The organism is Micromonospora sp. NPDC005205 (assembly GCF_040608275.1).
In the GTDB taxonomy this organism is placed as follows: domain Bacteria; phylum Actinomycetota; class Actinomycetes; order Mycobacteriales; family Micromonosporaceae; genus Micromonospora.
Genome location: NZ_JBEXHV010000012.1, coordinates 57,672 through 173,014, shown reverse-complemented (window position 1 = coordinate 173,014; position 115,343 = coordinate 57,672). Strand labels below are relative to the sequence as shown.

At 68.5% G+C, this 115,343-nt stretch carries 91 protein-coding genes and 2 pseudogenes (1 of these 93 only partly in view); 61 read left to right on the top strand and 32 right to left on the bottom strand.

Annotation, left to right across the window (positions count from 1 at the left end; genetic code table 11):
• On the top strand, nt 1-375 hold the 3' portion of the coding sequence (locus ABZU43_RS22165) for a zinc-binding dehydrogenase (protein ID WP_355008378.1). It extends 306 nt beyond the left edge of the window; only the last 375 of its 681 coding nucleotides appear in the window; its start codon lies beyond the left edge, outside the window; the stop codon is at nt 373-375.
• Nucleotides 376-473: 98 nt separating this feature from the next.
• On the opposite strand, the gene ABZU43_RS22160 is transcribed toward ABZU43_RS22165, so the two are convergent.
• Nucleotides 474-1,697, bottom strand: a complete 1,224-nt coding sequence (locus ABZU43_RS22160; protein WP_355008377.1) for an MFS transporter — start codon at nt 1,695-1,697, stop codon at nt 474-476.
• A 166-nt stretch (nt 1,698-1,863) separates the two neighbouring features.
• Here ABZU43_RS22160 and ABZU43_RS22155 point away from each other — a divergent pair, with 166 nt between their 5' ends.
• The 3 genes from ABZU43_RS22155 to ABZU43_RS22145 are packed head-to-tail and all read left to right on the top strand — an operon-like array spanning nt 1,864 to nt 6,760.
• Nucleotides 1,864-5,136 (top strand): BTAD domain-containing putative transcriptional regulator, encoded by a 3,273-nt coding sequence (locus ABZU43_RS22155; protein WP_355008376.1) that lies wholly within the window; start codon nt 1,864-1,866, stop codon nt 5,134-5,136.
• A gap of 49 nt (nt 5,137-5,185) precedes the next feature.
• A complete protein-coding gene (gene wrbA, locus ABZU43_RS22150) occupies nt 5,186-5,818 on the top strand; it encodes an NAD(P)H:quinone oxidoreductase (protein WP_355008375.1) in 633 nt (210 codons plus the stop codon).
• A gap of 45 nt (nt 5,819-5,863) precedes the next feature.
• Nucleotides 5,864-6,760 carry an NAD(P)-binding domain-containing protein gene (locus ABZU43_RS22145; RefSeq protein ID WP_355008374.1) on the top strand — a complete coding sequence of 299 codons (897 nt, stop codon included), beginning with the start codon at nt 5,864-5,866 and terminating at the stop codon, nt 6,758-6,760.
• Nucleotides 6,761-7,027: 267 nt separating this feature from the next.
• Here the strand turns inward: ABZU43_RS22145 and ABZU43_RS22140 are convergent, their stop codons facing one another.
• Nucleotides 7,028-7,384 carry a nuclear transport factor 2 family protein gene (locus ABZU43_RS22140; protein WP_355008373.1) on the bottom strand — a complete coding sequence of 119 codons (357 nt, stop codon included), beginning with the start codon at nt 7,382-7,384 and terminating at the stop codon, nt 7,028-7,030.
• A 160-nt stretch (nt 7,385-7,544) separates the two neighbouring features.
• Complete coding sequence (locus ABZU43_RS22135) at nt 7,545-8,015, bottom strand: MarR family transcriptional regulator (RefSeq protein WP_355008372.1); 471 nt, start codon at nt 8,013-8,015, stop codon at nt 7,545-7,547.
• A 102-nt stretch (nt 8,016-8,117) separates the two neighbouring features.
• Between ABZU43_RS22135 and ABZU43_RS22130 the strand changes: the two genes are divergently transcribed.
• Nucleotides 8,118-8,762: a hemerythrin domain-containing protein gene (locus ABZU43_RS22130; RefSeq protein WP_355008371.1), complete on the top strand. Its 645-nt coding sequence runs from the start codon at nt 8,118-8,120 to the stop codon at nt 8,760-8,762.
• A 29-nt stretch (nt 8,763-8,791) separates the two neighbouring features.
• Nucleotides 8,792-10,237: an MFS transporter gene (locus tag ABZU43_RS22125; protein ID WP_355008370.1), complete on the top strand. Its 1,446-nt coding sequence runs from the start codon at nt 8,792-8,794 to the stop codon at nt 10,235-10,237.
• An 85-nt stretch (nt 10,238-10,322) separates the two neighbouring features.
• On the opposite strand, the gene ABZU43_RS22120 is transcribed toward ABZU43_RS22125, so the two are convergent.
• Nucleotides 10,323-11,537 carry an MFS transporter gene (locus ABZU43_RS22120; protein ID WP_355008369.1) on the bottom strand — a complete coding sequence of 405 codons (1,215 nt, stop codon included), beginning with the start codon at nt 11,535-11,537 and terminating at the stop codon, nt 10,323-10,325.
• 137 nt (nt 11,538-11,674) lie between these two features.
• Here ABZU43_RS22120 and ABZU43_RS22115 point away from each other — a divergent pair, with 137 nt between their 5' ends.
• On the top strand, nt 11,675-12,568 hold the full coding sequence (locus ABZU43_RS22115; RefSeq protein ID WP_355008368.1) for a LysR substrate-binding domain-containing protein: 894 nt from the start codon (nt 11,675-11,677) through the stop codon (nt 12,566-12,568).
• Nucleotides 12,569-12,633: 65 nt separating this feature from the next.
• Here ABZU43_RS22115 and ABZU43_RS22110 read toward each other — a convergent pair whose 3' ends face one another.
• Complete coding sequence (locus tag ABZU43_RS22110) at nt 12,634-13,590, bottom strand: EamA family transporter (protein WP_355008367.1); 957 nt, start codon at nt 13,588-13,590, stop codon at nt 12,634-12,636.
• Nucleotides 13,591-13,630: 40 nt separating this feature from the next.
• Here ABZU43_RS22110 and ABZU43_RS22105 point away from each other — a divergent pair, with 40 nt between their 5' ends.
• Nucleotides 13,631-14,557 carry a LysR family transcriptional regulator gene (locus tag ABZU43_RS22105; RefSeq protein WP_355008366.1) on the top strand — a complete coding sequence of 309 codons (927 nt, stop codon included), beginning with the start codon at nt 13,631-13,633 and terminating at the stop codon, nt 14,555-14,557.
• Between the two features lie 57 nt (nt 14,558-14,614).
• Here the strand turns inward: ABZU43_RS22105 and ABZU43_RS22100 are convergent, their stop codons facing one another.
• Nucleotides 14,615-15,475: a pyridoxamine 5'-phosphate oxidase family protein gene (locus tag ABZU43_RS22100; protein WP_355008365.1), complete on the bottom strand. Its 861-nt coding sequence runs from the start codon at nt 15,473-15,475 to the stop codon at nt 14,615-14,617.
• A 9-nt stretch (nt 15,476-15,484) separates the two neighbouring features.
• Nucleotides 15,485-15,934 carry a VOC family protein gene (locus ABZU43_RS22095; RefSeq protein WP_355008364.1) on the bottom strand — a complete coding sequence of 150 codons (450 nt, stop codon included), beginning with the start codon at nt 15,932-15,934 and terminating at the stop codon, nt 15,485-15,487.
• Nucleotides 15,935-16,023: 89 nt separating this feature from the next.
• Between ABZU43_RS22095 and ABZU43_RS22090 the strand changes: the two genes are divergently transcribed.
• Nucleotides 16,024-16,590, top strand: coding sequence for an ABATE domain-containing protein (locus ABZU43_RS22090; protein ID WP_355008363.1), 567 nt, complete (start codon nt 16,024-16,026; stop codon nt 16,588-16,590).
• 109 nt (nt 16,591-16,699) lie between these two features.
• On the opposite strand, the gene ABZU43_RS22085 is transcribed toward ABZU43_RS22090, so the two are convergent.
• Complete coding sequence (locus ABZU43_RS22085) at nt 16,700-17,659, bottom strand: helix-turn-helix domain-containing protein (protein WP_355008362.1); 960 nt, start codon at nt 17,657-17,659, stop codon at nt 16,700-16,702.
• 71 nt (nt 17,660-17,730) lie between these two features.
• Between ABZU43_RS22085 and ABZU43_RS22080 the strand changes: the two genes are divergently transcribed.
• From ABZU43_RS22080 to ABZU43_RS22045, 8 genes are all read left to right on the top strand, one after another.
• The gene (locus ABZU43_RS22080; RefSeq protein ID WP_355008361.1) at nt 17,731-18,054 is read left to right on the top strand and encodes a cupin domain-containing protein; all 324 of its coding nucleotides are present in this window, start codon (nt 17,731-17,733) and stop codon (nt 18,052-18,054) included.
• A gap of 103 nt (nt 18,055-18,157) precedes the next feature.
• Nucleotides 18,158-21,118, top strand: a complete 2,961-nt coding sequence (locus tag ABZU43_RS22075; RefSeq protein ID WP_355008360.1) for a hypothetical protein — start codon at nt 18,158-18,160, stop codon at nt 21,116-21,118.
• Between the two features lie 441 nt (nt 21,119-21,559).
• The gene (locus ABZU43_RS22070) at nt 21,560-23,107 is read left to right on the top strand and encodes a ricin-type beta-trefoil lectin domain protein (protein ID WP_355008359.1); all 1,548 of its coding nucleotides are present in this window, start codon (nt 21,560-21,562) and stop codon (nt 23,105-23,107) included.
• Between the two features lie 989 nt (nt 23,108-24,096).
• Nucleotides 24,097-24,231: a hypothetical protein gene (locus ABZU43_RS22065; protein ID WP_355008358.1), complete on the top strand. Its 135-nt coding sequence runs from the start codon at nt 24,097-24,099 to the stop codon at nt 24,229-24,231.
• A 109-nt stretch (nt 24,232-24,340) separates the two neighbouring features.
• Nucleotides 24,341-25,330 (top strand): acyl-CoA dehydrogenase, encoded by a 990-nt coding sequence (locus ABZU43_RS22060; protein ID WP_355008357.1) that lies wholly within the window; start codon nt 24,341-24,343, stop codon nt 25,328-25,330.
• Entirely contained in the window at nt 25,324-26,052 is a 729-nt protein-coding gene (locus ABZU43_RS22055; protein WP_355008356.1) for a PIG-L family deacetylase, read from the top strand. Before ABZU43_RS22060 ends, ABZU43_RS22055 begins: the two co-directional genes overlap by 7 nt.
• Complete coding sequence (locus ABZU43_RS22050; protein ID WP_355008355.1) at nt 26,052-26,675, top strand: SAM-dependent methyltransferase; 624 nt, start codon at nt 26,052-26,054, stop codon at nt 26,673-26,675. The genes ABZU43_RS22055 and ABZU43_RS22050 overlap by 1 nt, the downstream gene beginning before the upstream one ends.
• Nucleotides 26,669-27,385, top strand: a complete 717-nt coding sequence (locus ABZU43_RS22045; protein ID WP_355008354.1) for a glycosyltransferase — start codon at nt 26,669-26,671, stop codon at nt 27,383-27,385. Before ABZU43_RS22050 ends, ABZU43_RS22045 begins: the two co-directional genes overlap by 7 nt.
• Before the next feature lie 125 nt (nt 27,386-27,510).
• On the opposite strand, the gene ABZU43_RS22040 is transcribed toward ABZU43_RS22045, so the two are convergent.
• Together ABZU43_RS22040 and ABZU43_RS22035 are read right to left on the bottom strand one after the other, a co-directional pair.
• On the bottom strand, nt 27,511-27,738 hold the full coding sequence (locus ABZU43_RS22040; RefSeq protein ID WP_355008353.1) for an STAS domain-containing protein: 228 nt from the start codon (nt 27,736-27,738) through the stop codon (nt 27,511-27,513).
• A 230-nt stretch (nt 27,739-27,968) separates the two neighbouring features.
• Nucleotides 27,969-28,247 carry a hypothetical protein gene (locus ABZU43_RS22035; protein ID WP_355008352.1) on the bottom strand — a complete coding sequence of 93 codons (279 nt, stop codon included), beginning with the start codon at nt 28,245-28,247 and terminating at the stop codon, nt 27,969-27,971.
• Nucleotides 28,248-28,284: 37 nt separating this feature from the next.
• On the opposite strand from ABZU43_RS22035, the gene ABZU43_RS22030 reads away from it, so the two are divergent.
• The gene (locus ABZU43_RS22030) at nt 28,285-29,076 is read left to right on the top strand and encodes an alpha/beta hydrolase (protein WP_355008351.1); all 792 of its coding nucleotides are present in this window, start codon (nt 28,285-28,287) and stop codon (nt 29,074-29,076) included.
• Nucleotides 29,077-29,302: 226 nt separating this feature from the next.
• Nucleotides 29,303-29,926, top strand: coding sequence for a hypothetical protein (locus ABZU43_RS22025; RefSeq protein ID WP_355008350.1), 624 nt, complete (start codon nt 29,303-29,305; stop codon nt 29,924-29,926).
• 642 nt (nt 29,927-30,568) lie between these two features.
• Here the strand turns inward: ABZU43_RS22025 and ABZU43_RS22020 are convergent.
• The 4 genes from ABZU43_RS22020 to ABZU43_RS22005 all read right to left on the bottom strand — a co-directional run bounded on the left by ABZU43_RS22020 (nt 30,569) and on the right by ABZU43_RS22005 (nt 35,073).
• Nucleotides 30,569-31,321 (bottom strand): class I SAM-dependent methyltransferase, encoded by a 753-nt coding sequence (locus ABZU43_RS22020; protein WP_355008349.1) that lies wholly within the window; start codon nt 31,319-31,321, stop codon nt 30,569-30,571.
• 97 nt (nt 31,322-31,418) lie between these two features.
• Nucleotides 31,419-33,575, bottom strand: coding sequence for an alpha-galactosidase (locus ABZU43_RS22015; RefSeq protein ID WP_355008348.1), 2,157 nt, complete (start codon nt 33,573-33,575; stop codon nt 31,419-31,421).
• 53 nt (nt 33,576-33,628) lie between these two features.
• Complete coding sequence (locus tag ABZU43_RS22010) at nt 33,629-34,900, bottom strand: ROK family transcriptional regulator (RefSeq protein WP_355008347.1); 1,272 nt, start codon at nt 34,898-34,900, stop codon at nt 33,629-33,631.
• Nucleotides 34,901-34,908: 8 nt separating this feature from the next.
• Nucleotides 34,909-35,073, bottom strand: coding sequence for a hypothetical protein (locus ABZU43_RS22005; RefSeq protein WP_355008346.1), 165 nt, complete (start codon nt 35,071-35,073; stop codon nt 34,909-34,911).
• A gap of 221 nt (nt 35,074-35,294) precedes the next feature.
• Between ABZU43_RS22005 and ABZU43_RS22000 the strand changes: the two genes are divergently transcribed.
• The 8 genes from ABZU43_RS22000 to ABZU43_RS21965 are packed head-to-tail and all read left to right on the top strand — an operon-like array spanning nt 35,295 to nt 47,085.
• The gene (locus ABZU43_RS22000) at nt 35,295-36,971 is read left to right on the top strand and encodes an ABC transporter substrate-binding protein (protein ID WP_355008345.1); all 1,677 of its coding nucleotides are present in this window, start codon (nt 35,295-35,297) and stop codon (nt 36,969-36,971) included.
• 37 nt (nt 36,972-37,008) lie between these two features.
• Nucleotides 37,009-37,998 carry an ABC transporter permease gene (locus ABZU43_RS21995; protein WP_355008344.1) on the top strand — a complete coding sequence of 330 codons (990 nt, stop codon included), beginning with the start codon at nt 37,009-37,011 and terminating at the stop codon, nt 37,996-37,998.
• A gap of 13 nt (nt 37,999-38,011) precedes the next feature.
• Nucleotides 38,012-39,067, top strand: a complete 1,056-nt coding sequence (locus ABZU43_RS21990; protein WP_355008343.1) for an ABC transporter permease — start codon at nt 38,012-38,014, stop codon at nt 39,065-39,067.
• Nucleotides 39,064-39,990, top strand: coding sequence for an ABC transporter ATP-binding protein (locus tag ABZU43_RS21985; RefSeq protein WP_355008342.1), 927 nt, complete (start codon nt 39,064-39,066; stop codon nt 39,988-39,990). Before ABZU43_RS21990 ends, ABZU43_RS21985 begins: the two co-directional genes overlap by 4 nt.
• Nucleotides 39,987-40,898: an ATP-binding cassette domain-containing protein gene (locus ABZU43_RS21980; RefSeq protein ID WP_355008341.1), complete on the top strand. Its 912-nt coding sequence runs from the start codon at nt 39,987-39,989 to the stop codon at nt 40,896-40,898. Before ABZU43_RS21985 ends, ABZU43_RS21980 begins: the two co-directional genes overlap by 4 nt.
• Before the next feature lie 57 nt (nt 40,899-40,955).
• Nucleotides 40,956-43,547, top strand: a complete 2,592-nt coding sequence (locus ABZU43_RS21975; protein WP_355008340.1) for a glycoside hydrolase family 2 protein — start codon at nt 40,956-40,958, stop codon at nt 43,545-43,547.
• Nucleotides 43,544-44,866 carry an AGE family epimerase/isomerase gene (locus tag ABZU43_RS21970; RefSeq protein WP_355008339.1) on the top strand — a complete coding sequence of 441 codons (1,323 nt, stop codon included), beginning with the start codon at nt 43,544-43,546 and terminating at the stop codon, nt 44,864-44,866. The genes ABZU43_RS21975 and ABZU43_RS21970 overlap by 4 nt, the downstream gene beginning before the upstream one ends.
• Nucleotides 44,863-47,085, top strand: a complete 2,223-nt coding sequence (locus tag ABZU43_RS21965) for an alpha-galactosidase (protein WP_355008338.1) — start codon at nt 44,863-44,865, stop codon at nt 47,083-47,085. Before ABZU43_RS21970 ends, ABZU43_RS21965 begins: the two co-directional genes overlap by 4 nt.
• 69 nt (nt 47,086-47,154) lie before the next feature.
• On the opposite strand, the gene ABZU43_RS21960 is transcribed toward ABZU43_RS21965, so the two are convergent.
• Nucleotides 47,155-48,414: an ROK family transcriptional regulator gene (locus ABZU43_RS21960; RefSeq protein WP_355008337.1), complete on the bottom strand. Its 1,260-nt coding sequence runs from the start codon at nt 48,412-48,414 to the stop codon at nt 47,155-47,157.
• 178 nt (nt 48,415-48,592) lie between these two features.
• Here ABZU43_RS21960 and ABZU43_RS21955 point away from each other — a divergent pair, with 178 nt between their 5' ends.
• Nucleotides 48,593-50,077: a cellulase family glycosylhydrolase gene (locus ABZU43_RS21955; protein ID WP_355008336.1), complete on the top strand. Its 1,485-nt coding sequence runs from the start codon at nt 48,593-48,595 to the stop codon at nt 50,075-50,077.
• 181 nt (nt 50,078-50,258) lie between these two features.
• Nucleotides 50,259-52,340 (top strand): beta-galactosidase, encoded by a 2,082-nt coding sequence (locus ABZU43_RS21950; protein ID WP_355008335.1) that lies wholly within the window; start codon nt 50,259-50,261, stop codon nt 52,338-52,340.
• A gap of 153 nt (nt 52,341-52,493) precedes the next feature.
• Here the strand turns inward: ABZU43_RS21950 and ABZU43_RS21945 are convergent, their stop codons facing one another.
• The 6 genes from ABZU43_RS21945 to ABZU43_RS21920 all read right to left on the bottom strand — a co-directional run bounded on the left by ABZU43_RS21945 (nt 52,494) and on the right by ABZU43_RS21920 (nt 61,432).
• Entirely contained in the window at nt 52,494-53,948 is a 1,455-nt protein-coding gene (locus ABZU43_RS21945; RefSeq protein WP_355008334.1) for an RICIN domain-containing protein, read from the bottom strand.
• Nucleotides 53,949-54,092: 144 nt separating this feature from the next.
• A complete protein-coding gene (locus ABZU43_RS21940; RefSeq protein WP_355008333.1) occupies nt 54,093-55,211 on the bottom strand; it encodes a ricin-type beta-trefoil lectin domain protein in 1,119 nt (372 codons plus the stop codon).
• A gap of 84 nt (nt 55,212-55,295) precedes the next feature.
• On the bottom strand, nt 55,296-56,453 hold the full coding sequence (locus ABZU43_RS21935; RefSeq protein ID WP_355008332.1) for a ricin-type beta-trefoil lectin domain protein: 1,158 nt from the start codon (nt 56,451-56,453) through the stop codon (nt 55,296-55,298).
• Between the two features lie 596 nt (nt 56,454-57,049).
• Nucleotides 57,050-58,519 (bottom strand): lectin, encoded by a 1,470-nt coding sequence (locus ABZU43_RS21930; RefSeq protein ID WP_355008331.1) that lies wholly within the window; start codon nt 58,517-58,519, stop codon nt 57,050-57,052.
• Between the two features lie 50 nt (nt 58,520-58,569).
• Nucleotides 58,570-59,949, bottom strand: a complete 1,380-nt coding sequence (locus ABZU43_RS21925) for a glycosyl hydrolase (RefSeq protein ID WP_355008330.1) — start codon at nt 59,947-59,949, stop codon at nt 58,570-58,572.
• 376 nt (nt 59,950-60,325) lie between these two features.
• On the bottom strand, nt 60,326-61,432 hold the full coding sequence (locus ABZU43_RS21920) for an ROK family transcriptional regulator (protein ID WP_355008329.1): 1,107 nt from the start codon (nt 61,430-61,432) through the stop codon (nt 60,326-60,328).
• Between the two features lie 130 nt (nt 61,433-61,562).
• On the opposite strand from ABZU43_RS21920, the gene ABZU43_RS21915 reads away from it, so the two are divergent.
• A complete protein-coding gene (locus tag ABZU43_RS21915) occupies nt 61,563-63,773 on the top strand; it encodes an alpha-galactosidase (RefSeq protein ID WP_355008328.1) in 2,211 nt (736 codons plus the stop codon).
• On the opposite strand, the gene ABZU43_RS21910 is transcribed toward ABZU43_RS21915, so the two are convergent.
• Nucleotides 63,763-64,794, bottom strand: a complete 1,032-nt coding sequence (locus tag ABZU43_RS21910) for a LacI family DNA-binding transcriptional regulator (RefSeq protein WP_355008327.1) — start codon at nt 64,792-64,794, stop codon at nt 63,763-63,765. The two genes, ABZU43_RS21915 and ABZU43_RS21910, sit on opposite strands and share 11 nt — an antisense overlap.
• Nucleotides 64,795-65,089: 295 nt before the next feature.
• Here ABZU43_RS21910 and ABZU43_RS21905 point away from each other — a divergent pair, with 295 nt between their 5' ends.
• From ABZU43_RS21905 to ABZU43_RS21850, 12 genes and pseudogenes are all read left to right on the top strand, one after another.
• Nucleotides 65,090-66,451: an extracellular solute-binding protein gene (locus ABZU43_RS21905; RefSeq protein WP_355008326.1), complete on the top strand. Its 1,362-nt coding sequence runs from the start codon at nt 65,090-65,092 to the stop codon at nt 66,449-66,451.
• 68 nt (nt 66,452-66,519) lie between these two features.
• The gene (locus ABZU43_RS21900; protein WP_355008325.1) at nt 66,520-67,479 is read left to right on the top strand and encodes a sugar ABC transporter permease; all 960 of its coding nucleotides are present in this window, start codon (nt 66,520-66,522) and stop codon (nt 67,477-67,479) included.
• Nucleotides 67,476-68,336: a carbohydrate ABC transporter permease gene (locus tag ABZU43_RS21895; RefSeq protein WP_355008324.1), complete on the top strand. Its 861-nt coding sequence runs from the start codon at nt 67,476-67,478 to the stop codon at nt 68,334-68,336. Before ABZU43_RS21900 ends, ABZU43_RS21895 begins: the two co-directional genes overlap by 4 nt.
• A complete protein-coding gene (locus ABZU43_RS21890; RefSeq protein WP_355008323.1) occupies nt 68,333-69,889 on the top strand; it encodes an alpha-N-arabinofuranosidase in 1,557 nt (518 codons plus the stop codon). Before ABZU43_RS21895 ends, ABZU43_RS21890 begins: the two co-directional genes overlap by 4 nt.
• A 208-nt stretch (nt 69,890-70,097) precedes the next feature.
• Nucleotides 70,098-71,489 (top strand): glycoside hydrolase family 43 protein, encoded by a 1,392-nt coding sequence (locus tag ABZU43_RS21885; RefSeq protein ID WP_355008322.1) that lies wholly within the window; start codon nt 70,098-70,100, stop codon nt 71,487-71,489.
• 22 nt (nt 71,490-71,511) lie between these two features.
• Entirely contained in the window at nt 71,512-73,152 is a 1,641-nt protein-coding gene (locus tag ABZU43_RS21880; RefSeq protein WP_355008321.1) for a ricin-type beta-trefoil lectin domain protein, read from the top strand.
• A 219-nt stretch (nt 73,153-73,371) separates the two neighbouring features.
• Nucleotides 73,372-74,373, top strand: a complete 1,002-nt coding sequence (locus ABZU43_RS21875; protein WP_355008320.1) for an arabinan endo-1,5-alpha-L-arabinosidase — start codon at nt 73,372-73,374, stop codon at nt 74,371-74,373.
• A gap of 19 nt (nt 74,374-74,392) precedes the next feature.
• On the top strand, nt 74,393-75,862 hold the full coding sequence (locus tag ABZU43_RS21870; protein ID WP_355008319.1) for a family 43 glycosylhydrolase: 1,470 nt from the start codon (nt 74,393-74,395) through the stop codon (nt 75,860-75,862).
• 184 nt (nt 75,863-76,046) lie between these two features.
• Nucleotides 76,047-77,627 (top strand): ricin-type beta-trefoil lectin domain protein, encoded by a 1,581-nt coding sequence (locus ABZU43_RS21865; RefSeq protein ID WP_355008318.1) that lies wholly within the window; start codon nt 76,047-76,049, stop codon nt 77,625-77,627.
• Between the two features lie 134 nt (nt 77,628-77,761).
• Complete coding sequence (locus ABZU43_RS21860) at nt 77,762-79,084, top strand: RICIN domain-containing protein (RefSeq protein WP_355008317.1); 1,323 nt, start codon at nt 77,762-77,764, stop codon at nt 79,082-79,084.
• Between the two features lie 179 nt (nt 79,085-79,263).
• A pseudogene (locus tag ABZU43_RS21855) lies at nt 79,264-79,416 on the top strand (LacI family DNA-binding transcriptional regulator); the annotation flags it as partial.
• 189 nt (nt 79,417-79,605) lie between these two features.
• Complete coding sequence (locus ABZU43_RS21850; RefSeq protein WP_355008429.1) at nt 79,606-80,382, top strand: substrate-binding domain-containing protein; 777 nt, start codon at nt 79,606-79,608, stop codon at nt 80,380-80,382.
• 258 nt (nt 80,383-80,640) lie between these two features.
• Here the strand turns inward: ABZU43_RS21850 and ABZU43_RS21845 are convergent, their stop codons facing one another.
• Together ABZU43_RS21845 and ABZU43_RS21840 are read right to left on the bottom strand one after the other, a co-directional pair.
• The gene (locus tag ABZU43_RS21845; RefSeq protein WP_355008316.1) at nt 80,641-82,272 is read right to left on the bottom strand and encodes a hypothetical protein; all 1,632 of its coding nucleotides are present in this window, start codon (nt 82,270-82,272) and stop codon (nt 80,641-80,643) included.
• Entirely contained in the window at nt 82,272-83,162 is an 891-nt protein-coding gene (locus ABZU43_RS21840; RefSeq protein WP_355008315.1) for an ABC transporter ATP-binding protein, read from the bottom strand. The genes ABZU43_RS21845 and ABZU43_RS21840 overlap by 1 nt, the downstream gene beginning before the upstream one ends.
• Nucleotides 83,163-83,503: 341 nt before the next feature.
• Between ABZU43_RS21840 and ABZU43_RS21835 the strand changes: the two genes are divergently transcribed.
• The 3 genes from ABZU43_RS21835 to ABZU43_RS21825 are packed head-to-tail and all read left to right on the top strand — an operon-like array spanning nt 83,504 to nt 86,306.
• Entirely contained in the window at nt 83,504-84,430 is a 927-nt protein-coding gene (locus tag ABZU43_RS21835) for an ABC transporter ATP-binding protein (RefSeq protein ID WP_355008314.1), read from the top strand.
• Nucleotides 84,408-85,196: an ABC transporter permease subunit gene (locus tag ABZU43_RS21830; RefSeq protein ID WP_355008313.1), complete on the top strand. Its 789-nt coding sequence runs from the start codon at nt 84,408-84,410 to the stop codon at nt 85,194-85,196. The genes ABZU43_RS21835 and ABZU43_RS21830 overlap by 23 nt, the downstream gene beginning before the upstream one ends.
• 60 nt (nt 85,197-85,256) lie before the next feature.
• Complete coding sequence (locus ABZU43_RS21825; RefSeq protein ID WP_355008312.1) at nt 85,257-86,306, top strand: helix-turn-helix domain-containing protein; 1,050 nt, start codon at nt 85,257-85,259, stop codon at nt 86,304-86,306.
• A 218-nt stretch (nt 86,307-86,524) separates the two neighbouring features.
• On the opposite strand, the gene ABZU43_RS21820 is transcribed toward ABZU43_RS21825, so the two are convergent.
• Together ABZU43_RS21820 and ABZU43_RS21815 are read right to left on the bottom strand one after the other, a co-directional pair.
• The gene (locus tag ABZU43_RS21820; protein WP_355008311.1) at nt 86,525-86,776 is read right to left on the bottom strand and encodes a transposase; all 252 of its coding nucleotides are present in this window, start codon (nt 86,774-86,776) and stop codon (nt 86,525-86,527) included.
• A gap of 98 nt (nt 86,777-86,874) precedes the next feature.
• On the bottom strand, nt 86,875-87,750 hold the full coding sequence (locus ABZU43_RS21815) for a helix-turn-helix transcriptional regulator (RefSeq protein WP_355008310.1): 876 nt from the start codon (nt 87,748-87,750) through the stop codon (nt 86,875-86,877).
• Nucleotides 87,751-87,876: 126 nt separating this feature from the next.
• Here ABZU43_RS21815 and ABZU43_RS21810 point away from each other — a divergent pair, with 126 nt between their 5' ends.
• The 12 genes and pseudogenes from ABZU43_RS21810 to ABZU43_RS21755 all read left to right on the top strand — a co-directional run bounded on the left by ABZU43_RS21810 (nt 87,877) and on the right by ABZU43_RS21755 (nt 103,043).
• Complete coding sequence (locus ABZU43_RS21810) at nt 87,877-88,284, top strand: cupin domain-containing protein (protein WP_355008309.1); 408 nt, start codon at nt 87,877-87,879, stop codon at nt 88,282-88,284.
• The gene (locus ABZU43_RS21805; RefSeq protein WP_355008308.1) at nt 88,281-88,916 is read left to right on the top strand and encodes a carboxymuconolactone decarboxylase family protein; all 636 of its coding nucleotides are present in this window, start codon (nt 88,281-88,283) and stop codon (nt 88,914-88,916) included. Before ABZU43_RS21810 ends, ABZU43_RS21805 begins: the two co-directional genes overlap by 4 nt.
• Nucleotides 88,917-88,950: 34 nt before the next feature.
• Nucleotides 88,951-89,976, top strand: a complete 1,026-nt coding sequence (locus ABZU43_RS21800) for an alcohol dehydrogenase catalytic domain-containing protein (RefSeq protein ID WP_355008307.1) — start codon at nt 88,951-88,953, stop codon at nt 89,974-89,976.
• A 380-nt stretch (nt 89,977-90,356) separates the two neighbouring features.
• Nucleotides 90,357-90,932: a cyclophilin-like fold protein gene (locus tag ABZU43_RS21795; RefSeq protein WP_355008306.1), complete on the top strand. Its 576-nt coding sequence runs from the start codon at nt 90,357-90,359 to the stop codon at nt 90,930-90,932.
• A gap of 1,202 nt (nt 90,933-92,134) precedes the next feature.
• On the top strand, nt 92,135-92,338 hold the full coding sequence (locus ABZU43_RS21790; protein ID WP_355008305.1) for a hypothetical protein: 204 nt from the start codon (nt 92,135-92,137) through the stop codon (nt 92,336-92,338).
• 40 nt (nt 92,339-92,378) lie between these two features.
• The gene (locus tag ABZU43_RS21785) at nt 92,379-93,428 is read left to right on the top strand and encodes an alpha-L-rhamnosidase C-terminal domain-containing protein (RefSeq protein WP_355008304.1); all 1,050 of its coding nucleotides are present in this window, start codon (nt 92,379-92,381) and stop codon (nt 93,426-93,428) included.
• Nucleotides 93,428-95,095 (top strand): carboxylesterase family protein, encoded by a 1,668-nt coding sequence (locus ABZU43_RS21780; protein WP_355008428.1) that lies wholly within the window; start codon nt 93,428-93,430, stop codon nt 95,093-95,095. The genes ABZU43_RS21785 and ABZU43_RS21780 overlap by 1 nt, the downstream gene beginning before the upstream one ends.
• Before the next feature lie 1,121 nt (nt 95,096-96,216).
• The gene (locus ABZU43_RS21775; protein WP_355008303.1) at nt 96,217-97,818 is read left to right on the top strand and encodes an alpha/beta hydrolase; all 1,602 of its coding nucleotides are present in this window, start codon (nt 96,217-96,219) and stop codon (nt 97,816-97,818) included.
• Nucleotides 97,819-98,159: 341 nt separating this feature from the next.
• A complete protein-coding gene (locus ABZU43_RS21770; RefSeq protein ID WP_355008302.1) occupies nt 98,160-98,492 on the top strand; it encodes a hypothetical protein in 333 nt (110 codons plus the stop codon).
• A 316-nt stretch (nt 98,493-98,808) separates the two neighbouring features.
• The gene (gene bla, locus ABZU43_RS21765) at nt 98,809-99,714 is read left to right on the top strand and encodes a class A beta-lactamase (protein WP_355008301.1); all 906 of its coding nucleotides are present in this window, start codon (nt 98,809-98,811) and stop codon (nt 99,712-99,714) included.
• 76 nt (nt 99,715-99,790) lie between these two features.
• A pseudogene (locus ABZU43_RS21760) lies at nt 99,791-101,938 on the top strand (transglycosylase domain-containing protein); the annotation flags it as partial.
• Between the two features lie 271 nt (nt 101,939-102,209).
• Nucleotides 102,210-103,043, top strand: coding sequence for a CPBP family intramembrane glutamic endopeptidase (locus tag ABZU43_RS21755; RefSeq protein ID WP_355008300.1), 834 nt, complete (start codon nt 102,210-102,212; stop codon nt 103,041-103,043).
• Here the strand turns inward: ABZU43_RS21755 and ABZU43_RS21750 are convergent.
• Both ABZU43_RS21750 and ABZU43_RS21745 read right to left on the bottom strand, forming a co-directional pair.
• Complete coding sequence (locus ABZU43_RS21750; protein WP_355008299.1) at nt 103,040-103,960, bottom strand: serine hydrolase; 921 nt, start codon at nt 103,958-103,960, stop codon at nt 103,040-103,042. The genes ABZU43_RS21755 and ABZU43_RS21750 overlap by 4 nt on opposite strands.
• Nucleotides 103,960-104,868 (bottom strand): LysR family transcriptional regulator, encoded by a 909-nt coding sequence (locus ABZU43_RS21745; RefSeq protein WP_355008298.1) that lies wholly within the window; start codon nt 104,866-104,868, stop codon nt 103,960-103,962. The genes ABZU43_RS21750 and ABZU43_RS21745 overlap by 1 nt, the downstream gene beginning before the upstream one ends.
• Nucleotides 104,869-104,948: 80 nt before the next feature.
• On the opposite strand from ABZU43_RS21745, the gene ABZU43_RS21740 reads away from it, so the two are divergent.
• From ABZU43_RS21740 to ABZU43_RS21725, 4 genes are all read left to right on the top strand, one after another.
• Nucleotides 104,949-105,122, top strand: coding sequence for a hypothetical protein (locus ABZU43_RS21740; RefSeq protein ID WP_355008297.1), 174 nt, complete (start codon nt 104,949-104,951; stop codon nt 105,120-105,122).
• 144 nt (nt 105,123-105,266) lie between these two features.
• Entirely contained in the window at nt 105,267-106,214 is a 948-nt protein-coding gene (locus ABZU43_RS21735; RefSeq protein ID WP_355008296.1) for an alpha/beta hydrolase, read from the top strand.
• A 509-nt stretch (nt 106,215-106,723) separates the two neighbouring features.
• On the top strand, nt 106,724-107,962 hold the full coding sequence (locus ABZU43_RS21730) for a sensor histidine kinase (RefSeq protein WP_355008295.1): 1,239 nt from the start codon (nt 106,724-106,726) through the stop codon (nt 107,960-107,962).
• Nucleotides 107,950-108,594 carry a response regulator transcription factor gene (locus tag ABZU43_RS21725; protein ID WP_355008294.1) on the top strand — a complete coding sequence of 215 codons (645 nt, stop codon included), beginning with the start codon at nt 107,950-107,952 and terminating at the stop codon, nt 108,592-108,594. Before ABZU43_RS21730 ends, ABZU43_RS21725 begins: the two co-directional genes overlap by 13 nt.
• Nucleotides 108,595-108,917: 323 nt before the next feature.
• Here the strand turns inward: ABZU43_RS21725 and ABZU43_RS21720 are convergent, their stop codons facing one another.
• The 4 genes from ABZU43_RS21720 to ABZU43_RS21705 form a co-directional block, all read right to left on the bottom strand.
• On the bottom strand, nt 108,918-110,066 hold the full coding sequence (locus ABZU43_RS21720; protein ID WP_355008427.1) for a DUF6236 family protein: 1,149 nt from the start codon (nt 110,064-110,066) through the stop codon (nt 108,918-108,920).
• 286 nt (nt 110,067-110,352) lie between these two features.
• Complete coding sequence (locus tag ABZU43_RS21715; RefSeq protein ID WP_355008293.1) at nt 110,353-111,417, bottom strand: AAA family ATPase; 1,065 nt, start codon at nt 111,415-111,417, stop codon at nt 110,353-110,355.
• Between the two features lie 111 nt (nt 111,418-111,528).
• A complete protein-coding gene (locus tag ABZU43_RS21710; protein ID WP_355008292.1) occupies nt 111,529-111,993 on the bottom strand; it encodes a class I SAM-dependent methyltransferase in 465 nt (154 codons plus the stop codon).
• A gap of 717 nt (nt 111,994-112,710) precedes the next feature.
• On the bottom strand, nt 112,711-114,687 hold the full coding sequence (locus ABZU43_RS21705) for a cellulase family glycosylhydrolase (protein WP_355008426.1): 1,977 nt from the start codon (nt 114,685-114,687) through the stop codon (nt 112,711-112,713).
• Between the last annotated feature and the right edge of the window lie 656 nt (nt 114,688-115,343).

The following is a 115,343-nucleotide window of genomic DNA, read 5'->3' as shown; positions in this document are numbered from 1 at the left end:
ACCGTCCGCGACACCCTGGGCGGACGCAGCGTCTCGGTCGTTCTGGACGGTGTCGAGGGCGACAAGGGGCGAGCCGCCTTCGGGCTGCGGGCCGAGGGTGGGCGCTACATCACGATCGGCGCGGCCTCCCGGGACGAGTTCCGTCCCGAGGAGGCACAGCTGAAGGAGCGCGGCGTGGGTTTCACCGACGCACTGGCCCTGCTGTTGAAGGGCCAGGACGCGCCCGTCAACGAGGCCCGCGCGCTTGCGGAGGCCGCCGCCGGTCATCTGGTGCCCGCCTTCCAGATTTTCCCCCTGTCGCAGGCCGCCACGGCGCACGCAGCCCTACAGGCGCGGGCAACGACGGGCAAGATCGTTCGCGTCCCCGACGCCTGATGAGGAGAACTGAGGACGGCGCCATGGCGGCGGAGGTTCGGCAGCAGGCGGTCTTCGTCGTGGCGGCCTGCCGGCACCGCGCCGGACGCGGCTCGATCTCAGCCGGTCTGATGCGAGAGCGTCACGGCGATCGCTGGACCGAACGCGACACTGAGCAGATAGGCAAGGTTGAACAGGCCCAGGGCTTCGGCCTTGTGAGGGCCGGGCACGACGCCGGTCGCTCGCAGGGCGAGTACGCCCTGGCCGGTCGCGGCGGCAAGGGACGCGAGTGCCATTGCCACCAGCAGTAGCGGCACGGCGGAGGCGACCGCAGCTAGCAGCGGCGCCGCGACGGCTCCGCCGAGCAATGCGGCGGCCGTCACGCGGTGTGGCACCCGCACGGACGCCGCGATCAGGAACCCCGAGCAGAGGCCGCCGAGCAGGTACGGCGCCAGCAGCACGACTCCGCTCCGGGTGCTGTCCCAACCCGAGTGCTCTCGCAGCAGATCCGGTGCGGCGTAGAGCAGGGTGAAGTTCACCAGGCCGACAGTGAAGACCAGCACGCACGCCGCGAGGAACCGGCCGTTGCGCGCCACTGCGGCGGGCAGAAAGCCGTCGGGGCTAACGTTCGTCCGGACCACGAGCAACGCCAGCAGCGCGACGGTGACCGGGCCGGCCACCAGCGGACGGTGCGGAGTCAGAACTGCCGCGGTGACCAGCATGGCAAGGAGAGCCATGCCGAGCGGATCGAACGACGCCGGCACCCCGTCCGGCGGTGTGGCGTCGCGGCGGGCCGCAGGCACGGCGGCCACCGCCAGCAGGGGCAACGCCAGCACCGCCTGCCACGAGAGGAGGTCGGCTACCAGTGCACCGGTCAGCGGACCGGTGGCCCCCACGACCGCCAGCGACGCGGCGACCACCCCCATCCGCCGAGGCGAATCGGCCAGTTTCATGGCCGTCACGCTGAGGCCGGCGGATCCCAGTGCCTGCACCGCCGCGCCGGCCACCAACGCCGGCAGTGTCGGCACCAGCACGAGGAGGATCGTCCCCGCGGCTAGCAGCGCGGCCGAGGCGGTCAGGGCCGTCCGTACGCCGCGGCGGGCCAGTAGCGCCGCCAGCAGTGGCGTACCCAACGCGATCCCCCAGCCGAAGGCGGTCACGCCGGCCGCCGCGGCCCGTTCCCCGGTGCCCGTCGCGCGCGCCAGCTCGTCGAGCAGCAGGGCCGGCGCGGCGATCCCATACGACAGCGGACCGGCCAGCAGGGCCAGCCAGGGCGTGGCCACCCGCCGTGGTGCGACCTGCCCGTGACCCTTGGCGGTCCGGTGCCGTTGTAGATAGTTCATGTCATTCCTCCGGTGTGGGCTCGGTTCAGCCTCGCCGGGGTGGCTTACCGCCGACTGCTCGTCGACTGACGTTCGCCTCGGTGGCGTCGGCGCCGCCTGCCGGTGAGCGGGCCGACTGTCGATCGACGTTTCGCGGGCGGGACAGCCGACTGGCTAGTGTGAAGCGGTGAGGTTCGGGGTGCTGGGCGAGATCGCGGTGTGGACGCCCGACGGCGAACCCGTCGCCGTACCCGGCCTGAAGGTTCGGGCTCTCCTGGCTGACCTGCTGGTCCATGAGGGGCATCCGGTGTCCCCCGACCGGCTGATCGAGGATCTCTGGGGTGACCGGGCGCCGGGCAACCCGCTCGGTGCGCTCCAGGCCAAGGTGTCGCAGTTGCGTCGCGCGCTGGAGTCGGGTGGGGCGGGTGGCCGTGCGCTTGTCGAGTCCGGTGATGCCGGCTACCGGCTGCGTATTTCGCCGGAATCGGTCGACGCGGGCCGCTTCGCGGCTCTGTTGGCGCGTTCGCGGGCGCAGCGGGAGCCAGTGGGCCGGGTCGCGGAGCTGACGGAGGCCCTGTCGCTGTGGCGCGGCTCCCCGTACGCCGACTTTGGTGACGAGCGTTTCGTCCGTCAGGCGGTCGAGCGGCTCGACGACCAGCGCCTGGCGGCGCTGGAGGATTTGGCCGAGGCCCGGCTCGATCTCGGTGAGCATCACTTGCTCGCCGGCGAACTGGCCGACCTGGTCACCCGTCACCCGTGGCGCGAGCGGTTACGGGCCGCGCACCTGCGCGCCCTGTACGGCTCGGGACGCCAGCGTGAAGCCCTGTCCGCCTACGAGCGGTTCCGTCGGCAGATGCGTGATGAACTCGGCATCGATCCCGGCCAGGAGTTGACCGAGCTGCATCGGGCGATCCTGCGCCAGGACCGCGCGCTGCAGCCGCCGGCACCGCCGTCGTCTCCGGTCCGAAGCAACCTGCCGGCGCCTCTGGCACCTGGTCCGTACGGCGGATTGATCGGGCGTGACGAGGCCGTCAAGGCGGTACGGGAGCGGCTGACGAACGGGCGGCTGGTGACCCTCACCGGAATGGGTGGGGTGGGTAAGAGCAGGTTGGCGCTCGAGGCCGCTCGTCTGCTGGCCGACGCGTTCCCCGCCGGAGTGTGGCTCGTTGAGCTGGCGGGCCAGCCGCACTGCGACGGCCAAGTGACCTGTACCGAGGTTGTCGACGTGGTGGCGGCGACTCTCGAGATCCGCGACGATGCCCCGGCCGGTCTGCCCGGTGATCGGCCAGGTGAGCCGATGGATCGGCTGCTCGCCGCGCTGCGGGACCGGCGGATGCTGCTGCTGCTCGACAACTGCGACCACGTGGTGACGCCCATCGCTGAGCTGACCGAGAGCCTTCTCGGCGCCGCGGCCGACCTGCGCATCCTGGCGACGAGCCGTGAACCGCTCGGGATCCCGGGCGAGGTCGTCCTGCCGGTGCCGCCGCTGGCGCTGCCGGAGCCGGGAGCGACCGCGGAACAGATCGCCGCGGCCCCGGCGGTTCGGCTCTTCGAGATCCGTGCCCGCGCCGTCGAGCCGGGCTTCATCGTCGATCAGCGGAACACTGACACGATCGCCACCATCTGCCGGCGCCTCGATGGCGTACCGCTGGCGTTGGAACTGGCCGCGTCCCGGCTGCCCGTTCTCGACCCGGGCGAGTTGGCGGCGCGGCTCAACGATCGCTTCCGACTGCTGTCATCCGGTCGGCGTACCGCGCCCCCTCGTCAGCAGGGGCTTCGCGCCGTGATCGACTGGAGTTGGGAGTTGCTGTCGCCCGGCGAACGGGCGGTGCTGCGCCGGCTGGCGGTCTTCAGCGACGGTGCCACCCTCGCTGCCGCCGAGCAGGTGTGCGCGGGCGGAGAAGTGGCGTCCGACGAGGTCCTCGATGTGCTGGCACGATTGATCGACCGATCGCTGGTCCTGACGCGGCGCGGCGAGAGTCCACGACGCTATCGGCTCGCGGAGACGGTGGCTGCCTACGGTCTCGAACAGCTCGACAGTGCCGGCGAACTCCCGGCGACCCGTCGCCGTCACGCCGCGTGTTTCGTCCGTCTCGCTGAGCAGGCCGCAGGGCGGCTACGGGGTCATGACCAGAGTCGCGCGCTACGGGAACTCGACGCCGAGAATGCCAACCTGCGGGCGGCACTGGACGCCGCCGCCACCGATGGTCAGCCTCGCATGGGCCTGGCGCTCGCGACCTCGTTGGCCTGGTACCGGCTGCTCCGGGGTCGGCTCGGGGAGTTGCGCCGGTCGCTGCGAACGGCGTTGGACATCGTCCCGAAAAGTGCGGACGACGTCGCACCGGGCGCCCTGCGGCGACGTGCGGATATGTGGCTGACCGCCCTGGCAACCCGTGACGGTGACCCGAACGCTCCCCGGCAACGGATCCTCGAATGCCACCAGGACGCCGACGGGCCGGAGAAGGCGTTCGCGCAGTGGCTGTTCGCCTCCATGATGCTCGGCTCCGGAGATCCGGCTGAGGCTGCCGCCCTGGTCGACGCGGCACTGACGACGTTCCGCGCCAACGGCGACCAGTGGGGCATCGCTGCCGCCTGCGCCACTCGGGCGGACCTCGCGCTCGTACACCGCAGCGACCTGCCCGGTGTGCAGCGTGACTGCGAGACCAGCCGGACGCTGTTCGTGCAACTGGGCGACTGCTGGGGGCAGGTGCATCCGACGAGCCTGTTGGGCACCCTGGCCGAGATCCACGGCGACTACGACAGCGCAGCCATGCGGTACCGGGAGGCGTTGCGCATCGCCGAACAGCTGCGGCTGTGGACGTCGGTGTCCCGGCAGCTGGCGTGCATGGGACGGATCGCCCTGTTGCGCGGCGACCTCGACGAGGCGGCCGCCTGCCACGACCGCGCGCTACAGGTCGCGCGGGAACAGTCGAGCCGATCCGCCGCCGCCTTCGCCGGCACGGGCCTGGCGATGATCGCGCGTCGGCGGGGTGACCTCGACGCCGCCGAGACCCAGCAGCGGGACCTACTCGACTGGAACCGGCACGCCGGTTACCTGCCCGGCTACGCGCTTGCCCTTGCCGAGTTGGGATTCATCGCGGAGCACCGCGCCGATGCGGTCCTCGCCGAGCGCCGCCACCGGGAGTCGCTCGACGTGGCGCGCGCCACCGGGGACCCCCGGGCGGTCGCCTTGGCCGTCGAGGGACTGGCCGGGGCGACCAGCCTCGGCGGTGACCATCGCCTCGCCGCACGGCTGCTCGGCGCGGCCCGCACGCTTCGCGCGGGCACCGGAGCGCCGTTGCCCCCCGGTGAGCAGCATGACGTCCAGCGCATCACCTCTCGCCTCCGCACGGCGCTCGGTAGCGAGGAACTCGCTGCCGAGATGTGCCGCGGCGCACAGCTCGACCTGGACAAAGAGGATTTCAGCGGCATCGGTAAGGGGATCGTCAGCGAACGGTAAGCCTGCTCGGCACGGTTGACCGAGAACCGAGCCGACCCAGGAGGTAACCGTGCAGACCGCTGCCAGGATCGCCGTCATCTACTACTCCGCCACCGGCACCGTGCACCGGCTCGCGCAGGCATTTGGAGACGGAGCGGCAGACGCCGGCGCGGAGGTCCGCTTGCGCCGGGTGGCGGAGTTGGCACCGGATCAGGTCGTCGATGCCAGGCCGCGGTGGCGGGCCCACCTCGACGCCACCGCCGACATTGCGCTCGCCACCCTGGACGACCTGCGGTGGGCGGACGGGTACGCCTTCGGCACACCGACACGTTTTGGCAACGTCTGCTCTCAACTGCGCCAATTCATCGACACCACGACCGCCCCCTGGCGGGCAGAGGAACTGGCCGACAAACCGGCAACCGGCTTCACGGCCAGTTACGAGGAGCACGGCGGCCAAGAGTCGACCCTGCTCAGCCTCTACCAGACGTTCCACCACTGGGGGGCTGTCATCCTGCCCACTGGCTACCTGAACTACGACACCGCGCACGCCGCCGGCGGGAACCCGTACGGCGTCAGCCTCGTGGAGAGCCGCGCCGCCCGGGATCCGGAGTACGCCAGAGCCGTCCTCGAGACGGCCCGCTTCCAGGGCGCACGACTCACCCGCCTGACAGCCGCCGTCCGGGCGGAGAGCGACCTCGGGTAGAAGCCACCTGACGCATCGAATCACCGTTTAGAAACGAGGAAAGTCATGCTGACAACGACCACCGCGAATCCGACCGAACAGGCCAGCCGGGTCACCGTGCTCGGTCTCGGTGACATGGGCTCGGCGATCGCCCAGACATTCATCGATCGCGGACACCGTACGACGGTCTGGAACCGGACCGTGAGCAAGGCCCTGCCGCTGGTCGACTCTGGCGCCACGGCTGCCGCGAGCGCCGCGGAGGCTGCGTCCGCCAGCCCGCTCGTCGTGGTGTGTCTGCTCGACGGCGGGGCGGTCGACGAGGTGCTCGCTTCCGTGGACGCCGCAGTCGCGGGCAAGGTCTTGGTGAACCTGACCAGTGGCTCTCCCGACCAGGCACGGGCCAACGATCGCTGGGCGAGAGAGCGCGGGGCCACGTACCTCGATGGCAAGATCTTGGGCGATGCGGCAGACGTCGGTACGCCGCGCGTCATGTTGTCGTTCAGTGGTTCCCGCAACGCGATCGATGCGCACGGGTCGACGCTGGGGGAGTTGGGCACCGTCACCTACCGCGGGGAAGAAGCCGGCTCGGCCGCCGTTGAGTTCATGGCGCAGGTCGCGATGGGCTACGAGATCCTCATCGGGTTCTTGCACACCCTGAGGCTGGTGCAGGCGGAAGGAGTCGACGTAGCGGAGTTCGCCGAGCGTGTCGCCAGCTCCGTCGCCGCGCTGCCCCCGCTGTTGACCTCGATCGGCAACGCGGTCAAGGCCGGCGAATACCCGCCGGATCTCGGCCCGCTCACCGTCCAAGCCGCCCTGATGGACGACATGATCAGCCATCGGCGATCTATCGGCGTGGAAGCCGTGCGGATGCGAGAGGTCAGGGATTTGATGAACCGCCGGATCGCTGACGGCTTCGGCGCTCAGGGGTTCTCGAGCTTGTTCGAGCTGCTGACAAAGCCCTGATGGTGGTCTCTCAGCACCCGGGACGCGGTGCCACGGAGCACAGCGTCATCCGGCCCTTCTCAAGATGACCACCACGGCGGCCTCCGTCGAGGACGAGCTGGCTACCACCGTTCTGAGACGTTGACCGGGCGCTGGGCGCGTGCCATCCGGCATGCGCCCAGCGCCCGGTCGTCCACGAGCTACCGGGAAGGCCCTGACGAAACTGCGCTGCTGACCACGCCTCGCCACCGCGGTCGTGCACTCCATCCTCGTCCTTCGTGGACGGACTCACTGGACCGGGACGAAGGTGGCGGCCAACACCCGCCAGTTGTCGTTCTCACGCACCCAGAGTCGGGTGTAGCGCAACCGCGCGGACATGGCGGCACCGCTCTGAACGGCATCCACCGCAGCGACCATGCGAGTCATCCCGGTCTGGCCGTCTTCCTGGACGTCGAGCGACTCCTCCACCAGGCTGGTGATTCGCAGTGCCCCGGAGCGGTAGCCAGCCAGGTCGTCTTCCTTCGTAAAGACCGTGCCGTCCGGTCCGGCACCCACGACCTGCGGGTGCAGTAGCGCGTCGAGGGACTCGACGTCAGCGGCGCGCTGAGCGGCTTGAAGTTGCCGTTCCGCGGTGAGGAGATCCATCCACCGATCCTCCGCAGCGGACCCCAACAAGACAAGCGGGTTCGCTCGCGGCAGAACGGCGACGTCAGCCCGGCAGTGGAGTGAGCCCCTCCTCATGTTCCCGAATCAGTAAAAAGCACGGTCGCGCCGTCCGAGGACCGCCCGGACCGATTGGACGCGCTCAGGGCTCCTGCTTCGCATCAGCCCGGTGGTGGCTCAGCAGTCGACCGAGCAGCCGCCGCAGTTCCGCGCGCTCGTTATCGGACAGTGGCGCAAGCAGATCGTTCTGGATGTCGAGGACCTGCTCGTCGAGCCAGCGCAGCCGCTGGCGGCCGGCCGGCGTGACGGTGATGACGTTGCGCCGCCGGTCGGCCTGGTCCGGCGCGCGCTCCACCAGCCCGGCCTGCGTCAGCTCATTGATCGTCGCCACGATGTCGCTGACGTGGATGCCGCTACGCCGCCCCAGCGCGGCCTGGCTGGCCGGACCAAACTCGTCCAGCGAGGCCAGCACCCGGTAGTGGTAGCCCCGCGCACCGGCCCGGGCGAACCCGTCCGCGATCAGCCGCCCAGCGTGAGCGGCGGTCTGCGTCATCAACCAGCTGGTGAGTCCGCTGAGTCGGGCCGGCGTCTCGTCCTGGACGGGTAGATCCACGGGCCCATCCTACCAGTCTGTTGGTGGCACCTACGGTTTGATACCGTTGGTCGCCCTAACGTTTGGGCAACCAACGAATGACCTGATGCGAGGTGACGAACCATGAGCGAGGCCACCCACACCCTCGACATGACCATGATGTTCGCGGTGCACGACGCCCTGCGCCGAGACCTGGCCCAGCTGGCCCGGGTCTCCGCCACCGCCGACGACGATCCCCGGCAGATCCTGCGGGCGGCGGTCGGCTGGGAGATGTTCAAGGCTTTCCTCCGGGTGCACCACACCTCCGAGGACGTCGCGGTCTGGGGCCCGATGGCGACCCGGCTGGCCGACCAGCCGGACAGGGCACTGCTCGACGCCATGGAGGCGGAACACGCGGCGATCGATCCGCTGCTCGACGCCGTGGACGCCGCCATCGCCGACCGGGAGTCCGGGCCGCAGCGCCTCGGCGATGTGGTCGACGCCCTCTATCTGAGCGTCGCCGGGCACCTGCGGCACGAGGAGGACGAGGGCCTGCGCCTCGTCGATTCGGTGCTCACCGCGGCGCAGTGGGCGGCGTTCGGTCAGGACCACCGGAACCGCGTCGGCGCGGAGTCCGCGCGTTACCTGCCCTGGCTGCTCCAGGGAGCGTCGCCGGAGACCGTCGCCGCCATCCTCGGCCGCATGCCGGAGGAGATCAAGAGGGCGTACGCCACCGAGTGGCGGGCCGAGTACCTCGACGTCCGCCCCTGGAACCCCCGCATTCGCTGATCCGCAAACACCGACTCTGGAGAAAATCAATGTCTGTCTACGAAGAATCGAAGGCCTCGCTGGTGGTGGAGCCGGAAACGGGCCCACCACCACGACTTGGCCTCGCACTGCTGGTCATCGCGGCCGCCCAGCTGATGCTCGTGCTGGACAACACCATTACGAACGTGGCCCTGCCGAGCATCCAGCGGGCACTGGGGATGGCCACCGCCGACCTCAACTGGGTGATCACCGCGTACGCGCTCGCCTTCGGCGGTCTCCTGCTAGCCGGTGGCCGAGCCGGTGACCTGTTCGGTCGACGGCGGGTCTTCCGGATCGGCCTGGTCCTGTTCACCGTCGCCTCACTGCTGGGTGGCTTCGCCTGGTCCGGCACCGTCCTCATCGCCGCCCGGGTGCTGCAGGGCGTCGGCGCCGCCATCGCGGCGCCGACCGCGCTGTCGCTGCTGGCCACGACGTTCCCCGCGGGGCCGGCACGGAACAAGGCGCTGGGTGTCTACGGGGCGATGGGCGGCCTGGGCTCCGTGGTCGGCCTCCTGCTCGGCGGCGCCCTCACCCAGTACGTCAGCTGGCGGTGGGTCCTGTTCGTCAACGTGCCCATCGCCGTGCTCGTGCTGCTCGGCACGTCGGTGCTGCCACGAGGGGAGCGCGAGCGCGGTCGGGCGGACCTCGCCGGTGCCGTCACCGCCACCGCCGGGCTCGCCGCACTGGTGTACGCCATCAACCGCGCGGCCCTGCACGGCTGGCGCGACACCGTCACCCTGGGCTTTCTGATCGCTGCCGCGGTCCTGCTGATCGCGTTCGTCCTCGTCCAGCGCGCCGCCAGGGCGCCGATGCTGCCCGGCCGGATCCTCAGCGACCGGGCACGGACCGGCGCGTACGTCACCATGTTCCTGGTAGGCGGCGGCATGTTCGCCCTGTTCTATTTCCTCACTCTCTATATGCAGGTGGTCAAGGGCTACCCCCCGATGCGGACCGGCCTGGCCTACCTGCCATTTACCGTCGGCATCGCGGTGGCGGCTGGCGGCGTCGGTCCCCAGCTGCTGTCCCGGCTGACGGCCCGCGCCCTGACGGTGGGCGGCCTGGTGCTGGCGGCCATCGGCATGGTCTGGTTCGGGGCGCTCAGCCCGACGTCGAACGCCCTTACCGCGCTGCTGCCAGCTCAGCTGGTCGCCGGCTTCGGACTGGGACTTACCTTCGTGGCCACCACAGTGGTCGCGATCAATGGGGTGGCCCCGCAGGACACCGGTGTCGCCTCTGGCGTGGTCAACACCAGTCAACAGATCGGCGGCGCACTCGGCCTTGCGCTGCTCAGCGGCGTGGCCGCCGCAGTGACCGCCGACCAGCCCTCGGGCACCGCCCTCCCAGACGCACTGACCAGCGGGTACGTCGACGGGCTGCTGCTCGGCGGAGCCGTCTTCCTGGTGGCCGCGATCGTCGCGGCTGCGACGATGAACGCACGCGTGGTGGCATCGCACTGACACCACGCGGCTGCCGCCCGGTTTCCCTCTGCCGGGCGGCAGCTCCGCTGGTCAGGGCGGGCTCGCCCTTTTGCCGGTCAACGTGTCACCCGGTGGTGGCCAACTCGTCCTCGGAGACCTTCGCGGTGGTTGTTCGACGTATGGCGACGGTGACGAGCAACGCGGCGGCCGTCAGCGCCACACCGAACCAGAGGGCGCTGTCGACGCCGAGACTGTCGGCGAACCATCCACCAAACAGCGCGCCCAGCGCGATGGACGTGTTGTAGCCCATGGTGTTGATGGACATGGCTGCCTCGAACTTCCCGGGTGCGGCGCCGAGCATCAGGTTGATCTGGCACAGGTTCGCGGCGCCGAAGGACGTTCCCCAGAGGGCAACGGCGAGGATCAGACCGGGCCGTGTGTGCCCGATGGTGAGCAGCAGCAGCATCGCTGTCACGAGCCCTGCGCAGGCGAGGACGAAGCTGACCCAGACGTTCTTGGTCACGGTGTGGCCGGCGATGAAGTTGCCGGCCGTACCGCCGATGCCGTAGATCACGAGCAACACGGTGATGAAGGCGGCCGAGGCCGACGCCTGTTCCTCCGCGAAGGGCCGGATGTAGGTGTACGCGCCGAAGTGGCCGAGCACGTACAGCGTCACGGCGACCATCACCAGGCGCAGTTGCGGGTACTGGATCGGGAGTCGGAAGACATCCCGGACCGGGACGGCGTTCTGCGAGGGCAGCGAGGGAATGGTCACGGTGACCGCGAGGAACATCAGCGCGCTGAGGCCGGCCCAGATGAGGAATGTGGTGCGCCAGTCGGTGAGGCTTTCCAGGAAGGTGCCGAGTGGAATGCCCACCACGGCGGCGATCGAGATGCCGGACAGCGCGACCGCCGACGCTCGGGCGGCGAGACGTCCCGGTACGAGGCGCATCGCCATGCTCACGCCGATGGCCCAGAAGACGCCGTTGGCGAATCCCATGACGAGCCGGGTGGTGAGGACCAGGGCGAAGTTCGGTGCGGCGGCGGTGAGCAGGTTACCCAAAGCCAGGATCGCCAGGAGTACGGACAGCAGGATGCGCCGGTTGATGCGCCTGGTCCACGCGACGATGAACGGCACACCGAGGCCGGCGGAGATGCCGTACAGCGTGACCATCAATCCGGCGACGCCCGCGGACACATCCAGGTTCGCGCTCACCGGGGTGAGCAGGCCGACGGGCATCAGTTCGGTGGTGACGAAGGTGAACAGGCTGGCAGTGATGACGGCGACACCCAGCCATGACCTCAGGGTCGAGTACGGGTGCTCATCGATTGTGGCCATGTCTTCTTTCTTGTCGTGAGGGGAGTTCGGCCGGACAACGGCTGTGCCGTGCCGGTTCTGCTCGAAGCTTCACCCGATTGGATCAATGAGTCCAACACATGCTTGTCACCTCATCGATCGTGAAAGAAGATGGATCGGTGGAGCTACAGCAAATGCGCTACGTGATCGCGGTCGCCGAGACGAGCAGCTTCACCCGGGCCGCCGAGCGCTGCCTCGTGGTGCAGTCCGCGCTCAGTCACCAAATCGCGCGCCTGGAACGGGAACTGGGCGCCAAGCTCTTCGAGCGCACCAGCCGACGTGTCCGGTTGACCCAAGCCGGCGCCGCGTTCCTGCCCGCCGCCCGTCAGTGCGTGGACGCCGCGGAGCGGGCTTCCGCCGAGGTGGCGGCGGCCGTCGGTGAGGTACGCGGACGGCTCGTGATCGGCCTGATCTCCACCGTCGCCGCCGTCGACCTTCCCGGCGTCCTGCGAGACTTCCGTCAGCGGTACCCCTCCGTACGCATCAACCTCCGTGCGGGTGCGAGCGAAGAACTCATCGAGCAGGTCAAGCGGGGCACCGTCGAGGCGGCCTTCCTCGGCCTGCCCACCACCGCGCGACCCGAAGGCGTCAACGCCCGAGAACTCGCCCGCGACCGGCTCGTCGCCGTGGTAGCCCCGGACCATCCCCTCGCCGCGGAGTCAGCGGTCAGCCTGCGTCGGCTCTCCACCGAAGTGTTCGTCGACCTGCCGGCCAAGACCGCCGGGCGAATCCAGTCCGATCAGGCATTCGCGGCCGCCGGTCTCAGCCGCGACGTCGCCTTCGAGGTAACCAACGCCTACCTCACGTCCCGGCTGGTCGAGCAGGGACTTGCCGTGGCGATGCTCCCGTCCGCCTACGCGCCGCAGCTCACCGGCGTGACCATCATCCAGGTCACGGACGCGCCGACCCGCGTCGAGCACGTCATTTGGAGCCGGGCCGAGCTCACGCCGGCGGCCAAGGCCTTCCTCGCACTCCTTGACATCCACGGCGATGACGCCGGAAGCCACGAGTGACGCTCGCTGGTAACCGCTGTAGGCGTCTCGATCGCCCAGTGTCCGCGCTCCGACCAGGGCGATCTTCAACGAGATGCCCCGTCCGGTCCGACCTGCACGCCCGTGTGGCGTGGGCCGGCTGGCGTGGGGAGCTGTCCCGCGACGATTGCCGCGAGCGAGAGCCCGAGCCCGCAAAGTTGGATTGGGCCGAGCGTCTGATCGAGCAGGATGGCGCCGAGCAGCGCGGCGACCAGGGGCGAGAGTAGACCGAGAACCGCGACGGCGGTCACGGGCAGCGTGGTGACGCCGCGGAACCACAGGACGTACGCGGCCAGACCGCCGACCAGGCCCAGCCAGAGGTAGCCGAGTATGGCGGGCGGGTCGATCACTGGTGGCGCCCCCTCGACGAGGAAGGTGATCGGCGTCAGGAACAGACCGCCCGCGCTGAGCTGCCAGCCGGCGAAGGCCATCGGGCTCACCCCGGCAGGACGTCCCCAGCGCCTGGTGAGCGTCACCCCGAGCGCCATCGTGGTCGCGCCGATGAGGCCAGCCACGATCCCCACCAGGTCGAGCGCGGCATTTGGCCCGATCACCACGAGGCCAACGCCCAACACTCCGGTCGCGCCCCAGACGGCACGCCAGACGGAGAGTCGCTCCTGTAGGACCGCCGTGGCCAGGACGGCGACGATGAGCGGCTGCACCGCGCCCAGGGTCGCCGCGACGCCTCCCGGCAGCCGCTCGGCCGCGACGAAGAGTAGCGGGAAGAAAAGTCCGATATTCAGTACGCCGAGCGCTGCCGCTTTTCCCCACCAGGCCCCTTTCGGCAGCGTGCGGGTGACCGCCAGCGCCACCAGACCGGCGGGCAACGCGCGCAGGAGTCCCGCGAACAGCGGGTGGCCGGGCGGAAGAAGCTCGGTGGTGACGATGTAGGTGGTGCCCCAGGCCAGCGGGGCGAGCGCGGTCAGGGCAGTGCGTGGCAGGTTACCGGGCAGCGTGCCGCCGCCGGCTCGGCGGGGGAGTGTCTCCGCTCCGGAACGTGTCATGTCAAAAGTTTGACCACGTGCTTATCAATGACTCCAACACATGTTTGTCATCCGATCGATCAACAGGGAAGATGGATCAATGGAGTTCCATCAGCTGCGCTACGTTCTCGCCGTCGCCGAGACGAGCAGTTTCACCAGGGCCGCCGAACGGTGCCTGGTCGTTCAGTCCGCGTTGAGTCACCAGATTGCGCGTCTGGAACGGGAACTCGGCGCGAGGCTCTTCGAGCGGACCAGCCGCCGGGTGCGGCTGACCCCGGCGGGGGCGGCGTTCCTCCCCGCCGCCCGCCAGTGTCTGGACGCCGCCGAGCGCGCAGCCGCCGAGGTCGCGGCGGCGGTGGGGGAGGTGCGGGGACGAGTGACTGTGGGTCTGATCCCCACGGTTGCGGCCGTCGACATCCCGGCCACGCTCAGCGCGTTCCGGGAGCGGTACCCACACGTGCGCGTGAGACTGCGGGTCGGCGGGAGTGACGAACTCGTGGAGCACATCAAGCAGGGAGTCATCGACCTCGCGTTCGTGGGACTGCCGGGAGGGGTTCAACCGAAGGGCGTCGATGTTCACGAACTTGCCCGGGACCGGCTCGTCGCCGTGATCGCACCCAATCACCCGCTCGCGCGCGAACCGGCAGTCGACCTCCACCGGCTCGCTGCCGAGGTTTTCGTCGACTTTCCCGCCGGAAGTGCCGGGCGGGCCCAGACCGATCAGGCATTCTCTGCCGCCAACCTTGTCCGCGACGTCGCGTTCGAGGTGACCGCCGCCGACCTGATGGCTGAGCTCGTCGCCGCGGGTCTCGGCGTCGCCATGCTCCCCTCCGCCTACGTGCCACGGCTGAGCGGCGTGAGCACCGTTGACGTGGTCGATGCGCCGGCCCGTGTCGAGTACCTCGTCTGGAGCCGCCTGGGCCGGACCCCAGCGGTAGAGGCTTTTCTCGCTGTTCTGAAGATTCCGACCGGGCCGCCACGGACGTAGCATCGGTCGCCGATCGGCCCGGCATCGCGGACCGGGGTGAAAGGAGTGCGGGCTAACTCATAGCGAACGCCACATCAGGGCGTCTCCCGGCGTCTCGACGACTCTGTCGATGGCGATGTCGACCATGCGCTCGGCGCCCGGGTGGTCGGCCAGCCGGCCGGGGTCCCAGTCGATGGAGGCTCTGCCCGTCACCTGTAGGGCAGGGCGGGAGCCGGTCCAGTCGATGAACAGCAGGCCGCAACGTGGTTGTACGTGGATATTGCCAAGGGTCATGTACATGGCGTTGCCGCGGTATTCCGGCCAGGACAGCGTCGTGGCGCTGCAGCCGACGACAAACCCGGGGCTGCCGCCGCGGTGCGAGACATCCGCTCCATGGCCTTTGGCGCTGGTGGCTATGAAAAAGGTGTCGGCACCGGCCACGACGCGCAGTTGCTCGTCGGAAAGCCGGTCGCTGGGGGCCGCAAAGATACCTGTGTTGACGTCACCATGGGCTTCCCGGCGGGTGATGTGCCTCGGGCAGTTCGCAAAGATTTGGTCGGCCGTGATAATCAGCCGATCCCCTTGGACGTGACCTGTGCCGTTGATGCGCATGCGCTGGCGGGTGGCCGGCTCGATGGCGAGCGCACCGAGAGGAGCCGGGGCGGCGAACGCCGCTTCCAGTGGGTCGCCCGCGGCAGGCGCGGCGTCCGCGATCACATCGCGCTCGCCACTGGCACGCAGGAAGCCGGGTGGTCCATACAGCGGGCTCGCCCACAAGGCTCCGGCCGTGTCGTGTCCGCCGATCACCACCATGCGCTGGCGGATGAGGAACTGGCGCGCGATCTCCGGAAGGCGCACGCCGACGCTGGCCGAGCCGAGCCCTTCGCGTGTGTAGCCGGACCTGCGTTGGACGTACACCTCGCCTGAGTGAATTCTCATGCCATACCCCTAGAAGAAGCCGCACGGCGGGCCGTCGCCGGTGACGGTCGCCGGCCGGGGCGGACGCTGGAAGGCGTACACCTCAAGGCGGATGCCGTCAGGGTCGTAGCAGAACACCTGTCCGGCGGCGGCTAGCTCACCCGGCACACCGTTGTCGTCACGGATGTCGGCACCCAGCCCGCGCAGCCGGCGCTCGACCTCGTTAAGGGCCGGGACGTCGGCGACCTGGAACGAGAGGTGATGCAGGCCGGCACGGTCAGCCGCGAACGGCGCGCCACTCTGCTGCCAGAGTGTGATCATGAGCAGGTCGTGGCGGCCGAGGAAGCCGTAGCGCCGGCCGTCGACATCTGAGCGGCCGATGACCTCGATGTCGAGCGCCTGACTGTAGAAGTCGAGCGAGCGGTCAAGGTCGGTGACGTTCAACCCGACGTGGCCCGTGATGATGCTCTGATCGGTCATTCGCAGCCTTCCTAATGGTCGTTTCGCCAGAGGCCGTTAGAAGTTAACAGGGTGAACTAATGGCCGCAAGGGGCAGGTATCATTAGTTCGTGCGTCTTGCGATCGAGCTCGCCAATACCGTCCGCACTCGTCGGGGGGAGGTCTGTGACGAGCTTCAGACACCTGCGGATCTCGCCGCTTGGCTTGGCCGCGTCAGCTTCCTGTGCGCCGTGCCGGTCGACGACGAGGCGCTGAGCACCGTAGGTCCCGCCGAGCTGGCTGTCGCCCGAGGCATCCGAACTGCCATCCGTGCCATCGCTGGTGCCTTCTCCGCCAGCCAGATTCCCGCCAAGGTGGACGTCGAGAGCCTCAACGTCGCCGCCCGGATGGCACCGCGCTGGCAGGAGCTTGCCTTTGCCGATACGGGGGAGCCACGACTGACGACGCGACACGGAGCAGCGGCCATAACCGGTGCCCTAGCCGAGGTTGCCGCCGACGCTGTCGCCCTCGTCGCCGCCGGCCACCTGGGTACGTGCGCAGCACCCGGATGCGTACTGCTGTTCCTCCGTGACCGGCCCAACCGCGAATGGTGCGGCAACTCCTGCGGAAACCGGGTGCGAGTGGCGCGCCACTACGACCGCCGTAAGCACGCCGCTTCCGATGGCGAGGCGGTCTGAGACGCCAGGCCCTGCGAAAGCGCGGGGCCGGACCGGACGACGGGCGCGATGACCGCCCGCTCTCCACGTGCCGTAGGGGCAGCTCGGGCCAGGTGTCGTGGCGTGCGGTCTACATCCTCCCGCCGCGGCCGAAGGAGCGGCGGTAGGCGGTCGGCGTGGTGTTCACCGTGGTGCGGAAACGGCGGCGCAGGTTGGTGGCCGTGGACAGGCCGACTCTGGTCGCGATTGTCTCGACCGGCAGATCGGTCTCCTCCAACAGCGCTCGTGCGGCCGTGATCCGTTGCTGGAGCAGCCACTGTCCTGGGCTGATACCCAGTTGCGCGGTGAATCTGCGGGCGAACGTACGCGGGGACATTCTGGCCTGTGTGGCGAGGTCGTTGACGGTGAGCGGATCTTGCAGTCTCTCCGTGGCCCAGTCGAGCACCGGGCCCAGGGACACCGGAGTGTGCGCGGTCAGGGGTATTGCCGCGTACTGCAGCTGCCCGCCCTCGCGATGTGGCGGCATGACCATGTGCCGGGCGATCTGGTTGGCGTGAGCGGCGCCGTGGTCATTGCGGACCAGGTGCAGGCACAGGTCGATCCCGGCCGCGGTCCCCGCGCTTGTCGCAACGTCGCCAAGGTCGATGTACAGACTGTCGGCTTCGACATGCACGCCGGGAAATCGGGCGGCGAAGTCGGCGGCCATCCGCCAGTGAGTGGTCGCCCTGCGCTGATCGAGCAGGCCGGCGTGGGCGAGCAGGAAAGCGCCGGAGCAGATGGCGACGATGCGGGCACCGCGCCGGTGAGCGCGCCGCAGCGCATCGATCACGGCGGACGGCGCGGGCTGCTCGCGGCGTTGCCAACCCGGAATCACCACAGTGTCCGCGGTCTCGAGCGCGTGCAGCCCGCTGGTGACCGCCATGTCGTAACCAGCCGTGGTGGGCACGATGCCCGGCTGCTCGGCACACACGTCGAACCGGTAGTTGACTGGTAGACCGGGGCGCCGCACGCCGAACACCTCAGCGACACAGGCCAGTTCGAAGGTGGACTGCGGCGGCAGAACCAGGGCGACCACCCGATGAATGATCATGGCAGGAATGTACCTGCCAACGTCATTGCAGACACTGGCCGGTGCGGCACGCACACGACGATCATGACTGCATGGCTAATGCATCTGATGATGTGCAGATCCTGCAGGTCGACGAGGTGGAACCCGTCGAGGTCGTGCCCGGCATCATCCGGCGGCGCCTGCCGGCGACCGAGCGGGCCCGTGGCTGGATGTACGACTTCGCCCCGGGAACGGAGTGGCCAGAGGTGGACGTGCACGAGGGCGAGGAGCGCTACTACGTGGTGTCGGGTGAGTTCATCGATCGGGGCCACCGTCTGGGTCCGGGCAGTTACGTGGTGTTTGCTCCGGGCAGCACGCACCGCCCGCGTACCGAGACCGGCGCACGCATGATCGGCATCAGCATCGTCGCGGGGTAGCCGGCACTTCCGAACACGCCGTCGGAGATCAGGCTCGTGATCTGCCGGCGAATCCGCACGTGCAACCCGATACGTCCAACAACCTCCAAGCTAGGAGCGGTAGATGAGGAAGACCCTGGCTCTGGCCACAGCGACGGTAGTTCTGGCCGGGGCAGTGTCTACCAGTGGCGCTGCGCAGGCGGCACCCGACCCAGACACCGCGCGAGCCGCCAGCCGTGCCATTGGCACCGCTCCAGCGCCGCACACCCCCGAGCCGGACCTGATTACCCCGCCGGTCCCGAGGCCCAAGCCGTTCGAGGAGGCCCCGCCCAGCATTGCGCCGCACAAGGCAGTCACTCCGCCCGACTTCGGACCGAACGAACGGATCCTCTCGGCGTACCACCGGGGCAAGCTCTCCCGGGACGACGCGGTGCGGTACGGACTCACCGCGCTTCGCTCGCCCCGGGCAGTACCCGCCCACCTACGGCAGACCGGTGCCATCCGCGACCCGCAGCGGTACCTGACCTACCTCTCGATGCTGGCAGCGAGCGTCGAGCCCGAGGCGGCGAGGATGATCGCGCCGGACGTCGCCGCGCCGGCCGCCGCCCCTGCGGCGGCCGGCTACGACGACTGCGCCGCCGAGCCGTTCGACTATCTCGGTGTCACCTACCGCTGCCGGGCATCCGCCGGCGAGTTCCTCATCCTGTTCAACATCGCCGGAGCAGGCCGACCGGGCATACCGGCGGACTACCATTCCAACGGCCGGGCCAAGGCCGTCCAGCACCTACTGAATTCGCTCGCGATCGCTGTGGACGAGTATCGCGAGATGGGTTACCCGCTGCCGGTGCGCGACGGCAAGCCGTGGGTGTTGGTCTACGGCGTCGACGAGATCCCTGTCGTGGGCGGGGCCGGGTTGGAGATCGACGCGCCTTTCGTGTTGCCGTTCGGGCTCAATCAGCAGGCCACCATCCTGGTGCCGAACGGGCAGACCGACTGGGATTACCTGCCCCGGCATGAGCTGTTCCACGTCATGCAGTACCAGTACTGGGACAAGTCTGACGTCAGTCTCGATTTCATCGCCAGCTACGTGCGCGGCAAGGAGTTCGGTTCGATGAACTGGTGGATGGAGGCCACCGCGGAGTGGGCCGCCCACCAGACCTACGTCCGGGAGCCGTACCTGCCCATCCCCGACGAGGAGAAGCTGTATGCGCGCAACGTCCACGACGTGCTCAGCATGCCGGGCTCAGCGCTCAATTCGTGGGGTGGCCTGGGACGCAGCCCGCAGTATGGGGCGTTCCTGCTGCCCATCTATCTCACCGAGCAGATCGACCCGGTCTTCGTACGGCGGACCTGGGAAAGCATCCGGGACCATGACCATCTGCCGATCGAGGCGATCCGGCACGCCGCGCAGGGCTATGGCCTGAACTTCAAGGACATGCTGCTGGGCTACCACATCGCCAACTACCGGCTGGCCAAGGCGAACGCCGCCCCCGCCCCGACGGTGGACGCGTGGCGCAGCTACGGCTACACGGATACCGACACGAAACTGTGGCGTGACAACATCTCCGCCCTGAGTGGGACGAGCGGCGACGTTCTCGGCGGCGCGAGGCCGGCCCGCAAGAGTCACTCCACCCCCGCTGGCACGCACGTCGAGTACCAGGACATTCTGCGCAAGGGTGGCGCCGTCTACCACGACTTCCGGGCCGTCCAGAGTTCCGGCGACCCGGGCTGCGGGTACTGCTCGACGCTGCTGATCGACACGAGCAAGGACGCCAACCGCAGCTCCGCGGTGATCATCTGGTCGCCGGCTGGCAGCGCTGGCACGCAGGTGAAGTACCCGAGCATCAAGACGATGCGCTACCCCGACGCCGGTGGCCTGATCACCGTGCCGGACTTCGCGTACCCCATGGTCGCCACCCTGGTGACGACCTGGACCGAGCTGGGCATCCACTCCGCCGACGCGGACAGCAGCCCGAAGACGTTCAGCACCTACGTGGAGACCACGCTGCCGCTCACCGGCCGCTCGTGCGTCCTGCGGCCGCTGTCGGTGCGCAGCGTGGAGACCACCGTCGAGCCGGAGGGCACATTCAACCGGTACGCCGCCAGCACGCGGGATGGCTGGACCGGCGGTGACTCCACGTACTCGGTGAAGCTGCCCGACGGTCGGATCGTGTGGCTGTTCTCCGACACCTGGATGGGACCGCTCAACGGCAACGGCACCAGACCAGTGACCGCACCGCTGGTGAACAACACATTCGTGGTGCAGAGCGGTGGAACACTGACCACCTACCAGGGCGGCACCGCCGGGGCTCCGCGAGCGTTGATGCCTCCCTCCGGAACAGGTAAGTGGTACTGGGTCGGTGACGGTCACCTCTCCGGCGGGCAACTCCAGGTGGTGTACCAGGAATACGAGCGCTTCGGCTCCGGTGCCTGGGACTGGCGGTTCAACCGCAACGTGGTCGCGAACTTCGCCCTGTCCAACCTGCGGACCCCGGTCAGCGTCCGGGAGTTGCCCTCGGCCAGCGGGGTCGCCTGGGGTTCCGGGCTGCTGCCGGCCAGCCGCAGCGGCGACGGCTACACCTACGTCTACGGCGTGGACGACTCCCCGATCAACAAGCAAATGCGCATCGCACGCGTGTACGGCAGCGACCTCGCCAACGGCACCTGGCAGTACCACACGCCGTGGGGCTGGACGATGCGTGAGCAGAACTCCCGCAACCTGCTGACCGGCATCGCCAACGAATACAGCGTCACCCCATGGGGCGGACAGTTCCTACTGCTCAGCCAGGACAGCACCCAAGCGTTCAGCGGCCAGATCAACGCCTGGACGTCCTGCTCACCCTACGGCCCGTTCACCCAGAAAACCCCTGTCTACCGAATGCCCGAACCCGGACCGTACGGCAGCTACTGGAACCCGAACGTCATCTCCTACAACGCCCACGTCCACCCGGCGCTCAGCTCCGGCGACACGTTCATCGCCTCCTACAACGTCAACAGCATGGACACTCGCGTCTCGCCCGACGGCGACCACTACCGCGACCCAGGCATCTACCGCCCCCGCTTCTTCCGCTTCACGCTCGGATAAACACCCTCCGGTTCCGCCGGGCGCATCTCACGCCCGGCGGAACCAGCAATAGGTCGGAGGCGGTGCGTGCGGTGGAAAGCCTGCGCCCGAGGGGTTCGGGCCTGCGACTGACGGCACCGCCGACTCCGCCACGTCGATGACGGCTTGCATCTGGCACAGGTTCGCGGCGCGCCTCGGCACTACGGGCAGTGATGAATCACCGATCAGAAGCCCTGGTACTGATCGGTGTGTTGCCAACCGGCGGGGTAGAACGGCGGTCTGTGTTCATAGTCGCGCGTCTGGTCGGGAACCCGTGACCGCTGCCGCGGCGACATTTGATTGACATGCGTAGATGTTGTGCTCACACTCATTCGCGAGAGAGCGCTCTCCGTCCCGTTCCATGTCTCCTCCGCCACCGTCGGTCCGCGGGCCTCTCGCGACCGAGAGCTGGAAGGAATTGCCATGCGATCTCTACCGAGGATGCTCGGCATCGCCGCCGTGGTGCTCGCCACGCTCAGCCTCACGCCGAGCGTCGGCTCCGCCGATGCGAGGCCGGCTCCGGCCGCGCCGACCGCGTCGCCCACCCTGGACATGGATCCCGCGATGGTCGCCGCCATGCGGCGGGATCTGCACCTCACCGACGCCCAGATCGTCAAGCGGGTACGGGTTGAGGCCGTCGCGCCGGCTGTCGAGCGGCGGTTGCGTGAGCGGCTCGGCTCGTCGTTCGCCGGCGCCTGGGTCCCGGAGGGCGGCGATCGTCTGACCGTCGCGGTCACCGACACCTCCGCCATGACCGTGGTACGCGCGCAGGGCGCGGACGCCAGCGTCGTCTCCCGCAGCGAGAGGCAGCTCGACGCGATGCTGGCGGCGTTCGACCGGCACGGTGCCAAGGCCGGTAGGAGCGTCCACGGCTGGTACATCGACGTCCAGGCCAACCGCGTCGTCCTGCGGGTGCAGCCCGGCGGCGAGCCGGCCGCCAGAGCGTTCGCCCGGGCGAGCGGCGTCGCCGTCGACGCCATCGCCGTCGTCGAGACCCCGGAAGCACCCCGGCCCCTGTACGACGTCCGCGGTGGCGACCAGTACGTCATCAATGGCAACACGCTCTGCTCGGTCGGCTTCGCGGTCGTTGGCGGCTTCGTCAGCGCCGGACACTGTGGCGGCGTCGGTAGCCCCACCCTCGGCTACAACAACGTCGCACAGGGCAGCTTCGCCGGCTCGTCGTTCCCCGGCAACGACTACTCGTGGATCCGTACCAACAGTTCCTGGACGCCTCAGCCGTGGGTCAACAACTACTCCGGCGGCAACGTGACAGTGGCGGGTTCGCAGGACGCCGCGATCGGCAGCTCGGTGTGCCGGTCCGGCCGTACGACCGGTTGGCGCTGCGGCACGATTCTGGGCCGCAACGAGACGATCAACTATGCCCAGGGCGCCGTCTCCGGCCTGAGTCGCAGCAACGCCTGTGCCGAGCCCGGGGACTCCGGCGGCTCGTGGATCTCGGGGAACCAGGCGCAGGGTGTGACCTCGGGCGGATCCGGTAACTGCAGTTCCGGTGCCACGATGTGGTTCCAGCCGGTCAACGAGATCCTCAGCACCTATGGACTCAGCCTGATCACCACCGGCGGTGGCGGGAACACCCGCTTGATCAGTAACTGGAACAACAAGTGCATAGACGTGCCGTCGTCCAACTTCGCCGAAGGAGTACCGCTGCAGACCTGGGTATGCAATGGCACTGCCGCCCAGGCCTGGACGTTCAGTGGCGGGGCCCTGCGGTCGCAGAACAACAAGTGCATGGACGTCTCCGGCGGGTCCACCGCCAACGGGGCGGTCGTTCAGCTCTGGTCCTGTAACGGCACCGGTGCTCAGCAGTTCGTCCTGTCGGCGGCCGGCGACCTGGTAAATCCGCAGGCCAACAGGTGCGTCGACATCGACGGCTGGAACGGCAACGACGGCGCGCGTCTGATCATCTGGGACTGCGCCGGCACTGCCAACCAGAAGTGGCGCCAAGGCTGACCGTTTCGCCTGACAGCCCGCTATTCGCCATGCAGGGCGGACCAGTTTAAGGGTTCGAGTCCCTCCGGGTGCACAAGATCAAGAGAGCCTGACCTGCGGCAACGCAGGTCTGGCTCTCACTCTTCGTGTCCCTTGTGGGTGTTCGACTGCTCGGTGGCTGCTCGTCCGACGCGGGTCCCCTCCGTCCCGCCGTGTCCGTACGGCTCCGGCTGTGTTCGATCTGGTCCCGTCGGCGATGGGGGACGATGGTCACCGATTCAATCGACACTTGCTCATTCGAGCGAAACCTGCGGCCCGGTGAATGGCACAGGCGGCCCTCTCCTGGCCGCGGTGATCCCCACGTCTCGAGTCATGTGCGCACACGTGCTCGGGGCTGCCCCTTCCCGGGGAGGTTCACCGTCTGGTCCGGTGAGGCATTGGTTCGCCATCCAGCGTTCACTGCTCGGCCCGCCTGGCCGCCGAGTGTGAGGCGTTGACTGGGGTGCGGGGGAGAACCGTCGGGAGGCTCGCCGTGGCGTTACCGCTGAACGAAGCCCTTCTACTCGCTGCGTGACTCGTCGCGCTCGTGGCCAGTGCTTTTGCCATGTACGCGCTCGCCACGTATCGGCTGTCTGTTCGACCGGCTGTCGCGTTACGCACCTCGTGGATTTCCGCCGGTGTCGCCGTTGTGATGCTGGTTGGGTTGGCCACGTAGGCGCCCTGCCCGGCAGCGAGCTCGTCGTCGTGAGCGGCCGCCCGCACGGCATCAACGTCACGCACGCAGACCAGTTCAACTCGGCCTTGATCAGCTTCCTGGCCCGCTGACGGCGGAATGCGCCGCCGAGCCGCGGTATGCGGCTACCGTCCTTGCTATTAAGCGGTCGCGACAGTCCCGCAGTCGGCAACGGGGGGCCGTTGCGAGGTTCAGTTCCTGATCGAGCTTGGCCAGCAGCCGCTACCAAGTCGCTCCTCGCGCTGCACGCTGGTAACGACGGTGGCGGTGGCGCTCCGTGGGCGGAGGGCACCTCGGCGCGTACCTCACCACCGGCGTCTCGCCCATCGATGACCACCTGCTCGTCGACTGCCCGGTGGTGATGGCCGATTCGGAGGGTAACGAGTTCTGCGTCGCTGCCGTCTCGGCCTGATGTCCGCGATGTTTGAGCGGGTGAGCGTGGGGCACCTTGTGCGCGGTGCACCGGGCTTCGATCTTTCACCGCCCGCGGTCTGATCACTGCCGGGATTCAGGAGTTGGGTATGAGTCGAGCGGGCGAGCAGCTGATGCCCACCGGTGAGCACGCCCGAGCGGTGAAGGCGGCCTTCCGGAACGGTGTCGATGCCGGGCGATTCGATCTTCCGCTGCCCGGCAGCGGCCGGACCGCTGAACGTTTTCTACGCCTGGCCGAGCTGGGCCGCCAGGACGTTGTCCTGGCTCGGCTGGGCGAGGGGCACGCGGACGCACTGGCGATTCTCGCCGAGCTCAACGGCACGGCTGACGCGGGTGGGCGGCGCGACGCGTGGGGAGTCTGGGCGGCGGCGCCGACGTCGGTGACCGCTTCCGCCGAGGGTGCCGACTGGACTCTAACCGGTGATCGCCCCTGGTGCTCGGGAGCGGCGGCCTGCAATCGGGCGCTGGTCACCGCCGGCACACCGGACGGAATCCAGCTGTTCGCCGTCGACCTGGATCAGGCGGGCGTGGACGCACTGGACGGGACGTGGCCGGCAGTCGGCATGGCCGCCAGCGACAGCAGAACGGTCCGCTTCGCCGACGTCACGGCGAGTCCGGTCGGCGGCCCCGGGGCGTACACCGACAGACCTGGCTTCTGGCACGGCGCCGTGGGAGTGGCCGCCTGCTGGTACGGGGCAGCCGTCGGTGTTGCCGACACCCTGCACCGGGCCGCACGGGCACGCACACTCGACGCGCACGCCATGGCGCATCTGGGGGCCGTCGCCGCGATCCTCGCCGCGGCCCGTGCCACGCTGCAGGCCGCCGCCACTCGAATCGACGCCGACCCCACCGGCGACGCGGGCCGGCTCGCGCGCGAGGTTCGGGCCGTTGTGGAGACGGCCGCTACGACGGTGCTCGACCGGGTTGGCCGTGCCCTCGGGGCGGGCCCGCTGTGCCGCGACGACCAGCACGCTCGCCGCGTCGCCGATCTCACCGTGTATCTACGTCAGAGCCACGCCGAGGCCGACCTCGCGCAGCTCGGTGCGCTCGCGGCCGGACAGGAGGACCCTCAGTGGTGAAACCGATCGTCGCCGACGGCACCGACGAACGACGGTGGGCGGCGTGGTCAGCCCCGGCCACCTGGGAGCGTCTGTCGCTGACCTTCACCGGTGCGACGGCGCCGCTGGTTGTCGCCCCCCACCCGGACGACGAGGTTCTCGGGGTCGGAGGTCTGCTCAGTATGGTCGACGGTGCGCAGGTGATCGTCGTCACCGATGGTGAGGCTTCGCATCCCGGTTCGCGGGTCTACGGCAGGGCCGAACTGGCCGCGATCCGCCGTGCCGAGACAGCTGCCGCCTGCCAGCTTCTCGGTGTACCCCGGTCGGACGTGCACCATCTCGGCCAGCCGGACGGGGCCGTGGACGAGACGTCGCTGACCGAGGTGCTGTGCCGGCGACTGCGGCCGGGCCAGTGGTGCCTGACGACCTGGCGCGGCGACGGACATCCCGACCACGAGGCGGTCGGCCGGGCCGCCGCTCTGGCGTGTCAGCACACCGGAGCGGTCTTACTCGAATTTCCCATCTGGGCCTGGCACTGGGCTGTGCCCGACGCCCCCGAGGTGCCCTGGCAGCGTGCCCGACGGGTCGACCTGACCGAGGGTGCCCGCGCCGCCAAAGCCCGCGCGATCAACGAGTTCCCCAGCCAGATCCTGCCCCTGGGCCCGGAGCCGGCCGATGCCGCGATCCTGCCACCGAACGTCCTGGCACGCTTCGCCCGCCCGTACGAAACGGTGTTCATCTGATGACAGCTTCCTCCCGCAGCACCCCGCCGGAATACTTCGCCGAGATGTACGCGGCCAACGACGACCCCTGGAGCTTCCAGACGCGCTGGTACGAGCAGCGCAAGCACGACCTGACCGTGGCCTCTCTTCCGCAGCGGCGATACCGCTCCGGCTTCGAACCCGGTTGTTCCACCGGCATGCTCACCCTCCGACTGGCCCAGCGATGTGACCGACTTCTGGCCGTCGACATCGCCGCCGAGGCCGTGCGCACCACCGCCGAGCGGCTCGCCGACCACCGGCATGTGCAGGTCCAGCAACGTCGAATGCCGAGCGATTGGCCTGACGCCCACTTCGACCTCGTCGTGTTGTCGGAACTCTGCTACTACTTCGACGATGTCGACCTCGGCCTGTTGACGAGCCGGGCGGTGCAGGCGCTCGAGCCCGGTGGCACCCTCGTGGCGGTGCACTGGCGTCCCACCGTCGCCGAACACGCGCGCACCGGCGACGACGTCCACCGCAGGCTGAACGCCGAACCCGGCCTGCACCGCCTCGGACGGCACGAAGAGGATGACTTTCTCCTCGACGTGTTTCTCCGCGTACCTCCGCAGGCCAGGTCCGTCGCCCAGGCCGAGGGCTTGTGCTGAACCGTGTCGTGGTGGTCGTACCCGCGCACGACGAGCAGGCCCTGCTGCCCGACTGCCTCAGCGCGCTGCAGGCGGCTCTGCACGACCAGCCGGTACGGACAGAGTTGATCGTGGTGGCGGATCAGTGCCGAGACGACACCGCCGCCATCGCCGAGCAGGCCGGCGCTACCGTCGTGGAGGTGGCGGCCCGTAACGTCGGTGCCGCACGAGCTGCCGGGTTCGCCCACGCGCTGCGTGGCGGCGCACGGGGCCTGTGGCTCGCCACCACCGACGCCGACAGTCGCGTCCCTCGAGACTGGATCGACTGGCACCGGCACCACGCACGTCGCGGCACCGACATCCTCGCCGGCACTGTCACCGTCACCGATTGGACGCCCCGTGGACGATGGGTCCGCGACCGGTACGAGAAGCGCTACCGCAGCGGGCTCCACGGCTCCGACCACACCCATGTCCACGGAGCTAATCTCGGCTGCACCGCCAGCGCCTACGCCGATCTCGACGGATTCGCTCCCCTCGCCCACGGTGAGGACCACGACCTCGTGTTCCGCGGCCGGCAGGCCGGCCTACGGGTCGTCGCCGACGCCAGCTGCCCGGTGGACACCAGCGCCCGCCACCACAGCCGCGCCCCCGCCGGATTCGCCCGTTACCTCGACACCTACGACGAGTCCAGAGCACTTCCCGCCACCTTGACACCGACGCAGATGGCCTGATCTGCGTGACATTGACCGTGCTACGGGCGGGCGTGGGGAGGTGGGTGTTCCAAGAGTTGCAGCACACCGGTGACCTGCAGCACGCGGTACGCGATGCCTCGGGCGTTGAGGACCCGATAGGAGACTCAGCGCCCGCGGGCGCTGAGTTGTCCCTTGATCAGCACGTTCAGTGAGACGCTGTCCAGGTACTCGGTGCCGTCGAGGTCAATCACGATTCTGGTGGTCACACCGTCGTCGAGGATCTGGTCGATCATTGCGGCGAGGTCTTCGTGAGCGCTGACGTCAAGGTCACCGGACAGGTAGGCCGTCGTGGTCATAGTGCCGGCGCTGTCTCGGCGCGGCCCGTCCCGCACGATGGTGTGGCTATCGCATAGGAACCCTGCTGCTGATGAACGAGAAGCACGATGGCCAAAGGCCGCATGCCGTTCGGCAGTCGACCGACAACCATGGCCGACACCAAGCGCGGCACTTGGCGAGCCCGCAGAACCCGGCGGTAGCGCCCCAAGGCCTTCACGCGGCACCAACTGACGTCATCACGAACATCCTGAAGGCACTCAAAAGTGACCTCAGGGCTTTTATCCCGTCAGTTGCGACGCCGGAGCACCCGACGCTGGCACCGCTCGGTCACAGACCTCCCAGATGTCGGCCATCTGGCCTCCCTGCTGGCCGCGTCCAGCGCGAGGGCGATGCCGGCCGGGCGCGGTGTGTAGATCGACTGCCACGACCCGTAGCGGGCCGGCACGTCCTGGTCGAGGAAGGCGATGTAGTCGTCCTCGCTGACGACGCTCGCACCGGGTCGGCTGTTCCTGGGTCGCCGGGAGCAGCCGGCGACAGGCAGGGCGGGCGGAGTGATCCAGGCCACGAACAACTCGTTCGGTACGTGGTTACGCCGTCCGGGTATGTCCTCTCCACTGGTACTCCTCCACGGCCTCACCTTCGACCGCCGGCACTGGCAGCCCCTGCGTCGGGAACTCACCACTCTGCAGCCGGGTCGGGAGGTCCTCGCCCTGGACCTGCCCGGGCACGGGGACGCGCCGCCGCGGGCGTCGTACGACCTGGACGGGGTCGCCGAGGTCATCCATGGCCAGATCGAGGCGGCGGCCCTCTCCGAGGCGCCGACCGTGGTGGGGCACTCCCTGGGCGCGGTGATCGCCACGGTCTACGCCGCGCGCTTCCCCACCCGTGGCGTCGTGAACCTGGACCAGTACCTGCTGCCGGGTCCCTTCGGCACCGCCGTGCGGGCGGCGGAGCCGGAGTTGCGCGGCCCGGGCTGGCGGGCGGTCTGGGAGCGGATGACGGCCGGGATGGGCATTGAGGCGCTCCAGGGCGAGGCGCGGAACATCGCCGAGACCTTTACCGAACCGCGGCCGGACCTTCTGCTGGGCTATTGGGACGAGGTCCTGCGCGGTGCGGACGAGCAGATCGCCGCCGACCGCGAGGCGGATCTCCGGGCGATCGGCGCGCGGGGCATCAGCTACCGGTGGATCACTGCGGCGCAGCCGCCGGTCGCCTATGTCGGCTGGCTGCGGGCTGCTCTACCGACAGTCGACATCACCGTCCTGCCGGGTGGTCACCTCTCGCACCTGGAGCATCCGGCCGAAATCGCCCGGCTGTTGTCCGACGAGGACGGTCCACGCCGCGCGGCAGTGACGCCGGAGTCTGCCGGCGGGTCGTACCCGACGTCCGGTTGACCGACGTTTCGACAGGTCCAGCGCTGGCGTGAGCCGGGTCGCGGGAAGCCGCACGGCCTCGGCGCCCATGTGCAATACGCTGCATATCCGCCTTGAGGGCGTTGTCGCTCGGCATCGGCGAGGCCGGGACGGTGGTCGTGGGGGTCGTCGGATGACGCGCCAACGGGCAGTGAGAACCAGGCCGTCCCGCCGCCGTCCCCGACGCAGAACTGGAGATTGATTCGCCGTGTCCCACCCTGATCACGTCAGCGCCATCCGCGCCACCACCCAGCGACTCCAACCGGACCTGGTACGTCTGCGACGCGACCTGCACGCGTACCCCGAGACGGGTCTGCATCTCCCGCGCACGCAGGCCGCCGTCGTCGAGTCGCTCGCAGGTCTGGGGCTGGAAGTGTCCCGGGGTGAAGGGCTGACGTCGGTGACGGCGGTGCTGCGCGGTGGCCGACCGGGTCCGCCGGTGCTGCTGCGGGCGGACCTGGACGCGTTGCCGCAGACCGAGGCCACCGGGCTGGACTATGCGAGCCGGACGCCGGGCGCGATGCACGCCTGTGGCCAGGACGCCCGCCGGCAGCCGCATCAGGGCGGCGGCGGCCATGCCCGCGAAACCCACCACACCCGCCATCGTCAGCGAGCGGGTCGCCGCCAGGGCGAGCAACGGGTACACGATCGTGCTCATTCCGGACCCTGTCGCGGAAAGCACCTGCGCAGTCCACAGCAGCCTGAAGTCCCTGTTACGCCGCAGCGGGCGCGACTCCTCGGACGCCTGCGCGACCGGCGATGCCGAGGGCTCACACTCCACGTCGTCCTGGCGCATCGACTGCTCTCCCATTGGTCGCTCATCTCGCGCTGACGCTGGTCAACCGGGTCATCCAGCCCTGCCGGTGTAGCCAGGTAGAGGTGCTGCTCAAGGAACGCGGCCGGATCCGACTCCGCGTCCGGTACGGTTGCCACCGGAGTAAAGCTGGCCCGGCGCAACTGGTCGTGCCACTCGGCCCGGGTCAGGCAGATGCGGTTCTCTGCGGCCCGAAAGTCAGCCGAGCCGGGCCGGGCTTGCCCGTCACGCCCAGACAGCAGGAACAGCATCGAGGCCATCAGCTGGTAGTGCTCCCGGCTGGACTCGACGAACGCGAGCAGCCCATCAGATGCCGTCATCCGCCGCATCAGCGCCAGCATCGCCCCAACGTCCCCGGGCGACCATGGTCTCGGTCGTACCACCGATCCGGCACCGGCCGTCGCTCGAGGCGCTGCGGTCAAGGCGATGGTGTCTGTCTTCGACGCGATGGCGTGCGGCGATCAGGGTCTGGCCCTGGACGGCTTGAACGGGCTCGACGACCACAGTGAGCTGACGCTGTGGACACCGGCGCCCTCGGCCTGGACCGCGCCGCTGGCGTACCCGCTGCTTCGGTGGTTGCGGGGGCCCGGCGGGAGTGCCGCTCATGGAGGGACCTGTGGGACCTGTAGGGACCAGCCAAGCTCGTCGAGGCGGTGACGTTCACCGGCGGCGAGCGAGGAGGGAGAAGGAGTTCGGCAGTCGGCCGTCCCACGCGGCTGCTGTCACACCACCCATCCGCCAGAACGGCTCGCCGTACTCACCGACGTGCAGGATCTCCATGCCGGCAGCCACTACCGAGGTGATGATCTGTCCCAGGTTCCATTGCCACTCGACGGCGCCGTTGCCGGGGAAGGTGTCGTTGACGTGGCTGGCGGCGAAGTAGCTGCGGTCGACGCGGATCCGGGGGTAGTCGGCGTCCCAGGTCCACAGCGGTACCGCCGGGTGCGCCTCGTAGATGAAGAGGTGCCCGGTGGGCCGCAGCAGCCGGACGACCTCGTGAGCCCACGCGTCCAGGTCGGGCATCCAGATCAGGGCGCCCTTCCCGGTGTAGACCAGGTCGGCGCTGGCGTCCGGCAAGGGTGCGGGCGGCAGTGTGGCGGCGATGTACCGGCACGCCACGCCGAGTTCGTCGGCCCGTCGCTGCGCTGCTTCGACGGCTACCTCGCTGTAGTCGACGCCGATTACGGATCTGGCCCCGGCGTAGACGAGTGCCGGGTCGTCCAGGCCGTTGCCGCTCTGAAGGTGGATCACCTCGGGCGAGCGAACCAGGACCTGACGCAGCAGGGCGCGCTCGGTGTCGAGGAGTGAACTTCCGGCCGCCGCTTCGGCCAACAGGTCGTCGTACTCGCGTACATGCTTCTGTGACGCCGTCTCCCAGGCCACCTTGTTCGCGAGCGTCACTGGATCGTCCATCATGTCGTCCTCCAAGGTCCACCGAATCTCGGGTGTACGAATTGACCGGCACGGTGATGCGGCAGAGCCACAACAGACCGCATCGCCGCTACGGTCGTCACACTGCGGTGAGGTGTAGGACGAGCGCTTGGACCGGCCAGAGGGTGGGCAGTTGCAGGCCGACCTCGGTGAGCACCCGGCCCGGGACGACGAGAGGTGTCTTGCCCATCCATGCCGGGGTGGTCCATCCCCACTGCGCCGCGCCGATCTCGTCCCGGAGGCGCACCGAGTACCGGCGCTGCGGGTCCAGGCCGTCCAGCCGGAGCCGCTCGGCCAACGCCTCCTCGATCGAGCTGACAGTGCACACGGTGAACACGGCCTCGCTGCGGTCGGGGGCAACCACGCCGCGCACCTTCAGCGCCGGGTCGAGTACGTCCGGGTGCACCACGGTGCCGGTGTGCAGCAGCTCCCGCAGCTCCTTGTAGAGGCCGGCAAACGCGACGATCGCCTCGACCTCCTCCTCGGCGCAGGCCAGGATGTCCCACTCAAAGCCTGCCGAGCCCTGCAGGGCGGTGGCCATGCGGTAGGACAGCGTGGTGGCGCGGCCAGACGAGTGCGCGGGCGACGGGCCGACGTGAGCGCCGATGAGCTCGGGCGGCAGCAGGAGTTCCGTCCAGCGTTGGATGTCCTGCCGCTCGACGGGGTCGTTGGAGTCGGACGCCCACACCCGGTCGGTGTACTCAAGAATGCCGAGGTCCGAGCGGGCACCGCCGGAGGAGCACGACTCGATTTCGAGGCCCGGGTGGTTGGCCTTGAGGCGCTCGATCAGCCGGTAGGCGGCGAGTGTCTGCGCGTGCGTGCCGGGTGTCCCGTCGTGCACCGCCTCGATCAGGTCTCGATTGTGGTCCCACTTGATGAAGTCGATGCCGAGCCGGCCGATCAGCGCGGACATGTTCGCCCGCACCTGCTCCCAGGCGTCGGGGTGGGCCAGGTCGAGCACGTACTGGGTGCGGAAGGACAGACCTGTGGGCGACGGAATCGACTCCGGGTTGGCGAGCAGCCAGTCGGGGTGCGCGCGGGCCAACTCCGAGTCGAGGTTGACCATCTCGGGCTCGAACCACAGCCCGAACTGCATGCCGAGTGCGTGGACGAGGTCCGCCAAGGGTTCTAGTCCCTGCGGCCACACCGTCGGGTCGACCTGCCAGTCGCCCAGACCTGAGGTGTCGTCGCGGCGGCCGAGGAACCAACCATCGTCGAGCACGAAGCGCTCCACGCCCACGTTCGCGGCCCGGCGCGCGAGCTGCTCCAGGCGCGCGGGGTCGTGCTGGAAGTAGACCGCCTCCCACGTGTTGAGCACGAGCGGTCGGGGCGTGCGGGGGTGCTGGGTTCGCGCGCGGGCCCAGGTGTGGAAGCGGTCCGCGACACCGTCGAGACCCGTGGCTGACCACGCGAAGTACGCCGGGGGAGTGCGGTACGACTCGCCGGGCGCCAGACGAACCTCCCCACGGCGCAACAGTTCGCCGGCGCCGAGAAGCGTGACGTGCTCGGTGATCCGGTCGGTTCGATGACGAACGTCGGCGCTCCAACCGAGATGGACCGCCCACACGTCACCGCTGCGGTTCCGTGGCGTTCCGATCGAGGCAAGCGTCGTCCAAGGGGCGTCGTGCCCGCCACGGCCGCGGCGTGACTCACGCGTGGTCGTTCCCCGGGGCATGGCTGCGGTGAGCGGTGCCTTCTCCCGGGTCCAACGCCCGGAGAAGGCGGTGAGGTGGTCGGCGGTCTTCGGCACCGGGAGCGTCACCTCCAGCCATTCCACCTCCACATTCCCGACACCATCGTTGGTCAGCTCGTGGTGCAGGAGCACCAGTCCGCCTGCGCCGATTTCCACGTAAATTCGCAGGGTCAGGCCGGCGTTGGCGTCGGTCGCGATGACGTGCACGGACGCGCCGTCCTCGTGCTCGACCTGCGACGTCCAGCGCGGGTAGACGGGACGACCGCCGCGGGTGGCGAGCAGACCTGGGCGGCCGGACCAGCCGTTGGCCTCCTCGGGCACGATTGGTAGGCGCCAGGCGGCGTCCAGCGTGCCGGGTGCGGTCTGACGGCTGGTGGCGCGGTCCAGGGCCTCGAGGTCGCCGGTCTCCAGCGGGCCGAGGTCGGCGCCCCAGTGCACGACGGCGGGTAGTCCGCTGGCGGGATGGGCGAGGACGATGGCGACGCCGTCGCCGCGCAGTACTGTCCAGGCGACGTGCGGTGCGGGGGTGTTGGGGGAGGACATCTCTCTCCTGGTTCTCGTCGACGAGCGGGACTGGACGGGATGGACGGACCGCGTCAGGCGGGCGTCCTGGCCATGTGCTCCACGGTGACGCTTCGCAGGACGTGCAGGGCGCCACCGATGGCGGCGGCGGTGTCCACGTTGGCGGACAGCAGGACAGAAGGCTTGCTGAGCGCCCGGCTGAGCGCGTGGCGGGTCAGCTCCGCCTCGACGAACTGCTGGTAGAGCGGGCCGGCGCTGATGAGGGCGGGCCCTGCCAGCACAACGGTGTCGAGGTCAAAGAGATTCACCATGGTCACCGCTGTGCGGCCGATCCAGCGCGCGGATTGCTGGAGGATCGTTGTGGCGTCTGGGTCGCCTGTCTGCCACGCGCGCACGACGCGCTCGAAGTCGGCGAGGGTGTCCTCCTCGTGGGCCTTGATGCCGAGGCGCTCGGCGAGGTCGGGATGAGCGAGCACCTGCGCGACGACGGTGCGGGGGCCCGCCTCGGCCTCGGCGCAGCCGCGGTTGCCGCAGACGCAGGGAGCGCTGGCGCCCATGAGCCCCACGTGCCCGATTTCGACGGCGTTCGAGGCGCGACCGCGGTAGGCGTTGCCGTCCGCCACGATGCCGCCGCCCAGCCCGGCACCCATGTAGATGAGCCCGAACGTGTCGGTCGGCACCGTGCCGGACCACTGCTCGCCCGTGGCCGCCGCAGTCGCGTCGTTCTCCAACAGGACGGGCAGGCCGAGCCGGTGCGACAACGTTGATGTCAGGGGGTACTGGAGCCAGTCGGGCGTGGGGTGGGCCATGAGGAGCATGCCGCGCTCGCGGTCCTGAGGTCCGTGGGTGACCAGGCCGACGCCGATGATCCGCTCTCGCGGTACGCCGGTGCTGTGCAACAGGTCGTCGACGTGGTCGGCCAGTGTGGAGAGGGCCGCACCCGGCCCGCTGGTCCCGGTGCCGCGGAGGCCGGCGGTCGCGACCCGCCGGCCGGCAAAGTCGATCACGACGATGGTCGTCGTGGTGCGGTCGACCTGAACTCCGACGGCGTACCAGGCGTCGGCGTCGAGCTCCAGCAGACGCCGGGGCTGGCCCCGGCCCTGCTGCTCACGGCCCACCTCGTGCACGAGGCCACCGTCGATCAGGCGGCGGACCACGTGCGTGATCCTGGCCTGCGTGAGGCCGGAGAGTTCGGCGAGCTCTACCCGGCTGAGCGTGCCGCGTGTGCGCAGGAGATCGAGCATCCGCCCAGCCGTGGTGACGCGGCCATCGTCGTTGCGGAGCATGCCGCGAGTCCTCCTAGACCTGTCACGGAGCTGGAGCTTCGAATGATCGCTCCAGCTCATATGTTTAGTCAATCAACTAAATAACTGAGGAGGTCGCGACGACCGCGCCGGCCTCCGGCGATGTTGATGATGGCCGGGCGGTCGATCTGGGCGCCGAAGGCATGCCAGGCACCAGCGTCCAACGTGGGTGGACGACGGCGCTGAGCCAGGTACATCAGCTGCTCATGGCCCATCTGACGTATGAAACGACCCTTCGGCGAGGTGGCCGTCCGGCTTTGGGGCAGGGGTGGGGCCACGTAGCTGAGGCCCACCATGCGTGGTAACGGATCTGAAACATAGCGAGATCAAGTCGCCCCACGCATTGACTGAGTAAATTAAGTCGCTTAAGAATACATGCCATGCCCTTCCTGGGCCATGGCGGGCGAGCATCGCCCCCGCTCGTGAAAGGACCACGATGTCTCTCTTCACCGGCATACCGCGCCGCGCTGCGGCGCTCGCGGGCGCAGCCGCGCTCGGTCTCGTGCTGACCAGCTGCTCCGGCGCGACCTCGTCCACCAGCTCGGAGGCCACGCTCGTGGCCTACACGGGTCAATCGGGCGACTACCAGATCAACTTCAACCCGTTCTCGCCGTCCCGAATCGGGGGTCTCGGCGCGACCTACGAGACGTTGTTCTTCGTCAACAAGGCCAAGGTGTCCGACCTCGTGCCGCTGCTCGGCACGGAGCAGTCCTGGAACGAGGACGGCACCGTCCTCTCGGTTACCCTGCGCGACGGGGTGACGTGGAGCGACGGTCAGCCCTTCACCGCGAAGGACGTCGCGTTCACCTTTGGCCTGTTGAAGAACAACGCGGCCATCAACAACATCGGCTTCGACGGCACCGCCACCGCGGTGGACGACACCCACGTCACCTTCACGTTCAAGGCGCCGGCCTTCGTCAAGGGCCCCGACGTGCTCGGCACCGTGCCGATCGTTCCCGAGCACCTGTGGAAGACCATCAGCCCCACCGAGGACGTCGTCGAGAAGCCCGTCGGCACCGGCGCCTACCTGATCAGCGAGTTCAAGCCGCAGGCCTTCACCTACGCCTCGAACCCCAAGTACTGGGGCGGAGAACCGAAGGTCAAGAAGATCCGCTTCGTCGCGCTGTCCGGCAACCAGGCCGGCGCCGACGGCATCGCGGCCGGCACTGTGGACTGGTTCACCGGACCGATCCCCGATATCAAGAACACCAAGAAGAACTTCCCGAAGTACGACGCGTACACCCAGTGGCAGAACCAGATGGTGCTCGCCACCTGCTCCAGCGTGCAGATGGGCTGCAAGGGCCCACAGACCGACCCCGCCGTCCGGCACGCCCTCTACTCCGCCCTCAACCGCACGCAGCTCAACAAACTGGCGTTCCAGGACACCGCCAGCGCGATCTCCCCCACCTTCACGCTCACCCCCAGCCAGGACCAGTTCGCCTCCGCCGCCCTCACGGAGAGGGTGGCGCCCATGGCCGCCGAACCGCAGAAGACCGCACAGAGCCTGGAACAGGCCGGCTGGGTCAAGGGCGCCGACGGCATCTACGCCAAGGGCGGCAAGCGGCTGTCTCTGACGGTCGAGGTGGTCACTGGCTGGACGGACTACATCACCGCGATCGACACGATGGCCTCGCAGGCCAAGGCCGCCGGGATCGACCTGCAAGCCGCCCAGTCCTCCTGGAACGAGTGGACGGAGAAGAAGGGATCCGGCAACTTCCAGCTGGCCATCGACTCGCTCGGGCAGGGCCCCGCGCCGGACCCGTTCTACCTCTACACCTACTTCTTCGACTCCAACACCGGAGCCAAGGTGGGTAAGCCCGCCGGAAACAACTTCTCCCGCTACAACAACCCGGAGATCGACGCGGCGCTCGACAAGCTGGCCGCGCTCCCACTCGATGACAAGGCGGCCCGGCAGCCGTACTTCGACACCATCCAGCAGGCGGTCGTGCGGGACATGCCGTACGTCCCGATCCTGACCGGTGGGACGACGAGCGTGTGGAGCACCGCGAAGTTCAGTGGCTGGCCCTCGGACCAGGACCTGTACGCCTTTCCCGCAGTGTGGTCATCCCTCGACGCCGCGGAGATCTTCAAGCGGCTCAAGCCCCAGAGCTGACCGCCCGAGACGTCGCCCCCGAGGAGAGAGCGCTGCTGTGAGTTACTTCCTTCGCAAGCTGGGTTTCTACGCGGTGGCCCTGTGGGCCGCCCTGACCCTCAACTTCGCCATCCCGCGCCTCCTGCCCGGCAACCCTGTCGACATCCTGCTGGCCAAGCTCCAGCAGCGCGGCGGCTCGGTCAGCCCGGAGACGCGCAAGGCGTACACGCTCCTCCTCGGGGGCGACGACACGGGTTCCCTGTGGAGCCAGTACGTCAACTACCTCAAGAACCTCGCCCACGGCGACCTTGGGGTCTCGGTGAGCTACTACCCGGCCAAGGTCTCTGACGTGATCCTGACGTCGCTGCCCTGGACCGTGGTGCTCGTCGGGGTCGCCACCGTCCTCGCCGCGCTGCTCGGGGTGCTGCTCGGCGCGATCGTGGGGTGGCGCCCCGGGACGTGGCTCGACTCGCTGATCCCGGCCACGACGCTGCTGGCCGCCATCCCTTACTTCTGGCTCGCCCTGATTCTCACCTACCTGCTGGCCCGGGTGCTCGGCTGGCTACCGCTGCAGGGCGGCTACGATGTCGCGCTCAACCCCGGCTGGAACGCGCCGTTCATCCTCTCGGCGGTGCAGTACGCGATCCTGCCCGCCCTGACCATCGTCCTGGCGTCAATCGGCGGGTGGCTGCTCGGCATGCGGAACATGATGGTCTCCACCCTCTCGGAGGACTACGTCCTGACCGCGGAGGCGAAGGGCCTGTCGCCGAGGAAGATCCGGCGCTCCTACGCGGCGCGCAACGCCGTCCTTCCCTCCGTGGCCGGGTTCGCCATCTCCCTCGGGTTCGTGGTCTCCGGCTCGGTCATCACCGAGCAGGTCTTCTCCTATCCCGGGATCGGCGGGCGCCTGCTCGGTGCCGTGACGAACAACGACTATGCGCTCATGCAGGGGGTCTTCCTCTTCATCACGCTCGCGGTGCTCGGCGCCAACCTGATCGTCGACCTGCTCTACGGCCTGATCGACCCGCGCACCCGCGCCCGGCACTGAGGGGGACACCACGATGACGAATCTCAGCCCTGCCAGCGCGCCGACGGTTGCGGACGCCGCCGACGCGCTCACCCAGACGACCGGCCCGACCCCCCGCCCCGCCCGAGCGGGCTGGCGCATGCTCCTGCCCTCGATGACGCCCTGGCTGGCCATCGGTCTCGCGCTGGTCGTCGGCATCACGCTCTTCGGAATCCTCGCCGTCTACGTCGTGGGCGACCCCAAGCAGATCCGGGACCAAGGGCTCACGCCTCCGTCGGCGCAGTTCCTGCTCGGCACCACCCAGACCGGACAGGACGTCCTCGCGCAACTCGCCTACGCCACCCGCGGCTCACTACAGATCGGCGTACTCGTCGGCATCCTCGCCACCGTCCTGTCGGCGTTCTTCGGCATCTACGGCGCCTACCGCGGCGGCATCCTCGACGAGGCATTCTCCCTGCTGTCGAACGTCTTCCTCGTGATCCCCGGCCTGCCCCTGGTCATCGTGATCTCCGGCTTCGTACCTCGCGAGAGCCGTGGCGTGTGGACCATCGTCGTGGTGCTCGCCCTGACGAGCTGGGCCGCGTCGGCGCGGGTGCTGCGCGCTCAGACGCTCTCGGTGCGAAACCGCGACTACGTCGCCGCGTCGAAGGTCGCCGGCGAGAAACCCTGGCGGGTCATCGCCGTGGAGATCCTGCCGAACCTCCTGCCCGTGCTCGCGTCCCAGTTCGTGTTCGCGATCATTGCCGCAGTCCTCGGCGAGGCCGGTCTGGCCTTCATCGGCCTCGGCGCCTCAAACTCCGCAACGCTCGGCACGATGCTCTTCTACGCGCAGAACGGGTACGCGCTGTCGCTCGGCGCCTGGTGGTGGTTCGTGCCGCCGGGCCTGATCATCGCGCTCTTCGGCATGGGTCTGTCCCTGGTGAACTTCTCGATCGACGAGACCATCAACCCCAAGCTCAAGAACCTCCGCCTGTACCGCAGGCGCGCGCGGCGGGCCGCGCGTATGGAGCGGCAACTGGCCCGACGCGGCCAGGGTGCCACGGGCACCCCGGCCGCCCGCTCGACCGTCTCGGAGGTGCCCCCGCGATGAACACGACGCTGCTGAACGACAACGCCCCCGCTACCGGCGGGCCGAGGGCCGACGCCGTCCTGACGGTCGAGAACCTCACCGTCGTGTACGAGGCGGACACCTCGGTCACGGCCGTCCGGGACGCGAGCCTGACTCTGCACCGGGGGGAGGTCCTCGGCCTGGCCGGCGAGTCCGGCTGCGGCAAGACCACCCTTGCGTACGCGATCAACCGCCTGAACCGCCCGCCCGCCCGGATCGCGTCCGGACGGGTGACGTTTCACGACGGCGGCGGCGACGACGTCGATGTGCTCGCGCTGAGCGACACCGAGCTGCGCGCGTTCCGCTGGGAGAAACTCTCCATGGTGTTCCAGGGGGCGATGAACGCCCTCAACCCCGTCACCACAGTGCGGGCGCAGCTGCGCGACACCCTGTTGGCCCACCGCCCCGGTCTGTCCCGGACGCAGGTTCGCGAGCGATCGGAAGAGGTGCTGCGACGCGTCGGGGTGGACCCCCGTCGGTTGGGCTCCTACCCGCACGAGCTGTCGGGGGGAATGCGCCAACGCGTCATGATCGCCATGGCGATGCTGCTCCAACCACAGGTCATGATCATGGACGAGCCCACCACGGCTCTGGACGTCGTCGTCCAACGCGAGATCCTGAGCGAGATCATGCGGCTACGTGACGAGCTGAACTTCGCCGTCATCTTCATCACGCACGACCTGCCGCTGCTGCTGGAGATCAGCGACCGCATCGCCGTCATGCTGGCGGGCGAGATCGTCGAGCTTGGTGCGGCCGACCTGCTGTACCGCCACGCGCAGCATCCGTACACCCGCAAGCTCCTCGGCTCGTTCCCGAGCCTGTCCGGAGCGCGCGGCGCGTTCATCCGGTCCGGGGTCGACGAGACCGACGTCCCGGCCGACGGCACCATCGAGGAGCGAGCATGACCCTCGTCCACGTGACCAACCTCGTCAAGGACTACCGGATCCGTACCGGTCTGCGCCGCACCCGGCTGCGCGCCGTCGACCACGTCAGCTTCGACCTGATCCCCGGGCGCACCGTCGCCCTCGTGGGGGAGTCGGGGTCGGGTAAGTCCACCATCGCCAAGATCCTCACGCGCATGGAGAAGCCCACCTCCGGCAAGGTCGACGTGCGTCTCGACGACGGCACCCCGGTGCACGGGTCGCTGTACCGGCGGCAGGTGCAGATGGTCTTCCAGGACCCGTTCGCCTCCCTCAACCCCTTCCACTCGGTCGAGCACCACATCGCCCGTCCGCTGCGCATCCACCAGCGCACCCGCACCGCCGCCGAGACACACGAGCGCGTGCTGGAGATGCTCGAACGGGTCAACCTCACACCCGCCGAAACCATCGCGCCGCGCCGCCCGCACGAGCTCTCCGGCGGCCAGCGGCAGCGCGTCGCGATCGCGCGCGCCCTAGCACCGGGGGCGCAGGTGCTCATCGCGGACGAACCGGTGTCCATGCTGGACGTCTCGATCCGCCTCGGGGTGCTCAACCTGATGGGTCGCCTCCAGCGGGAGGATCGGCTCGCCGTCCTGTACATCACCCACGACCTGGCCACCGCGCGGCACTTCTCCGACGAGATCCTCGTGCTCTACCGCGGGCGCATCGTGGAGCGCGGGCCGTCCGACGCGGTGATCCTCGACCCGCACCACGACTACACCAAGTTGTTGGCGAGCTCCGCACCGGATCCCGAGCGCCTCGAACGCGTCACAGCCGCGGCGACTGTGGACCGCGACGCCATCGACAACAGCGTGTGCTACGACCACCGCACCCATCGGTGGGAGCGGGCCGGGGTGCCGTCGCCCACGGTGCCTGACCTGCCCGTGGGCTGATCTGGCAGGCTCCGCCGCCGCATTTCCCGTATTCGTTTTCGAACCTGAGGACACCGCGTGGCTTACCTCCCCTTCACCTTTCGCGCCCTGCACCACGGCTGGACCCTCACCGCCCCCGCGCTCCCCGACGACGTCCCCGCGACCGTCGCCGCGGCTCTCGCCGACGGCGTACCTGCCGTCGTGCCCGGTGAGGCGCACCTTGACCTGCGGTGCGCCGGCCTGATCGACGACCCGTTCGACGGTGCCAACGAGGCCGCCCAGCAGTGGATCGGCGACACGACGTGGCGCTACTCGACGACGTTCACGTGGTCCGACGACTCCTCGACCCGCCACGACCTGGTGGCCTACGGGCTCGACACCGTCGCCACCGTGGAGCTCAACGGCGACGTGATCGGGCGGACACAGAACATGCACCGCTCCTACCGCTGGAACGTGCGGGGCGCCCTACGCCCGGGGGAGAACACCCTCACGGTGACGTTCGCCGGCCCGGTGCCCGAGGCGACCGCGCGGGCCGAACGTGACGGCGCCCTGCCGCACGTCAACCACCACGAGTACAACCAGCTGCGCAAGATGGCGTGCTCGTTTGGCTGGGACTGGGGCATCGACGTCGCCGGCGCCGGCATCTGGAAGCCGATCGGGCTTGACTCGTGGTCCGGGGTGCGCATCGCCTCGGTTCGACCACTGGTGGACGTGGTGCCGGGCGGTGGGAGCGACGGTGCCCACCGCCGTCACGACGGCCTGCTGAGGGTGCACGTGGAGGTGGAGCGCGACGGCATCCGCGCCGACGAGGACGTCCCGCTCTTCGTCACCGTCACCGACCCCGACGGTGCGAGGCTGACCGCCAGCGGCACCGTGCCCGCTGGCGAGACGTCCACCGTCGTCCTCGTCACGGTGCCCCACGTGCGGCGCTGGTGGCCCGTCGGATACGGCGACCAGCCGCTGTACGGCGTGCAGGTCGAGGCGCAGGCCGCAGGTGACGTGGCGTTCTGGCGCGGGCGCGTCGGCTTCCGCACTGTCGAGCTCGACACCACGCCCGACGAAGCCGGGGCGCCGTTCCTGCTCCGAGTCAACGGCGAGCGGGTGCTCGTGCGGGGCGCCAACTGGATCCCGGATCATGCGTTTCTCACCGTGATCGACCGTGATCGGTACGCCCGACGCGTGTCCGACGCGCTCGAAGCCAACATCAACCTGCTGCGCGTCTGGGGCGGCGGCATCTACGAGTCCGACGACCTGTACGACCTTGCCGACGAGCACGGACTGCTGATGTGGCAGGACTTTCTCTTCGCCTGCGCCGCATACAGTGAGGACGCGCCGATGCGGACCGAGATCGACGCCGAGGCCCGCGAGAACGTGACACGGCTCAGCCCGCACCCGTCCCTCGTGCTGTGGAACGGCAACAACGAGAACACGTGGGGCTCGGTGGACTGGGGGTGGCCCGGCCGCCTGGACGGCCGAGGCTGGGGCGACCTCTACTACAACGACCTGCTGCCGCGCGTGCTCGCCGAGATCGACCCCACCCGCCCCTACTCGCCGGCCAGCCCGTACTCGTTCGGCGACTACCGGCACCCGAACGACGAGCGCTACGGCACCATGCACATCTGGGACGTGTGGAACCGGGCGGACTACACCGTCTACGCCCGGTACAGGCCGCGCTTCGTCGCCGAGTTCGGCTTCCAGGCACCGCCCGCCTGGTCCAGCCTCACCGCCGTGGTGCACGACGAGCCACTCGACCCGTTCGGCCCGCAGATGCTGGTGCACCAGAAGGCCAACCTCGGCAACGCGAAGCTGGAGCGCGGGTGGAAGGGCCACCTGCCCGACCCCGCCACCATTGAGGACTGGCACTGGACCACCCAACTCAACCAGGCGCACGCCATCCGGTTCGGCGTCGAACACTTCCGCTCCCTGACGCCTTACAACACCGGGACGATCCTGTGGCAGCTCAACGACAACTGGCCGGTGGTGTCCTGGGCCGCCGTCGACTTCGCCGAGCACCGCAAGCCCCTCTGGTACGCGCTGCGGGCCGCGTACGCCCCACGCCTGGCCACACTGCAGCCGCGCGCCTCCGCCGAGGCGTGCGCCGGCGCCTGGGAAGGACTCGATCCGGAGCCGGACACCCTTGCGCTCGTGCTGGTCAACGACACCGCCGAGGCGTTCGGCGGCACCTTCACTGTGACGCGGGAGACGTTCGACGGCACGCTACTGGCAAAGGCCACGATCGAGGCGTCGGTGCCCTCGCGCGGCGCGGCCACCCTCACGATTCCGGACGAGGTCGCCGCTTTCGGGGACCCCGCCACCGAGGTCATCGTGGCCGAGCCCGACGACGACACGACCGGGTTCGCTTCAGCGTTCTGGCACGGCGCCGAGGTGCTCGACCAGCGCCTCGACCTGCAACCGCTGCGGGTCGAAGCAGTGCCCACGGATGACGGCTGCCTGCTGCACGTGAGTACCACCTCCTACGCCCGCGACGTGTTCTGCCCCGTCGACGTGGTCGACCGCGCCGCCAGCGTCGACGACGGCATGGTGAACCTCCGGGCCGGCCGGTCCGTCACCTTCCGCGTGACGTCGCCGTCCGGCGACGCGCAGGCCTTCGCCGCCGCCGTGCGCTGCGCCAACACCCTCCTGGACCCGTCGGAGAGGACCCTCCCGTGACCGCCACCCCGGCCGTCCCCGTGAACCTGCTCGCCCTCCCCGCCCACCACGCGTGGCTGGACGCCGAGTGCCACCGGCTACTCGCCTTCGGCGCGCGGTCCGCGCTGCCCGACGGCGGTGCCGCCTACCTCGACACCAGCGGTCAGCCAGATCCCCGGCACGGCGTGCTCACCTGGATCAGCGCCCGCACCGCGCACGCGTACTCACTCGGAGTGCTGCTCGGCGTGCCCGGCAGCGCCCCCGTCGCCGACGCCGCGCTGGCAGCCCTGAGCGGCCGACTGCGCGACACCGAGCACGGGGGGTGGTTCCACGCGCTCGGACCAGACGGCGCCCCCGACCGCGCCGCCGGCAAGTCCTGCTACAACCACGCCTTCGTGCTGCTCGCCGCGTCATCCGCGGCGCTCGCCCGCCGCCCCGGCAGCACCATGCTGCTCGCCGACGCCGCCGACGTCTACCTCAGCCGGTTCTGGGACGACACCGCCGGCCGCCCGCTGGACACCTGGGACGCCGACTTCACGCGGCCCGACGACTACCGCGGCCTCAACGCCACCATGCACTCAGTCGAGGCGATGCTCGCCGTGGCCGACGCCGTAGAGGTGCTCGAGGACCCGGACGGGCCCGCCGTCGGCGGGGGAGCAGCCGCATGGCGGGACCGTGCCGCGCGGGCGGCACGATTCGTCGTCGAACTCGCCGTCGCTCACGACGGGCGCCTGCCCGAACACTTCGGGCCGGACTGGACCCCCGATCCCGGCTTCAACCGCAGCCAACCGGACGACCCCTTCAAGCCGTACGGCGCCACACCCGGACATGGCCTGGAGTGGTCACGGCTGCTGTTGAACGTCGAGGCCGCGGTCGGCGGCGACGACGCCCTCGCCGCGGCGGCGGTGCGGCTGTTCGACAGGGCCGTCGACGACGGCTGGGACGCCGACGGCGCGGAGGGCTTCGTCTACACCACCGACTGGGACGGCACACCTGTGGTGCGCCAGCGGATGCACTGGGTGGTGGCCGAGGCGATCGCCGCCGCCGCGGCGCTGCACCGGCGCACCGGCGAGCGGCGGTACGCCGACAGCTACGCCGCCTGGTGGGATTACGCGGAGCGTCATCTGCTCGACCGCACGGGTGGCTCGTGGTGGCACGAGCTCGACCCGCACAACATGCCGGCCACGACCGTGTGGCTCGGCAAACCCGATGTCTACCACGCGATGCAGGCCACGCTGCTGCCGCGCCTGCCGCTCGCGCCCACGCTCGCCCGGGCACTACGGTCGAGGCTGCTCGTCCCGTGGCCGGAGGACGCCAACGGTGGACGGCGGACGGTATGAGCGAGCGCGCGGCCGTGCCCCCGGAGATCGCCGTGTCGGTGGTGATCGGCGAGACACTGCCAGCTACGGGAGGCGTGCTGAACGACGCCGCGGACGACATTGTGCTGGACAACGGCCGTGTCCGGCTGCGGGTCACGGTCGTCGACGGGATCGCCCGGCTCGCAGAGCTCGTCCCTTCGCATTGGGCCGGCGCAGACGATCCGCCGCCTGCCATGCCGCTGGTCGAGGTCTCCACGAGTCACGTAGGACCCGGCGGCCGTCGGCACAGCGAACGAAACGCGACCAGAGGACTGCGCTTTGAGTCCGCCGACACGACACAGGTCCGCCTTGGTTCCGGTGCCGCGCCGGCCCAGCAACTACGCGTCGTGCTCGCCGACCCCGACACCGGTCTCTGCGTCGAATCATTCGCCGCACTGCTCGACGGCTCAGCCGTCGTCCGGACATGGTCCAGGGTGACGAACGCAGGAACTTCGCCACTTCTGCTGACGCAGGTCAGCTCGCTTGTCGTCGGTACCCTCGTCACGGACGCCGACGGTTCGTGGGACGAACAGATCCGGTTGTCCGTCCCGCACAACGTGTGGGGCGGCGAGTGCCAGTGGCGTGAGGCGAGTCTCGTGCAGCACGGCATCTACCGCACCTACCCGTCACACCAGCGCGAGCCCGTCGGTTCCCGCCACAGCCTCCTCGTCTCCAATGCGGGGTCGTGGTCGACGTCCGATCACCTGCCGATGGGGTTGCTGCACGACACCGGCCGCGGGCTTGGCCTGCTCTGGCAGATCGAGCACAACGGAGCCTGGTGCTGGGAGGTCGCCGACTGGAACGGCGGCTTGTACCTGCTGGCCAGCGGACCCACGGGCGCGGACCACGAGTGGCGCGAAATTCTCGAGCCGGGGGAGCAGTTCATCTCCGTCGCTGTGGCAACGGCCGTGATTGCTGGAGGTGGCGACGGTGACCTGCTCGACACGTCGATGGCCGAAATGACCCGGTACCGCCGCGCCGTCCGCCGACCGCACGCGGACAACGCGACACTACCGGTGATTTTCAACGACTACATGAACTGCCTCGAGGGCGACCCCTCCCAGGACAAAATCCTGCCTCTCATCCACAGTGCCGCTGAGCTCGGTGCGGAGTATTTTGTCGTCGACGCGGGGTGGTACGCCGAGGACGGGGATTGGTGGGACAGTGTCGGCGCGTGGGAGGAGTCCCGCGCCCGGTTCCCGCAGGGCCTGCGGGAAGTGCTCAACGAAGTACGCGGCCGCGGGATGGTCCCCGGACTCTGGCTCGAGCCGGAGGTCGTAGGCGTGCGGTCTCCGCTGCTGGGCGAGCTGACCGACGACATGCTGTTCTGCCGCGACGGCACCCGGCTGGAGGTCACCGGCCGCTATCAGCTTGATTTCCGCCACCCGGCGGTCGTGGCACGCCTCGACCGCGTGGTGAACCGGTTGGTCGCAGACTACGGCCTGGGCTACGTCAAGTTCGACTACAACATCGACGCCGGCCACGGGACCGACATCGGCTGCGCCAGCCCCGGTGCCGGGCTCCTCGGGCACAACCGCGCGTACCTGAGGTGGGTCGCCGGGGTCATGGACCGCCACCCGGGCCTCGTCATCGAGAACTGCGGGAGCGGTGGGCTGCGCATGGACTACGCGACGCTGGCGCTGCACCCGGTGCAGTCCACTACCGATCAGCGTGACCATCTGAAGATCGCAGCAATCGCCGCTGCGGCGCCCACCGCCGTCACGCCCGAGCAAGGCGCCGTCTGGGCTTATCCGCAGCCCCACTTCACTGCCGAGGAGAACGCGTTCACTGTCGCTGTATCGCTGCTGAGCCGCGTACACCTCAGCGGTCGGGTCGACCTGCTCTCACCGGAGCAGACCGCCCTCGTCGGCGAAGGGCTGGCCGTGTACCGGGCGCTGCGCGGCCGCCTGCCCGACGCTGTACCGCTCTGGCCTCTCGGTCTGCCGGGATGGAACGACGACTGGGTGTCGCTCGCACTCCGGACCGCCGATGAAACATACGTGCTCGTCGCGCGGCGTGCCGGCGAACGGACCGCGGTGCTTCCGCTGAGGCACCTGGCCGGTCAGCTCTGCTCGGCTGAGGTGATTTTCCCGGTCACGTTACCCACGCAACTCGCCTGGGACGACGACGAAGGCAAGCTGACAATCGAGCTTCCCCCATCGCCCGCCGCCCGGCTCGTGCGGCTGCACGGGCGCAACTAATCAAAGTAAGTCAACGAGTCGGACAAGCAGGACGGTCAACGCCTACTGTGCGGGCGCCGACCGAATCTCTCAGTGGAATTCGGCCGTGCCGGCGGGAACCGGCCGTGCCCCGTCGTCCGTGCGGGGGTGACGCAGGGTCAGCTCGCTCTGCAGCACGAGGATCGCTCCGCCGATCGCCGCCGCGTCCGACCCGTTCACCGACGGCACGATGCGCACCGGATGCGCCCGCCGCGCGAACAGGCGGCGGTCCACCTCCTGCTGGATCAGCGTCTGGTAGATCGAGCCGGCCACCGCGAAGCTCGGCCCGGCCAGGACGATGGTGTCCACATCGAACAGGCAAGCCATGGTGACGGCCGCTCCACCGAGATGGCGGGCCGACTGCTCGACGAGGCCCCGTGCGCCGGTGTCACCGGCGTTCGCCGCAGCCGCGATCCGCGCGAACTCGGTGAGGAGATCGGCGGCGGTCGAGTCCAGGGCCAGCCGCTGGGCAAGCCCGGGTGTCGCCATGGCCTGCCGGACGATGGCCGACGGGCCGGCGTAGTTCTCCAGGCAGCCGACGTTGCCGCAGGAGCACTCGTCACCGTTGATGTCCATCGAGATGTGGCCGATCTCCACGCTGTTCGAGGAACTCCCTCGGTACACCTCGCCGGCGACCACGACTCCGCCGCCGATTCCGGTGGCCATGTAGATGCAGCCATAGGTGCTGCGCGGGTCCACCGCACCCATCCAGTACTCGCCGATCGCGGCGGCCGCCGCGTCATTGTCGAGCAGGACCGGCAGCCCAAGAGTCTCCGCGAGCAGCCGCGCGACCGGGTAGTCGAGCCACGCATCTGTCGGCTGCGGCGTCAACAGCACACCCGCGCGCCGATCCTGCGGCCCGTAACTGACCAGGCCGACCCCCAACACGCGCTCGCGGTCCACGGCCGCCGTGGCCAGCAGCGCGTCCACCTGCGAGGCCACCAGGGGCAGCGCCCGCTCCGGCGGCATCGACGCCACGCCCTGGAACGACGTCCGGGCCACCTGTCGGCCGGCCAGGTCGACGACCACGATCACGCACGTATTGCGCTCGAGTTGCACCCCGACGCTGTAACGGGCAAGCGGATTGAGCTGCACCATGGTGCGTGGCTTGCCGCCCGTCGGCCCACCTCGGCCGGCCTCGACCACCAGGCCGTCGCCCATCAGCTCGCGCACGACCGCAGAGATCGTCGCGCCGGTCAGGCCCGTCGCCGCTGCAAGCTCCACCCGGCTGATGCTGCGTGCCGCCCTGATGAGGTCCAGCACCAGGCCGCGAGTCTTCGGCCGGCTGGCCCAGATCGGGCTGCTCGCCACGGTGCCTCCCAGTATTCGCTGCTTAACCAGGCTACTTCACTTACCGCGTCCGCAGTCATCCGCGACTTACGTAGTCCGCGCCTTGAGCACGGTGCCGCAGTGTGTTGACTTTCGTAACCAACCTAATAAAGGATGTTTGCAGCGCTCCCATCGATCTCTCACCACCCGAGGAGATCAGATGAAACATCGTCTTGCACTACTGGGCGCCAGCGCCACCAGCGTGCTGATCCTGGCTGGCATGGCAACGGCCAGCCTCCCCGCCGCAGCGGCCGCCTCCGGCTGCTCGGTCACCTACACGGTGCAGAGTCAGTGGCCGGGCGGGTTCACCGCGAACGCCAATGTCACCAACCTCGGCGACGCGCTGTCGAATTGGACGTTGACATTCGACTTCCCCAACGCGAGCCAGAAGGTCACCCAGGGCTGGGGCGCCACCTGGACCCAGGCCGGGCCCCGAGTGTCGGCGGCCAGCATGAGCTGGAACGGATCTCTGCGTACCAACGCCTCGACCTCGATCGGGTTCAACGGCTCGTGGAGCGGCGCGAACCCCGTACCCGCGTCGTTCGCGCTCAACGGGACCATGTGCACCGGGTCGGTGACCACACCGACCCCGAGCCCGACCACCACCCCGCCGCCCAATGGGCCGGCGCCGAAATTACACGCCTCCGGTAACAAGATCCTCACCGCGGACGGCAAGCCGTACCGGCTGCTGGGCGTGAGCCGCTCCGGCGGGGAGTTCGCCTGCGTGCAGGGCAAGGGCCTGTGGGACTCAGGCCCGGTCGACCAGGCCTCGATCGATGCGATGAAGACCTGGAACATTCACGCCCTGCGCGTTCCGCTCAACGAGGAATGCTGGCTGGGTCTCAACGGCTCGCCCAGCGGCGCCGCCTACCAGCAGGGCGTCAAGGACTACGTGAACCTGCTCGTCGCCAATGGCATCAACGTCATCCTCGACCTGCACTGGACCTGGGGTGCCTACCCCGGCAGTCCGGACTGGCACTGCAAGGACGAGCACGCCACCTGCCAGAAGCCCATGCCGGACGCGCGGTACGCCCCCCAGTTCTGGACCGGCGTCGCCAACGCGTTCAAGGGCAACGACGCTGTCGTCTTCGACCTGTTCAACGAGCCGTACCCGGACATGCCCGCCGAGTGGAACAAGACCCTGGGCTGGCAGTGCCTGCGCGACGGCGGCACCTGCACCGGCCTGCCCTACGAGGTAGCCGGCATGCAGGACCTCGTCGACACGGTCCGCGCCACCGGCGCCACCAACCTGCTCATGGTCGGCGGCCTGGAATGGACCAACGACATGCGGGAGTGGTTGACCTACCGACCGAACGACCCGCTGAACAACCTGGCCGCGTCCTGGCACGCGTACAGCTTCAACGCCTGCGCCAGCGAGTCCTGCTGGGACAGCCAGATCGCCCCGCTGGCGCAGCAGGTGCCGATCGTGCTCGGCGAGTTCGGCCAGGACAACTGCGGCTTCGACTACATGCAGCGGCTGGTCGACTGGGCCGACGCGCACGACCTGAGCTACCTCGCCTGGACCTGGAACCCGTGGGGCTGCACCAGCGGTGCCGTGCTCATCAAGGACTGGGCCGGCACACCGGAGCCCGGCGTCGGCGAGGGCTACAAGGCCCACCTGCTGACCCAGAGCCCCTACCTGTAAAAGGTCTCCGCGGTCGGCCAGCGTCGCGAACGCTGGCCGACCGACGGCCCACCCACCCGGATCCGAGGGGATGGCATGCGCACGAAAATTCAACTGGTGTTTCCGGTGGTAGCGGGCACCACACGGCTGGTGTCCGGCGTGCGGCGGTCGACGCTGCCGACGACGGCCGTGGAGGTCGGCGATGTCTGACCTGCCACCGCGTGTGCTGTTCGGTGCGGCGTACTACCACGAGTACCAGCCGTACGACCGGCTCAAGACCGACCTCGACCAGATGGCCGCGGCCGGATTCACCGTCATCCGGGTCGGTGAATCGGTCTGGTCGACGTGGGAACCGGAGGACGGCCGATTCGACCTCGACTGGCTCCAGCCGGTCCTCGACGGCGCCCACGAACGGGGAATCAGCGTGGTCCTCGGCACACCGACGTACTCGGTGCCCCCGTGGCTGGCTCGCCGGTACCCGGAGATAGCCGGGGAACTACGCACTGGCGAACGGATGGGGTGGGGCGGCCGGCAGGAGGCGGACTACACCCACCCCGCCTTCCTGTTCCACGCCGAGCGGGTGGTTCGCGCGGTCATCGCCCGGTACGCCGACCATCCGGCCATCATCGGGTTCCAGGTCGACAACGAACCCGGCCTCTGGCTGTTCCGCAACCACGGCGTCTTCCAACGGTTCGTCGACGAGCTGCGCCGCACCTACCAGAGCGTCGAGACGCTGAACCGGGAGTGGGGTCTGGTCTTCTGGTCGAACCGGCTGTCGACCTGGGAGGACCTGTGGCGGCCGGAGGGCAACACCCATCCCCAGTACTCGTTGGCGTGGCGGCGCTTCCAGGCGCGGCTGACCACTGAGTTCATCGCCTGGCAGGCCGGCATCGTGCGGGAGTACGCCCGCCCGGGACAGTTCGTCACCACGTGCATCGACTACGGGCGGCCGGCTGTCGAGGACGAGGAGCTTGCCGGTCGCCTCGACGTGACGGCGGGCAACGCCTACTACGAGGTGCAGGACGCGCTGACGCTTCCCGACTCCCGAACGCCGACGGACAGGTTGGATGACGGGGCGTGGACGATCTCCCAGCGCGCCGACCGCATGTGGAGTTCACGCCAGGAGCCGTTCCTGGTCACCGAGACGAACGCCAACCACCGGATCTCCCCGCACAGTCGCCCCGCCTACGACGGGCAGTGGCGTCAGGCCGCGTGGGCCCTCGTCAGCCGTGGTGCGCAAATGATCGAATACTGGCACTGGCACACGATCCACGCGGGCGCGGAGACCAGTTGGGGCGGGATCCTCCCGCATAGCGGGCGACCAGGACGCACCTACCGGGAGATCGCCCGCATCGGCCAGGAACTCGCCACGGCCGGCGAACTCGTCGCCGGGTTGATCCCCGACGCCGACGTGACCCTGCTCCACTCCTCGCCCACCAGGTGGCTGATGCAGGAACATCCGCCGCTGGCCCGGCAGGATGGCAGCGGCGACCGCGACTCCTACCACGCGTTCTTCGACGTCTTTCACCGCGGGGCGTTCGACGCCGGGCTGCAGACCCGCATCGTGCACACCAGTCAGCTGACGGCTCAACCCGTCGAGCAGGCTGTTGAGGACCATCCGGTGCTCGTGGTGCCGGGGCTCTACGTCGCCGAGGACGCCCTCCTGGACTGGCTGAAGGCGTACGCGCACGTCGGCGGGCACCTCGTCGTCGGCCCCCGCACCGGCTACAGCGACGGCGAGACGCGGGCGCGCATCGACGTGCAGCCCGGGCGCCTCGCCGACGCCGCCGGAGCGTGGTACGAGGAATTCTCCAACCTGTTGACCGACGTGCCGGTGATCGCACGGGACACTGGACTGACCCTGGACGGGCAACCGGCCGCGACTCGCTGGCTGGAATGTCTGATCGCCGAGGACGCGACAGTGCTGGCCGGCTACGACCACCCACACTTCGGGCAGTGGGCGGCCGTCACCACCAGGGTGGTCGGACGCGGACGAGTCACCTGCGTCGGGGCGCTGCCCAACATCGACCTCGCCCGCGCCATCATGCGTTGGCTCGGCCCCGCACGATCACCCCAGTGGTGGGTCATGCCCGAATCAGTGACCAGCACCGGAGCGACCGCGCGCACCGGACAGCGGTTGCGCTTCCTGCACAACTGGTCGTTCACACCGGTGGACGTCCGGATCCCGGTCGCGGTCACCGACGTGCTCGACGACACCCGGTACACCTCGGGGGACGACCTGCGGTTGGGACCGTGGGACGTGCGCGTCCTCGTCGAGGACTGACCAGTCCTGCACACTGAATCGCCCCGGGTCGGTGGCTTTCCCACCAGACCCGGGGCGATTTTGCAGCTACACGTGTGGTGGGACGGTCCGGCGGGTGACGGCCGGGGAACCGGGTGCCGCGCCGACGGCACCCGGTCCGGCGTTACCGGCGAACTACTGCCGGGTCCACTTCTGGTTGTTGCCGCCAGTGCAGTTCCAGGTCTGCACTGTGGTGCCGTTCGCGGTGCCCGCGCTGGTCACGTCCAGGCACAGCCCGGACTCGCGGCCGACGACCGTTCCGTCACCGTTGAGGGTCCACTGCTGGTTGGCGCCGCCGTTGCAGTCCCAGATCTGCACCTTGGCGCCTGCGGTGGTGGAATGACCGGGGACGTCGAGGCATTTGTTGCCGTAGACCTGCAGGGCGCCGTTGGGCAGCGCGACCCAACGCTGGTTGCTTCCGCTGTTGCAGTCCCAGATCGCCACCTGTGTACCGTTGGTGGTGCTGGCCCCGGGCACGTCGAGGCACCGGTTGGAGCCGACACCCCGCAGCACGTTGCCGGAGCCGGTGGGCGGCGGCGTCGTCGGGCCGTCGAGTCCCCAGCCGTGCCGGAGCCGGTCGAGCCCGGACTGGTTCGTGACGGTCAACGACAGGTTGGTGCCGCTGCCGGTCAGTGACGTGATGGCGCAGGAGGCGTTGAAACAGGGGCCAGGGCCCTGGGTCTGGTTGGCTTCCTTGACGCCGGTCCAGAGCAGCGAGCCCATGCCCAACTCTCGTACGGTGTCGGTGAGCGCGTAGAAGTACGACACGTTGTTGTTGCCGTCGCGGGGGCCGTTGTAGTTGACGCCGGTATTCATCGGCACGCCGAACTCGGTGAGGATCGCCCGGTCGGCGTACCCGCACAGGCGGGCCTTGAAGCTGTTGATCCACTCTGCCTCGGTCGGGTGGGTTTCGCCGCCCAGCGTGTACATGTGGATAGACAGTAGGGTTCCGTTCAGCCGGGAATCGGCGCCCACGGCGCACAGGTCGATGTCCGACCAGAGCCCCGGCACCACGATCCGGCCGCGCGGGATGCTCGAGTAGCGCTGCAGGAACGCGGCCGCGAGGTTGGTCAACTCGGTCGCGCTGTACCCCCACGGTTCGTTCACGATGTTGAAGTAGAACCGGCTGTTGCTGCCGTACTTGGCGATGACCGTGTCCCACATCGTGTAGAACGCGTTCATGTCGCTGATCCGGCCGCCGGTCGGAGGCCAGGGTGCGATCATCACGTTCATGCCCATCGCGCTGGCCGCGTCGTACGCCGCTGTCAGGCTGCCCCACCACGGTGACGACGTGGTCTGTGGGTTGATCCCGAACCGGACCGTGTTGGAGCCGAAGCTCTGGAATCCCCTGAGGATCGCGGTGGCCTTCGTGTAGGTGGTCGCGTAGCTGTCTGACTTGGACAGACCGATTGGGACGTTCTCGTCGTACAGGAAGTTGTCCCTGGTATCCGCCCAGTTGACCCCGCGGAACTGGCTGGTGGCTGCCTGCGCCGGTGCGCTGGGCGCTACGTAGAGGCCGAGTGATCCCAGCAGCACGGTGGCGACCGCGCCAATCGAAGCAAGACGCCACAGGTGTCTCCGTACAGTCATGTCATCCTCCATGTCGGTGGCCAACTTCACCTCAGGCTCCGCACCTCGTCGCGGGTCACGACGGAGACGCTGTGGTGGCCCTGAGGGGGTTTCGTGCGGCTGGTGATCCAGCCGATGAGGTGGCACCGCTGTCGCGGGCGGCGCCTATCCGAGGCGCCATTGTTGGTTGGTGCCGTTGTTGCAGGCCCAGAGTTGGGCGAGGGCGCCGTTGGCGGTGGAGCCGCCGCTGACGTCGAGGCAGAGGCCGGATTGGGCGCCGGTGATGGTGCCGTTGGTGTTGACGTTCCATTGCTGGTTGGCGGTGCCGGCGCAGTCCCAGATGATGACTCGGGTGCCGTTGGTGGTGCCTTGGCCGGCGGCGTCGAGGCATTTGTTGCCGTAGACGGTGAGTTGTTTGCCGGAGGTGTGGGTGAAGCGTTGGTTGGTGCCGCTGTTGCAGTCCCAGATGGCCAGTTGGGTGTCGTTGGTCTGGGAGGCGTTGGGTACGTCCAGGCACTTGCCCGCGCCCACGGCGCGGACCGGGCCGCCCGTGACCGGCGGGGGCGTGGGTGTGACACCGTCCAGCGCCGAGGTCAGTGGGCCGAACCACCTAGCGGCGATCTTCTGGATACCGGAGTTGTTCGGGTGGACCCCGTCGCCGGTGTCGGTGGCGGTGTTGAAGCCGGTCCACTGGTCGACCACCGTGATCGGCGAGACCGCTGTGGTCTTTGATACGGCCCAGGCGGGGATCGCGTTGTTGAAGGTGACCACGCGCTGAGCGCACTGCGAGCAGTTGCTCGGGTTCATCGGGAGAATCTTCGCGACGAGGATCTTCATGCTCGGGTTGCTGGCCCGCATCTGGTCCACCAGCCGGCCGAAGGCGCTCAGGATGGTGGCCGGGGCGATGTTGCTCCAGACATCGTTGGTGCCCAGGTGCATGACGACGACGTCGGGCCGGGTGGCGGACAGCCAGCCGGGCAACTGGTTTTGATTGGCGATGTTGGTGGCGAGATAGCCGCCGTGGCCTTCGTTGTCGCCGTCGTACGCGACGCCGCAGCCCTGCGCGGGGAGTGTGCCGACGAAGTCGACGTTCCTGTAGTTGGCGTTCTGCAACTGATTCCAGAGCAGAGCGCGCCAGCAGCCCGGTGAGCCGGTGATCGAGTCGCCGAGCGGCATGACCCGTACCGGTGCGGCGGCTTGGGCCGGTCCGACCGCGACAAACGCGGTGGCCAACAACAGTGCGGCAAGAAGTCCGTGGAGATAGAGAGGGAATCTACGAAGCATGGGATAACTCCTGGCACGTCATGTGAGGGACCTGAGTGGCTCGGCAGGGCGTCCACGACGCCCTGCCGAGCCTGTTGTCCTCGGCTATCCGAGGCGCCATTGTTGGTTGGTGCCGTTGTTGCAGGCCCAGAGTTGGGCGAGGGCGCCGTTGGCGGTGGAGCCGCCGCTGACGTCGAGGCAGAGGCCGGATTGGGCGCCGGTGATGGTGCCGTTGGTGTTGACGTTCCATTGCTGGTTGGCGGTGCCGGCGCAGTCCCAGATGATGACTCGGGTGCCGTTGGTGGTGCCTTGGCCGGCGGCGTCGAGGCATTTGTTGCCGTAGACGGTGAGTTGTTTGCCGGAGGTGTGGGTGAAGCGTTGGTTGGTGCCGCTGTTGCAGTCCCAGATGGCCAGTTGGGTGTCGTTGGTCTGGGAGGCGTTGGGTACGTCCAGGCACTTGCCCGCGCCCACGGCGCGGACCGGGCCGCCGGTGACCGGCGGGGGTGTTGGCTGGGCGGTGGAGCCGTACGGGCACTCGCTGAGGTATCGCGAGACGCCGGTGGAGTCCGCGAGTGACGGGCACAGCAACGGCGCGTAGCGGTCGTCGTTGTCGAGGAAGATCTTCAGCCAGGGGATCTCCCGCCGGGTCACCTGGGAGTTTCCCCAGGTGGGGAATCCGTGGCCGCCGCCGGTGAGCTCGACGTAGGCCCCCTTCGTGGTGGCCGGCTTGGTGGCCCACAGGCTGTTGATCGAGGACGGGGTGATGGTGCCGTCGTCCCGTGCGCCCATGATCAGGGTCGGTACTCGTACGGTGGACAGGTTCTGCGAGAACGAGGCCGGCGCCAGGGGTATGGCCGCCTTCAGCGAGGGGCGCCGCATGGCCGCGCTGATGGCGCCGCCGCCGCCCATGGAGTGACCGAGCACGGCGAGCCGGTTCGGGTCGACCCGGTCGCGGACCGGGCTCTGCCCGGTGAGGTAGTCCAGCGCGGCGAGCAACTGGGTGCCGCGTGCGGTGTCGTAGTCGGTGGGGCTGTTGGTGTCGATGCCGATCACGACGAAGCCGAACGACGCCAGCCAGGGTCCCATCCAGGCGCCTTCGGCGGCCCAGCTGGCGGTGTAGCCCGGTACTGCCGCGATCGCGCCCCAGGTCCCCTGGCTCGTGTCGGTCGGGTAGTAGATCTTCCCGCCGTTGAAGCCGAAGCCGCGCGGCACGGTGATCTCGGCGGTGGCGAACGTGCCGCGGTTGGCGGCGACGCTCTGCACCGTGGGATTCGGCCCCCGTTGGTACGAGGCTGCAGCAGCGGAAGGGGAACTGTCCAACACGGCGGTCCCGGCCATGGCTACGCCCAGCATGGCTGCAGCCGCGCCTGCCATGATGCGCCAGCCTCGGCGAGACGAGGATCTGAGATCCTGCCGACCAGCCCCGCTACCGCTCGGCACCTCGGACGGCGGATCTGCGCTCGACACTGGGCGGAGGTCACCACCGCTGCCATTGTGAGAGTCTGCGTTCACGTCGCTCACACCTTTCGTAAGATTGCTCTTCGCACCTCGACTGCCGGCCCTCCGACAGCGTCATCAGTGGGTGCGTGTTCGTGTTCCGTCCCGGCATCCACGAGAGATTGGTCGCGCAAGGGACAGCGACTGTTCGTGGCGCGCATTCGGCAATCTGGGTAACCGTGCGCTCGGGGAATCGGTGGTCCGGAAGGGTTGCGTTCTCATCGCCGGACGACCGGGTATGGAGCCACCGAGCGAGTGGTGGCCAGGCAGCCGTTCCTATACGCCTGAACCTTCGTCAGAGGCAAATCGAGGGATCGGTCCTTCCGGGCCATGCCGATCAGGCACGGCCCGGAAGCTCGCGTCTACCTCAGGTTCGGTACCTCGTCGCGGGTGACCACGTACGAGCTGTTGTAGACGGTGTTGATGAACGATGGTGAGTTGACGCTGCTGTCGCTGATGAAGCTCGTGTGCCAGGTGTTGAACAGCACCCACCGACTGCCGGAGGACTGCAGCTGCGCCGGGTCGGGGATGCGGCCGTTCTCGTGCAGCGCGATCGGAATTGATCCGCCGTACACGTTTCGGGCGGCGTTGAACATCGACGTCAGCGGCCCGTGGTCGCCGGCGTACGTGTCGGCGCCGCCGATGTCGACGTACTGCTTGCCGGGGTACCAGGCAGAGCTGGGGGAGCCGTTGAACGGGTGCAGGTAGACCAGGTTGTGCACCCCCTGGGCGCGCATGAAGTTGTAGGTGTAGGCCCACAGCCGGTTGTACTGGCCAGCCCCCTCCATGCTCCACCAGAACCAGGTGCCGCTGGCCTCGTGCCAGGGGCGGAACAGGACCGCGCCACCGCCGTTCTGGATGATCTTCAACTGGTTGGCCCACGCGGTGAGCCGCTGGTTGAGCCGGCCGTTGTCGGCAGTGCCGGAGGTGAGCGCCGCGTTGATGTTCGCCCGCATCAGGGAGCCGTCATAGCCGTCGGTGTTCTGCGCGGGCGAGCCCATGTGGTAGCCGACCATCGGGATGCCGCCGGCGTTCCACCAGGCCAGCCCGCGGGCACCGAAGTCCGGAGCGTCACCCATGTCCTGGCCGCGGACCGCCGGGTACTTGCCGGAGGCGTTGCGGATGATGTTCATCTCGTAGTCCGGGCCGCCGACCCAGGTGGACTCCTGCTGGCCGGAGAGGATGTGGTTGCCGTACTGGCTGTAGACATAGCACAGCAGCCGGCGCGCGGAGGCGGTGGCGTTCGGGTCGACGGGAGCGACGTTGCAGCCGCCGGGGGTGGGCGGTGGAGTGGTCGGGTTGCCGCCGCCCTGCGACCAGCGCTGGTTGGCTTGGCCGTTGCAGTTCCAGAGGGCGACCAGGGTGCCGGCGGCGGTGGCGGCGCCGGAGACGTCGAGGCACAGCCCGGACTGCACACCGGTGATGCTGCCGTTGGAGTTCAGCCGCCACTGTTGGTTGGCAGCCCCGGTGCAGGACCAGATGATCGCGGCGGTGCCCGCGCTGGTCTGGCCGGCCTCGGCGTCCAGACACAGGCTGTTGTTGAAGACGCGCAGCTCACCGGCGTCGGTGAAGGTCCAGGTCTGGTTGGCCTGGCCGTTGCAGTCCCAGATCTGCACGCGCGTGCCGGTGGTGGCGGAGTTGCCGACGACGTCGAGGCAGCGTCCGGAAGCGGCGCTGACCAGCCGCCCGGTCGACGCGGCAGCGGCATTTCCGGCGGTCAGCCAGACCGCGGACAGACTGACGCCGGCAGTGGTCAACACGGCGATCAGCAGGCTCATCCACCGGGTGCGGCGTCGCCGCGTCGGCGGGGTGGGAGGTGGAGCGAGTGCCATGTCAGTACTCCAAGGGGACGGGATGGGGTGCGGTGGCGTGAAGCGGGGGATCAGCGGAGGTTGGGGAGCTCGTCGCGGGTGACGACGTAGTTGTGGTTGTAGACGCGCCGCAGGAACGTGACGTCGTTACGCTCGGTGAGCCAGGTGCCGTTCCAGGTGCTGAACAGCACCCAGCGGGTGCCGGTGGACTGGAGCTGGTCGGGATCGGGGATGGGGCCGTTCTCGTGCAGGGCGATCGGGACGGTGCTGCCGACGATGGCGCGGGTGCGGTTGAACAGCGTCGTCAAAGGGTTGTGGTCGTTGGCGTAGGTGTCGGCGCCGCCGATGTCCACGTACTGCTTGCCCGGGTAGAACGAGGCGTCGGGTTCGCCGTTGTACGGGTGCAGCCAGACCAGGTTGTGGATGCCCTTGGTACGGGTGAGGTAGTCGAACTGGAACCGCCACAGACGCTGGAACTGGCTGCCGCCCTCCTTGCTCCACCAGAACCAGGTGCCGCCGGCCTCGTGGTAAGGCGCCCACAGGACGGCGACGCCATTGGACTGGAGGCGCTGCAGTTGGGCTGCGGCGGCGTCGAGCTCGGAGAGATAGGAGCGGTTCTCTGCCGTGCCCGGCGTGAGGGTGGCGTTGATGGACGCGGTGCCGCCGTAGTTGCAGGAGCTGGTCGCCGGTGCGCCGACATGCCAGCCGATCAACGGGATGCCGCCGGCGTTCCACCAGGCGAGGGCCCGGTCAACGGCGCCGGGGCGGTCACACATGTCGAGGCCACGGATGGCCGGCTGCTTACCGGTGTTGGCCAGGATGTGGTTGAACTCGGCCTCGCTGCCGTTGGTCTCCCGCTGGCCGGACAGGATGTGGTTGCCGTACTGGCTGTAGAGGTAGCACAGCAGTTTGCGAGCCTGGGTGGTGGCCTGCGGGTCGACCGGGGCGACGGTGCAGGTGGGCGGCGGGTTGGTTGGCCCGCCGGCTTGGGTCCAGCGCTGGTTGGCCTGGCCGTTGCAACTCCAGGCCACGACCCGGGTGCCGTTGGCCGGGTTGTTGCCTTCGACATCGAGGCACAGGTCGGACTGGGTCGCCGTGATGCTGCCGTTGGTGTTCAACCGAAATTTCTGGTTGGTCTGTCCGGTGCAGTTCTGGATGGCAAGGGAGGTGCCGGCTGTGGCGCTGGGCAGGTCCAGGCATCTGGTCTCGTTGAAGGTGCGAATTTCACCCTGGCTGGTGAAGACCCAGCCCTGGTTCTGCTGCCCGTTGCAGTCCCAGATCGCGACCGGGGTGCCGGCCGCTGGGTTGTTGCCCGACACGTCGAGGCAGCGACCTGACGCGGCACTGACCAGCGGGCTGCCGACTGCGGCCGAGGCGGTGCCCGCTCCCAGCAGTACCGCGCCACCGCTCGCCACCACCAGAGCCGTGGCAAGCAGAATTCTCCATCTCATGAGGTTCTCCTCTGGGTATCGGGGGGTGTCCATACCGTCCGACTCATCGGGTTGTGACGAACCAGGGAGCTGGACGTGCCCGGGGTCCAGCCTGTGAAGCTGTGCAGATAGGTGCGGATAACTCGATACGAGTTACCGAAGGAGGCTGTTCATCCTGTCGCTGGCCGGGTCGATCGCGCCGATACCGGCGTTGACAACGCTGTCACGGCGGGCGGCGGGCACGTCGTTAACATGCCGGAATCATGTTCTTAGTTCATGCACGCTGTCAAGTATGTCTATGCATCGAAGCGTCGCAGCCGGCCGAATGGTGCTGGCGTTGTTTGACTGCATCAACAAACGTTCGCAGGTCACGCCCTGGATGCGGGGGAGGCGGTGGTCAGCGGGCCAGGATGCGGTGCTGGAGGGCGATGACGGCGGCGCCGCGGGCCCATTCGCTGAAGGTGAAGGGCTTGACCACCACGTCGACGGGCGTCGAGGTCCAGTGGGTGTTAGCGGTGAGCGCCGTGTTGAACGCCTCGGCGCACACGTCGTACATCGCGACCGCCTCGCCGGACAGGATGACCAGCTGTACACCGGTGATGTTGGCGACCGTGGCGACCACCTGCCCAAGGGCGTGGCCGGCCTCCTCGAAGATGCGCCGGGCCGCCGGCTGGCCTTCCCGCGCCAGTTCCAGGCACTCCTCGAAGGTCAGTTCCGAACGGCCGAGGGTGGTCGCGACGGCGCGACGGATCGCCGCCGAGCTGGCGTACGCCCGGGCGCAGCCGCGGTGGCCCATTTCGCAGAGCGGGCCGTTGTCGTGGATCGGCAGGTGGCCGACCAGGCCGGTGCCCCGGCCGGCGCCACTGACGAGGCGGTCGCCGATCACCAAGCCGCAACCGAGACCGGCGCCGACTGTGATCAGCGCGAACGAGCTGTGCCCCACGCCGGCACCGAACCACTGCTGGGCGGCGGTCAGCGCCCGTACGTCGTTTTCCACCACTGCTGGTAGGCCCGTGGCCGCCGCGACGAGGTCGCCCAGGGGAACGTTCCGCCAGCCGAGAAATGGAGAGGTGGGCACGACGGGGTCTCCTCCGGAGGCCGTGCCCGCCAGGCTGATCCCGACGGCCGTGGGCGGCTGCCCCGATCCGGTCAGCTCGCGCACGGCCTCGCCGATGCGGGCCACGACGTCGTCGACGTCGTGACTGATCAGGGGGCAGCGCAGCTCACGCTGTATCTCGGCGCGAAGGTCGGTGCGGACCGCGAACAGCTCGTCTTCGGTCAGCTTGACACCGATCAACGCCGCACGGGCCGGGTCGACCGCCAGCGGCTGGGAAGGGCGACCCATCGTGCCGTGATCGCCGAGCGGCCGGTGGAGCAGGTAGCCGTTTTGCAGCAACGGTTTGGTCAGCTTTGTCACGGCGGACGGCGACAGGTCGAGCCGCCGTGCCGCCTCTGCCCGGGACAGTGGCCCGTGCACCAGCAACTCCACGAAAACCGATCGCATGCCCTCGGTCAAATGCGCATCGGACAACACCTGGACATCTTGGACACGTTTGTTGATGATGTCAAGGAATGAGCGCGGCCTGCTCGTTGGCGCGCAGGTGTTCTGCCGTATTTACTTCACGGAGGACGTAGTGTCGCTGGTGTCCCTCGATCAGCACGGCCGGTTGTGGGCACTCAACACCCGCGATTCCACCTACGTGGTCGGCGTCGAGGTCGACCAGGCAACCGGCGATGCGCTGGTGCTGCAGAAGTACTGGGGGCCGATCCTACCGCCGCAGGCTGCCCGGGAAGCCGCCGCCATGGTGGCCGGGCCCGGTAGTCCGTCCGGGGCCGGACGGCACGTGACCAGCTTCTCTCGCCCAGGCGAGATCGAGGAACTACTGCCGGTCGACGGCGGCCTGCGGTGGGGCCTACCCGCCCTTCAGGTCGCGGTGGACCAGGTGCGGTCGCTCGAACTGCGGTTCGTCAATGCCAGCGTGGTCAGCGAGAATGAGGCAGGCCAGCTCGACATCGCACTGGAGGACCGCAGCTTTCCGATCGACGTCGTGCTGCACGCGCGGGTGTACCCCGACTCGAACGCCATCGCACGGTGGGTGACCGTGCGGCACCGTGCCGGCGGCGACGCGGCCGTGGAGGTTGGCCGCCTGGACTCCGGCAGCTGGTTCATCCCCGACGCCGAGGACTACCGGTACCGGGCGGCGTCCGGGGCCTGGGCCGAGGAGAGCCAACTCCAGCAGGGCCGGCTGCCGGTGGGCGAGTTGACCTTCACGAGCAGGCAGGGCATCACCGGCCATCACGCCAATCCCTGGATCATGATCGACGCGGGAGACGCTGGCGAGGAGCACGGTGCGGTCTGGAGTGTCGCCCTGGCCTGGAGCGGCAGTTGGCGGATGACCACGACCCGCCGGCCGGAGGGTGGGACCGCGGTGACCGCGGGATTCGGTCACGACGGGGTGCGATGGCCGCTGCCGGCCGGGGCTGAGCTCGTCACCCCGCCGATCCTCGGGCTCTACAGCGCCAACGGGTTCGGCGGCACCAGCCGCGGCTGGCACAACCACATACGCCGGCACATCCTGCCCGCCGGCGACGAGGACCGCCCGGTGCTCTACAACTCCTGGGAAGCAACCGGCTTCACGGTCACCGAACCGGAACAGCTCTCGCTCGCCCGGTGTGCGTCCACCCTCGGCGTCGAGTTGTTCGTTGTCGACGACGGATGGTTCGGCCGGCGCGACGACGAGAACAGTTCGTTGGGCGACTGGTGGCCGCACCGGGAACGGTTCCCCGACGGGCTACGAAGCCTGTTCGACGGCGTCCGCGCGCTGGGTATGAAGGCCGGGCTGTGGGTGGAACCCGAGGGCGTCAGCCCGGACAGCGACCTCTACCGGGCGCACCCGGACTGGACGCTGCACCTCGAGAACCGCCGCCGTGACCGCAAACGCCACCAACTCGTGCTCAACTTCGCCCGTACCGACGTTCGTGACTGGGCCTTGGAGTGGCTTGACCGGCTCGTCACCGACCTACGCCTCGACTACCTCAAGTGGGACATGAACCGGCCGTTCACCCAGGCTGGCTGGCCCGACCAGCGCCAGGGCCAGGGTCACGACCGCGTCTGGATCGAACACACCCGGCACGTCTACCAGGTCATGGCCCAGCTGCGCGCCTGTCATCCGGGATTGCGGATCGAGTCGTGCGCCGGTGGGGGCGGCAGGCTCGACCTTGGCATCCTGCACCACATCGACCAGGTTTGGCCGTCGGACAACACCGATCCCGTTGACCGGCAGACCGCGCAGCACGGCGTATCCCAGCTCTACCCGGCCAACGTCGTGTCCGCCTGGGTGACCGAATCACCGAACGGGAACGTCGGTCGGTCCACGCCGTTGCGCTACCGCTTCCACGTCGCTATGGCCGGCGTACTCGGAATCGGGGTGGACCTGGCCCGATGGTCCGCCGCCGAGCTGGACGAGGCTCGCACGCTGGTCGAGCAGTACAAGACGGTACGCCGCACCATCCAACACGGTCAGCAGTACCGGCTCGGCGGACGGCCCGGCGCCGAGCGGTCCGCGCTGCAGTACGTGCTCGACGACCAGGTCGTGGTGCTCGTCTACAACCCGCATGGAAACGCCAAGAGTGGCCCCCGGTGGTTGCGGCTGACCGGCCTGGATCCGGACGCGGTCTACGAGGTTGCCGTCGGGGGCGACACCGACGACGTACCCGGACGGCTGGCCGCCAATTCTCGCTGGCAGGGCAGCACACTCATGGCCGTCGGCATCCGCCCCACCGCCTGGGAGCCCATCGGTGCGGACCACCGCAGCGACCTGATCGTGCTGCGGATCAGGAGGTAGGGGAGACGTCGGTTAGCGTGCTCTGCCGGGGTATGAGCCGGTGGGCTGCGCGGAGTTCCACGCCGGGCACCGGCTCGGTGCTGCCGATCCGCATCATGAGCCGGGCGACAGCGAGTTGGGCGATGGCCTTCTTGTCGGGCGAGATGGTGCTGATCGTGGGCCGTCCATACCGTCCGTCCTCGATGTCGTCATAGCCGATCACGGCGATGTCCTCGGGGACGCGTAGCCCGCGCTGGAGCGCGGTGTGGATGGCGCCGGAGGCGACCAGATCGCTGTAGCAGAACACCGCGTCCGGCGGGTCTGGCCGGTCCAGCAGGGCGGTCATGGCGGTGGCGCCGTCGACCCGGTTGAAGCGGGTGGTGCTGATGATCAGTGATTCGTCGACCGGTATACCCGCGGCCGCGTGGGCAGCCCGGAAGCCTCTGGTACGTAGCTGGGCCGCCTCCCCGGTGGGGTAGGGCTGGTCGCCGATCGCGGCTATCCGGCGTCGACCGATGGCGATGAGGTGCCGGACTGCTTCGGTGGAGGCGGCCACGTCGTCGATGCCGACGTGATCGAAGGTGCCGTCGGAAGGGCGTTCGCCGAGGACCACCAAGGGCAGGGCCGGATCGCGGAGCGAGAGATCCGCCTGGGACAGGCCCAACGGGCTGATGATCATGCCGTCGAACAGGAAGCGCCGTGGCCCCCGTCCGATCAGTTCTGCTTCGTGGTCGCGGTCGCCGTCAGTCTGGTCGATCAGCACGTTGTAGCCAGCCTTGCGGGCTGCGGGAATGATCGCTTGGAGTAGTTCCGCGAAGTACGGAGTGTCAAGATACGGCACCACGACGACAATCTGTCCGGACCGACCTGCGGCCAGGTTGCGGGCGAGGACGTTCGGGCGGTAACCGAGTACGGCGATGGCACGCTCGACCTTGCCCCTGGTGGCGTCGGTGACCCGGGCATACCCATTGACCACGTTGGACACGGTGCGGGGTGAGACGCCGGCCAGTTCGGCGACGTCCCGTAGCGTGCTCTCCCCCATGGACGCCTTCCCGCCGGGCGGGTGAACGGTCTCCCGCAGTGACGATCGTATTTCCAAGATGTTGCCTCTTGCCAGAGCCAGGGCCCCGGTGCATAGTCCTTTGCAGCGCTGCAATGTAACCTACATGACACATCATCATCGATGCGCTGATACCTCGCTTCTGCCAACAAACTTCTTAAGTAGCGTGCTCGCCGCAGCCTTGAGCCGAACCCCGCGCACGGCCATGTCGCCCTGCTCGAGAACGCGGACGGCGCGCGATCCGGGTGTTCGAAGTCCCTTCAGGAGGCTCGCAGCAATGCGCACCAGCAAACATCTGCCCGCAGTCGTCACCGCTGTGGCGCTCGTCCTCGGCCTGACCGCCTGCAGTGGCGGTGACGACGGTGCTGCCACGCCCCGCGCGAAGCCCACGAACTGCACGAACAAGATCGTTCACGAGGACGCGAACCGTGTGTCGGTATGGGCCTGGTACCCGAACATGGCCAAGGTCGTCGACAACTTCAACAACACCCACACCGACGTGCAGGTCTGCTGGACCAACGCCGGCCAGGGTCAGCCGCAGTACGAGAAGTTCCAGACCGCCATCGCGGCAAAGAAAGGCGCGCCCGACGTCGTCATGCTCGAATCCGACCAACTGGTCGGATTCGAGATCCAGGACGCGCTGGTCGACCTCGCGCCGTTCGGTGCCGCCGAGGTGAAGAAGAACTTCAGCGAGGGCGCCTGGAAGGACGTCTCACAGGGGTCGGCCGTCTATGCCATCCCGGTCGACGGCGGTCCGATGGCCCTGATCTACCGCACTGACGTGTTTCGGAAGTACGGCGTCACGGCTCCGCCGAGGACCTGGCCGGAGTACGCCGAGGCGGCGGCCAAGGTGAAGGCGGCCGGCGGCCCGGTCTTCGGCGACTTCGGCAGCAACGTGCCGGCCGTCACCACCGCGTTGATGATGCAGAAGGGCGCGCAGCCGTTCACCTACAACCTGTCCGACAAGCAGAACATCACCATCAAACTGGACGACCAGGCCACCAAGGATGTCCTCACCTTCTGGGGTGACCTGGCCAAGAACGGCCTGGTCGGCAAGGAGGACCAGTTCACCACTGACTACATCTCCGGCATGGTCGGCGGCAAGTACGCCACCTATGTCTCGGCCGCGTGGGCACCCGGCTACCTGACCGGTGCAGGCGTCGGCGGCGGCACGGAGAAGGGCACCTGGGCCGTGGCCCCGCTGCCACAGTGGGACCCGGCCAACCCGGTCGAGGTGAACTGGGGTGGCTCCACCTTCGCGGTCACCAGCCAGGCGAGTGACAAGGCAGCCGCGGCCAAGGTCGCAATGGGCCTGTACGCCGACGAGCCGTCACTAACCGACGGCTGGAAGACACAGACCATCTTCCCGCTCAACACCGGCGTTCTGACCTCGAAGGAGTTCGTCGAGGCCAAGAGCGAGTTCTTCAACGGCCAGACCGCCAACAAGGACGTCTACATCCCGGCCGCGAACGCCTACCGGGGCGCCGTCTACAGCCCGTTCACCGTCTACTACTACGCCCAGCTCCAAGCCCAGATCGTGAAGATCAACGCGGGTCAGACGACCGGTGCGCAGGCCGCCACCGATCTTCACAACGACATCGTCAAGTACGCCAAGACCCAGGGCTTCACCGTCCGTTGATCCGCCCCGGGCGGTCGCCGTGCCCCGTCGGCCGCCCGGGCCCATCTTGGTCAGAAGGGAGATGCTCTGTGGCCGGCATCATCGACGCCAGACCGAGCGCACCCCGCGCCGTCGTAGCCGATCCGCTCGGTTCGCCACCGGTTCGCCGCCGGTCCTCTCGACGTGGCGTCCTGGGCTGGCTGTTCATCCTCCCGTTCCTCGTCGTGTTCGTGGTTTTCCTGATCGGTCCGTTGGCGTACGCGGGCTACCTCAGCCTCTACACCAAAGGTCTGGCGACGGGCACGACGTTCGCCGGTCTCGACAACTACACCCGCGCATTCGGCGACCCGTCGTTCCGCAAGGGTCTGTGGTTCGTCCTACGGTTCAGTCTCGTGGTCATCCCGCTGCAGATGATCGTGGCGCTGGTAGCGGCCCTGGTGCTCGACGAGGTAACCGGCCGCCTGGCGCGCTTCTCCCGGCTTGTCATCTTCCTGCCGTACGCGATCCCCGCTGTCCTCGGTGCATTGATGTGGGGCTTCCTCTACAGTCCCAGCTTTGGACCGATCGAGCAGATCGCCTCGGCGTTCGACGTACGGGCGCCGTTCCTGCTCAGCCAGGGCAACATCTTCTACGGCCTGCTCAACGTCGTCACGTGGCAGTGGGCCGGCTACTACATGATCATCATCTATGCGGCGTTGCGCAGTATCGACTCCTCGGTCTACGAGGCCGCTCGGATCGACGGGGCGAACGCCCGCCAGATCGCGATCCGGATCAAGGTGCCGCTGGTGACCTCGGCGCTGACCCTCATCCTGATCTTCTCGCTGATCGGCACCCTGCAGTTCTTCGCCGAGCCGCAGATCCTCGGCCCGATCGCCAACGGAACCGTTACCCCGGACTTCACCCCGAACATCTACGCGTTCAATCTGGCGTTCCGCTATGCCCAGTTCAACTACGCCTCGGCGATCTCCTTCGCGCTGGGCTTCGTGGTCTTCGTGGCGGTCGCCATCTTCATGATCGTCACGCGCAAGAAGGGGAGCATCTTCACGTGAGCGACGTGCGGCGACGGCCCCGCCACGTCTGGGCGAAACTGCTGCTGCTGGCGATGGTGTGCTACTTCCTCGTGCCCGTCTGGTGGCTTGTGGTGGCCAGCACCAAGGACGCTCAAGGGCTTTTCTCCGGCTCTGGTGCCCTGTGGTTCTCGGGCTTCCACCTGTTCGACAACCTGGGCGACCTGTTCACCTTCAACAACGGCGAGTACCTGCGCTGGCTGGGCAACTCGGTGCTGTACGCGTTCGCCGGCGGCGTCGGCTGCACGATCATTTCGGTGCTGGCCGGTTACGGCTTCGCCAAGTTCGACTTCCGTGGCCGGGGCATCGTCTTCGCGCTCGTCCTGGGCTCGGTCATGGTCCCGCTCACCGCTCTGGTCATCCCGACCTTCGTCATGATGAGCAACGTCGGGCTCACCGACACGATCTGGGCGGTGATCCTGCCATCACTACTCAGCCCGTTCGCCGTCTACCTCATGCGGGTCTACGCGGCCGTCTCGGTTCCGGACGAACTGCTGGACGCGGCGCGCATCGACGGCGCCGGCGAGCTGCGCACGTTCCTGCGGGTGTCGCTGCCGCTGATGCGGCCCGGCGTCGTCACCGTGCTCCTGCTGTCGGTAGTCGGCACCTGGAACAACTACTTCCTGCCGCTGACCATGCTGTCCAGCTCCAAGCTCTATCCCCTGACCGTGGGGATCGGGCTGTGGTCGCAGCTGGCCAGCTCCAACAACGGTGGCGGCCAGTCGCTCTGGAATCTGATCATTGTCGGTTCGCTGGTGTCGATCATTCCGCTGGTCATCGCCTTCCTCACCCTGCAGAGGTACTGGCAGGGCGGGTTGGCCGTCGGCAGCCTCAAATGACGCGCTCGAGCTTTGGGAGATCTGTGTTTGCCGCCTCGTTCAGGCTTGACCCGTCCTTCGTCATCGCACCGGTGTCCCGGCGTACCTTCGGATCCTTCGTCGAGCACATGGGGCGATGTGTCTACACCGGCATCTACGAGCCGGGACATCCGACCGCCGACGTCGACGGCTTCCGTGGGGACGTGTTGGACCTGGTCCGTGAACTCGGGGTCTCCCTCGTGCGTTATCCCGGGGGCAATTTCGTCTCCGGGTATCGCTGGGAGGACGGCATCGGACCGGCCGCGGACCGGCCGGTGCGCCGCGACCTGGCCTGGCGCAGCCTGGAGACAAACGAGGTTGGCGTCGACGAGTTCATGCGCTGGGCGGGCAAGGCCGGCGTCGAGGTGATGTACGCCCTCAACCTGGGCACCCGCGGCGTGCAGGAGGCGCTCGATGTCCACGAGTACCTCAACCACCCCGACCGCACCCGCCTGGCCGAGCTGCGCCGAGCCAACGGCGCCGAGAAGCCGTACGGGGTCCGGATGTTCTGCCTCGGTAACGAGCTGGACGGGCCCTGGCAGACGGGACACAAGACCGCCCAGGAGTACGGCCGGCTGGCGGCGCAGACGGCACGTGCGCTGCGCTCGGCCGAACCGGAGCTGGAACTGGTCGCCTGTGGCAGTTCCAGCTCGTCGATGCCCACCTTTGTGGCCTGGGAGGCGGAGGTGCTGGAGATGGCGTACGACGCGGTCGACTACATTTCGGCGCACGCCTACTACGAGCCGGTCGACGGCGACATGGCCAGCTTCCTGGCCTCATCGGTGGACATGGACCACTTCGTGCACAGCGTGGTCTCCACCGCCGACAGCGTCGGCGCCCGGCTCAAGAGCACCAAGCGCCTGAACATCTCCTTCGACGAGTGGAACGTCTGGTACCTACGGGAGTTCCAGGCCCGGCAGGACACCGGATCCACCGAGTGGCCGGTGGCGCCGCGCGTCATCGAGGACTGCTACACCGTCGCGGACGCCGTGGTGGTCGGCAGCCTGCTGATCTCGCTACTGCGGCACAGCGACCGGGTGACCGTCGCCTGTCAGGCCCAGCTCGTCAACGTCATCGCACCCATTCGCACCGAACCCGGCGGCGCGGCCTGGCGGCAGACCATCTTCTACCCCTTCGCCATCACCTCCCGCCTGGCCCGAGGCGAGGTGCTGCGGGTGGAGCCACGCTGCCCGACGTACGACACCGCGCGTTACGGCGCGGTGCCGGCACTCGACGCGGTCGCCACCCACGACGCGGACACCGGTGAGGTGAGCGTCTTCGTGGTCAACCGGCATCAGTCGCAGTCGGTGACGCTGACCGTTCCGGTGACGAGCTTCGGCGCCGCCCTGCGGGTGGCGGAATCCTGGACCATCGCCGACGACGACCTCTTTGCGGTCAACACGTCGGACTACCCCGACCGGGTGGTCGCGCGGCCGGCGGACGACGCCGAAGTGGATGACGGGGTGCTTCGCGCGACACTGCCGCCCGTGTCGTGGACCGCCATTCGGCTCTGCGCGTCAAGGCAAGATTGTTAACGCTAACGCTGTAGATCAGCCGTATTCAGATACTGCAAGAGGGCAATCCAGAACAAGTATTGACAACCATCTATGTGAACGTTAACACTATGACGAAACACAATCTCAACATCTTCGAAACGTTTCCGTCGACGCGGTGCCCTGGCGTCGGCAAACGCGGAGATCCCCGTTCGAGCCGGCCGCCGAATCCCCAGAGAGGTAGATCGCTGTGCCACTGTCCCGGAGAGACTTCACCCGCCTTGCCGCGTTGAGCACGCTGACCGCCGTCGGCGGCGGAACGGCCGCTTTGGCTGCGCCATCAGCCGCCTTGGCGGCCAACAGCGCGTACGTGTTCGGCTATTTCAAGGAGACGCCGAACCAGAGCGGCGACAGCTACGCGTTGCACCTGGCGGTCAGCACCGACGGCCTGAACTGGCGTCCGCTGAACCAGAACAACCCCGTGGCGACCCCGACCGCCGGCACGCTCGGACTGCGCGACCCGTTCATCCTGCGCAAGCAGGACGGCACCTTCGTCGTGCTGGCCACCGACCTGCGCGGGCGCATCTTCAACCAGAACAACCAGTACCTGCACGTCTGGGACTCAGCCGACCTGCGTAGCTTCACCAGCTACCGCCGGATCCGGATGCACGGACTGGCTACCCACACCTGGGCACCAACCGCCTTCTGGGTGCCGTCGCGCAACCAGTACGCCATCGTCTACTCCGCGAACAACGGCGCCGACGTCTTCATGGTCAACTACACCTCGGACTTCCGGACGGTGAGCACCAACCAGGTCTACTTCAGCCCCGGCTACCCCGTGCTGGATGCCGACATCGTGGCCGACGGCTCAGCCTTCTACATGTACTACAAGAACATGTCCAACGGCCTTATCTACGGCGCCCGGTCGTCGAGCGGCGCGCCGAACAGCTACACCAACTACACCAGCGGCCTGCGGCAGGGCAATGCCATCGAGGCGCCCCTGCTGATCAAGAACAACACCGGCAGCGGCTGGCGGTTGTGGGGCGACTCGTTCAGCCCGGTCAACAACGACTACTACGCCTGGTCCACCTCCAACGTGGCGGGCAACTCCTGGACGCTGCTCAACCAACGCGACTACACGCCACCGCTGAACGCCAAGCACGGCTCGATCATCGGCATCACCTCGGCCGAGTACGACGGACTCGTGTCCCGTTGGGGCCTGCCGGCCTGGGTCCGGCTGAAGTCGTACAACTTCCCCGACTACTACGTACGACACGCCGGCGACGTGGGCCGGATCGACGCCTACCCGTTCGACCCCCACCAGGACCAACTGTGGCGCATGGTCGCCGGCCTGGCCGACTCCGCCGGCGTGTCGTTCGAGTCGGTCAACTCACCCGGTCGCTACCTGCGGCACAGCGACTACGTGATCCGGCTGGGGGCCAACGACGGCACCGCGGCCTTCCGCGCCGACGCGACCTTCCAGCGGGTTCCCGGCCTGGCCGACTCCACCTGGTCGTCGTTTCGGTCGTACAACTTCCCGGACCGCTATCTGCGTCACTCCAACTACGTGCTGCGCATCGACCCCCTCAGTTCGGGCTCCAGTGCCAGTGACCGCCAGGACGCGACGTTCCGCGTCTCCTGATCCCCGAAGGCAGAGGTAGCTGGTGAGACTACGTATACGACAATTGCTGGCAGTCCTGGCCGCTACCGCCACCGTCGCGGTGGGCACCGTGCTCGCCCCCGCCGCGCCGGCCTCGGCGGCGCCCGGCAGCCCGGCCGTCCGCCCGCCCCTGGGCTGGAACAGCTGGAACACCTTCGGCTGCAACATCAACGAAGCCAAGATCCGCGGTGCGGCGGACGCCATGGTCAACTCCGGCATGCGCGCGGCCGGCTACCAGTACGTGGTGGTCGACGACTGCTGGCAGGCGACGACTCGCGACGCGGCCGGCAACCTGCGCTCCGACCCGGCGCGATTCCCGTCCGGCATGCGGGCGCTGGGCGACTACATCCACTCCAAGGGCCTCAAGTTCGGCATCTACCAGGCGCCTCGTGAGGAGACCTGCGCCCAGTACTTCAACGCCATCGGCGGGGCCACCGGCGCGCTCAATCATGAACAGCAGGACGCCAACACGTTCGCGTCCTGGGGCGTCGACTTCCTGAAGTACGACTGGTGCTCGCCCTGGGGCAGCCTTAACGATCAAATCGCGGGCTTTACGAAGATGCGCGACGCCCTGCGCGCCACAGGACGGCCGATCGTCTACTCGATCAACTCCAACAGCGCACACTCCAACACCGGCCCCTCCTACAACTGGAGCCAGGTGGCCGACATGTGGCGCACCACCGAGGACATCACCGATCGGTGGAGCACCGGCTGTCGGGCCGACTGCTTCATGGGCGTCACCGAGATCCTCGATGTCCAGGCGCCCCTGGCAGCTTGGGCCGGCCCGCAGCACTGGAACGACCCCGACATGCTCGAGGTCGGTGTCCGCGGCACATTCACACCTACTGAGAACCGTGCCCACTTCAGCATGTGGGCGATCATGGCCGCACCGCTGATCGCCGGCAACGACATCACCACGATGTCCACCGACGTCCGCGACGTACTGACCAACCCCGACGTGTTGGCGATCAACCAGGACAGCGCGGGCCGCCAGGCCCAGCGGGTCCGCGACTTCGGCGACACCGAGGTGTGGGCCAAGACCCTCAGTGACGGCTCCGGCGCGGTCGCCCTGCTGAACCGCTCGGGCAGCACCGCGACGGTGTCCACCACCGCCGCCGAGATCGGCATGCCAACGGCTGGCAGCTACACCCTGGCCGACGTCTGGACGAAGGCGTCCCGGAACACCTCCGCAGCGATCAGCGCGACCGTCCCGCCGCACGGCGTGGTCATGTACCGGGTCCGGACCGGCTCGTCGACACCCACTACCTCCTTCAGCCTGCGCGGCGCGGGATCCGGTCGCTGCCTGGACCTGCTCGGCGGTGCGCCGACCGACGGCGCCCAGGCGGTCATCTGGGATTGCAACGGCGGCATCACGCAGGTCGTCACCGCGGCTTCGGGTCAGCTCCGCATTGGCGGTAAGTGCCTCGACGCCGAGAGTAACGGCACCGCGAACGGCACCAGGGTCATCCTCTGGACCTGCGGCGCGGGCCCCAACCAGCAGTGGACGATCCAAGCCGACGGCACCATACGAGGAGGACAGTCGGGCAGGTGCATCGACGTCAATCAGGCCGCAACAACCAACAACAGCCCGCTGGTCCTGTGGACCTGCTCCGGCGCGGCCAACCAACGCTGGACCCGCGTCTGACGGAGAGAGATGGCCGGCGGTGGTTGCCGCTCTCCATCCCGGAAATCGAATCACACCCAACGATGAACACCATCTGGGATCCACGAACGCGCCGACTGGCGTGTGACGCACCGCGCCGACACTGCCCGCGATCGGGCTGCCCGGCGCCCGACCTAAGGACCTGTCGTGACAACTTCGGTTTCGCCCGTACACAAAACACGCACCCTCCGCCGTCTGGCTGTGCTGTCGCTGTCCGTCGTCGCTCTGGCCGCCGGCGGGGCCGCGGCGACGCAATCCTCGTCCGCCGCCTCGCTGAATGCCGCGCCGCAGGCGGCAGCAACGCCCACCACACCGCCCGCGTCCTACCCGAATCCGGGCACGGTCACCGGTGACGTCGGCGTGCACGACCCGACCATCGTGGCCCGCCCGGGCGGCGGCTACCTGCTGGCCCACACCGGCAACAACATCGCGCTGAAGACCTCCACTGATCGGACCGCGTTCCGCAACGCCGGTGCGGTGTTCCCCAACGGCGCGTCGTGGACCACGACGTACACCGGCGGCAGCCGCAACCTGTGGGCACCGGACCTGACCTACCGCGACGGCCGGTACTGGCTGTACTACTCCGCCTCGACGTTCGGCTCCAACCGGTCCGCGATCTTCCTGGCCACGAGCACCACCGGCACCTCCGGCAGCTGGACCAACCAGGGCCTGGTGATCGAATCGCGGACGTCGGACAACTTCAACGCCATCGATCCCAACCTGGTCGTCGACGCCTCCGGCAAGTGGTGGCTCAGCTTCGGATCATTCTGGTCCGGCATCAAGATGGTGGCGCTGAACCCGTCCACGGGGAAACGCTCCGATGCGACAGTGCACAGCATCGCCGGCCGCAACGGAGGCGCGATCGAAGCACCGGAGATCGCACGACACGGCAACTACTACTACCTGTGGGTGTCGTTCGACCGATGCTGCCAGGGTGCCGCGAGCACGTACCGGGTGATGGTGGGCCGGTCGACCTCGATCACCGGACCGTATGTCGACCGCAGCGGCAAGGCGATGACCGCCGGCGGTGGCACCCAGGTGCTGGCAGGGCACGGAAACATCCACGGACCCGGTCACCAGGCGGTGTTCACCGACACCGACGCCGACGTCCTCGTCTACCACTACTACGCCAACAACGGCGCCTCGCTGCTGGGCATCAACCTGCTCGGGTACGACGCCGCCGGCTGGCCGTTCGTCTACTGACCGGAGAGGAGATCCGACGATGCGCAGAATCCTGGTCACCGGGGTGGTGGCGATGCTCGCCGCGGCGGGCACGACGATCGCCACCCCAGCCGCCGAGGCTGCCACGGTGCAACCGAACGTGTCTTACGTGCTGGTCAACCGCAACAGCGGCAAGGCCCTCGATGTCTACAACCTGGCCACCACCGACGGCGCAGCGATCAACCAGTACACCCGCAACGACGGCGCCTGGCAGCAGTGGCGGTTCCTCGACTCCGGCAGCGGCTGGTACCGGCTGCAGTCCGTGCACAGCGGCAAAGTGCTGGACCTGCCCACCACCGCCGACGGCGTCCAGCTGGTGCAGAACACCGACCGCAACGACTCCCGGCAGCAGTTCCGGCTCGCCGACTCGGCCGGCGGTCAGGTCCGGCTGATCAACCGCAACAGCGGCAAGGCCCTCGAGGTGTGGGAACGGTCCACCGCCGACGGGGCGAAAGTCTCGCAGTACCAGGACCTCGACGGCACGAACCAGCAGTGGCAGCTCGTCGCCCTCGGCGGCGGTGGCACGCGCACCTTCACCAACCCGATCAAGCGCAACGGCCCCGACCCGTGGCTGCAGTACCACAACGGGTACTACTACCTGGCCACCACGACGTGGAACTCCACCATCACGATGCGCCGATCGGCGACGCTGGGTGGCTTGGCCAGCGCACCCGACCAGGTCATCTTCAACCTGGCTGGGCGGGCCAACGGCTGCTGCAACATGTGGGCACCGGAGTTTCACCTGATCAACGGTCCGAACGGCAACCGCTGGTACTTCTACTACACCGCCGGCCGGAACGTCCCCGACTACAACCCCACCCAACGGCTGCACGTCCTCGAATCGGCTGGCACCGACCCGATGGGCCCGTACACCTTCAAGGCCGACCTCGGCAGCGACTGGTCCCTCGACGCCAGCGTGCTGAAGGTCGGCAGCAGCCTCTACCTGATGGCAACCTACGGCGGCGACGGCGCCGGGCAGAGCAACTCCATCCAGCGGCTGTCCAACCCCTGGACCCTGCAGGGCTCACGGTCGAGGCTCTCCTCGCCGACGCTGTCCTGGGAACGGCAGAGCGGGGCGGTCAACGAAGGGCCCGAACCGCTTTATCACAACGGCAAGGTGATGGTTGTCTACTCGGCCTCCGCGTGCTGGGGGCCGGACTACAAGCTCGGGTTGCTCACCCTGACCGGCAGCGACCCGTTGAACCCGGCGCACTGGACGAAGAAGTCCACACCGGTGTTCCAGCGCAGCGACTCGAACGGTGTGTTCGCGCCCGGCCACAACGGGTTCTTCAAGTCACCGGACGGCACGGAGGACTGGATCGTCTACCACGCCAACGACTCTGCCTCCGGCGGGTGCGACATGAACCGCTCCACCCGCGCCCAGAAGTTCACCTGGAACGCCGACGGCACGCCCAACTTCGGAACCCCGGCACGGTTGGGCATGACGTTGACAGCGCCATCCGGCGAATAGCACCCGCAAGGACCAGTCGCGGTTCGTGCTTGGCATGTCACCCGGTGCGGGTAGCGGCCACCCGGCTCAGATGCGCCGGCATCTGCGGAACAGCGGAGCCCGCCGTCGGCGGCGGCGGGCTCCGAACCACCGCCATCTACGCCCAGAACGCGACTCCAACCCCTCCTACCCGAAGGAGAACGACGTGCGTAAACCGTTCCGCATCGCGCTCGCCGCAGCACTGGTTGCCGCTGCCGTACCCGTGGTCCTGGCGTTCGCCGCGCCGGCTCAAGCCTTGGACAACGGGCTCGCCCGCACCCCGCAGATGGGCTGGAACGACTGGAACACCTTCGGCTGTAACGTCAACGACAGCCTGATCCGGCAGACCGCCGACACCATGGTGTCCAGCGGCATGGCCGCTGCCGGATACTCGTACGTCAACATCGACGACTGCTGGTCCGAGCGCAGCCGCGACGCCAACGGCAACCTGGTGCCCGACCGCACCAAGTTCCCGAACGGTATGAAGGCACTCGCCGACTACGTCCATGGCAGGGGCCTCAAGCTCGGCATCTACTCCTCGGCCGGCACCACCACCTGCGCTGGCTATCCCGCCAGCCTCGGCTACGAGCAGCGCGATGCCAACACCTGGGCGTCGTGGGGGATCGACTACCTCAAGTACGACAACTGCGGTGACCACGGCGGCCAGAGTGGTCAGCAGCGCTACACCACCATGCGTGACGCGCTGGCCCGCACGGGCCGGCCGATCCTGTTCGCGCTCTGCAACTGGGGCCAGGACAACGTCGTGCAGTGGGGAGCCGCGACCGGCAACTCGTGGCGCAACACCGGTGACATCCAGGGCAACTGGAATTCGGTGATGGGCATCCTCGACTCCCAGCCCGGCTACGCCGGCGCGTCGAAGCCAGGTGCCTGGAACGACCCGGACATGCTCGAGGTCGGCAACGGCCTGTCCGACACGGAGTCGCGTGCCCACTTCAGCCTGTGGGCACTGCTCAACGCGCCGCTGATCGCCGGCAACGACCTGCGCACCATGAGCGCGACCACCCGGTCGATCCTGACCAACACCGAGGTCATCGCCGTCAACCAGGACTGGGGCGGCCGGCAGGGCAACCGAATCGTCGACAACGGCAACTCCGAGATCTGGACCAAACCGATGTCGAACGGGTCGATGGCCGTCGTGTTGCTCAACCGCGGGTCCAGCGCCGCCACCATCTCCACCTCCGCCTCCCAGATCGGGCTCGGTGCCGCGTCGAGCTACTCGGTGCGCGACCTGTGGGCCCACACGAGCACCACCACCAGCGGCACCATCAGCGCCTCAGTGCCGGCACACGGCGCGGCGATGTACATCGTGACCGGCGGCGGCACCACCAACCCAGGTGCCAGTTTCGGGTTGCGGGGGCAGGGGTCGGGGCGGTGCCTGGACATCACCGGGGCGTCGCAGGTCAACGGTGCGTTGGCCGAGATCTGGGACTGCAACGGTGGCGCGAACCAGCGATTCACCCAGACGTCGGCGGGCGAGCTGCGGGTCTACAACGGCACCAAGTGCCTGGACGTCTACAACCAGGGCACGACCAACGGCACCGCGGTCGAGATCTGGGACTGCAACGGCCAGCCCAATCAGCAATTCCGGATCAACGCCGACGGCACGGTGACCGCAGTGGGCGCCAACAAGTGCCTGGACGTCAACGGTGCCGCCACGGCCAACGGCGCGAAGGTGCAGATCTGGGACTGCGCAGGCGGCAGCAACCAGAAGTGGACCCGGCAGTAACTCGCGGCAACGCCGGCGGCGCGGCATCCGGTCCGGCGAAGTCCGTACCCGCCGGCCACAACAGATCCGTCTTTGGTTGCCGCGGAAGCACGGAATGCCACCCCTAGTCGAACACATCGTAAGGAGCGATCCTCATGCAGAGACGCAATTTCCTCAGGCTGGGCGTTGTCGGAGCGGCGACCGTGGGCGCGGGATCCATCTTGGGTGCCTGGCCGGCAAACGCCGACACGGTCGGTCCGCTCCGGGCCGCGCCGACCACGCCGTTCGCCGTGGGCGTGCGCCAGTACAACTGGATGCGTGGCAACCGCCGGATCACCACCTTCGTGTATTACCCCGCCACCGGCACTCCCGGGGGTAACCCCATCAACAACGCCCCCGTCGCCCCGGGCGTCTTCCCCGTCTGCGCCTACCAGCACGGCCTCGGCGGCACCCCGCAGGGCGCCTTAGCAGTCATCCGCCCACTGGCCGCGGCCGGTTTCGTCGTCCCCGCCGTCAGCGTGCCCACGGTCGGCATCGGTGACACGTACAACGGCGAACTGCCCAGGGACAACTCTGAGGCCATCACCCGCACCCTGGCCCTGAACACCGCCAACGATCCGTTGGCCGGCCACATCGACACCACCGTCGGCGTCGGCATGTCCGGGCACTCCATGGGCGGAATGACCACCCACGCAATGCTCACCGCGTTCCCCGACCCCCGGATCAAGGCCGCGATCCCGATGTCCTGCGTGGACATGGGCAACCCGAGCGGCGCGGTCGGCGCCAATGTGCTGTTCATCCACGGTGACCGGGACCCGACCTGCCTGTACTCGTCGGCCCGCCAGGCATATTCGGAGCTGCCCGCGACCAAGGCATTCCTCACCTTCATTGGGGGCGACCACGGCAACTTCTTCGGCAACGCCCTGTCGATGCGAACCTCCATCGACTGGATGAGGTGGAGCCTTTACGAAGACATTACCGCCCGTGACCGCCTCACCGCCGACGCGACATCATCCACCACGAGATGGGAGTTCATCCCAGGCTCGACCCAGCCGCCGCCTACCTCCACCTACTACAACCTGGTGGCGCAGCACAGCGGCAAGGTCGCCGAGATCACCGGCGCCTCCACCTCCGCCGGAGCCACCCTCGCCCAGTGGTCAAGCAACGGCGGACAGCACCAGCAGTTCGCATTCGTCGACGCAGGCGGCGGCTACGTCCGCATCAAGGCCCGCCACAGCGGCCTGGTCCTCCAGATCGCCAACAACACCAGCGGCGCCGACATCACTCAGCAGCCCGACACCAACGCCGTAAGCCAGCAATGGCGCATCACCGACCAGGGCGGCGTGGTCAGCCTCACCAACCGGCAGTCCGGCCTTGCGTTGGACGTGTGGGAGCGCTCGACCGCCGACGGCGCTCGTATCTCCCAGTACGCCTACTCCGGCAACCCCAATCAGCGCTTCACCCGCCGACCCGTCTAACGGCGTCCCTCGATTGTCGGTGGGTTTGCTGAAGCACCGTGGCGTGGAAACCGCCGCCCCGACTGCCGGCCTGCGCTGGAACCGGGGCGGCGGCCAGCTCGCCGAGACCTTCGCGGTGGCCATCCTCTGGAGCTGAACCGCGGATTGACTGAGGTCGGGGAGGGGCGGGTGTGGGTGAGATGAACGGCCCTGAGGTGGTGGGCGGCCGGTGGTCGGACGACGCCTCGACCCGTACGACGTGGTTCGGGCGGCCCGTCATGCGTGATGTCGCCAAGCTGGCGGGGGTCTCCTCACAGACGGTCTCCCGGGTGATCAACCGGCAGCCACACGTGTCGGCCGCAACCCAGCAGCGGGTGTTGGATGCGATGCGGAAGTTGAACTATCGCCGGAACCCTGCTGCTCGTGCCTTGGTCACACGACGTTCGGCGACGTTGGGGATCATTGGTTACGAGAGCCCCTTGTTCGGACCGACGTCCATGTTGTATGCGATTGAGGGGGCGGCCCGAGCGGCAGGTTACTTCGTGAGCGTTGCCAGCGTCCGGCACCTGGACCGCCGGTCGGTGCTCGACGCGGTCGACTGGCTGTGTCAGCAGTCGGTGGAGGGGATCATCGCCATCGCCCCGAAATCGGCGATGGCCGGCGCGTTGGCGGAGGCGTCGCCGGGGATCGCCTGCGTGACCGTCGGTGGGGGCAGCATCGACGCGGTGCCGAGCGCGCGGATCGACAATGTCGTCGGCGCGCGGATGGCCACCGGGTACCTGCTCCACCTGGGGCACCGCACCGTTCACCACGTGGCCGGTCCGGACGACTGGCCGGAGGCCAGCGAGCGGTTGCGGGGCTGGCGTGCGGCGTTGCAGGAGGCGGATCTGCCGATCCCTGCCGTGGCGTCCGGAGACTGGAGCGCCCGGGCGGGGTACGAGCAGGGCCAGCGGTTGGCGGCCGATCCGTGCGTGACGGCGGTCTTCTGCGCCAGTGACCAGCTGGCTCTCGGCGTCCTGCGGGCCCTGCACGAGGCCGGTCGGCGGATCCCCGAGGACGTGAGCGTGGTGGGGTTCGACGGGGCGCTCGACGGGGCGCACTATCTGCCGCCGCTGACCACGGTGTGCCAGGACTTCGCTGAGCTGGGTCGGCTCAGCCTGGGGCTGCTGCTGTCTCAGCTTGAGCAGCCGGAGAGTGCCTCGACGTCGAGACGACAGCTGCTCGTGCCTGAGCTGCTGATCAGGCATAGCACGGCACCATCTCCCGACCTGTACGGCGACGGTGACCCACCTCGGACGCGGCGCGGCCAGCGAGCCTGACCCTTGGCCCGCAGGCCAGCTTGGCCGTCGACATGGACGAAACGGCAGCTGAGTGTTGGGATACGCGTTGGTACCGCGTGGCCCGATGTCCCGGAGTTTCTACGGGTCCTGGGCTACGGCGTACGCGTTGTTCCGGCGTTCGCAGCGTGCGGGGAACTGAGCGAAGAACTGTCGACGCCAACCGCGACGACATCCCCGACGTCTACCAGCAGCCGTCCGGCAGCCGCACCGACACCGCCTGACCAACGGCCGGCCCGCTCACCCGCGCAGATCCCGCCGCCGATAGCCCCAGGCTCCGGCCACCGTGACTCCTGCGGCCACGCCGGTCATGGCCAGGGTGGCGGTCCAGTCGACACCGGCGAGGGGGACGGGTGCCAGATGGGCGAACGGGGACACCTCGCGGACCCACCCGGGTGCGCCGATGCTGTCGGCGATCACCAACAGCAGGAAGCCGCCGGTCGCGGGCAGCGACCCGGCGACCGCGGCCACCCGGGGTGCCCAGCCGATGGCGAGGGTGGCCGCCCCGAGGCTGAGCAGCACAACAGGCAACGCGTTGCCAGCCCCACTCAAGGCCGCGAGCAAGCTCAGGTCACCGTCGGTCGCGGCGACACCCGCCCACACGGCCAACCCGGCGACGATGACCAAAGCCACGGCGCCGCCGGCGGTGGCGGCGAGTTCGGCGGCGAGCAGGCGCAGCCGGCTAACCGGCTGACCGGTCAGCAAAGTCAGGTGGCGGTCGGTCTCGGCGGCGACGAAGGCGGACATCCGAACTGCGCAGAAACCGCCGACGGGCAGGGCGAGCAGCGAGTACAGAGTCGCGGTGAACCCTTCGACCGCACCGAGCCCGGTGAAACCGGCTCGTGCTGCTTGGGCGGCGAGCGCCGGATTATCGGCCAAGAAGCCGGTGACCGACATCGCGGTACAGCCGATGAGCAGGTAGTAGGCGCCGACGCCGAGGGTCCACCCGGTCAGCGGCCACAGTACCCGCCGCACCGCGAACCCTTGCACGCCGCTCAGTAGTATCAGTCGTGGGTGGCGGCCGGAGGCGGGCGCGATCAGGCCACCTCGGATATCGCGGTGGCCGGCAGCGCCAAGCGCGGCGCAGCCCAGCGCAAGAGCCGCGGAGAGCAGCAGCACGAGCGGCAGGAGTCGGTTCTGCGCGTACGGCTCGCTGAGGGCGAGCAACCCGAACGGCGACAGCCACCGCAACCACCCCAGCTCGATGACGCCGTCACCGATCATCCGCGCGAGCAGGCCCGTGCCGAGGACCGCCACGGCGGCTCCGGTCGCGGTCGGCCGAGCCGGGAACACCTGCGCCGTCAGCCCAGCAACGGCGACGAAGAACAACCCGAGGACGCCCACGCCGGCTCCGTGCACCAACGCTCCGGCCGGCTCAGTGCCGGCAAGCAGCAACACCGTGGCGACGGCACCACCGGCGAAAACCGGCACGATCATGACGGCTGCGAGGTGGCGGGCCACCATCGCGCGCAGCGGCACCCGCCCGGCCAGCAGCACATCCCACCGGCCGGCGTCCTCCTCGCCGCGCGTGATGCGGGTGGTCGCCAGAATCGACCATGCGGCGAGCAGGACGGCGACGAAGGTGCCGACCCGCCACACCGTGAACCCGCCAGCCTGGTCGAGCGCAACCGGCTCTCCGAACAGGGTCCGGATGGCGGGGTTCCCGGCAAGCTCGGCGATGCTGCCCGCCGCGGCGGGATCCGCCATAACACTGGTGTAGGTGCCAGCCACCAGCGCAGGCATGACCGCGGTCACGGCCAGCACGATCAGACCGCTTCGGCGTAGCTGGCGTGTTGCCAGCCCGCTGATCGACCTCCCCGGAACGGCCTGCGTGGTGATTCCAGTGGCGGGCGCCATCATCGACATGCTCATCAGTTGGCCTGCTCGCCGTAGTAGTCGAGGAAGATTTCCTCAAGGTTCGGCTCTCGAACTGCCAAAGCGGTCACCTCGGCGGCGGCCAGCGCCCGCAGCGCCGGCGCGGGCGGCCCGATGAGCGAGAACCGCAACCGTCCCCTCCCGGTCTGCTCGACAGCGCCGACGCCGGACAGCGCGTCGAGATCCGGCGGCCTGCCGGTGTACGACACGGTCACCTCGGCACGACGCAGACCCCGCAGCTGCTCGATGGAAGCGATCTCGACGAACCGGCCCGCCCGCAGGATGCCGACGCGATCGCACACCGCCTCGACCTCGCCCAGCTGATGGGAGCTGAGGAACACGGTCTGCCCCCGCTCGCGTGCCTGGGTGACGGCGGCGCGGAACTCACGCTCCATCAGGGGGTCGAGGCCGCTGGTCGGTTCGTCCAGCACCAGCAACGGCGCCCGGGTCGAGAACGCCGCGACGAGCGCGACCTTCTGCCGGTTTCCCGACGAGTACGTACGCGCCGGTTTGGTGGTGTCGAGCGCGAACCGCTCGACCAGTTGGTCGCGGTAGGCCAGGTCGGTGCCCGGGCCGGTGGAGGCTTGCAGATGCAGAATCTCCGCGCCGGTCAGCTGCGGCCACAACGCCACGTCAGCGGGTACGTATGCGAGCAGTCGGTGCGCGCGGGCGACGTCTCCCGCGTCGGTGTCGAACACCCAGGCACGGCCCGTCGTTGGGCGCACCTGGCCCAGCACCATGCGGATCGTGGTGGACTTGCCGGCACCGTTGGGACCGAGGAACCCGAACACCTCACCGGCGCGCACCTCAAGTGACAGGTCGTCCAGCGCCAGGACCCGGCCGTAGCGCTTGGTCAGGTTGACGGTGCGTAGCGCAACATCACTCATCGTGGTAGTCCTTCTCGGTCGACGCGGATATGACCGCCGACCAGACTTCCCGGCACACCAGAACTCACCGTACTCCCGTGTTCGCCGCGGAGGAATCCCGTCCCCGACACCGTCGACGGCGGCAAACGCCGCTCGCCGACCGCCCAAGCCGTCTCGACCGGTGGGCGCAGGGCTCAACCGCACGCTGATCGACGAGCCCTCGCCAAGTAGCGCCGGGGTGCCGCCGGTGATCGGCCGGAGTGACTGGCGTGTTGGTTTCCGGTGTCCGGCAACGGCGTCAGCGGTTTGTCGGCCGGATGCTGACCTGGATGCCGGGTAGGACGGCCGGTGACGATGTGGGCATGACAAGCGACATCGCCCTACTCACCGAGGATCTGACCAGGTTCTATGGTCAGCGTCGCGGTATCGAAGGGCTCAACCTGGAGGTTCGCGCCGGGGAGGTGGTGGGATTCCTGGGACCGAACGGAGCCGGAAAGACCACCACGATCCGGCTGCTGTTGGACTTCCTTCGCCCCACTCGTGGACACGCGACTGTGCTCGGGCTCGACCCGCGCAGGGACAGGACCGCACTGCACCGTCAGATCGGCTATCTGCCCGGCGAGCTCGTGTTTCCCGGGCGGGACAAGGCGGAAGACCTGCTGCGCTTCTTCGCCGCAGCACGCGGCGGCGTGGCCTGGTCGCAGGTGACCGAGCTCGCGGAGCGGCTCGACCTGGACCTCTCGCGCTCGGTACGGACGATGAGTAAGGGCAACAAGCAGAAGGTCGGGTTGGTGCAGGCGTTCATGCACCGGCCGGCGGTACTGGTCCTGGATGAGCCGACCAGCGGGCTGGATCCACTCATGCAGCAGGAGTTCCTGGCCATGGTCCGCGACGCCAGTGGTGCTGGGCAGACCGTCTTCATGTCCTCTCATGTCCTGGCCGAGGTGCAGCAGGCGGCCGACCGGGTCGCCATCGTCCGCGACGGCGAGTTGGCCGCGGTCGAGCGGGTTGAGTCACTGGGAAAGCGGGCGGTCCGCGCCGTCGAGATTCATTTCGACGATCCGGTGGACCCGGCAGAGTTCAGTGTCCTGCCCGGAGTGAGCGACGTGGTGGTGTCCGGCCCGGTGCTGAAATGCACTGTCGATGGCCGCATCGACCCGCTGATCAAGGCGGCGGCGCGTCATCAGGTGGTCGACATGTTGTCGGCCGAGCCTGACCTGGAAGAGACGTTCCTGTCGTTCTACTACCACGGGGAAGGAGCTGGCGATGCTTCCCGCGCTGGTGCGTAAGACCTGGCGTGACGACCGCCTGGCACTGATCGGGTGGGCAGGTGGCGTCGCCGCTTTCACCGCCATCTACACCTCGTTCTACAGCCAGTTCCAGGGCGCTGCGGAGCTGAAGCAGGACGCGCTGCCCCAGGGCATGCTGGACTTCCTCGGCATCGCCGACATGCTGTCGCCCGCCGGTTATCTGCAGGCGACCATCTTCAGCCTGGTCGGCCCACTGCTGGTCCTGATGTGCGCCATCACGCTGACTGCCCGCACGATCGCTCGGCCGGAGGAGGACGGCGGCATGGAGCTGATGCTGGCCAATCCGGTCTCGCGAGCCGCTTTCGCCTGGCAACGGGTGGCCGCCGTCGGCAGCGCGCTCACCGGGATCGCGGCCATCCCGGGAATCCTGCTGATGATCATTGTTCCCTGGATCGGCATGGACATCCCCCTGTCCAACGTCGCCGCCGCGTCCGCGGGCCTGGTCGCCCTGGTGTGGAGCTTCGCTGGCGTCGCCTTCCTTGTTGGCGCCGCCACCGGGAAACGGGCTGTCGTCCTCGCGATCACCGGTGGCCTTGCCGTGGCCGCCTACATGGCCAACGCCATCGGCGGCATGCTCGACGGGTGGCACTGGGTGCGCTGGCTGTCGCCGTTCCACTACTTCATCGGCACGGACCCGCTGCACACCGGCTGGCATCCGGTCGAGCTTCTCGCTCTCGTGCTCCTCGGTGCCGCAACCACGACCGCCGGAGTCATCGTGTTCGACCGTCGCGACATCGGTGTGTAAACCTGAGGCTGGTGGCCGCGGGTTCCCTGCGGCCACCAGCACGCCGACAAGGAACAGCCCATGAGCGAGGACAATTGGCTGGCGGCCAACTGCCAGGATCTGCTGTACGTCCCGGCCAGTGCCCGGCGTCGGGCAGCGCTCAACCTGGGTGCCCGCGCAGCGGACGAGGGGCTGACACTGCGCGAGCTTGTTACCGGTCTGCTGGATGCCACCACTGCCCACTGGAGCGCCACCCCGGTCGCGTCGACCGACACCGCCGTCGCCGTGCATTCCCGCGCCGAGACACTGCTGGACACCGCCCGTGTCCTGCTCACCGATGCCGTGGACGGGTACACCCGGCAGAACCGCGCCGAGCTGGATCGCCACGACAACGAACGTGCCGCGTTCGTCAATGACCTGCTCACCGGCCGTGCCGACCCGGGCGCCCTGGCCGAGCGCGCACACCGGTACGGCATCCGTCTGTCGGCCACCCACACCGTCCTCATCGCCCGTGCGGCCGGCCTGACTCCCGGCATCACGCACCGCATCGATGCCGCACTGGCCTCCAGGTTCGGCGAAGGCAACACCCTCACCACCCTCCGCGACGGCGACGTGGTCTGCATCAGCGCCGGCGGCCTACGCGGCATCGCGGCCGAACTCGCCCACCTGCTCCTCGCCGAACTCGGCGCGGGTAACTGGCAGATCGCCGTCGGCCGTACCCAACCGGGGTTGCATGGCCTGGCCACGTCCCTCGACGAGGCCCGCCACACCCTCGACTATGCCGTCAGGCTCGGCTTCACCACGCCCGTCCTCAATGCTGCCGACCTGCTGGTGTTCCCCGTGCTGCTGCGTGACCGCGACGCCATGACCGACCTGGTGACCACGGTCCTCGGGCCACTGACGGCGGCGCGCGGCGGTGCCGAGCCGTTTTTGGAGACCCTGACCGTGCTCTTCGACAACCAGGGCAACCACACCGCGACAGCCCGGCAGATGCACCTATCCGTCCGCGCGATCACCTACCGCCTCGACCGCATCCGCGACCTGACCGGCTACCACCCCGGCGAGCCGACCCAACGCTTCACCCTGCAAACAGCCGTACTCGGCGCTCGACTGCTCGGCTGGCCGCTGTAGCTCAGGGGTGCCAGATCAGGACGGCGTCGTCCTGGTCGGCTGCTCCTCATAGACGTCGGGCACCCCGTCGGCGTCGCTGTCGCGCTCCTCCAGCGCGCAGACTCCCTGGTAATGCCGATTGCGAGCGGGTAGGACGACAGTGGCCAGCAGCGGAGTGGGTGCGCTTCGCTGGGCACGCCTCGTCTACGCCAACACGCGCATCGGGCCGTCCGGTCCGCCTACCAGCACAGCGACCCGTACTCATCGGGTGACGGTCTCGGCCGGCCCGTGGATCGATCACCGGGTCCCTGTGAGCTTTGCTGATCAGGCCGAGGCCGGTTACCAACAACACGGCTTCGCAGCCACTTGAACAGCGTCATTGGGTGGACTCCGAAGTCCTTCGCGATCTGCTCGACGGTCACGCCAGGGTCCCGGTCACGGGCCACCCGCACGACGTCATCGCGGAACTCACGGGGGTAGGGCTTGGGCACAGCAACATCCTTCCAGCCCGCCACCAAGGCAAGCCATCTCAGATGTCACCTATCGGTGCAGCAGACCCGATCCGGTGGACGACGAGTTGGTGACACCGTCACTGACTTGCTGGAGCCGCGGTGGACGGCTTGGTCGCGGCCCAGCTGGCGAGCATGCGGAGCGCGTCGCCGGCGGGGGTGCCTGCGGTCGCGCTGTAGGCGGTGAGGGTGAGGCCGGGGTCGGCCGGTAGTGGCATCGCCTCGAAGGCCAGCTCGAGCCGGCCGACCACCGGATGCTGGAAGCGTTTGACTCCGGTGTGGTGCAGGCGCACGTCGTGCGCGGCCCAGCGGGTGCGAAAGTCGTCGCTGCGGGTGGCGAGCTCGCCGATCAGGTCGCTCAGCGTCTTGTCGTACGGGTCGCGCCCGGCTTCGGTGCGCAGCAGCGCGACGGTGGTGTTGGCGGCTTCATCCCAATTGGGGTAAAGCTCGTCGGCGGCCGGGTGGAGGAAGCAGAATCGAGCCAGGTTGACCGGTCGCGTGGTGGCCTCGAAGGCGGGGGAGTAGAGCGCCTCACCGAGCCGGTTGGCGGCCAGAATGTCGAGGCGTCCGTTGCGTACGAATGCGGGGGCCTCGGTCATCGCGTCCAGCAGGCTCTGCACGCCGGGCCGAACCTGCTGCTGCTTGGTCGGCCGGCGCCTGACGCGCGGGCTGCTGTTGGCGGCGCGGGCGAGGTCGTACAGGTGGGAGCGTTCTGCCTCGTCGAGGTGCAGGGCGCGGGCAATGGCGTCCAGCACGCTGTCGGAGACACCGGAGAGGTTGCCGCGCTCGATGCGGGTGTAGTAGTCGGGGCTGACCCCGGCGATCATCGCGACCTCGGCGCGGCGCAGCCCGGCGACGCGACGGGTGCCGCCGAAAGAGGGCAGCCCGGCCTGTTCGGGGGTGATCCTGGCGCGCCGGGAGGCCAGGAACTCACGAACGTCGTCCTGGGTGTCCATGACAACCACGCTACGGCCACGCCTTCGTCGCATGGGGGTTCTGTCGTTACCTGTTACGGCAAACCCTCCCATCGGTGTCAACTGGGGCGTTCTCTATGAGTGAACCCATCGCCAGAGGAGGACAGCATGGAACTGCAGCCCGTCCGGCCCACCGTGAAGACGCCCGCCGAAGCATTCACCGGCGACGTCTACCTGACGCCGATCTACAACGGCACCGGGCCGTCGAGGATGACAGCCGCACTTGTGAGGTTCACTCCCGGCGCCCGATCGAACTGGCACTCGCATGCCGTCGGCCAGACCCTGCACGTCACCGAGGGTGTCGGCCTGGTCGCCACCCGCGACGGATCTGTCGTCCGCATCCACGCGGGCGAAACCGTGATCTGCCCGCCCGACGAGGAGCACTGGCATGGTGCCGCCGCCGACACGTTCATGAGCCATCTGGCCCTGCTCGAGGCCAAGCCGGACGGCGGGGACCCCACCACGTGGCTCGAGCCGGTCGCTCAGGACCTGTACGAGAAGGCGAACCAGCAGTGAGCGATCTCACTCCACGGCAGCAGGCGATGACGGCCATCGGAGCCTTCACTGCCGCGGGCCAGCTCCCGCAGCTGCGCGACGCCCTTGCCGACGGGTTGGACGCCGGTCTGACGATCAACGGGATCAACGAGATCTTGATCCAGATGTACGCCTACGCGGGCTTCCCGCGCAGCCTCAACGGCCTCGGCACATTCATGGACCTGCTCGAACAGCGCCGCGCGGAGGGGATCACTGACGAGGTCGGCGCGGAGCCGACACCATTGCCCACCAGTAAGAACAGCGTCGAGCTCGGCGCGCAGAACCAGACCCAGCTCGCCGGCGCACCGGTAACCGGGCCGCTGTTCGACTTCGCCCCGGCCATCGACCAGTTCCTCAAGGGACACCTGTTCGGTGACATCTTCGGCCGCGACAACCTGGACTGGCAGAGCCGCGAGATCGCCACTGTCGCGGCCCTGGCCAACCTCGACGGGGTCGAGGGTCAGCTGCGGTCCCACTTCGGCATCGCCCTCAACACCGGCCTGACCGAGCAGAACCTGCGGGGTCTGATCACGGTCCTGCGCGAGCGGGTCGGCGAGCCCCAGGCCGACCGTGCCGGCGCGGTCCTCGACAAACTGCTCGCGAACCAGCACTGATCCACCGCCCAACGCAGCCCTAAGGACTACCACTATGCGTGCCACCCTCATGTACGGCGCGGGCGACGTCCGCGTCGAGACGATCGCCGACCCGACCATCCAGGAACCGACCGACGCGGTTGTGCGTGTCGTACGTGCCTGTGTCTGCGGCAGTGACCTGCACCCATACCACTCCATGCCCGCCTCGGAGCAGGGGGTACAGATGGGTCACGAGTTCCTCGGCACGGTCGAGCAGATCGGCTCCGACGTGGCGGGCGTCAAGGTCGGCGACCTGGTCGTGGCGTCGTTCTCGTACCAGGACAACACCTGCGAGTTCTGCCGTGTGGGTCTGCAGACCGCTTGCGCACACACCGAATTCGGCTTCTTCAGCGCCGCGCAGGCCGAGCTGATCCGCGTGCCCCTCGCAGACGGCACGCTGGTCAAGCTGCCCGTCGGCATCGACTCCGAGCTGCTGCCCTCGCTGCTGACCCTGGCTGACGTGTACGGCACCGGCTACCACGCCGCCAGACGCGCCAACGTCACCGCCGGTGACACCGTAGCCGTCATCGGCGACGGCGCGGTCGGCCTGCTCGCGGTGCTGTCGGCCAAGCAGCTCGGCGCTGAGCAGATCATCCTGATGGGCCGCCATGAGGTCCGCACGGACCTGGGTCGCGAGTACGGCGCCACCGACGTCGTCGCCGAGCGCGGCGACGAAGGCATCGCCAGGGTCCGCGACCTCACCAACGGCGGTGCGCTCAAGGTCGTGGAAGCCGTCGGCCTCCGGCCCGCCTACGACCAAGCCGTCGGCATCGTCCGCGCGGGCGGCGTCATCAGCCGCGTCGGGGTGCCGCAGTACGAGGAAGCACCGATCGGTTTCGCCAGCCTGTTCGGCCGCAACATCACCCTCAACGGCGGCCCGGCTCCCGTGCGTGCATACATCGCGGACCTGCTGCCCGGCATCCTCGACGGCAGCGTCAATCCGGGCAAGGTCTTCGACCGTACGGTGGCGCTCGACGAGGTCCCCGCGGCCTACCGCGCCATGGACGACCGCGAGGTCCTCAAGGCCCTCATCGCCTTCTAGACCTTGCAACACCTGCATCACTGGGTGCCCTGAATCTCGCGCTTCGGCATCCTCTGAGGCGCGGAAGTCGCGACCAGCGCTCGCTCCCGTACTCACATCGCAACCTGGTCCGAGGCGCGCGTCCGGGTCCACGGCCACAGCAGCGTCGTCTCCGGTCCGCCGCGCCTGACGTCCTGCCAGCGGGTCCCGCCGTCTGATGGTGGGTGTACCCCTGTCTGCCGTAGGCGGGCCGGATGCAGGGCCACAGGGGCCGTTGCCCGGTCACCGATCGACCGGCCGGAGCAACGCCGGATGTGATTGAGGCGGTCCAAGAATGGGGGCGGTGCGGGCCATGACCGACCCCCTCATTCTGGCAATCTCACCCGACCCATGGAGGCGACATGCCAGTTCCACGCACGAGCGTCCTTGCAGCAGCACTGCTGGCGGTCGTCGGTCTGGCTGTTGCCGGCTGCGGCGGCAACGCTCGACCCGGCGACACCGGTGCCGAACAACCACTCAGATCGACCTCACCCAGCAACGCACCGGACTCATCGATCACAGGGCAGGCTGCGCCACAGCCGAGCGGCACTGACACCTCATCCGACCAGGACGTGCGAATGAAGATCCAGATCACCGTCGGCAATCGGCGCTTTCAGGCCACGATCCTCGACAGTGCCGCCGGCCGTGACCTCATCGCCCAGCTGCCACTGACCATCGACATGACCGATCACGGCTCGGTGGAGAAGACCGGCCGGTTGCCCTCACCGCTGTCCCTGGACGGCCAACCAGACGGTGCGGACCCCGACGTCGCAGATGTCGGGTACTACGCCCCCGGTAACGATCTCGTCTTCTACTACGGCGATCAGTCGTACTACCCCGGCATCGTCATCATCGGTCGTCTGGACGGTGATGCCGCCGCCCGCATCGCGAATATGAGAGGCGCCATCACCGCCACCATCGAAGCCCACACCGACTGACACCTTCACCCGCTGAGCCAGCCGGCGTTCGTCGTCACGGCGGTGGTGGCGCTGTTGGTGGTGGCTCGTCGTCGGTCCGGTCGATGGACGGCAGCCAGAGCACGACCGCCGCCCCTGAAACGGGTAGTGCAGGATCTCGGGTCGATCGAGGTCCTGCACTACAGCGTCTTCCATCCAGGGTCCGGTCACGGCAGTCCGGTAGGTGCTACCCGGGATGCGGCCCCTCGACTGGCCCAGCCGGCCCCAGGCACCGCACCATCGGTCAGGGACTCGAGATCTCATGCCGCGCACGGCCGGCGTCCCTACCCCCCCCGCAGCGTCGAGATCGAATGCTGCGGCTGGACGAGCTCGCCGGTCGACGTGCGTGAGCTCGGCGACGAGGGCTCGGCCGTCGCGGAGTAGCACGGCCCGTACCCGCGGGTTGCGTACCTTTTCGGCGCTTGCGAGGAAGGTGTTGAGGTGCCTGACCGCCTGTTCCGGGTCGCCGGCCCTGGCAGCGGAGTCCGCCGCTCGTACGCTGCGGTCCAGCTCGCGGGCCTGCGTCGCGGGAATGGCCCACTCCCTCCGGTACCGGTCGATGAGGGCGCGCAGATCGGTGAAGGACGTGGCAGTGGTGAAGGTGACGGCGTGCACGGTGGTGTTGCCGGCTCTGTCCTCGGCGGTGACCGTCAGCGTGTGACTGCCCAGTGGCAGCTGGGCGAAGTCGACAACGCTGCCACGCCGGAGCGCCTTCCCGTCGAGCACCGCGGCAATCGAGCGATGTTGCACCCCGGAGGTGGCGTCGGTGACGGTCCACGTCGGTCTCCGGGGAGTGGTGGAGTCGCCGTACGTGGCACCGTCGGTTACCCCGGTCACGGCGACGCTGGGCGCGGTGCGGTCGAGTTTGAGCCGGAGGTGCCCGATGGGCGTGGTGTTTCCGGCCCTGTCGATGGCCCGGTAGCTGATCCGGCCGTCGACGTCAGTGCTGATCGGGGTGGTGGCCGTGACCCAGGTAGCGCCGCCGTCGGTGGAGTACTGCCCGGTCCAGAGGCCGCTGGTCGCACCGTTGACCGCGAGCGTGACGTCCCCCACGTGCCAGCCATTGGCGCCGTTGGGTGTCGCGGGGTTGACGGTGGCGGTGACGACCGGAGTGGTCTGGAACTGCAACGCGCGGACGAACAGCTCCGGTGATGTCTCGCCGGCCCAGTCAGCGACGAAGTAGCGTGTTCACCGACTGCCCCGGTCGCGAGAAACTGTCCTACCCGGCGGACTACACCATGCCGATGGGCGCGATCCACCGCGACTTCCAGCTCAACGCCTACATGCGCACGACCATGCGGCACCTCGTGGAGGGTCAGTCCTTGGCCGACACTCCGATGGCGGGCAACGTCGCGTTGAAGACCCCGGTCTACGACTCGGGGTTATAGCGGCCGCTTCGGCGACGAGATCAACTGGGGCAACGCGATCGTGCTCGTCCCGTCGATCCTGCACCAGCTCTACGGCGACGCCGCCACCATGAGCGCGTCCTACGACCGGCTCGTGCTCTTCGTCGACTACATCCAGCGGCAGAAGGTGGTGGACGGGTACTTCGTCGACGCGGCCCTGGCCGACTGGGTCGGCGCTGAGACAACCTCCGGCCGCATCACCGGCACCTGGGGCTACTACCTGACGATCCAGTCGATGGCCCAGATCGCCACGCTGACCGGCCACGCCGCCGATGCCACCCGCTACGCGGCGCTCGCCGACGAGATCAAGGCGGCGTTCAACCGGGCATTCTTCAACGAGTCGCTCGGTCGCTACACCGCCGCCGGCAACGCCGGCACCGAAGGCGCCACTCAGGCTGCGCAGGCCCTGGCTCTCGATGCGGGTTTGGTGCCGACCGGCAGCCGGGGCAAGGTCCTCGACGCGCTGGTCGAGCTGATCTACGCCTTCCACCCGAACGGTACCGGTCCGCACTTCAGTGGCGGCACCATCGGCATGGGTCCGATCGTGCGGGCGCTGATGAACGGTGACCGTGACGACGTGCTGTGGGAGGCGCTGCAACAGGACGACCAGCCCAGCTACGGCTACTTCATGCAGTCGACCCCGGCCAACCCGGGCGGCATGACCACCATGGGTGAGCGCTGGAACCGCGGCGACTCCAAAAACCACATGATCCTGGCCCAGATCGAGGAGTGGTTCCACGCCGGCATCGCCGGCATTCAGGCAGCCCCGGGTTCGACGGCGTACGACCGGCTGGTTTTCAAGCCGAAACCCGTGGGCGACCTGACGAAGGCGAGCGGCTCCTACCAGACCCCGGCCGGATGGGCCCGATCGGCGTGGACCAAGACGGACGGTCGCTTCTCGCTGTCGGTCACCGTTCCCGCCAACACCCAAGCCGAGGTATGGATGCCAGCGGCGGACAAGCGTCTCGTCGCGGCATCGAACCGTGCGCTGTTCCAGCGGTCCGAAGGTACGTACGTCGTCTATACCGTCCCGTCCGGGTCGCACTCCTTCACGGTGCGCACTGGTTCCTGATGCCATGCGCCGCCCGGGGCTCTGACGCTCCGGGCGGCGCCGAACCGGGAGGTCTGATGAGTTCGAGAATCACCCGCAGAACGATGCTCGGCGGTTCGCTGTCCGCGGTCGCCGCGATGAGTCTGCCGTCGCCGGTACACGCTCGCGGACACGGGAGAGGCGACGTGGCGGCAACCCGCTACGGCAAGGTGCGTGGGAAACGCGAGGACGGCATCATCAAGTTCCTCGGCGTGCCCTATGCCCAGCCGCCGCTCGGCACGCTGAGGTTCAAGTCCCCGAAGCCGCCCGTACGATGGTCCGGCGTTCGCGACGCCGTCAGCTTCCCCAACCCGGCGTTCCAGGTCGTGGGCGGTGAGATGGGTCCGACCGGAAACGGCCGCATGCCCGCACCGTCCGAGAACTGCCTGTACCTGAACATTTGGACCCCCGCCGCCGACCGCAGGCGGCGGCCGGTGATGTTCTACAACCACGGCGGCGGCTGCATGATCGGTTCGGGCTCGGCCACGGGCCAGGACGGCACCCGTCTCGCGCAGCTCTACGACGTGGTGGTGGTCGAGTCCAACCACCGGCTGGGCCTGCTGGGCTATCTGTTCCTGGGCGATCTCGCCGACGGCGACTACGCCGCGAACCAGGGGATGCTCGACATCGTCGCGGCGCTGCGCTGGACCAGCGAGAACATCGGCAACTTCGGCGGCGACCCGGACAACATCATGGTCTGGGGTGAGAGCGGCGGCGGTGCCAAGACCGCCGCCGTCTACACCATGCCCATGGCAGCCCGGCTGTTCCACAAGGCCTCGGTCGAAAGCGCCGCCCCGCTGCGCTTCCCCACCCGCGACGGCGCCACCGCACGTGCCGAGCGGACGCTTCACCTGCTGGGGCTGACCAAGAACGATATCCCGAAGCTCTCCGACATCCCGGCCGCGCGCCTGCTCGAAATTCAGGTGTCCGAGGCCGCGAACGGCGTCGCACCCTGGGGTGACCCCGACCCGCTACCCGGCTTCGGCGCCTTCGTCGACGGAGGTGTCATCCCGCGGCACCCCTTCGACGACGGCGCCCCGCCGTGGTCGGGCGGTAAGCCGCTGATGGTTGGCACCTGCCGCGACGAGACGGTGTTCTTCAGCTTCTTCGGGCCGCCCGACGTCTTCCGCATCGACGAGGCCGGCCTGCGTAGCCGGCTCAGCGGCACCTACCAGGGCGCCGAACTCGACCGGATCATCGCGACGTTCCGCCGGTCGCGACCGGAAGCGACACCGGCCCAGCTCTACTTCGCGATCACCACCTCACCGATCTGGCGCGACGCGATCAAGATCGCGGAGGCCAAGGCGGCGCAGCACGCCGCACCGGTGTTCATGTACCAGCTCGCGTACCAGGATCCGACCGTGGTGCCGGGCACCGGCTTCCCGCTCGGCTCGCCGCACGCCTCGGACATCCCGATGAAGTTCGCCAACGTCGGCGTGGACCAGTTACCGGGCAAGCGGGCGACCGCCCGGCACATGAGCGCTCTGTGGGCCGGCTTCGCCCACTACGGCCACCCCACCGCAAGGGGCGTGCCCAAATGGCCCGCCTACACGCCGAAGGACCGGGCCACCATGTGGATCGACCCTGACTGCAGGATCGCCTACGACCCTGACAAAGAGGAACGGCTCTTCTGGCAGCGCCGGGACTGAACAGCGCGGTACCGACCGATGAGTGCTCCTTGGCGGGACATCACGCGAGGGAGCACCGATTTCGACGAGTTGTTCGCGGTCAACGTCAAGGCGCCGTTCTTCGTGGTGCAGCGGCGTCGTGATCACAACCGGCTCGGGTTCAATCTGCGTGGGCGTGGACGAGCCACACACCATGGTCATCTACTGCTACCTGGAATGACTACGCGTAGGCTCGCCGCCCTTCCCGGCCGGCGCCCCACCGGTCTGGCGGAACGACCGGCGTGCAGCGCAGAACCCCGTTCAGGCAGCGCTCACGTCGCCGCCAAGCCACCGCCGCGCCTGCTTCATCCGTGTCGCCGGCTCGTTGTGGGTGGCGGGCTCCTGCCGGATAAGCAGTGTCGTCGTGCCTTCAGGCGCTGGATCGGAGTGTGCTAACCAGACCGGGGACGCGGGTGACCCAGCGGGCCGCACCGCACCGCCCGGGTCTGCCCGGCCCGCCGTCCCCCCAGATTGGCGGAAACCGCAGAGACTGCCGAGCCCAGCCGCTGACTCGGGATTACCCGCCGGCGCGTTGACGTGCGGTCATACCCGCCGCCCGACCGACCGCTGAATACGGGCCATTCAGGGGTGAAACGGATAATTCCGAACCTTCTGGTCGAAGCAGCGCTCGCCGGTGCGTCGACTCAGTGAATCGCAGTCTCAAGGTAGCCGACCATTGTCCGTGAAGTCCGACACCGCGAACAGTGACGCCACGTCACGCAGCGGCGTGACATAGCGCCACTGCCGAGCGGCTGCGGCGACTGGTGCCATGGAGGTATGAAGGCTTCGCAGCATCGAGCCGCCACGCGACGACCGCGAACAAGGCACAAGCCCTGGATGCGATCCGGGCCGCGCCCAGGGAGGCGAAGGCCGGCTTCATCGGAACGTCGTCCGGGGTCGGCGCTGGGCGTCGCGCACGCGTCGATGTTTCCGCCAGCACCGCTGGCTCGTGATCGACAGCTGTTCCGGGAGGAGTTCGGCGGGCGATCCCGGAGGGTGAGCCTCGACGGCAGCGGGAACGCAGAGCCATCGCCGGTCGCGACCACCAGGTGCGATCAAGACAAGTCTCGACTGGAAAGCAGCGCGATGAAGGAGTCCACAGCATGAGCAGTACGCCCCTGCCCGGTACCGGCCGCCCGATTTTGCGGAGGCTTGGTCTCGCGCTTGTCGCACTGGTGGTCTGCGGGGTATCGGTCGTGGCGTGTACGCCCGGCGGTGATCCCGATCCGGGCGAGAGCGCGTCCAACGCCGCGCTGCAGCGGTTTTACACCCAGAAGCTGGCGTGGCAGGGTTGCGCTGACTTCGCCACCAGCGAGCGCGAAAAGGAGATCTTCGGAAAGGCTCCGGCGCAGGCGCAGTGCGCGTGGCTGAGCGTGCCGCTGAACTACGACGACCCTCAGGGCAGCGCCACCACCGTAGCGGTCCTGCGCTTTTCCGCGCGGGGTGAGTCGCAGGGCTCGCTCCTGTTCAACCCCGGCGGTCCCGGCGGCTCCGGCATCCTCGGAGCCCTGGGCGTCGGCGGAGTTGGGATGACGAAGAGCCGCATCACGGAACGTTTTGACGTGGTCGGCTTCGACCCGCGCGGTGTCGGCGCGACGAAGCCCGCTGCCGACTGCTACACCGAGGGCGGCACGAGCCGGGGCGACGAGGTGTTTCCGCTGCTGACCATGACCGCCTCGCTGACGGAGGCGGACACCCGCGCGGTGCTCGAGCGCTGCGCCCAGGGTTCCGGTGGCAAGGAGGCGCTCACCCAGATGGGTACGCGCACGACCGCTCGGGACATGGACGTGCTGCGGGCGGCGCTCGGCGAGGAGAAGCTGACGTACTTCGGCCAGAGTTACGGCACCCGGCTGGGTGCGGTGTACGCGGAGCAGTTCCCGCAGCGGGTACGGGCAATGGTCCTCGACGGCGCATTCGACCCGAACCTGGGCACGATCGAGCGCCGGCTCTCCGCATACGGGGGCTTCCAGGGCGCCTTCGACGCAATGGCCGCCACGTGCGCGAAGACGGCAGACTGCCCGCTGGGGACCGACCCGAAGGCGTGGACCTCGAACTTCCAGAAGATCGTCCAGCCGCTGCGGGACAAGCCGGTGCCCGCGCTCGACCAGAAGCTCGACTTCGACACCGCGCTCGGCGGAGTGATGGCGGGCCTGTACAGCCCGGACAAGTGGCCCACCATCGTCAGCGGCCTCGCAGAGGTACGGCAAGGGAGCGGCGACACTTTGCTCAAGCTTACGTACGATCTCGAAGGCGGCGAGCCCGAATCGGCGGTCAACGGCAACTTCACCGAGGCGGCGTTTGCGATCAACTGTATGGACGAGCAGCGCCTCAGCCCGGCCGACGCCGCTCGGCTGCGCGCGGAGACCTACAAGGTTGCACCCTTCATGAACCCCGGCGGGGACCCCTTTGCGGGCGCCCGGGACGGATGCGAGTTCTGGCCCGCCCCGCCGACGCTCGGCATCCCGTACGCGCAGAACGTCAAGGGCCTGCCGGACACGCTGGTCATCTCGATCACGGGGGATCCCACCACCCCACACCAAGGTGGCATCAAGCTTGCCGAAACCCTCGGAAGCGACCTGCTGACCGTCGAGGGCGAGGGACACACCGTCGTGTCCTCCGGTAAGAACAAGTGCGTCGATACCATCGCCTCGGACTATCTCATTGATCTCAAACTGCCGGAAAAGATGCCCACCTGCTCAATCTGAACCCGGCCCGGAGGAGCTGGTGGTCCTGTCAACCGCCAGCTCCTCCGTGGATGCAGCCGCTATCAGGGCTGAAGCGAGCGCAGCGTCTCAGCAGCCGGAAGGCGGCGACGGTTAGGTCAGCGCGGACGGTGCTGGCCGTCTGCGTCAGCCCTGGTGAACCGCTGTCCCATAACTGGAACGCGCAGAGCGTGCGGATCACCTCCCGCAGCGCGGCGCGCCGGATCCGGGCCGCGCAGGGCTGCCGCACCACGAGAGCAACCCGTTCACCGCCCGCACGATGCGTGACACGCCGGCAGACTTCATCAGCGTGGAGATCGGCATCAACCTCAAACGCCGACGTGATGCGGTTGCGCGCCTTCACCCCGGCCGTGCACGGCTTCCTCGACACCATCCGGGAGGGCCATCCGACCACGCCCTTGCTTGTGGTGTCACCGATCTACTGCCCCATCCACGAGGACACCCCGGCCCCCGGTGCGTTCGACCTCGCCGGATCACAGGTGCGCTTCCAGGCCGCCGGTGACCCGGCGGAACGGGCGAGCGGGAAGCTCACCCTCGGTATCATCCGCGACGAGTTGGCGCGGATCACCGCCCAGCGCGGGCCGGCGATCCGAACCTGCACCACCTCGACGGCCTCGATCTCTACGGCGAGGCTGACTTCGCCGAGCTGCCGCTGACCGACCAGCTCCATCCGGACACCGCCACCCACCGGCGCATCGCCGAACGCTTCGCGCAGCGGGCGTTCAGCGCCGACGGTCCCTTCGCGGAACCCAGCTCCTGACCGGCAGGTGCCCGGGGAACCCTGGCCCCGGACGGCGTCCCGGCACCACCGGCCTGATCTCGATCAGGACCATCCGCGCCGTGCCAACGATGCCACATCAGCATGAACATCGTCAGTTCCGTCTTCGATCGCATGCCAGATCCCTGCCAGGGTCGACTCCTGTCCGACCGGTGCCGCCGGCGCCGGACCGACGGCACCGACAAGGAGCGATGATGATTTTTGCGACACACCGTCTGGTGGCCGCAATGGCGGCGGTGTCCCTGGCGGCCTGCGGCCCCACCGATGCCGCTGAACAGCGGACGCGGGACCGTGCGGTAACGGTCACCGCGTCCACCGCCACCGACCGGGACCATGAGTTCCGGCGACTGGAGGAGGACTTCGACGCGCGGCTGGGGGTCTACGCGATCGACACCGGCACCGGCCGGACGGTGGGATACCGGGCCGACGAGCGGTTCGCGTACACGTCGACGTTCAAGGCGTTGGCCGCCGCCGAGGTCCTCGACGAGACCACCGACGCCGAGTTGGACCGGCTGGTCCGGTACTCGGCGGACGACCTGGTGACCTATTCGCCGATCACGGAGCAGCACGTCGCCGAGGGCATGACGCTGCGCGCGATCGCCGATGCGGCCGTGCGGTACAGCGACAACACCGCCGGCAATCTGATGTTGCGCCAGCTCGGCGGACCGCAGAAGTTCGAGAAGGAACTGCGCGAGGTGGGGGACAAGGTCACCGATCCGGCGCGCTACGAGACCGAGCTCAACGAGGCGAGGCCGGGTGACCGGCGGGACACCAGCACCGCGGCGGCCCTGGCTCAGGACCTGCGGGCGTACGCCGTGGGGGAAGCCCTCGAACCGGCGGACCGCGACGTGCTGAACGGATGGTTGAAGGGCAACACCACCGGCGGCGAGCTGATTCGCGCCGGTGTGCCCGACGGCTGGGTCGTGGGGGACAAGACCGGTGCCGGCGGCTACGGCACCCGCAACGACATCGCGGTGATCTGGCCCCCGGACCGCGCGCCGATCGTCCTCGCGGTGCTGTCCAGCCGCGACGAGAAGGACGCCGACTACGACGACGCCCTGATCGCCCAGGCGGCCGAGGTCGCCATCACCGCATTGTGACGGCCTGTCGGCCCGCCGCGGAAGCATGCTGACGCCCGCTTGCCTGCTGCACCCGTGTGAATCGAGGTTGCCCCCAATGCCCATGTCTAGGCGCAAAATCCTGAACAACACCCGGTCGCTGATCGTCTGTGGCCTGCTGGTCGGCGTGGTGGTCGCGGCGGCTGCCTTCCCTCCGTTGGCGCTGTCCGGCATGGGGGCGAAGGCCGGCGCGAGGGCTTTCGGTGCGTTGCCGAGCGAGTTGACTGCGGCCCGAACGCCGCAGCTGAGCTACCTCCTCGCGGCCGACGGCAAGACCCCGCTGGCCACCATGTACGACGAGAATCGGCGCGACGTGAAACTGGGCGACGTGGCGCCGGTGACGCGCGCGGCGATCATCGCCGCCGAGGACCACGACTTCTATCGGCACAACGGGGTCGACCTCGCCGGTGTCGCCCGCGCGTTCGTCAACAACTCCTCCGGCGCCCGGGACCGGCAGGGCGCCTCGACTCTCACCATGCAGTACGTGCGGCTCGCCCTCGCGTATTCGGCGGACCACCCGGCCGACGTGGTCGCGGCGACGGAGGACACCACCGCCCGCAAGCTACGCGAGGTGCGGTACGCGCTCCAGGTCGAGAAGGAGTTCTCCAAGGACTTGATCCTGGAGCGCTACCTGAACATCGCCTCCTTCGGCAACGGTGCGTACGGCGTCTTCGCCGCCAGCCAGGTCTACTTCGGCAAGCCGCCGAGCAGGCTCAGCATTGCGGAATCGGCGCTGCTGGCCGGAATGGTGAAGGCACCCACCACCAATGACCCGACCACCCGCGGCGGCCGTCCGCTGGCACTGGAGCGGCGCAACTACGTGCTCGACAACATGGTCACGACCGGCGCCGTCACGCAGCCTGAGGCCGACGCCGCGAAGGCGCAGCCGATGGTGGTCAGGGACCAGCGCTCTCCGAACGGTTGCGTCGCCACGAACGAGAAGCGCTGGGGCTTCTTCTGCGACTACTTCTACCGCTGGTGGATGTCCCAGGACGAGTTCGGCGCCACCGCGTACGACCGGGAGCGGCGGCTCAAGGGCGGCGGCTACCGGGTGGTCACCACCCTCGACGTCCAGGCGCAGCGCGGCGCCGACCGGGCCGTACGCAAGGCCAAGAGTGAGACCGCCAGGGAAGCCGCTATGGTCGCCGTGGTCGAACCCGGCACCGGCCGCGTCCGCGCCCTCGCGGTGAACCGCGCCTTCCGGATCGACGACCCGCAAAATCCGGTCAACAAACCCCACAGCGACCCGGGACAGCGATCGAAGAACCGGTTGGGAAACTACCCCAACACGGTGAACCCGTTACTGACCGGTGGTGACGGCATCACCGGCTACCAGGCCGGCTCGACTTTCAAGATCTTCACCGTCGTCGCCGCCCTGGAGAGGGGTATACCCCTCAGCCACACCGTCGACGCGCCGCAGCGGTTCCGCTCGGAGTACGTCATCGACCCCGCCAGTCCCACCGCGTGTCCCGGGACCTCCCGCTACTGCCCCAGGAACGCCGACCACAAGGCCGGTGGCGTGCTGAACATGTGGAGCGCGTTCGCCCGGTCGACAAACACCTACTTCGTCCCGCTGCAGCAGCAGGTCGGCGCGGAGAACGTGGTCGACGTGGCCAAGCGGCTCGGCATCCAGTTCCGGGTCGACCGGGAGGAGCGGTGGGCCGACGACCGGACGGCCGCCCATGACTGGGGCGCGTTCACCCTTGGCGTCTCCGCCACGACCCCGCTGGAGCTGGCCAACGCGTACGCGACGCTTGCCGCCGACGGCACCTGGTGTGCGCCGACTCCGGTGCAGGAGATCCGCGGCCCAGACGGCAGGAGCCTGGACATCGCCGAGCCGCGCTGCGAGAAGCGGGTCGGCACCGACGTGGCCCGCGCTGCCGTCGACGTCGCCCGCTGCCCGGTCGGTGACAACTCCGCGACCAGCAGGTGCGGCGGCAGCCGCACGGCCGCGCAGGTGAAGACCACGGTGAACGCTCCGGTCGCCGGCAAGACCGGCACCACCGACCTGGAGAACTACGCCTCCATGGTGGCGATGACGAAGCAGTACGCGGTGGCCGGGATCCTGACTGACCCGGACTGGCCGCAGACCACCGTGAACATGCGGCACCAGCAGCGCGACGGCATCAATCCGCCGGTCTACGAGAGCCTGGCGGCGGCGATGCACGGCAGACCGCGCATCGACTTCCCACCCGCACCGGCGGACCTCGCCCGCTGAGGCGGTCGGAACGCCTATGTCGAAATGTCACGGTGAGGTGGTGACACGGTGGCACTGCACGCCGGACGCGGTCCGCGCTGGAATGGGATGTCCGGCATCTTCGAAAGGAATCTCCCCGATGAGCGCGCCACGATCCGACGGACCCTGGGTAGGGGTGGAACGCCCAGGCCCCTCTGACGCGAGAGGCTCGGGTGTCCTGACGTCGGAGCAATTCGGGCCGGCCGTCGACAGTTCCCGGCCCTTCGGCGCCCACCTGCGCATGAGCTGGTGGAAGCCGCTCGTGGTCATCCTGGTGCCGCCGCTGGTGATGCTGCTTCTCCAGGTGGTGCTCTACCAGGTCGTGGGCGTCATCGAGGGCAGCGACGACCCGATGTCGGCCGACTTCACGCCGTTGAAGTTGTTGGCCATCAACATCAGCATCGGCGCGGCGGGCGTCTTGGCGATTCTGCTCCTGGTGTGGATCGCCAAGGTGCCGTGGCGGAGCTTGATCAGTTTTCCCCGAGCCTTCGACGCCCGCCGCCTGACGTACTACCTGATCGGAGCGGCGTTGCTTGTGGGTGCCGGGATTGGTGCCGTGGCGCTGGTCGCGCCCGACTCCCCGGGCTGGACCGCCTTCGGTGTCACCGGCACGACGATCGGGGTGCTGGTGGTCACCGTACTGAGTACGCCGCTGCAGTCCGCTGGCGAGGAGTTGATGTTCCGCAGTGCCGTGCTGCCCGCCGCGGCGTCCTGGGTGCGTGCGGTGCGTCCCGCCCTGGTCGTCGGGCTCGTCGTCTCCGGCCTGGGCTTCGCCGTGGTCCACGGGTCGGCCGACCCCTGGTTGTTCGGCTACTACACGTTCATCGGCGTCAGTACCGGCGTGATGGCGATCATCAGTCGCGGCATCGAGGCGCCGGTTGCCTTCCACGTCGCCAACAACGTCCTGTTCGGGATCGTCAACACGGTGATGGCGGACGGCCAGCCCTACGCGATCGACCGGTCGACCGACTCGGGTGACGCGACGCTGCTGATCCTCGGTGCCGTCAACGTCGCCATGGTGGTGCTGGTCTGGCTGCGCGAGCGGCGAGCCCGGACCACCAGCGACGCCCGCTAACTCCACCAGGGCAGGGTGCCCGTCCGCAGGTGGTCGTGCAGGTTCCGGGCGACCTGGGCCATCGTCGCCTCACTGCCGGGCTGTGCAGCGGCGGGCACCCGGGAGGCGGTGAGCGCGGCGATGGCGTACGACTGCCCGTCGGCGTGATCTACCACCCCGACCTCGTGGCGCAGGTGCAGGAGGGTGCCGGTCTTGGACGACCAGCGGGACGCGTCGGAGGTGAAGTCGGGGGCGAGTCGCTGTCGGTGCAGGTTGTCAGCCAGCAGGGCGCGTACCCGTGCGGCGGTGGTCTCGTGGATCGTCGAGGGCCGCCAGAGGGCGTGCAGCAGGTCGACGAAGGCCCGTGCCGACCCGGCGTTGGCGCGGGTGACGTCGAGTTGGGCGACGGGATGGCCCTGCCCGGGGGTAGCCGCGCCGATGGCCAGGGAATGCGCCAGGTGCACGTCGTCGGGGCCGAGGCGTTCCGCCGGCGTCTCGGCGAGGTCGCCGACCCGGTGCCGTACGGCGATGCCATCGATTCGCAGTCGCCGCAGTTCGGCGGTGACCGCGGCCGGCGGGACGAGGTGGAACAGGGCGTCGGCGGCAACTCCGTCGCTGACGGCGGTGCTCAGGTAGAGCAGGTCGTCCACGGAGATCCGCGCGGGATGGCGGAAGCGGCTGAGCCCGGTCGGGCCGGGGGTGGTGATCCGACCGGGTGTGACCTCGACCGGCGTCGCCGGGTCGAGTTCCCCGCGCCCGATCCGCTCCAGGACGGCAACCGCCAGCGGCACCTTGACCAGCGACGCCGACGGGTACAGGGTTTCGGCGTCGAAGCCGATCTCCTGGCCGGTGTCGAGGTCGCGGACGAGGAAAGCGCCGCGCAGTCCTGCCTCGTCCAGCAGGTCACGCGCGTTGCGGACGACAGCGGTGGCGCTCATCAGGCATCTCCTGTCGAGCTGGCACCGGTTGCGCCATCCCCGGTCGCGCCCAGGCATCGCGCGACGTCCGCGTACAGGAGTGTGCGGAGGCGGGCGAGGTCCTCGGGTACGCCGGCGGCGACGTCGTAACCCCGGAGGAGTTGTGGGCCGGCGAGGGGGCACCAGTGCAGGGTGAAGTCCTCGGCCTGCTGGCGGGAGCAGAGCAGCAGGTCGGGCGAGACGAGGGCCGCCGCGGCGGCGTCGACCAGGGATGGCGCGATAGACACCTGGGCCGGTGCCAGGCCGGCCGACTGGCCGGCGCGGGTCAGCGGGTCCCGCAGGTGCGCGACGTCGTCCTCGGGCTGGATCAGGATCCGCCGGCGTGCCTGCGAGCGGGCTCGGCCGCTGCGCAGCGTCTCCAGGAACACCGTCGGCGCCGGGAATGGAGTCCGGGCGGCCAGCCCGAGCGGCACCCGCCAGGGTGCCATCGCCTCTGGAACCGCCACGATCCCGGCACCGACCTCGAGGGTTTGGCAGAGCTGTTCGCGCTCCTGCGGACCGGCCGGCCGCACCTCCAGGTGGATCCGCTGCCGCCGGGCCGCGGCCACCAGGGCGGCGAGGCGGTGCGGCGGGCAGATCTCGGGTACGGCGACCCGCAGCGGCCGCAATCGGGCCCGCTCGGCGTCGTCGGTGATGGCGTCGGCAAGGTCGACCAGGCGTCGCGCCGTCGGCAGCATGTCCCGCCCGAACGGGGTCAGCCGGACCGCGCGGGACGTCCGGTCGAACAGCCGCGACCCGAAGTGCTCCTCCAAAGCGGCGATGCGGCGGCTGGCCACCGACTGGGGGATTCCCGCCGCTGCGGCACCGGAGGTGAAGCTGCCGTGGCCGCTGACGGCGACGAAGGCCCGACACGCGGCAACGATGTCCATCCCGCCAACCTATACCCGTAACGCATGGGTAGAGTCGCAGGGATCAAAGACGGCATCGATCGTCGGCTGCCTCGATCGGGGTGCTGCTTACCGGCGTACGCGGCAAGACGGGCGCGCACAGCGTCGCGGCGAAGCCCGCGATGATGCCCAACTCTTCAAACCGCGACCTGAACCTCGAACTGCACGGCTGGGACGTTCGCGGCCGGCTGGCGGTGATCAGCCAGGAATCTGGTCCACCGGGACCCACCTGCTGACCGACCCACCGGCGGGCGCTGGTGTGCCCGGCCACCCTGCCTGACGGGTTCTGATCTGCCCCTGGCGAGGGTAGGGGTAACTCCCAACCCGACTGGGTGGTAGCAGGATCGATCAAGATCCAGAAACCGTGGAAGCTCATTTCCATGACCACGCAGAAGATCTCCCGGTTTCATCGGGCCGCCCTGGCCCTCGTCCTTCCCGTCGCCGTGATAGCGGCAGTCGCCGGATGTGATGACTCGGCGGCGCCGAAGGCCGCACCCGCGGCCAGTTCGGTAGCCGCGGTTCCCTCGACCTCGCCACACACGGCCGGCCCGGCACGTGCGGCCCCCGCAGCGGGCCTGCATATGATCGCCAACAACGGGCATCAGCTTGCCTTCCACGTCACGCCCGGGGGTTCTCCCACCATCGTGCTGGACGCCGGCGGCGGCGAGGACTCCTCGTACTGGGATGCCCTGGTGCCGCAGCTGTCGCAGGCCACCGGATCGCAGATCATCACCTATGACCGGGCCGGTATGGGCGCCAGCGAGGAGGTGAAGGGCCCATGGGACCCCAAGGCCGCGGCCTCCGACCTGCAGGCAGGTCTGCGTGAACTCGGCGTCACCCAGAACGTGGTCCTGGCGGGCCACTCGCAGGCAGGAGAGGTGGCCCACTACTTCGTCCTCGCGAACCCCGGCGTTGTCTCCGGGGCGGTGCTCATCGATGCCAACGTGCCGCAATTCTTCACCGACACCCAGACCCAACGCCTCGTCGCGCTAACCACGCCGCAGATCGAAGAACTCAAGAACGCGCCGTCGACGAAGGCGAACCGCCAGCTCATCGCCACGGCCGACAACTTCGGTCCCACGCACCAGGCGTACCACAAGGTTTCCTGGCCCGACAGCGTCCCCGTCATCTATGTCGTGTCGGACAAGACACCCTTCGACGGATCTCCGCAGGACGCTCAGGCCTGGCGCGATGCAGCAGCGTTGTTCACCAAGGCGGGGCCCGACCGCACACTCGTCATCGCCGAGGGAAGCTCTCACGACATTTTCCAGGACAAGCCCGCCCTGGTGCTCAAGGAGATCGAACAGATGACCGCCACCGTCAAGTAACGGCCATAGTGCCGGAGAGGGATAGGGCCCGCTATAGCGAGCAGGGAGTGTCCGGCCGACTCGGAATTCGTTGTGGCGCAGCTGCCGATGACCCGGGCAGCTCTTCAGGCGAGCGCGACAAGCCACACGGTCCGGATCCCGATGACGGCGAGGTGGTGGTCGAGATTCGGGGAGCGGGCCGGAACTGCTTACGCGATGGGTAACGTGTGCGCGGGTGTCGATCGATCGAGCTGTCGATCGGCGGTGCCGGCCTCCGTGGGCCACAGACGGACACCATGGTCGCTGGGTTCCACGCGAAGTGGCGGAACCAATCGTGGGGAAGTGCGGATCGCCGGCCGCTGTGAATCACCAGGCGCCCGGCTATTCGGCACGATGCGCAATGTTGGAGTGAGATGACCGATTACAGCGGAACCGCCCTTCCCGGCGGCTCCTCGCCCCCGCGGGGCGACTCCGGGCCGGGTCGCGTCGCTCGCAACGGTCCGATTCCGCGCTCCGCGCTGGCCCAGCGGATGAGCCTGCTGGGCTGGTCACTGGTGTTGCTGCCGGGCGCGGTCCTAGGTGCCGTGTTGGCCACGCTCTGGATCACCTCGATATCGATCACCGCGCTTGGCGCCGGAGTCCCCCTGACCTTGCTCGCGACCGTACTGGTGCGCTGGTTTGCCGACCTGCACCGCCAGTGGTCCGCCGACCGGCTCGGCGAACCGGTGCCCGCCCGGCCCTATCAGCTGACGCCGGACGCCGGGTGGCCGGTGCGGCTCTGGACGATCCTGCGCGACCCGGCGACGTGGCGGGACTGGATCTGGTTGGTGGTCAACTCGATCACCTTCTGGTTGAGTTGCGGACTGTCGCTGCTGTTCTTCGTCTTCGGAGTCGTATACCTGATCTATCCGCTCATCTATCAGCTGACGCCTCCTCAGGTATTCCGCACTCCAATGGGGGAGGGCTTCCGGCTGCACAGCGTCGCGCAGTCGTTCGGGCTGGTACCGCTCGGTCCGGTTTTCCTTCTGCTCTGGTACGTCACTGCGGTGCGCCTCGCGAACCTCAACGCTCGGGTGATCCGCGCTCTGCTCGGCCCCACCGAACAGGCGCGCCTGCGGGCCCGCGTCCAACAGTTGGCGACCTCGCGAGCTGAGACCGTCGACACCCAGGCCGGTGAACTGCGCCGAATCGAACGCGACCTGCACGACGGCGCGCAGGCCCGGCTGGTGTCGCTGGGTATGAGCCTGGGCTTGGCCGAACAGTTACTGCCCAAGGATCCGCAGGCCGTCCAGCAGTTGCTGGCCGAGGCCCGCGAGTCGACCTCCAGCGCCCTGACCGAGCTGCGCGACCTGGTACGAGGCATCCATCCGCCGGTACTGGCCGACCGTGGCCTGGACGGCGCACTGAAGGCCTTGGCCCTGGTCAATCCGATCCCGACCACGGTGGTGACCCGCCTATCCGGACGGCTGCCGGCCCCGATCGAGTCCGCGGCCTACTTCGCCGTCGCCGAGGCCTTGTCAAACGCCGTCAAGCACGCCCAGGCCCAGCAGATCCGGATCACCGTGGAGTTCGCACCCCACCTGGGCGGCGCTGCCGGGGAACTGACGATGCTGGTGTCCGACGACGGCCGTGGGGGTGCTTCGATCGATTCCGGCACGGGCCTGCGTGGCATCGTCCGTCGGCTGGCGGCCTTCGACGGCACGCTGACCGTTGACAGCCCGCTGGGCGGACCTACCGAGGTGAGGATGTCGCTGCCGTGCGTATCGTGATAGCCGAGGACCTCGCCCTACTCCGCGAGGGCCTGATCAGGATCCTGCGGGCCAATTCATTCGAGGTCGTGGAAGCCGTTGACAACGGCCCCGCGCTGATCCGGTCGCTGATGACGCGCCGCCCCGACGTCGCCATCGTCGACGTGCGGTTGCCGCCGACCTTCACCGACGAGGGGTTGCGTTCCGCGATCGAGGCCCGCCGCCAGATTCCAGGGCTGCCCATCATGGTGCTCTCGCAGTATGTCGAGCAGATCTACGCCAGGGAGCTGATGTCGGATCGCGCGGGCGCGGTGGGCTACCTGTTGAAGGACCGGGTTACGGACGTCGACCAGTTCGTCGCCAGTGTCCGGCAGGTCGCTACCGGCAGCACCGTTATGGACCCCGACGTGGTGAGTGCGCTACTCACCCACCGCTCCACCGACCCTAAGCTCCTGGAGCTGAGCCCACGCGAGCATGAGGTCCTCACCCTGATGGCGCAGGGCCGCTCGAACGCTGCGATCGCCGCCCGGATGTTCGTCACCGAGAAGACCGTCAGCAAACACAGCAACAGCATCTTCACCAAGCTCGGTCTCAAGCCCTCCGAGGACGACAACCGCCGCATCCTGGCGGTACTCGCCTACCTTGAGGGCTGAGTCCTTGGCCTCTGCCCCACCATGAGTGCGACCGAGGGACTGCCGAGCAACCAGGGCCGGTGGTGCGACGACGAAGAGCTGAGCACCCTGAATCTGATCACGGATGGGGTACGCCAGCGGCGGCGTCACGTACGGGTCGACCGCAGCGTTCGCAGCCGGAATCGATCATGGCCGGTTGCTGGCTAACATGTTGGAAGCGGTGGAGGACGGATTCCCCCAAGCCGATCATGATCATCGCTAGCGTGACTCTCCCGAACATTGGTACGCGCGCGTTGACGCGGCGGACTGGGCCGGCTTGCCGACCAGGGCCTTGTCGATCTTGCTTAGGTGGCGTTGGTCCCCGCGATCCGCGCCAATCGGTGCACCGTGCGGTCCAAGAGGTTGCGTGGTCGCAGATTGGCCTCGGTATGTAGCAGGAAGCTGGCAGCTGGTGCCGCTCCGGCGAGCGTCTCACGCTGCTGCCGGATGCCGCGGCGGATGACCATCAGTCCGATTGCGGCGGCTCCCGTGCCGGCAAGCAGGGGATGTCCGGCAGCCCATGCCCCGGCGGCCAATGCGACACCGGCGGGGAGTTCGGTCTTGACGTTGACGGACATTGTCACCACATCGCCGGTCAGCGCCTTCATCTTTCGCCGTAGGTCATCCAGCGGCAGGGCGAAGCGGGCGGCGACGACGTCGTGGAGATAGTCATCGAGCACGGCCTGGTCCCGAATGTCGGAGAGGATGGCCATCGCGGCGGCGGCCTCGTCGACCGCCTGGCCGAAGGCGAGGAATTCGGCGCCATAGCGCTCGCGGATGTCGATGATCTTCTGGATGGGGACCGTATCCAGGTTCGCCGGGACGACTAGATCCAGGGCGAGAAATCCCAGCGTCTGCGCGAGTTGATCCGAGGTCGAAGGGCGCCGGACGGTGTCGTCGTCGAGCAGCATGGCGGCGATTCGGTCGGTTGTCCAGCGGCTCGCCACGGCGTAGGCGCCGTCCTGGTCGGTGGTGGGTTGCAGCATGTTGGCCGTGGCGCAGTCTTCGGCCAACACGCTCTTGTAAGCTGCGGCCAGCTCTCGTTTCATCAACATCCATGCCACCGGCTGCGGTCCGTGGGTAATGTGGACAGAAGCCAGTCCGGCGTCCTGTAGCGAGTCCTGGACCGCGGGAGAGACCTCATCGATGTGCACCGGAGCCAGTCGTTGGTGACCTGTTGTCCCTTCTAACCACCAAACATCGCGTGACGGAGTTACCTCCACAGCGCCCCGCGGCCCGAAGCGCGAAGGACCTACGTGCATGTCCGACTCTGGCCATTCTCCGGGCTTCATGTAGGTGCGTAGCAGATCGCCATGATCTGCTACTAGGCCCAGGAACAACGGGGCTACTGCCTCGACCGATGAACCTGGGGAAGTGCGGACAATGAAGTCGCCATTGAGCGCCCGCACGGCGTCGGAGTCCCGCGTCGGGTAGCCGTCCGGAACAATCCGCACCAGTTTCGGCCAATACAGCGCGGCCACCTTGAGCCACCGCTCATCCCTAACGTGGAAGTACGGGTAGTACAAGCCGTGCAGCCGGGACCCGGAATTCGGCCACGCTCCAGTCAACTCGTCCACCTCGTCCTAAGTGGGGTACAGGTGCTGATGCCTTATTGAAGCAGATTCGTCACTGCTTCGATCGCCGCGCGACGGCGGAGCCGGTTACCGGCGCATCGATGGCAGGTGATAGCCACTGCCGCTGGCCGCACGCCTGCACAAACCGGCCAACGCGCACCTGGTCTCAGAGCCAGGACGCCGCCCTGGAGCTGTTTCTTCGCGGGAAGCTCCGGCCGCGAAAGCGGGACTCGCAACGTAGGTAGCGGTCCGGCGAAGTATGGCAGCGGCTACCGATGTCGTCGCGGGCGGTGGAGGCCAGGGTGGGCGTATGGCCTTTTCGCCGTCGTTCGCCCTCACCCGGGCCGAGGACCAGCTCGTGTTGCAGGTGTCGGTCAGCAACCTGCAGCCGCAGCTGCGCCCCGGCCCACCGACCGGTTACGACCTGAAGCTGGTTGTCGGCGCCGTACAGGGGCATCTGTGGGTGCGGTTCCCCCCCGCAGCAACTCCTGGAGAACGCCGCCCGGGGCACCAGCCCGCGACTGGTGCAGACCAAGCCGATCTTCACGCCGCCCAGCGACGTGGTGTTCGTGGTGCGCCCGTCGGACGGCCCGATCGACCTGTCCGTCGCCGGTGTCCTGGCCGCGATCTCCCGGCTGGAGATCGTCCCCGGTGAACAGGGCGGCGCGGTCGACCCGCTCGACGTCCGGCCACCCCGGCCGGCCACCTCGGCGTACCACCTGGTCGCGGCCACGATGGACGGGCAGGTCGGCCGGCCCGTGGACCCGGCCGCGGCGGAGGACCGGCGCCGCCCTGCTCGCCCCTGCGGCAACGTCGAACGCGACGCTGGCCACCGCGGTGCAGCGGCTGCGCCAGGAGGGCCACGAGGATCTGGCGATAGCTCGGCCAGCATGGCGGGCAGCACAGCCACCAACGGGTACGCCCCGGCCGCGGCGCTCGGCGCGGTTGACAGGTGCGGCGCGGCCAGGGCGGCCGTCAGAGGACCCCCAAGATTCGCCACCGCCTCGCGCAGCGGCGCCAGAGGTGCAGGGGCGATCAGATCGTCGCAGTCGCCGGAGAGGACCCGCACGGCCGGATCGACCTCGGCGAGCAGTTGGCGCACCACGCTGGTCTTGCCGATCCCCGCCTCACCGGTGAGCACGGCCACCGAGCCGGCACCGCCCAGCGCGGCGTCGACGGCGGCCCGCAGCGTGGTCAACGCGGCCCGGCGCTCGAGGAGCTGCGGTGGCATTCTTCGATGGTGCCACCCGCGTCGGGGGCGACTCCGGTTGAGACGGCTTGCTGACCGTGCTATCCGAACGCGATGCCCTCGAGGATCGTCGCCACCGCACTACCGCGGTGATTATCTGACCGAGGTTCCATTGCCACTCGACGGCGCCGTTGCCGGGAAGGTGTCATTGACGTGGCTGGTGGCGAAGTAGCTGCGGTCGGTGCGAATCCGGGGGTAGTCGGCGTCCCAGGTCCACAGCGGTACCGCCGGGTGCGCCTCGTAGATGAACAGATGCCCGGTGGGCCGCAGCAGCCGGACGACTTCGTGAGCCCACGCGTCCAGGTCGGGCATCAAGATCAGGGCGCCCTTTCCGGTGTAGACCAGGTCGGCGCTGGAGTCCGGTAGAGGTACGTGTGGCACTGTGGCGGTGATGTACCGGCACGCCACGCCGAGTTCGTCGGCGAGCCGCTGCGCTGCTTCGACGGCTACCTCGCTGTAGTCGACGTCGACCACGGATCTGGCCCCGGCGTAGGTGAGTGCGGGATCGTCCAGGCCGTTGCCGCTTTGAGGGTGGATCACCTCGGGTGTGCGGACCATGGCTTATGGGGTCAGACGCTTCGTCGCTCACCTCCGCTACACCCCGCGCCTACTTCGAGAATCCTGACGCATCGCGCCTCGCCATTACCGGGGCGAGATTTGCCGAGCGTCCAGCCGCTCACGATGAGGAACATGGGCAAGTCGGGCACAGGTACGAAGGGGGTGGAGGTGTGCAGCGAGCGCGTCACCCTTGCCTCCATGCGCTCCACGAGAGAACCCATTCCCGTACCGGCCGGGCTGCGGGCAGTCGTTCTCGCCCCGGGAGCACCGCTCCAAGTGCCTCGACGGCTGCTCGCTGTTCAGCCTCGCGGTCGCCGAGTGACTCGCACACCACCACCAGCAGGTCGTTGTGTACGAGGGTCCGACGCGGTGGCCCGTCTGCTGCTTGATCAGCAATCGAATGGCTTTGCGCAGTGCATAAAGTTGGTCGCCGGGCACTCGCCGCACCTCTGCGTACCCGTCTAGCGTCTTGCCGGCGCGGTTGAGTGCTGAACTCTCCTCGCCGGACGACGGCTCATGCCACCAACCCCGTTCGTGTGGACCTGGGTGGGGCCAGCGTGGAGTGATCCCCGGGTACGCGACCTGCCGGCCAGTGCGCGCCAGAGCACCAGCAGGTCCACCTGGGTGACGCCGGCGGCCGAGCCGCGCTCGCGGTGGACGTGTGTTAGCCAGGGCATCGACGATGCCCTGGCTAACACACGTCGATGTTCGGTCCGGTCAGGAAGCGCTGCCGGTGACCGTCGTCCCAGATCTCGTGACGCGGTACGTGATCTGCGTGCCGCTCCAGAAGTGGAACGTGAGGGTGACTGTCGAGCCGTCGTTGACCTCGGCGAAGAACTCCGGCTTCAGGATGATGGTGTTCGCGGCGTAGTCCGGTTGGAAGTTGCTCCAGAACTCCTTGTACGACGTCCAGTTCGCCGGCCCGGCGGGGCTGCCGTCGGCGTACTTGGCCTCCATGGTGGCGAGCTGGTCACCGCGGAACTGGGTCGGGATGGTGAACGAGCTGGTCGCGCCGGCGGCTGCGGCCTGCGTTGGCGGGTCGTAGGAGATGATGCTGATGGGCCAGGGCACGCCCTGCGAGAAGTGCGCTTCGAGGTTGGCGTTGACCCCCGGGGCGCGGTTGCCGACCAGCCGGGTCAGCGCCGTGCTGGTCAGGGTCAGCGTGGTGCCGGAGACGGTGTAGTCGGTGCCGTTGGTCAGGACGGTGCTTCCCTGTCGCAGACTCCGGAACGAGGCCCCGTTGAGGTTCAGGGTGAGGGACCTGCTGGTGACGGTGCCGGTCCGGCGTACGTAGATCTGGTCCGACGACGCGGTCGCGGACCGGGTGGTCCAGCTCGCTTTCATCAGCGCGTACAGGCCGGGGTCGCGCCACTGGAGGTCGTTGCGGTTGAGGAACGAGCCGGCGTCCCAGAGCATGGTGGTGAGTTTGCGGGTCCGGGCCTGGTAACCGACGGCCTCGAAGAACTTGAGCAGTTCGCCGCGTTCGATGATGCCGGGTCGTGTGTAGTCGTAGCTGAGCAGGGCCCACTCGCCGACGATCACCGGGATGCCCCTGGCGACGAAGGTGTTGTGTACCCGGTCGAAGCCGTCGACCATGTCCTGCTCGACGTTGGCGTCGTAGCGGGTGCCGCCGGCGATGTTGACGCTGAACGGCCACCATCCGTAGAAGTGGACGGTCGCGGCGATGTTCCTGTCGCCCAGCTGGCTGATCGTGGTCGCCAAGGCATCGAGCTGGGCCTGGTTGGAGTTGGTGTTCAGGGTGGGCAGCACGAGCAGACGAGTGGCGTTGTTTCCGCCAGACTGGCGCAGGAGCCGGACGAACGCGACGTTCAGCTCGCGCAGCACCTCGTCGCTCTGGGCGTCACCGGATGTGCCGGTGAACTGCGGTTCGTTGATGCTCTCGAAGACGAGCTTCGAGGAGTGGCTGCGGAACGTGGTGGCGATCTGGGTCCACAGCGCGGTGTAGCGGTTCATGACGTTCGTGCGGTCACCGGGATAGCCGTTGATCCACTGCCAGGAGTCGTGGTGCAGGTTGACAAGCACGTACAGGTTCTCCGCCAACGCCCAGTCGACCACCTGGCGTACGCGGCTCAACCAGACCGCGTCGATCGTGTAGGTCGGGGCGGGCCCGTGGTGGTTGCTCCAGGTCACCGGGATCCGGATGCTGTTGTAGCCCTGCGCCTTGATCTGGCGTAGCAGGGCCTGGGTGACCAGGGGGTTGCCCCACGCGGTCTCGTCGGGGATGGCGTCCATGGTGTTGCCCAGGTTCCAACCGGGCTGCATCGCCGCCACGGTCGCCATCGCGTCACCGCCCGATGGCGGGGGATCGGTCGGGGTCGGGGTTTCGCCCACTCGTCCCGTGCAGGTGACTCCGTTGAGGGCGAACATCGCGGGTACGGTGTTGCCGCCCGTCCACGACCCGTTGAAGCCGAAGGAGATGGTTGCGTTCGTGGCGATGGCCGCGTTGTAGCTCACATTCTTCGCGGTGACCTGGTCACCGGACGAGGTGACCGTCGCGTTCCATGCCTGGGTGACCCGCTGGCCGGACGGGAACGTCCAGGTCAGGCTCCAGCCGTTGACCGCGTCACCGAGGTTGGTGACCTTCACGTCTGCGGTGAAGCCGCCTTGCCACTGCGACGGCACGGTGTACGCCACCTGGCAACCGGCCGCCGCCTGGGCGTTACCGGCGACCATCAGCCCCGCCACCAACAGTGCGACCACTGCGCCGACGACGAGGCCGACCCGTCGATATGTTGTTCGAACGTACTGCGCATTCATCAGGAGAACTCCTCGCCATGGTGGCGCCTGGGGTGGGTGGGGTCCGCACGTGCCGGCGGCGTGTGCCATCGCCCTGGATCCGGAAATGCGCAGACTGCGGCCCACCCGGCCGTCCGGACGACAGCCCGGATCGGGTACGGAACAGGTCGGGTCTCCGCATGGAGGTGGACGCTCGACGGTGGCCGCTGTGGCTCCCGAGGAGTCGGCGGTCAGCCTGACCCGGCGGTGCGAATGCCAACCAGGACGCCCGGAGTGACCAGCCGCGACGTGCGTGGACCGCCTCGGCGGCCGGCGGTGCGGTTCTGGTGATCGTGGAAGCGTGCCCCTCGCTTCTGCGGCCGACGGTAGCTGTCATCGTGAACACTGCGCAAGCCATAGACGGCAATCACTTGTTGCCCGTGCTGCGAATCTCTCCGCAGGTCGTTGGACCTTTCTCGCTGCCGGCACCGAACGCGAGCTTGCCAATCAGTAGCGACACTCTCGTCACGGCGATCTACACTCCACCCTCGTGCCGACGAAGACGACGATGCCGGGCAAGTGTCAGGCTTGTGCCCACGACCTGGTCCTCCTGG

Excerpts from the sequence above, each read along its gene's own strand:
- ABZU43_RS21745 (WP_355008298.1), bottom strand. The coding sequence starts at position 104,868 with ATGGACATCGTTGCCGCGTGTCGGGCCTTCGTCGCCGTCAGCGGCCAC.
- ABZU43_RS21845 (WP_355008316.1), bottom strand. The coding sequence starts at position 82,272 with ATGAGCATGTCGATGATGGCGCCCGCCACTGGAATCACCACGCAGGCC.
- ABZU43_RS21925 (WP_355008330.1), bottom strand. The coding sequence starts at position 59,949 with ATGAGATGGAGAATTCTGCTTGCCACGGCTCTGGTGGTGGCGAGCGGT.
- ABZU43_RS21755 (WP_355008300.1), top strand. The coding sequence starts at position 102,210 with ATGAGCTGGTGGAAGCCGCTCGTGGTCATCCTGGTGCCGCCGCTGGTG.
- ABZU43_RS21940 (WP_355008333.1), bottom strand. The coding sequence starts at position 55,211 with ATGCTTCGTAGATTCCCTCTCTATCTCCACGGACTTCTTGCCGCACTG.
- ABZU43_RS22050 (WP_355008355.1), top strand. The coding sequence starts at position 26,052 with ATGACAGCTTCCTCCCGCAGCACCCCGCCGGAATACTTCGCCGAGATG.
- ABZU43_RS21810 (WP_355008309.1), top strand. The coding sequence starts at position 87,877 with ATGGAACTGCAGCCCGTCCGGCCCACCGTGAAGACGCCCGCCGAAGCA.
- ABZU43_RS21930 (WP_355008331.1), bottom strand. The coding sequence starts at position 58,519 with ATGGCACTCGCTCCACCTCCCACCCCGCCGACGCGGCGACGCCGCACC.
- ABZU43_RS22120 (WP_355008369.1), bottom strand. The coding sequence starts at position 11,537 with ATGGCCACAATCGATGAGCACCCGTACTCGACCCTGAGGTCATGGCTG.
- ABZU43_RS21950 (WP_355008335.1), top strand. The coding sequence starts at position 50,259 with ATGTCTGACCTGCCACCGCGTGTGCTGTTCGGTGCGGCGTACTACCAC.
- ABZU43_RS22080 (WP_355008361.1), top strand. The coding sequence starts at position 17,731 with ATGGCTAATGCATCTGATGATGTGCAGATCCTGCAGGTCGACGAGGTG.
- ABZU43_RS21870 (WP_355008319.1), top strand. The coding sequence starts at position 74,393 with ATGCGCAGAATCCTGGTCACCGGGGTGGTGGCGATGCTCGCCGCGGCG.
- ABZU43_RS22095 (WP_355008364.1), bottom strand. The coding sequence starts at position 15,934 with ATGACCGATCAGAGCATCATCACGGGCCACGTCGGGTTGAACGTCACC.
- ABZU43_RS21775 (WP_355008303.1), top strand. The coding sequence starts at position 96,217 with ATGAGCAGTACGCCCCTGCCCGGTACCGGCCGCCCGATTTTGCGGAGG.
- ABZU43_RS21985 (WP_355008342.1), top strand. The coding sequence starts at position 39,064 with ATGAACACGACGCTGCTGAACGACAACGCCCCCGCTACCGGCGGGCCG.
- ABZU43_RS21825 (WP_355008312.1), top strand. The coding sequence starts at position 85,257 with ATGAGCGAGGACAATTGGCTGGCGGCCAACTGCCAGGATCTGCTGTAC.
- ABZU43_RS22160 (WP_355008377.1), bottom strand. The coding sequence starts at position 1,697 with ATGAACTATCTACAACGGCACCGGACCGCCAAGGGTCACGGGCAGGTC.
- ABZU43_RS21955 (WP_355008336.1), top strand. The coding sequence starts at position 48,593 with ATGAAACATCGTCTTGCACTACTGGGCGCCAGCGCCACCAGCGTGCTG.
- ABZU43_RS21860 (WP_355008317.1), top strand. The coding sequence starts at position 77,762 with ATGCAGAGACGCAATTTCCTCAGGCTGGGCGTTGTCGGAGCGGCGACC.
- ABZU43_RS21710 (WP_355008292.1), bottom strand. The coding sequence starts at position 111,993 with ATGGTCCGCACACCCGAGGTGATCCACCCTCAAAGCGGCAACGGCCTG.
- ABZU43_RS21910 (WP_355008327.1), bottom strand. The coding sequence starts at position 64,794 with ATGGGGGAGAGCACGCTACGGGACGTCGCCGAACTGGCCGGCGTCTCA.
- ABZU43_RS22145 (WP_355008374.1), top strand. The coding sequence starts at position 5,864 with ATGCTGACAACGACCACCGCGAATCCGACCGAACAGGCCAGCCGGGTC.
- ABZU43_RS21750 (WP_355008299.1), bottom strand. The coding sequence starts at position 103,960 with ATGAGCGCCACCGCTGTCGTCCGCAACGCGCGTGACCTGCTGGACGAG.
- ABZU43_RS22125 (WP_355008370.1), top strand. The coding sequence starts at position 8,792 with ATGTCTGTCTACGAAGAATCGAAGGCCTCGCTGGTGGTGGAGCCGGAA.
- ABZU43_RS21815 (WP_355008310.1), bottom strand. The coding sequence starts at position 87,750 with ATGGACACCCAGGACGACGTTCGTGAGTTCCTGGCCTCCCGGCGCGCC.
- ABZU43_RS22100 (WP_355008365.1), bottom strand. The coding sequence starts at position 15,475 with ATGAGAATTCACTCAGGCGAGGTGTACGTCCAACGCAGGTCCGGCTAC.
- ABZU43_RS21705 (WP_355008426.1), bottom strand. The coding sequence starts at position 114,687 with ATGGTCGCCGGTAACGCCCAGGCGGCGGCCGGTTGCCAGGTGGCGTAC.
- ABZU43_RS22130 (WP_355008371.1), top strand. The coding sequence starts at position 8,118 with ATGAGCGAGGCCACCCACACCCTCGACATGACCATGATGTTCGCGGTG.
- ABZU43_RS21780 (WP_355008428.1), top strand. The coding sequence starts at position 93,428 with ATGCCATGCGCCGCCCGGGGCTCTGACGCTCCGGGCGGCGCCGAACCG.
- ABZU43_RS22140 (WP_355008373.1), bottom strand. The coding sequence starts at position 7,384 with ATGGATCTCCTCACCGCGGAACGGCAACTTCAAGCCGCTCAGCGCGCC.
- ABZU43_RS22015 (WP_355008348.1), bottom strand. The coding sequence starts at position 33,575 with ATGTCCTCCCCCAACACCCCCGCACCGCACGTCGCCTGGACAGTACTG.
- ABZU43_RS22005 (WP_355008346.1), bottom strand. The coding sequence starts at position 35,073 with ATGGGCCATGAGCAGCTGATGTACCTGGCTCAGCGCCGTCGTCCACCC.
- ABZU43_RS21730 (WP_355008295.1), top strand. The coding sequence starts at position 106,724 with ATGAGCCTGCTGGGCTGGTCACTGGTGTTGCTGCCGGGCGCGGTCCTA.
- bla (WP_355008301.1), top strand. The coding sequence starts at position 98,809 with ATGATTTTTGCGACACACCGTCTGGTGGCCGCAATGGCGGCGGTGTCC.
- ABZU43_RS21990 (WP_355008343.1), top strand. The coding sequence starts at position 38,012 with ATGACGAATCTCAGCCCTGCCAGCGCGCCGACGGTTGCGGACGCCGCC.
- ABZU43_RS21920 (WP_355008329.1), bottom strand. The coding sequence starts at position 61,432 with ATGCGATCGGTTTTCGTGGAGTTGCTGGTGCACGGGCCACTGTCCCGG.
- ABZU43_RS21715 (WP_355008293.1), bottom strand. The coding sequence starts at position 111,417 with ATGCCACCGCAGCTCCTCGAGCGCCGGGCCGCGTTGACCACGCTGCGG.
- ABZU43_RS21835 (WP_355008314.1), top strand. The coding sequence starts at position 83,504 with ATGACAAGCGACATCGCCCTACTCACCGAGGATCTGACCAGGTTCTAT.
- ABZU43_RS22110 (WP_355008367.1), bottom strand. The coding sequence starts at position 13,590 with ATGACACGTTCCGGAGCGGAGACACTCCCCCGCCGAGCCGGCGGCGGC.
- ABZU43_RS21840 (WP_355008315.1), bottom strand. The coding sequence starts at position 83,162 with ATGAGTGATGTTGCGCTACGCACCGTCAACCTGACCAAGCGCTACGGC.
- ABZU43_RS22075 (WP_355008360.1), top strand. The coding sequence starts at position 18,158 with ATGAGGAAGACCCTGGCTCTGGCCACAGCGACGGTAGTTCTGGCCGGG.
- ABZU43_RS21800 (WP_355008307.1), top strand. The coding sequence starts at position 88,951 with ATGCGTGCCACCCTCATGTACGGCGCGGGCGACGTCCGCGTCGAGACG.
- ABZU43_RS21980 (WP_355008341.1), top strand. The coding sequence starts at position 39,987 with ATGACCCTCGTCCACGTGACCAACCTCGTCAAGGACTACCGGATCCGT.
- ABZU43_RS21770 (WP_355008302.1), top strand. The coding sequence starts at position 98,160 with ATGCGGTTGCGCGCCTTCACCCCGGCCGTGCACGGCTTCCTCGACACC.
- ABZU43_RS21945 (WP_355008334.1), bottom strand. The coding sequence starts at position 53,948 with ATGACTGTACGGAGACACCTGTGGCGTCTTGCTTCGATTGGCGCGGTC.
- ABZU43_RS22105 (WP_355008366.1), top strand. The coding sequence starts at position 13,631 with ATGTTTGTCATCCGATCGATCAACAGGGAAGATGGATCAATGGAGTTC.
- ABZU43_RS21735 (WP_355008296.1), top strand. The coding sequence starts at position 105,267 with ATGACCACGCAGAAGATCTCCCGGTTTCATCGGGCCGCCCTGGCCCTC.
- ABZU43_RS22070 (WP_355008359.1), top strand. The coding sequence starts at position 21,560 with ATGCGATCTCTACCGAGGATGCTCGGCATCGCCGCCGTGGTGCTCGCC.
- ABZU43_RS22060 (WP_355008357.1), top strand. The coding sequence starts at position 24,341 with ATGAGTCGAGCGGGCGAGCAGCTGATGCCCACCGGTGAGCACGCCCGA.
- ABZU43_RS22030 (WP_355008351.1), top strand. The coding sequence starts at position 28,285 with ATGTCCTCTCCACTGGTACTCCTCCACGGCCTCACCTTCGACCGCCGG.
- ABZU43_RS22000 (WP_355008345.1), top strand. The coding sequence starts at position 35,295 with ATGTCTCTCTTCACCGGCATACCGCGCCGCGCTGCGGCGCTCGCGGGC.
- ABZU43_RS21830 (WP_355008313.1), top strand. The coding sequence starts at position 84,408 with ATGCTTCCCGCGCTGGTGCGTAAGACCTGGCGTGACGACCGCCTGGCA.
- ABZU43_RS22010 (WP_355008347.1), bottom strand. The coding sequence starts at position 34,900 with ATGAGCTGGAGCGATCATTCGAAGCTCCAGCTCCGTGACAGGTCTAGG.
- ABZU43_RS21890 (WP_355008323.1), top strand. The coding sequence starts at position 68,333 with ATGACGCGCTCGAGCTTTGGGAGATCTGTGTTTGCCGCCTCGTTCAGG.
- ABZU43_RS22085 (WP_355008362.1), bottom strand. The coding sequence starts at position 17,659 with ATGATCATTCATCGGGTGGTCGCCCTGGTTCTGCCGCCGCAGTCCACC.
- ABZU43_RS21905 (WP_355008326.1), top strand. The coding sequence starts at position 65,090 with ATGCGCACCAGCAAACATCTGCCCGCAGTCGTCACCGCTGTGGCGCTC.
- ABZU43_RS21795 (WP_355008306.1), top strand. The coding sequence starts at position 90,357 with ATGCCAGTTCCACGCACGAGCGTCCTTGCAGCAGCACTGCTGGCGGTC.
- ABZU43_RS21965 (WP_355008338.1), top strand. The coding sequence starts at position 44,863 with ATGAGCGAGCGCGCGGCCGTGCCCCCGGAGATCGCCGTGTCGGTGGTG.
- ABZU43_RS22020 (WP_355008349.1), bottom strand. The coding sequence starts at position 31,321 with ATGGACGATCCAGTGACGCTCGCGAACAAGGTGGCCTGGGAGACGGCG.